Here is a 115,343-nt window from a genome sequence, read left to right on the forward strand (position 1 = left end):
AGGTGGATGTGATCATTGATTTGCACGAACTGGTATCTGCTGCCACGGCAGTGCACTATATCAATGATTCCATGGGGTACTTGTCATCCGGAGATCAGGGTAACCTTTTGCATGCCATGTCTGAGGCCTATACCTTCGTGAGTGCCCTCCAATATAGCCCCCGCAAAAAGATCAATCAAAGCGATATTAATGAAATCCTGAATAGTGACCTGGGCACGGATGGTAATTTCTGGCTCGTAAGTATTGAAAGCCTGCTAGATGCCAGGGATAAATTAACCACAGCTTATCCCGAATTAAAAGATCATGAAGATGTATTGTAAGCACCTGTTCGTTTCAGTATTGGTGGTAACGGGCCTAATGGGTCTGTTACTTTCCTGTGTGGAAGATTCGGGGGAGGAAAATCAGCAGGAGACCTTCAGAAAACCTGTTTTGGAAAATCTGGCAAGCAATGTCATCATACCCGGGTATGAAAACCTCCATGCCCAAATGACGCTTCTGGACCAATCGGTTAAAAATTTCACCTCCGATCCGAATCAAGCCAATCTGACGGCACTTCGAACGGATTTCATAAGCACCTATTCACAATGGGAAAAAGTCTCCTTTTTGGAATTTGGTCCTGCATTTTCCCAGACGTTAAGAGCGGAGTTCAATACGTTTCCCACTGACAATTTTTCCATTGACAATGCGATTGAATCCGGCGATTTTTCCTTAACAGGTTTCAGCACTGCAAATCGCCGGGGTTTGCCAGCCATGGATTATCTGATTTATGGCCTGGCGGATACCGATGAGGAAATCATTGCAAAATACAGCATTGATGAAAATGCCGGGAACCGCAAAGAATACCTGTTGGCCGTCAGCCAACTTATTTTGAATAAGATCGATTTGGTCTATAACCAATGGCTTCCTTCTGGCGGGAATTTTCAGGAGGAGTTTATCCAAAAAGACGGTACCGATGTAGGCTCTTCTTTTGGCGAAATGGTCAATGCGCTTTCGCAGTACCTGGAACGGTTCAGTAGAGATGCGCGGATGGGTATTCCGCTGGGCAAAAGATCCCAGGGGGTTATCATCCCGAGAAATGTGGAGGCCTATTACAGCCAGCAATCAATTCCTCTTTTACAAGCGCATATTTCAGGAATGAAGGATTTTTATCTTGGAAAGCAGGGAGATACTGATGGCAAAGGCTTTTATGAATTACTTCAGGAAATCAGAGCTGGAGAAGACGAGGGCTTGGCCAATCGGATTCTGGCTCAATTTGACCTGATTCTGAGCAGACTTGATCAGGTACCTTCTCCGCTTTCAACTATCATTCAGACCAACCCTGCCCCTGCGGAGGCAGCACATCAGGAATTGCAAAAGCAGGTCATTCTCATCAAAACAGAATTTTCCTCAGCACTGGGCGTGCTGATTACCTATCAGGACAATGATGGAGACTAAATGAAGAAAGTGAAAACACGGATAATCAATGGTATCAACAAACCAATTTCAATAGCACCCCTGGTTCACTTTAGGGTGCTTTTTGGTTTGATCATGTTTATCAGTGTTGCCAGGTTTGTATTCAATGGGTGGATAGCAACCCAATACATAGAGCCCGAATTTCATTTCAGCTATTATGGCTTTTCATGGGTAAGCAATCCGGGTGAAGCAGGCATGTACCTCCTTTTTTTCACCATGGCATTGTCGGCATTAGGCATTGCGCTGGGCTATTACTACAAGGTGTCGGCAGTGCTTTTTTTCCTTTCTTTTACCTATGTGGAATTGATCGATGTCACCAATTACCTCAATCATTATTATTTCGTAAGTCTGGTTGCCTTTTTGATGCTCTGGATGCCCGCTCATTTAGCTTTTTCAGTTGATTCAAAAAGGAAAGGTTTCACGATTTCCCAGATTCCCTATGGGTATGTGCTCATTATTCAATTGTTGCTGAGCATGGTCTATTTTTATGCGGGACTGGCAAAGCTGAATCCGGCATGGATGATGGAAGCGTTACCACTGAAAATTTGGCTTCCCATGTTTAGCCATTTGCCACTGGTAGGAACCTGGATGAGTGAACTTTGGGTGGCTTATGCCTTCAGTTGGTTTGGGGCCCTCTACGATCTCAGTATTCCATTTTTTCTTTTTTACAGCAGAACCAGGCCTTATGCCTACCTGGCAGTACTGGTTTTTCACTTATCCACCTGGCTGCTATTTCCCATAGGGATGTTTCCCTTTATCATGATTCTGGCCACCACCATTTTCTTTTCTCCAGAAAGCCATTTAAAAGTAGCTACCTTTATCAGGAATATTTTCCGAAAGAAAAGCAACACCACCTACAGTTCTTCAAATGAAGTATATAAAGCACCCTATCAAAAACTGATCTGGAGCCTATTCGCTGCGTTTTTGGTGCTTCAGCTCCTTTTGCCCCTGCGGGCGTATGCTTATCCGGGTAATCTTTTCTGGACGGAGCAGGGTTACCGCTTTTCCTGGAGGGTTATGTTGATGGAAAAAGCAGGATATGCCATTTTTCATATCAGGGACAACGTTACAGGGAGAGAATGGGAAAATTATGCCAGCGATTACCTCAGTCCCATGCAGGAAAAACAAATGGCAACCCAACCGGATTTGATTCTTCAGTTTGCCCATTTTCTAAAGCAAAAACTGGCCGATCGGGGATATGAGGAAGTGGAAATCCGGGCAGAAGTGTATGCCAGTTTAAATGGTGGGAAGAACCAGTTATTGATAGATTCCAACGTTGACCTGACCCAAATAGAAGATGGTTTTGCTCCTAAAACCTGGATTTTACCTTATAAGAAACCTTTATGAAATGCTTGCTGACCCTATTGCTTTTACCCCTATTTTATCTTCCGTTGCAGGCGCAGGTTAGGGTGGAAGGAACCGTTGAAAGCGTAGGTGAATCCCTTCCCGGAGCCAATGTATTTCTAAGGGGAACCCAATTTCAAACAGTAACTGACCAGAATGGAGCGTTTACGCTTGCTGCTATTCCTCAGGGAGAATACTTACTGCAAGTGTTTTTTTCCGGGAAAAAAATGTTCACTACAGACCTGTCTATCAGAGCGGATGAGCCGCTTATTCAGCTAAGGATAGAATTGGAGGAGATCAGCGGTGAACTGAGTCAGGTAATCGTCAATGGTGACCATTTCGATGCTTATGGCATCCGCAGGTTAGGCGCAGTGGAAGGAACGGCCATTTATGAAGCCAAAAAAAATGAAGTCATTCAGCTTAATAATATTACCGCCAACCTGGCTACCAATAATACCAGGCAGATATACGCCAAGGTTCCGGGATTGAATATTTACGAAAGTGACGGTGCAGGTTTGCAGTTGGGCATAGGTGCCAGGGGGTTGGACCCAAACCGGACCTCCCATTTCAATGTTCGTCAAAACGGATATGACATCAGTGCCGATGCGTTGGGATATCCTGAGAGTTACTATACCCCTGCTGTAGAAGGAGTGGACCGCATTGAGGTGGTCCGTGGTGCCGCTTCCTTGCAATATGGGACCCAGTTTGGAGGCTTGCTTAATTTTGTCATGAAGGAAGGCCCGGAGGATAGAAATCTCAGCCTGGTGCTGAGAAATACCGTGGGTTCCTATGGCTTTTTGAACACCTTCAGCAGTGTAGGCGGGCAGACAGGCAAATGGAACTACTATGGATTTTTCCAATATAAAAGAGGAGATGGCTGGCGGGAGAACAGTGAATTTGATTCCAAAATGGCCTATACGGCTCTTTCCTACAAGCCAAATGACAGGTTCCGGTTAAAACTGGAATACACCCTGATGGATTACCTGGCCAGGCAGGCAGGTGGGCTTACCGACGCATTATTTGAGCAGAATCCCAGACAATCGATCCGGTCCAGAAATTGGTTTAAGGTCAACTGGAATCTTCTGGCTTCCCAATTGGATTATAAAATCAACCAACAGCTCAAACTAAACCTCAGGACTTTTGGCCTGATCGGGGGGCGGGATGCGCTCGGCAATTTGGGTAGGATTGACAGGGTGGATGATGGCATGGAGCGAAACCTTTTTGTGGATGATTTCAGCAATATTGGCTCCGAGCTCCGATTAATATATAATTATCGGCTGGGAAAGCAGGAAAATGCATTTTTAGTCGGAGGCCGCTATTACAAAGGCTTTACGGACAGGAAACAGGGCCTGGGCCCGGTAGGGGATCAGGCGGATTTTCATTTTCTCAATCCGGATAACCTGGAGGATGCAGATTATGACTTCCCTGGTAGAAACATCTCCTTTTTTGCTGAAAACGTCTTTAATCTGACGGAAAAAATCAGCCTTACGCCAGGTATCCGGTTTGAATCTATTCATACGGCTGCAGCAGGCTATTATACTGGCAATACGCTGGTTCCTGATCCGGTTACAGGGTTTGCCAGAGATTCTACCTTTAAAGTATTCGAAGCGCTGGATAGGCGAAGGAGTTTTGTGTTTGGAGGTTTGGGGCTAAGCTACAAGCCCAGGGAAAACCACGAGTTGTACGCCAATTTTTCACAGAATTACCGATCGATCAATTTCAATGACATCCGGGTCAATAACCCGAATTTGGTGGTGGACGAAAACATTCAGGACGAAAGAGGCTATAATTTTGACGTGGGTATCCGTGGTAGTCAAAACAGGAAATTCAATTATGACATCAGTTTATTTTATTTGAAATATAAGGACAGGATAGGAGCGATCCTGCGAACCGACCCCGAGAGTTTTCGGATATACCGCTACCGAACCAATGTGGCTGATGCCTACAGTATGGGTTTGGAGGCTTTCGGAGAAGTGGATCTTTTTCGGGTGCTGGAGCGGAATGAAAAATACAGATTGAATTTATTTACCAACCTTTCGGTGATCGATGCCCGCTATCAAAGTTCCGAGGAAAAAGTGCTGGAGGGAAATAGGGTAGAGTTGGTGCCGCCTTTTAGCATTCGTTCCGGACTTACCTTTGGCCTGGGGGATTTCAATATGACCTATCAATATTCCCATGTAGCGGAGCATTTCACAGATGCCTCCAATGCGGTCAGGACACCCTCTGCGGTGGAAGGCATCATCCCGGCGTACCAGGTGATGGACCTTTCGATGAGTTATTTGTACAAATTCGTCAAACTGGAGGCCAGTGTCAATAACCTGGCAGATCACCTTTATTTTACCAGGAGGGCCGCTGGCTATCCTGGCCCGGGAATTATCCCTTCGGATGGCAGGACCTTTTTCCTGACAGTGGAATTGAATTTTTAAAAGGCTTTCGAAAATTTCATACATTTAAGAATATAATTCTTGCTGTTAATTACGTCAATTGGTTACCCGTTGCTGTTCCTCCTGCGAGCCTACTTTTCTGGATCGTGTTCCTTTGATTTTGCTGTTACCGAATTTGTAGGTATAACTGGCCATAAACACCCGATTGTCAAACCTAACCCTGCCGGAAAAATCAATCACAGCATCTTCGAATGAGCGTAATCGGAGTTGGTTGGTTTCGAGTAGGTCGTTGCAGGCGATCCGCAGGACTCCGGCTTTTTCAAAGTCCTTTTGAATACCGAGGTTGATAAAGCCTCTCGATAGCCAATTTAAATAGCCGTTTATGGTCGGAGAGCGGTAATTCCCCAATAGCTCCACCGTGTAGTTATTGGGTAGGGTAAAGGTGTTGGTCAGCACCAGCTGAATCCCTCGTTGGTCCACCTCATATACCTCTCCATTCAGCACAGAATTGATTTTCTGGTAATTCGCGGTAAGATTACTTTGGGTCTCCCACCAGGAAGTAAACTCCATTGGGAAGGCGAGCGTCAGGGCAACCGTCTGCGCTCGGTCAACATTTTCCGACTTCAGGAATAGGATATTGGTCTCCGCATCCAGGGTGGGTTGAAAACGTGCGATGACGTCTCTGTCCAGACTGTGTTGCACCGATAGAAGTAGGCTCTTGAAGGAATAGTCAGTCTTAAACATAGTGGTATAGGTAGGCAGTATGGTTTCATTTCCTGCTAAAAAGGTATAGGGGTCGAAAAGTAGCGCAAAAGGTGCCATCTCGTTAAAGGTAGGACGGGTAATCCGGCGCCCATAGGAGGCGTGAACCCGGTGATTGGAATTAATTTTTCGGGAAAAAAACAGGGTAGGAAAGAAATTTCCATAGTCTCTTTTAACGAGTTCTTCTCCCGAGGCGGTAGTCAGGTCGGTGGACGTATGCTCGTAGCGTAATCCAGCATCCATCGTCGTGTTTTCACCCAATACGATGTTGGCCGAGGAAAAAGCGGCCAGGATATCTTCCTGCAGGACGCCATCGCTGCTAAACGTAGGATTGAACACCCATTCCGTTCCCACTTTTTTATTGAATACGACGGTATTTTCCAGCTGTGAAAAGGTACCTCGAATACCGGATTCAAGCGCAACCGACTCCCCTAATTTGATGGAATGGGTTGCATCTCCCACCCAAAGCGCTATGGGCGTATCTTTGGCTATTCTGACTTCCTCCGATTCGATGAAATTACTTGACTCGTCGTAAAAGTCAATTAGATTTCTGGTAGGAAAGGAATTTGTATACCACAGGTAATCCAAATTAAAACCAAAGACCTGATCCCTGCTTAATGTATGCGCTAGGTGGATATTGCCCATGACATGGCTCCAGTTGTCAACTTCATCCAGGGACATAACAGCCAGCGAATCCGGTGAGATGGAATAGGTGGATGCGGTACGTGTGGATGCGGTATTATGTCTACGGTTCTCGTAGCCACTAAAAAGTCCGCTAAGGATGGTTTTGCTTCCCAACGTATAGTCAAATCCTGCCTGATAGTTGAATGTTTTCTTGTTGTGGAGATTATCGCTGTCTATTTGGATTCCTATGTCCTCAAAACCGTTGTTGTTTCCTCTGTACCGGGTTGCGAAGGGGACCTGATCGACATGGGAAGCAGACAATAGCCCAAACCAGCTGAATTTTGGCCCTTGGTGGTTGAGGTTGAAACTGATACTTCCATTGTAGCCGGAGCCAAAGCCCTGACCCGTGGTCAGGGAACCGTTGGTGCCAATCGTACCATTGTTCGTTTTCATGACGATGTTGATAAACCCGGCATCACCATCCGCATCGTACCTGGCAGGAGGCACGGTGATGATCTCGATTTTTTCGACGTCGCTTGCGTTGAGACCTGCCAGCATCTGGTAGGCGGCCTCTACGGGCATTCGGAATCGTTGTCCATTCATCAGGATAACGACGCCGTTTTTGCCCAAGACGGAAAGCGAATTGTTTTGCCGGTCCACGGATACGCCGGGAGACCTATCCAGCATCTCCAGAATGGATAACCCGGCGGCGGTAATGCTATTGGCCACATTGACGATCATTTTTCCCTGTTCCAGCTCAAAAAGCGGGCGGGCGGCCGTCACAGTCACTTCATCCAGCTGCTGTTGTTCTTCAGTTACCCGGATAGCGGGCAGCTCATTTTTGCCGGTGCCCGGGAAATGGAATCGGGTTGAATGACTTTTTTCGAAGCCAAGCAGGGAAACTTCCACGAAGTAATCCCCTTTAGGTATGTCCGAAAAAACAAAGTGTCCCGATTCATCGGAAATAGCTCCCTTAATCAGGGCGGAATCCGTTTCATTCCGGAGCAATACACTTGCAAATGCGAGCGCTTTGTCGCTGGAATCCCGCACGTCTCCCTGAATGACTCCCTGCGAAAATCCCGAGTTAAGCAACAACGATGAAAGCAACGAGCATAATAGCGTCTTCATAATGAAGAAATTTATCGCAAGCATCAACTAAGGGGATTACCTCCATGCCAGTGGATGCACGCGTGGTTGGTTTGTGTCCGGATGAGTTGTGGCTATGCTTGGTTAGCGTATTTCTTGAGCCATCCAGATCTATCTACGACTAAGTTTCGTTTTGTCTGTTTTCCACATGGTGTTCTGCTTCGTTTTACTTATTCGCTCAAGGAAGGATGATATCCCTGCTTTTTCGTCTCCACCAAAAAACACCGCCCTTACCCGGGCATTCGGATCAATGATGTCGGTGGCGGATAGGTTGTCTTGAGCGTTGGATACCGAGGTCAGCGCACTACTTGCGCCCAATAGCAGACTACAGATCGTACCTATTGCTCCTGCTAGCGACGGCATCCTTTTCTTCCTGTTTTTTGCTTGGACAGAGTCCGTTGCGTTAAATCTAACCGTTCGCATTGGGCAGAATATTATTGTTTAGGTGAAAGAAATTGTCAGGGTCGTACCGGTGCTTTAGTTTGGCCAATCGGGAATAATTCGGCCCGTACGCCACCTTGACCCGGTCCAGGCCATCGTCTGGCGAGAGCCAGTTTACCGCGGTGCCCCGGGTATGGGGCTCCACTTCGGCCCAGAAAGCCTTTGCCCAGGCAATCAGCGAATCGGCCTCTTGCGGATCCGCCCACTGTGGGGTAATGTCGAAATACCATTGCTGGTCTCGGTAGGGGAAGGGCGTTTCTTCCGGATCCACCCGGGTCACTGCTCCTTTCATCGCGTTGAATAAGACCATGGAATAGGGACTGATGCCTTCGGTGTTTTTCACGACGATGTCGATCAACTCGTCTCTTATTACCGGGAGATAACCCATTTTGTTGTACCGTTGCAAGCCATGGGGAACGGCTGCATCCAAACTTTTTTGAAGCTGTACGTAAGGACCTGGAGCGATCAGGTCGAGCATGGGTGGCGTAAAGGCCCTGAGCGGTTCCAATTGCCGATTCCCTTCGTCGATATCTCCCGTCCAGCAAACCACGAATCCAAAAACCTTCGTCCCATCGGGTAGTGTAAAGATCCCGGCGATAACGCTCATGTCGTCGGGCGTATTCATGGAGTACTCCCGGTAAAATTGCAGCAGCTCGCTCGCCTGAGTCAGGGGATAGAGGATCATGCCAGCCAGTACCTCCGGCCCCACCTTGTGTAGCTTGTATTCAAAGGAGGTAACCACACCGAAATTTCCCCCTCCTCCGCGAATGGCCCAAAACAGGTCCTTGTTTTCCGTCTCCGAGGCTTTGACAAAGCTCCCGTCTGCCAGGACCATGTCTACCGAAAGCAGGTTGTCAATGGTGAGCCCGAATTTATTCATCAGGTATCCTTGTCCACCGCCCAGGGTCAATCCCGCGATGCCGGTGTGGGATACCACCCCCGCTGTGACCGCAAGACCGAATGCCTGTGTTTCGTGATCGAGGTCCGCCAATAACGCACCGGCTTCCACCCTTGCGGTCTGCTTGACCGGATCTACACGCACCCCTTTCATGGCGGACAGGTCGATCAAAAGTCCGCCATCACAGGTCGATCTTCCGGCAAAACTGTGTCCGCCTGCTTTTATCGCCAGCACCAATTGGTTTTCCCGGGCAAAATTCACCGCAGCGATCACATCCGAGACCCCGGCACACTTGACCACCATGGCCGGATACTTGTCGATCATTGCGTTCCAGATAGTCCGGGACTGGTTGTAGCCTTCCTGATCGGGAAGTAGTAGCGCTCCCCGTAACGAGGATTGGAAGGCTGCCGTATCTATTTCCGGAGCCTTTTTGTCGGTTGAGATCAGATCGTTGGTTTTCATAAAAATGGGGTTTTGGTGTGGTAGGTATGATAAACTCCTTGATGATTTGGTAGATATAAGGCATCTATCCTCCTCCTTGGAGCTAAACAAACCTAGGGAATAAAGAGAAAAAAGATTTAGTCAAATGTTCCAAAAACAGGTGCAGATGTTCCATCGGTTAAAAAATTCCTTTAAATTCCTATCATAAATAATTACTTGAAGAACGATTGTAATTTTTTGAGAAACCTTTAATAAGGTATGTTTTGTACAAAAAGAAAGGCTGTTGTCCTCTCAAAAACTTCGTAACCTGTTTGAATCTTTAGGAAATAATCCCGGATGGCGTTTTTCCAAACTGTTTCTTGAAACATTTATCGAAATAGGAAACACTATTGAATCCGACGGCATAAGCCACTTCGGTGACATTTCCAGATTTTTGTTCCAGTAGGTACATGGCCCGTTTCAGCCGAACTGCCCGGATAAATTCGGTAGCCGAACAGTCGGTCAATGCCTTGAGCTTTCGGTGCAGGTTGGTCCGGCTCATCCCGATTTCCCGACTGAAAAATACTACATCAAAATCCGTATTCGCTAGATTCTCCTCCAGGATCGCCATGGCTTTTTTCAGGAATTTCTCATCGGTGGAAGTTACTGCGATCTCGGAGGTTTTCAGATCAAGCGAACGGCTGAATCGTTCCCGGAGTTTTTTCCGACCTTCAATAAGGTGGTGTATACGTACCCGAAGCTCTTTCATATCGAAGGGTTTGGTCAGGTAGGCATCCGCACCCGTATCCAGACCGCCGATTTTGCTATCCGAATCGGCGCGAGCGGTAAGTAGGACAAAGGGGATATGGCTGGTCCGCTCGTCGTTTTTCACTTTTTCACTAAGGCTTATGCCATCCATTACCGGCATCATCACATCGGAGATGATCAGGTCGGGTACGGTTGTAGCAGCTATGTTAAACCCCATTAGTCCATTTTCGGCTTCTAGGATCCGATACTGGTTTTGCAAGCTTTGCGCAAGAAAATGCCGGAGTTCCGGATTGTCTTCGACGATCAGCACGGTAGTCCTAATCGCCAGTTGGTCGAGGGAGCGCTTCCCGGCTGGATTGGTTTCCTGAGGTATCCAGGCAGTATCCAGTGCGGATTCCGATTGCTTCAGCCCGGGAATCGCCCCGGGTTCCACCCGTTCCAGGGTCAGCTCAACGGTGAAGCAGGTTCCCGAATCGGGGCTGCTTTCCACGCGGATGGTTCCACCCTGCAGTTCGGTGAGTTCCCGGACCAGTGCCAGCCCGATTCCGGTACCTTCGTAGCTGCGGGTGGCAGAGGCCTCTCCCTGGTAAAAGCGGTCAAAAATAAAGGGCAACCTTTCGGGCGGGATTCCGATGCCGCTGTCGGTGACTTCGAATTGCAGCCGGGGGCCTGCATCGGTTTCGGCCAGGCAGGAAACGTCAAAGCGGACGTTTCCGGAGGTTGGGGTGAATTTGTAGGCATTGATCAGGAGGTTGGAGAGCACCTTCTCCAATTTGTCGGGATCAAATTGAAGGTAAATGGGGCCTTCGGGATAGCTGCTGGAAAAAGCGATTTGCTTGCTTTCAAACTGTGAGGAAAAGGTGCCAGCCAGTCTTTTGGCAAAACCAACAATTTCTCCGGGTTCCTTTTCCAGGGTCAATTTCCCCGCTTCCAGTTTGGAAAGGTCTAGCAACTGGCTGACCAGCTGGAGGAGTCTTGCTGCATTCCTTTTAATCAGACTATGGCCGTCCTGAAGCAGGGGATGACCATTTCGTACTCCTTCCAACTGATCAACGGTGCCGGTGATCAGGGTAAGCGGGGTTCGGAATTCATGAGAAATATTGGTAAAAAATTCCGATTTGGTCTTGTCCAGTTCTCTCATTTTTTGGGTTTCAAGCCGCTTGACTTCCATATCTAACAGGCTGGTCTGAAGGGTTCTTTTGGTTTGAGCGTACTCTATGGCCAACAATACAGAAAAGGAAATGGCTGCACAAAATACGGCCAAATCCAGGGTGACGGCTATGTCATAGGGAACGCGCGGGAGTATGTTGAAAAAAAACAGGCAAAATAATGACCAAAAAAGAAAATTTCCTGACCAACCTAAAAAGACAATCCATGCACCCTTGATTTCTTTTCGGACAGCTCTCCGGCTAACCAAAACCGCAACCATTGGCCCCGACAACAGGAAGTAGGGCCAATAATAGTTGGCTGCTTCATAGGGCCATTTCCAGGAGGGAATAAATAGCAACGCTGAAACCGTGGCGAACCAAAACAAGCCATCCAATTTTTCCCTGGCAAAGGAATATACCGCTAATATTCCCCATATGATGTACGTGCTGAAAAACAGGCAACTGATCAATCCAATCACAAAATAGGAATCTCCTTCCCTGGGCATAAAACGGAACACATGTTCCAGGAAGTAGCCTAATGCCAAACTACTGGTGAACAGGCTGTAATAAAGATTGGTTTTATTGGATGGATAAGTGACAAAAAAGAAAAGGTGCAGCAATCCCAAAAACAATAAAAAAGTAGCCTTTCCCACCAATCTGGAAGTAGATACAGCCCGTGTCTGCACCATGCCTTGTATAGCCTTATCCATTTGATTCAATTGAATGATCAATGCCGGATTGCCCCCCCAAAGCCCGAGGAAATTCATGTAGGGATTTCTTTTTGTAAATGAAAAACGCACCGCTAAAACCTGATGGGGCTTGTCTTCAAATTGAAAGCTGTAAGGAGTTAGATTTGGATTGAAGATTACTTCTTTATTGGGATCCTGACTAACCACACCCAGTTTATGAATCAACTTGCCATTTAGGTAGATCTCAGAAGCTCCCCGCTGGAAAATGGTCATTGCCAAAGGAGTGTTTAGTAATGAAGTATCGACACCTAAACGCAAGCGAAACCATCCAATTTCCGCCGCTCTCAAATCAGTCAAATAATGGATATCAGTGGTAGGATCTATGGCAGACCAATCGCTGTCGTCAAAATCAGGGGCTGCCCAGGAGGGATCGTCTCCGGGATGAAATTTCCAATGCTGATCCAGGATAATCGGATTGAGACCAACTTGAGAACGTTTTAAAATGGTTGAATCCGTTACTGCCGCTTCACTTTTATGGCAATAAAGAAAAAACCACAGCAGGCAGATGAGCGGCAGCCGATGGACAGCTACGCCCGTCAGAAAAAGGATAGGAACGAAACCAGTGGCCCCGAAGAAGGTTTTTTTACTTCTAACTCTACAGTATTTAAAAATTAAACATATCAAAATTAAGGAATTAAAGATGTATTAATTACTGAATAATTTAATAAATAATTTATTATAATACTATACTGCCATATTTAATATGGTATTAATTTTTTTCTACCTTTTCCCCAGGCACTTGAATGGCACCTGCACACTACTAAGGTCGGAAATCAACGGCACGGGTAGGTAGCACAGATGTTCCAGGAAGTTGTCGGTATGTTCCATTTTGATGATTGCTGGTATCGATCACCCAGAAGCGGTATTCTTTTCGTGTAGGTTTCTATCGTAACTACCAGAAGGAAAAGCGAGCGGAATCGAGCGGAATAGAAAGGTAGCTTTTTCAGTATCAACCGGGCTTTGTTTTAATTTTACCGATTTCCTCCTATATTTAAGTCAATGCTTCACCCGTATTTCCAGATTAAACATCTTATCCAATGACCAAAAACTACGCTTGTATCTTTTACTGCCTGTTTTTTTCCATTTTATTTTCCTGTTCCAAACCGGCAGCCGAAGAAAAGCCCTACAATGTTTTGTTTATCGCCATAGACGACTTACGGCCCGAGCTGGGGGTATATGGCAATGACCTCATCCAGACCCCAAACCTGGATGCCATTGGCCTGCAAGGCACCCTATTTGAAAACCATTATGTACAGGTGCCTACCTGTGGGGCCTCACGTTGCAGCATTTTGACTGGCTTGTTGCCGCAATCCAGGCAACACCTGCAGAATTCCGCTGTTGAGCAGTTTATGTCCAATGAACCAGAAAGAGAGACACCGGAAAGTTTTGTGCATCACTTCAAAAGGAATGGCTATTATACGGTAGGCATAGGAAAAATAAGCCATTCGGTGGATGGCCTCTGGTATGGCTACGAAGAAAGCCCCGAAGGAGCCAAAATGGAAATGCCCCATAGCTGGGACGAGATGCTTTTTGATCCCGGCAAGTGGGAAACCGGATGGAATGCCTTCTTTGGCTACGCGGATGGGTCTAACCGGCAGGAAAAAAACAAGCAAGTCAAACCCTATGAAGCAGGAGAGGTGGATGACCTGGGCTATCCGGACGGCCTTTCTACCCAACTGGCCGTAAAAAAGCTGAAGGAACTTTCCGATAAGGACCAGCCCTTTTTTATGGGATTGGGTTTGTTCAAGCCCCATCTGCCCTTTACAGCACCTAAAAAATACTGGGACTTGTATGATAGAGAGGATATCCCACTTTCACCTTTTCCCGAATTGCCTGAAAACGTACACCCCAACAGCCTTCAGGAGAGCGGGGAATTCAATTCCTACCAATTGGGAGAAGAGAAGGCAGGCCTGGACCAAAAACTTTCGGATGATTATGCCAGAAAACTCCGGCATGCCTACTATGCCGCTGTCAGCTACAGCGATGCACTGGTGGGGAAAGTGCTGGAAACCCTGGAAGAAGAAGGCCTGGCAGACAATACCATCATCGTGGTTTGGGGTGACCATGGCTGGCATTTGGGAGATCACAGGGTCTGGGGCAAGCATACCAACTTTGAAATGGCACTGCGCAGTCCGCTTATGATTAAAGTTCCCGGGATGACCCCCAGAAGAATCGGAACCAACATGCCAGTCAGTAGCATTGATCTGTATCCCACTCTGATGGAACTTACCGGTATTTCGGTTGATTTCCCGCTGGACGGCCAAAGTTTGGTTCCCCTGATAACGGCAGGGGAGGACGGTGCCAGAGCCGCCCAGGCTTTCAGCTACTTTCGAAACGGTATCTCCATGCGTACCGAGCGGTACCGGCTCGTTAAGTATTTCAGGGAAGCCGAACCTACCATAGAATTGTATGACCACCAAAACGATCCCATGGAGACAGTAAATGTGGCGGATGACCATCCGGATATTATTGCCGAATTGATGCCGCTCATGGAAAAGGGAAATACCGGCTTGTATGCCCATTCCTCCAACTAAATTAATAACCCAAAATGAAAAACCAATACCAACACATCACCACCAAAGCGTTGGTGTTTGCCATGCTATCAATAGTGGTTGCCGCTTGCAGTAGCGCTCCGGACGAAGGGGAGGACCAAATAAAGAAACCCAATATCATCTATATCCTGGCAGATGACCTGGGCTATGGAGACCTGAGTTTTTTGGGACAGCAAAAATTCCAGACCCCACACATTGACGCGCTTGCCGCCAGGGGAATGGTCTTCACCCAGCATTATGCCGGCAGTACGGTTTGTGCCCCCTCACGCTCCGCCTTAATGACCGGTTTTCATACGGGGCATACCCAGGTCAGGGGCAATCGTGGCCTGAACGGCGGACAGTTTCCCCTGGCTACCGATACCCAAACCATACCTAAGGTCCTGAAAAAGGCTGGCTATGTCACCGGTGCTTTTGGCAAATGGGGATTGGGGTATCCTGGTTCTACCGGGGCTCCGCTGCAGCAGGGTTTTGATGTGTTTTTTGGTTACAATAGCCAAACCATTGCCCATAACTATTACCCGAGAGAGTTGAAAGACAATGATGACGTCCTTACGTTAGAAGGCAATCAGGGGACCGGAGAGGAACAGTATGCGCCGGAATTGATTCAGCAGAGAAGACTGGAATTTATAGAAAACAACCGCGACACCACTTTTTTTCTGTACATGCCCTCCATTATACCTCATGCGGAGCTGGCGGCTCCTCGCGAGTATATGGAGCAGTTTCTGGAGAGGAAAACTCCTGAGCCGCCCTATGACTATGAAAGTTTACTGGAACCTGAAACGCCCTACCAGGGCGTAGACGATCCGGAGCATCCCCGGTACAAGGTGGGCGGATATGGCTCGCAAGCCTATCCCCATGCAGCTTTCGCGGCCATGGTCACTTTATTGGACGATCAGGTAGGGGAGTTGGTAGAAAAACTGGAAAGCCTGGGTTTGTTGGACAATACGCTGATTATCTTCACATCCGATAACGGCCCCCACCTGGAAGGCGGGGCGGATCCTGATTTTTTCGATAGCAATGGTCCCTTTCAGGGATACAAGCGGGATTTACACGAAGGAGGCATTCATGTTCCCATGATTGCCAGCTGGCCGGCAAAAGTGGAAGCAGGGAGCCAAACGGATCACATCAGTGCTTTTTGGGATATATTGCCGACTTTTGCAGCATTGGCTGAGGTGAAGTTGGAGCAAAATGTGGATGGCATTTCGTTTTTGCCCACGCTTTTAGGTGAAGAAGAGCAGCAGCAGCCCCATGACCACTTGTATTGGGAATTTCACGAGCAGGGTGGCAAGCAGGCCATTCGAAAAGGCAAATGGAAGGGAATCAAATTGAATGTTTTTGAAGGCAATGAAGACATCCTTTTATTTGACCTGGAAAACGACCCGGGTGAAGAAAATGACCTGAGTGAGGCGCATCCGGAACGGGTAGCCGAAATGAAGACCCTGATGCAGGAGTCAAGGGTAGAGGATCCGGAATGGCCCTTTGAAGAAAAAATTCAAGCTGAAAATCAGCCATGAAGTAAATTAATGCTTTTACCCGGACGCTTTGGCAGGGAAAAGGAGGAAAGCCATCCCAAGCCCAACAATCCGATTTACTACCTGCTCAACTGTATAGACATTTAATGATTTGAATGGGAATAACTGAGAAAAATCTTATGAAAATATGGCCATTAAAGTGTCTCCTGTTTTTGGTTTTGATCACACTGGGATGTTCGGCCGATAAGCAGGAAGATACCTATCAAACCTGGGAACACTACCGGGCTACCAAAACAGCCGCCCAATATTCCGGACTGAAGACCATCAACAAGGAGAATGTACACCAGCTCCAGCCGGCCTGGACCTTCCATACCGGAGATAAAAGGGAACGCACCCCCATGGAATGCAATCCCATTATTCTTGGTAATACCATGTATGTGACTTCTCCTCAATTGGATTTAATCGCCCTGGAAGCGGCCACTGGAAAAGAACTGTGGCGTTTTGATCCGGAAGTTTTTGGGGTTTCGGGAGGAGTGAACCGGGGCGTAACGGCTTTTACCGATGGGGACAAAACCCGGATTTTTATGCCTGTTGGCCATTGGTTGTTTGCCCTGGATGCCAAAACCGGAGAACTGGTGGAGGAATTTGGGGAAGGTGGAAAGCTGGATTTAAGGCAGGATTTTGGCAGAGATCCCGAATCCCTTTCCATTGGGTTAAATACCCCCGGAATCATTTACAAGGATTTATTGATCATCGGATCAGCCACTGGGGAGGGGTATGATGCCTCTCCGGGTCATATCAGGGCCTATTCCGCCAAAACAGGAGCATTCCAATGGATATTCCATACCATACCCCAGGAAGGAGAATATGGCCACGATACCTGGCGATGGGTGGAGGATGAAAACTACGGTGGCACCAATAACTGGGGCGGCATGAGCCTGGATGAGGAAAGGGGATGGGTGTATGTAGCCACCGGATCTCCTACCTACGATTTTTATGGAGGCAACCGACTGGGAGAAAACCTGTTTGCCAATTCCATCCTTGCGCTGGATGCCAGCAGCGGTGAGCGGCAGTGGCACTACCAGGCAGTAACCCATGATGTATGGGACTATGATTTGCCCTGTGCGCCTACCCTTGTAGATTTTCCCCTGAATGGGGAGACGGTTCAGGCCCTGGTACAACCCAGTAAAATGGGTGAGCTGATCTTGCTGGATCGCATTACAGGTGAGCCGCTGATGGAGGTGAAGGAAAAGGCTGTTCCTCCTTCCTACGTTCCTGGCGAAGTAGCTCATCCGACCCAAAAGTTTGATCAGGGCATTACCCTGGTGCCTCAGGGCCTGGACAGCACCTATTTGACCAACATTTCCGAGGCAGCAGCAGCATATGCAAAGGCTGAATTTAAAAAATACCGCAATGAGGGTTTTTATACCCCACCCAGCCTGGAGGGAACCCTGACTTTTCCGGCCACCAGGGGGGGCATGCTATGGGGAGGATTATCCTATGATCCTGTCAATCAGATGATCTATGTCAACGCCAATGAAATTCCCATGATTTTGCAATTGAGGAGCCTGTCAGAGAATCAGGAAGAAGGGGCTTTCAATAGCTTAAGTCCGGGTCAGCGGATCTACCTTTCCAATTGCGCCAATTGCCACGGGGCAGACCGGCAGGGCCTTGGGGAAGCTTACCCGGCACTAACCGGGCTCCCTGACAGACATGACCGGGAATCGGCCAGGACCCTCATCACCGGAGGAAATGGGGTGATGCCGGCCTTTCGGGGATTTGATGCACAGGAGCTGGAAGCATTGCTGGACTATCTGCTGGATCAGGAATCTGTTGGATCCAGTCAGGAAAATCTGGCAGCAGCCCCATTGGATCGTTATGTTTTGCAGGGTTTCCGTATTTTCACAGATGAGGAAGGCTTTCCCGCGAGCAGGCCTCCCTGGGGAACGCTGAATGCCATCGATTTAAAAACCCAATCCATCAAATGGAAAGTGCCACTGGGAGAATATCCCGAGCTGAAGGAAAGGGGAGTAGCCCCTACTGGTACGCAGAATTTTGGCGGTTGTGTGGCTACAGCCGGCGGGATAGTATTCATTGGAGGGTCTGCCGATGAAATGTTCCGTGCCTTTGATGCGGAGACAGGAGAAGTGCTGTGGGAATACCAGCTTCCTGCCGGAGGTTATGCGGTGCCTTCCGTGTATGAAGTGGAAGGCAGGCAATATGTGGTCATCGCCGCCGGAGGGGCCAATCGCCTGGGTACCCCTGCCGGAGATGCTTACGTGGCCTTTGCTTTACCAGAGGAATAAAATTTTAAGCAAATTAAAAAATCTAACATGCCATGATGTATACTATACAAAATGTTTCACCACAGATGGACACAGATTAGTACAGATTTTTTAGTTCCTAATAAAAATCCAGCTTGTAAAAAATTGTTGTTTTCGTCAAAATGCCCCTTTCCCCTTAAACCTTGGATTTGAGATATGAGGAATCTCAAAAAAATCCCCCAGCCCTCCGCCGCGGAGGTATTTAGTTATAAATACCCGAAAGCGCTGGCAATCCACTATTGCATTCAAATCGAATGGACGTTTACCCAATCGAAGCTGAATTGGTGTCATGAAAAGGGTTGAGAAAACTTCTCGTTAATACCGCTACCGGTAAATCCTACGAAACCAACTCCCTCTTTCTCAAAGGAGGCTGTTGGATTTTTACGCAAATGTCAAGTAATTCACCATAACTTACTCACTGATATTACCTTCCTCGTCTATGCTGATTTCTTTCCTTTCCCCGTCTTTTTCCAGGCGAACATTGAAATGCAATATTTCACCTTCTCTTCTGGCAGACACCCGGGTGATTTCGTGTCCGGGATAGTTGGAAAGCAGGATGGTTTTAAGATTTTCCGGGAGGGGATCTTCGTAGGGAATGGTGTTGGAGAATCTTTTTTCCTCTACCGCTTCGGATTTTCTTTCAATAAATTTATTGGTGCCATCTGCTTGTTTTTCCAGGTCAAAGGCATCATAAAGTTCTCCAATGGCGGTATACGATTCAAAGCTCAGTTTATCCCCTTCAATGTTAATGACCTGAAAAAGTTGGGTGTTTTCCGCAGCGCGGTCCCTTTCCGCCTCATAGTCATTCCAGGCATTCTTTTTCAACCCGTACATTTTGCCCCCGCTTACGGAGACCACATAAACGGTTCCGGTTTTATCCCTGGCATTGACCCCATCCAAAACATTGTCTTCAGGAGAAACCCTACCACGGGCATAGCTGTGGTCGTGTCCCTGTAGGGCCAGGTCCACCTGGTATTTGTCGAACAGTGGCTTCCATGCCTCTCTGAGCCGCGTATTTTCCCGGCCCTCAGAAGCTGAAAATAAGGGGTGGTGATAAGTGACTATGGTCCATTTTTGTGGGTTCTCCGACAGGACCTTTTCCAGCCAGGGAATTTGCTCCGCCTGGAGAACATTGCTATTCAATACAATAATTCTGGTGTTTTGGTAATCCATGTAATAGACCGTTTCGTCCAATGCCGTTATATTTTCCGGGCCGTTTTCAGGCAGGGTGAATTGAGGTTTCCACTGTACGGACAAGCGGCGATCTGCACCCTCACCATCCAACTCCGAGATACTGCGGTATTCATGGTTTCCGGGAGTAACTACTGAAGGTACCATGCTGTGGATAAAACCCCCGGCGGTAAACCATTCGTGCCATTCGGTTTCCCGGTGTGCTACATTCACCAGATCCCCTGCATGGATGATAAACTTGGCATCCGGTGCCTTCCGGTAGCCTTCCCGAATCAGCCTGGACCAAAGTTCCAATATATAGTTCTGCGTATCTCCCACATAGAGAAAGGCAAAGGGGCTTTCCTTGTCGTTGGAAGCGGTACTGAATTGTATCCACTCCGTCCAGGATTCTCCATCACCCACGCGATAGGCGTAAATGGTGCCAGGTTTTAAGTCCCTAAAACTGACTGAATGGAAATGCGCCTTTACATTGGCCACTTCTACGGCCGTAGCATCCAGCAATTCGGTTTTTGCTTCCATGGTCTGGGCATTTCTCCAAAATTTCGGCGCCCCGTCGGCAACGGCAATTTCTGCAAAGGCTTTTTCGATACTGGTATCCGTTCTCCAGGTAACATTGGCCTGACTGGAAGGGTCCTCCCCAAAATTGAGGATGACGCGATCAGGGTAATCAGAAGGTTTGCTCCATTCTTCCCGAAAGGTGGGGGCTTTGTATACGCGGTATTCCTGCGCCATGCTCCACTGGCAGGCGGCTATTAGTAAAAGGGTAAAAAGAAGGTTTTTCATTTTTTGGGGTATGCTTTAGACTGATGTTGGACAAGGTACGAAAATCAGATTTGGATATCAACGGATTTAAAATCAAAGCTACGAATCCCAGATTACCCTGATGTTACGAAAAGGGCAAGGGTTGGTGAAAAGGGGCGGATTCAAGGGTGTTTGAAATTGAATTTTGTGGACTAGGAGATGATTTCCCGTTTTCAGGAAAAATGAAGGATGCGTGAATATGTCGTTCATCTTTAGAAAATCTTCATGCCAACCACCTGGGGAAGAAAGTCCGCCCTAATCAAAACACCTGCGAAACGTCCTGGCGGACTCGAGTGAAAACAGCTATTCAGCAGCATTTCATTAGGTTATCTTTTAAAAAATCCCGAAATTCTTTTCTATTTCGTAAGGAAAGCGAGCAGGTTCCAGGAAATTTGTTTTTGTCAGCTGGTTGGGTAATTTCGTCTGTTCGATTAATGGAAACCGTTCCGAATCCGAATCCGAAAACTGATTCGAATTCCGCCGCTACTTCCGCTGTTATTTTCTTAAATAATTTAGACGCACCATGCAAAAGATACTTTCAGGAAATCAGGTAAAATCCCTGGATCAAAAATACATTGAAGGAGAGGTCATTCATTCCTACCAACTGATGGAACGGGCTGCTCAGGCCTTTTGTAACTGGTTTGTGGCTCAGGTACCAAAAGAAAAATCGGTATCGATTTATTGCGGTACCGGAAACAATGGCGGCGATGGACTTGCCATATCCAGGATTCTGAACCAAATGGGCTATTCTGTGGCAGTAGGGTATATAGGCAATCCGGATAAGGGTTCTGCTGACTTTCAGCACAATCTACACTTGTTACCTGAGAAATTACCGGTTAGCAACTGGGAAAAGGTGGCTGAATCAGAGGTGCTCATTGACGCTGTTTTCGGTGTCGGAATCAACCGGCCCCTGGAAGGGGAATACCTGAAATTGATTCGGTACTTAAATGAAAGAACTTCGTTGAAAATAAGTGTGGACACGCCATCTGGCCTGCCTTCCGACGGTCCCCTGGAAGGGGAGGTATTTCGGGCGGATTATACCTTGAGTTTCCAGTTTCCAAAACTTTCCTTGCTCGCTCCGGAACATGCAGCCTGTACAGGAAAACTGACGGTACAAAGCATCGGCATAGAACAACGGTATTTTGATTCCTTTGAATCGAATCGGTTCTTCTTTTCGGGCGAAAATTTAATTAAATACCATAAGAAATTCCTTACATCTAGTCATAAAGGAGATTTTGGAAGAGTTGTTTTGGCAGGAGGGAGTTATGGTAAAATGGGATCCATTGGGTTGAGTACACGAGCCGCATTGCGAACCGGAAGCGGACTGGTTTTTTGCCACATTCCTGCCTGTGGCGTGGAAATTATTCAAGGTAGTATTCCTGAGGCAATGGTCTTGCCGCCCGGAAGTGAAAAGGAAGTGGGAGACAAGTTGCATACGGAAGGAATAGATGCCGTAGGAATCGGTCCTGGATTGGGAAAAGGCAAGAATGCTGCTGAATTGGTATATCAGCTTCTGAGCCACTATTCGGGACCCACAGTATTGGATGCGGATGCTATTAATATATTGGGAGATAACCCTGCCTGGTTGAATTCCTTGCATTCCAATGTGGTACTTACGCCTCATCTGAAAGAATTCGAGCGCCTTACCGGAGTTGCTGCAAAAAACCACTTTCACCGTATGGATCAGGCCAGGGACTTTGCCAGAGAATACAGCTGCACATTGGTATTGAAAGGGGCCTTCACATTGATCAGTTTTCCGGATGGGCAGCAGGTATTTAACAATTCGGGGTCCCTTCACATGGCCACAGGAGGCTCAGGAGACGTGCTCACTGGCATCCTCACCTCCTTCCTTGGGCAAGGCTATACGATGAAAAACGCAGTGCTGTGTGGCGTTTTTCATCATGGACATGCAGGAGAACTGGCTGGTGCTGATCGTGGTAGAGGTACGCTGGCCTCCGATATACTTGAGAGAATCCCGGATAGCCTCCTGCATTACGGGATTGCATGATGATTATTCGAAGGTCAGCTTTAAGATCTTGTCATCGTGTATGCGTAATGCTGCCCTGCCGTCGGTATTGCTGGTGGTGACATACAGGTTTCCATCCGGTCCAACTGTCACGTCGCGCATCCGTCCATAGACACCTTTGGAAGGGGCATATGAAAACCAACGCTCTACTTTCTTGACTTCGTAATCATTTTCTTTATCAAAAACCAGGCGGATTAAGGCTTGTCCCCCAAGAGAGGCGACAAACAGATCACCCCGATAAAAAGTCATGCCCGCAGGAGGTACGGCCGCTTTATTCCAGGAGACTTTTGGGTCCACGTAGGTTGCCATTCCAGGAGCCCCTACGGCGATGGGCCAGCCATGGTTGCCACCTTTTTTGACCATATTTACCTCATCCCGGTAGCGAACGCTCCCTTCCACTTCGGCACCGGAAGGACCGTGTTCGGAATTAAAAAATGCCCCCGTATCGGGGTCCCAGGCAAAGCCCTGCACCACGCGGTGTCCATACGAGTAAACCGGAGATCCGGGAAAGGGATTGTCAGAAGGGATTTCACCTTCTTCCGTTATGCGAAGGATCTTTGATGCCAGGTTGTTTACATCCTGCGCCACAAAGGGCTGAGACATATCGCCCGTGCCAATGTAGAGCATGCCGTCCGGACCAAAAGCAATTCTACCACCCAGGTGAATGGCATAAGCAGGTATATTGTCCAAAATCACTTTGTCCACCACGGCTCTGGATCCAAGATCGTTTAGCCGGACGACCCTGCTGAGAAGCTGATTTTCATCGTTTCGGTAAGCATGCATGATGTAGATCCAATGGTTGGTTTCGAAATTGGGGTGAACAGCTAATCCCATTAAGCCCGCATCCACCTCGTGCACGCTGCCCGGAACCTCGATATAAGGAGTTGGGTTGGTTTCTCCGGAAGGAATTCGGAGGATCGTACCGGGTCTTTGGGCTACCAGAGCATCTCCATTGGGAAGAAAGCGCAAAGACCAGGGAATAGTCAGGCTGTCCACCCACACCTCTACCTTTACTCCCGGCACTTCCGGTAAAAAGACATCTTCGGTTTTTTGGGGTAATTCACCCAAAATGGGTTGGGCTTTTTGAACAGCGTCCTGGGCTTGCAGGGAGAAAGAAAGTCCCAGATAAAGGAGTATCAAAAAAACATGTTTTGGGTTCATAAGCGTTTTGGTTTATTTCAATTACTTAACTGAGCGTACGAATCATTCGTTCCTGATGCGAGGCGTTATGTTTTTATAAATCCATTTTCAATTGTTCCGGTAGCAGGCGGAACGATTTCCGATGTAAGGGGCTTGGACCTAATTTCCGGATTCCTTCACGATGCGCCTTAGTAGGATATCCCACATTTTTTTCCCACCCATACCCCGGGTATTCCCTGGCGAGATGGGCCATCCACTCATCCCTATACGTTTTGGCCAGGATGGAGGCGGCAGCAATACTGGCAAATTTCCCATCCCCCTTGACCACGCAGTCAAAGGGAATGGAACTTGTTGATTTGAACCTGTTGCCATCAATCAGTAAATGATCCGGTTTCATAGTGAGCGCCGCTACAGCCCGATTCATGGCCAGGAAGGAGGCATTTAAGATATTCAGCCGGTCGATTTCTTCCACATCCGCACTGCCAATAGCCCAGCACAACGCCTTGGATTTAATTTCTTCCGTTAACACTTCCCTCCGGGTTTTTGCTAATTTTTTGGAATCGTTGATCCATTCGTTGGCGTAACGATGAGGAAAGATCACGGCTGCGGCTACCACAGGTCCGGAGAGGCAGCCCCGGCCTACTTCATCGCAACCCGCTTCGGTTCTGTCAGCTTTTAAATAGGGTAGCAGCATTGGGGTAAAATTCCTTTTCCTTGTAATATTTATGAATAAGCTCGGCTACCAAACCCGTCCAACCGGTTTGGTGAGAAGCTCCTAAGCCCCTGCCATTTTCACCATGGAAATATTCGTAAAACAAAATGAGGTCCTGAAAATGAGGGTCCTGCTGCATTTTCTCATTGTCGGCATAAATGGGGCGGTTTCCGTTTTCATCCTTTCGAAACAGGTTGATCAGGCGTAAGGATAATTCCTTCGCAATCAAGTCCAGCGTGATAAATTTACCTGATCCCGTCGGATATTCTATGGAGAAAGTGCCCCCATAATAGAAGTCAAATTTTTTAAGGGATTCGATGATCAGGAAGTTTATAGGGAACCAAATGGGACCTCGCCAGTTGCTGTTACCTCCAAACATCGTGGTTTCGGATTCTCCGGGGGCATATTTGACGGAAAATCGATTGCCGTTGATCTGAACGGAATAGGGTTTTTTTAGATGATCCTTGGACAGGGAGCGGATACCATAATCTGATAGGAATTCACTTTCGTCGAGCATTTTATGAAGGATACTTTTCATCCGATGTCCTCTTAGCAAGGAAAAAAGCCTTCTTTTTTCGTGCCCGGGATGTATCCAATTGGAGACCAGGGCAGCTAATTTGGGTTTTTCCTTAAAAAAGAAATCCAGCCGGTTTTTGAATTCCGGAAGGTCGTCAAAGAGCTCCTCCCGGATAGGCTCTACCGCAAATAAGGGGATGATGCCTACAATTGACTTAACTTTCATAAGCCTGGGCTCTTCACCGGAAAGGTGCAGTACGTCGAAGAAAAAATTATCTTCGTCGTCCCATAAGCTGATGTTTTCTTTTGAAATATTGCTCATGGCACCGGCGATATACAGAAAGTGTTCCAGGAACTTGGTAGCCGTATGCTGATAGACCTTATTGAATTCACAAAGGTCCAGGGATATACGCAGCATGTTGAGACAAAACATGGCCATCCAGGATGTGGCATCCGCCTGCTCCAGCTTGCCAAACAATTTGTCTACATGGCTTCGGTCAAAAACACTAATATTGTCAAGTCCCAGGAAGCCACCCTCAAATATGTTTTTCCCTTCTTCGTCTTTCTGATTCACCCACCAGGTAAAATTTAACAGTAGTTTATGAAACGCACGCTCTAGAAATTCCTGATCGCCTTTATTTTTCCCATTGTATTTCTTATCAATTTGGTAAACCCGTTGAACCGCATAGGCATGTACAGGAGGGTTTACGTCGTTGAAATTCCATTCATAGGCTGGCATTTGCCCGTTTGGATGCATGTACCAATCATTCAATAGCAAAAGGAGTTGGTCCTTGGCAAAATCAGGATCTAACCTAGCCAGGGGAATGCAATGAAAGGCCAGGTCCCAGGCTGCGTACCAGGGGTATTCCCATTTATCCGGCATGGAAATGATGTCGTAATTTTGTAAGTGGCGCCAATTGCCGTTTCTACCCGATTTTCTTTCCTGGGGCGGTTGATACCTTCCCGGGTCTCCTTCCAGCCAGCGCTCGACGTTGAAGTAATAAAATTGTTTGCTCCATAACATCCCTGCATATGCCTGCCGTTGGATCAGTTTCATTTCCTTATCCTTAACCCGTTCTTGCAAGCCTTCGTAAAATGACTCCGTATCCTGTATCCGCTCCTGAAAGATGTCATTTGCCACTTCCAGGGGAGCGTCCGTTTCCGCATGCTGCATGCGCAATGTTACTTCCGCTTTCCCCCCGGCCGGGATGGTTAGTTTATAGATGGCAGCCGCTTTAGTACCTACAAATTTTGGGTTGAGGTGCTTATTTTCCCCATGTACGAGGTAGTCATTGATCGCGTCTTTAAGGAACTTTTTCTGATTTCCAATATGATACAGTCGTTCCCGGTTTGTTTCGTTATCGCAAAACTGTAACTCGGGTTCATCTGAAAATGTAAAATGGTAATTCCCTGATTTGGGAGAAAAGGCCTTGATCTTGTTTGGCCCTTCTTTTTTCAACCTGGGCATAAAAGGCTCGTCTCCTGTAAACCAGGTTTTTCTAAACCAGATGGTGGGCATTATCCAAAGTGTGGCTTCTTCTGATCCCCTATTGTAGACCGTCGCTCTGCCCAGGATATCTTCTACATCTGCTTTGGCGTACTCTAAAAAAATATCGAAATAGGCATTCTTATCAAATACACCTGTATCCAACAGTTCAAATTCTCTTTCATTTTTTCCCCGCAACTGGCTTTCTTCCAGTAATTGCTGGTACGGAAATGCTTCTTGTGGGTATTTATAGAGCATTTTCATATAGCTATGGGTAGGGGAAGAGTCCAGGTAATAGTATAGTTCTTTTACATCTTCTCCGTGATTGCCTTCATTTCCGGTAAGTCCGTATAAACGCTCTTTTATCAGGGGATCTTTTCCATTCCAGAAAGCCCAGGCCAGGCAGAGTTTCTGCTTGTGATCGCTGATTCCTCCGATTCCTTCCTCTCCCCATCGGTACGCTTTACTTCTGGCATCGTCATGGGTAACATTTTCCCAGGCAGACCCGTCCGGACTGTAATCCTCCCTCACTGTTCCCCATTGTCTTTCGGTAAGATAGGGTCCCCATTTCTTCCAATGACGGATTTTCTCTCTGTTTTCTTTTAATCGCTCTAACTCTATATTCATGGGTATTTCCGTCCTACGTAAACAAAGAGCGAATTTAAGTCATTTACGGTTCAAATTGCCAAATTTTCCCGGTTCTATTTGGATTTTTTTGCTTCAGGGTTGAATCTCTCACTCCAAACCTTCGTGTTGGCTACCAAACTTATTTTAGCTTGTTTTTTTTAGCCTGGCAAATTGATTTTTGACTACTAAAAACGGATTGTTACCCATAAAAATATGCCGGATACATTAATTTGCTACCGGAATTTTAGATCCTTGCATTTCTTGCATCCATTCGGCAAAGCAGGAATCCAGAGAGTGCTGCCATTCGGCAAATTGCTCGAAGGAATCGGTAGTCGATGAATTGGATGCTGTTAATCGCGCTAGTAATTGCGGATCAAAGTTTTTAGCACCCAGGCCGGCACCCGATTTTTCTGCATCCAACGCATTACACTGTTGCTCATATTGCCCTTCCACCGGCACCATTAAGGTTTTTTTCCCCAGATACATGGCCTCGGCGATCGACTCAAATCCGGCAGTGGATAAGTACGCTTTGCATTGGCTTAACTTTTCTACAAACAAACGGTCGTCAATTTGGTGAAACGTCAGGTTAGCCAATGGCTGGTATCTTCGTGGCATTTCTCCGGCATCCCAGAAGGCCTCAATGGTTATTTCCGGGTATTTTTTTGCCAATTCAAAAATTTCCCGGGCATAGCCCGAATTGACAATGTAAACCAGAAAGAAGTTTCCCGAAAGTGGGAGAGCGGAACGAACCGATTTTTTCACCATGGGAGGCCAAACACTGTAATTCTTTACAGCAGCCTTTCTTACCGGTTTCCATAGGGATAAGGCAATGATTTTGGAGGCATTCCAACAGGTGATTTTGGTATTTAGTTTAAACAATAGTTTTTGAATACCCCCCGGCTGGGCAAACGTGAAATCCGGATGATAAATCAGGTATTGATGTCCTATCACAACAAAGGACGATCTGGAAGGATAGATCATCGCATAAATTCCTCCCAGCATATCGTAAAAATTCAGGATGCAATCCGGCCTCTCAGCGACGACAAGCTGATCTAGTTTTCGGATGCTTTCTGTATAGTAGGGGAGTTTCTTTACGTTGTCCCATAAGGTAGCCCCCATTTTGATGGCTTTATTGGCTTTGTCGGTCACAAAATTGGGACTTTGAATCCGGTGGATGGGACAGGGAAAAGCTTCCAGAAAATAATCCGGTGCTTTTCTTCGGTCGCTGGAGCCCAGTACGACCGACCCGATATCGTGGCCATGTTGCTGTAACAACGCTCCAATCACCATGGCCTGCGTCATATGCCCCCTTCCTTCTCCTTGTACAATAAACAGGAATTTCATTGTTGGCTAGCTAAATTTATCCAGCGGTCTGGCAATAGGCTCCTTTAGGGGAATTACCTTGCTTTCGAATGGTTTGGCTTTCCCGAAATCCAGCTCATTGTAATAAATGAGTTGCCAGTTTCCTTCGTGATCTTCTGCCAGGGCACTTAACGATTCCACCCAGTCACCTGAATTGTAATATTCGATGCCGTCAATGGTCCTGATTTCTGCCTTGTGTATGTGACCACAGATAATGCCATCGCAGCCTTTAGAGCGGGCTATTTTACACAATTCCGTTTCAAATCCGTCGATATAGGTAACGGCCGATTTAACCCTGGATTTCACATACTGGGACAAGGAAAAATAGGGCAATCCTTTTTTCCTACGGTAGTGGTTCACACGGGTGTTGAGCCAAAGTAAAAAAGTATATCCCATATCCCCCAGGTAAGCTATCCAGCGCAGGTTAGTAGTGATATTGTCAAATACATCTCCGTGAGTAATAAAGTATTTCTTTCCGTTGCTTTCGTAAATCAGGTCTTTACGTATGGAAAGGTTGCCGATTTCCAAGGGCAGTACCTGGTCCAGAAAATCATCGTGATTTCCCCGCAGGTAGATCACTTTGGTACGATCGCAGTCGATCATTTTCAGTACCCTTTTGAAAACCCGGGTGTGTTTTCGCTTCCAACTGCCTGATTTTTTAAGCTGCCATCCATCGATAATGTCGCCGTTGAGAATCAGATTTTCGCATTGATATTGTTTGAGAAACCTGACCACTTCTTTGGCCTTGGACCCTTTTGTTCCCAAATGAATGTCGGAAAGAACGATGGTTTTAAAGTTTGTTTCCAAAGTATTCTTGTTTTGGAAGCAATATAGGCCAGCAAGATAAACTGTTGATGAATTGCTGTTTATCAAAATGCTATGAAAGTACTTGAGCGACCGATCGTTGTGAATGAATTGTTACCGGTCCGTTAAGTACGGGAACAGGATATCAGGCATTAAAGATCAATTTAAAGATGGTTCCCTGGCCCAGGGTGGATTTTACCTGAATATTGCCCTTATGCCTGCGCATGATTTGCTTGGAAAGGCTAAGCCCTATCCCAGAGCCTTTCTTTTTGGTCGTGAAAAAGGGGATAAATATCTTGTTAAGCGCTTCCTCTTCGATGCCTTTACCACTGTCTTCTACTTCGATGATGATTTTTCCATTGTCATCGATAAAGGCACGTAGGTAGATTTTCTTATCGGGAAGGTTTTCGACGGCATGAATGGCATTCTGAGTAAGGTTAATCATCACTTGTTCGATTTGCGAACTGTCTGCAAACAAGAGCAGGTCTTCAGGGGTAATTTGTTTTTCAAGTTTCACATCCTGGGACTCCAGCTGGTTTTGAAGTAAAAGATCCATCTGGTCAAACAATTCCCGGATTTTTATCGCAGAAAATTTGGGAAACGGGATATGTGCCAGGCTTCTGAAATCACTTACAAAATTGATCAATCCTTCACTTCGCTTCTCTATCGTAGACAATCCCATTTGATAATCTCTCAGTTCCTCCATTTCTACGGTTTCTTTTTGCCGCATCTTGGACTTTATATCCGAGCTGATGGTCGCCGCCAGAGAGGAAATCGGAGCGATGGAATTCATTATTTCATGCGTCAGTACCCGAATAAGATTTTGCCATGCTTCCATCTCCTTTTCTTCTAACTCACTCTGAATATTTTGCAAGGAGACTAATTTAAATTTTACGTCCCTTAGTACCAATTCAATCGCATAAACAGAAAGCTGCATAATCCCATCCGGATGGGCAATCTTTATCAATTCGCTTCCCCCGGTTCGCAGGTTTTCGATGGCATGATGTAGCTCTTTATTAATGGATGCGATTTCCTGAATATGGGATAGTTTGTCGATGTTGAGCATGCGCTTGGCAGCCGTATTGAGAATCTGCACGCTGCCATCTGACTCAAACGTGATCAATCCGATACTGAGGTGTTGGAATACTGTCCTGAAATAATGGAAGTTGGCCTCTTTTTCTATCTGGTCTTCCTTGAGTTTGGCCAGAATCGCATTGAATTCGATGTGCAAGTCATCGGTTTCTGTACCGTCAAATTTTACCGGATATACCGTTGCGTAGTTGTTTTGTTTTATGTTGTCTAGAAATTGGCGCACTTTTTTAAAGCTACTTTCTGCATAGCGAATCAGCAGGATCAGTTGCACAAATGTCAGGATAATAAATAGCGAAATCGCAAAGACTCCGGAATCATTAACAATGATGTAAGCTAGTAAAAAGAGCGTGAGGGTTAGTACAAAAATTCTTCCCAGTAAGCCGACTTTATAATCCATATTTCTCCAACCTTCTGTACAAAGAGGCTCGTGTCAACCCCAGTGCTTTTGCTGCTTTGGAAATGTTGCCGCCGTTTTTGTCTATGGCTTTCTGAATAAGGTTTTTTTCCACCTCGTCCAGATTGTAAGTGTTGCTGCTTACTTTATCATTGGATGGTTTGGCCGACAGAAAGAAAAAATCCCTGCTATCCAGCTCATCTCCTTCTGCCATGATGATGGCCCTTTCGATGGCATGCTGCAGTTCCCGAATATTTCCCGGCCAACTATACCGTTGCAACAACTGCAGCGCATTTGGCTTTAGTCCTTTAAATTGTTTACGGTATTTTGCGGCGTACACGGTAAGAAAATGTGATGCCAGAATGGGAATGTCATCCTGCCTGTCACGAAGGGGGGGAAGGAAGATTTCTACCGTATTGATCCGATATAGCAGGTCTTGCCGAAAGGAATTTTCAAGGATCATGTCGTGCACCGGCATGTTGGTGGCGCAGATGAGTCGAATGTCTACCGGAATGGATTTATTGGTTCCGATACGGGTAACTTCTCTTTTTTGCAATACGGTCAGCAGTTTGGATTGTAGGGGCATGCTGAGGTTTCCGATTTCATCCAGAAATAAGGTCCCCTTATCCGCTATCTCGAACCTGCCGGCACGGTCTTCCTTTGCATCTGTATACGCTCCTCGTTTGTGACCAAAAAGCTCACTTTCGAATAAACTTTCCGTAATAGCACCCATATCCACCCCAACGAAAATTTCATCTTTTCTTTCGGATCGATCATGGATGGCACGGGCGATCAACTCTTTTCCGGTCCCGTTTTCGCCAAGAATAAGAATATTGGCATCGGTTCCAGCCACCTTTTCGATGATGGAAAACACATTCTTCATCGAGGCACTTTGGCCGATGATCTCTGAAAAAGGTTTTTTTAAATCGGCCTGCAATTGTTTTTGCCGATTGGATAGCTTATCTACCTGATTGTAGCTTTCTTTAAGTTTGACTGCCGCCGAAAGCGTGGCCAGTAATTTCTCATTTTGCCAGGGCTTCAAGATAAAATCCGTCGCCCCCTCTTTTAATGCCTGTACCGCCATCTCCACGTCTCCAAAAGCAGTGATCAGGATGACGACTGCCTTGGGATCTATTTCTTTGATCTGTCGCAGCCAATGAAACCCTTCTTTACCGGAAGTGGTGTCTTCCGTAAAATTCATATCCAGAAGAATGACATCAAAACTCGTATTATTGACTAAAAACGGAATTCTTCTGGGATCCTTTTCAATAAACACTTCTTTCGCATGCTTCTTTAGCAACATTTTAGCCGCGAATAACAAGTCCTCATTGTCATCCACTATCAAAATCTTACCCAAATTCGTCTCTTCCATTTTTTTTATTTAATCAATGCTGAAATAATGCCAGGTTTTCATCGGCTAATTTAGCCATAAAAAGCCAATTCTTGAATTTATTTGTTCGTAAATGGACATTTTAAGTACGCAATTGGACAAGTGGGGATTCCTTGCCTAATGACTTTTAATAGCCTAATAAAAATGTTACCTTTGTTGTTTAAACAAACTAATACAAACTTATGTCTGTAGCAACTAAAGGAAATACCGTTAAGGTACACTACACAGGAAAACTAAAAGACGGAACTATATTTGACTCTTCTCAAGATCGTGACCCGTTGGAATTCATCTTGGGAGATGGGAAAATGATCAAGGGATTTGACGTTGCCGTTGAGGGCATGCAAGTTGGAGATGATAAAAGTGTGACCATTCCTTCTGAGGAAGCTTACGGTCAGAAAAGAGAAGATATGATGCTGGATGTTCCTTTGGAGCAGGTTCCTGCCGAAATTAAGCCTGAAGTAGGAATGGATCTTTCCATCCAAAATCAACAAGGACAACCAACTCCGGTAAAGGTAGTCCATGTCGATGAAGCTAAAATCACGCTTGATGCCAATCACCCGCTTGCTGGAGAAGATCTGGTTTTCGATATCAAATTGGTAGAAGTAAAGTAATCGTTATTTAAAGCCGGTTAAGAAAAAAGGGAGCGTTTGGCTCCCTTTTTTTATTCGTCAAGATTCACGTTTCTTTCCATGCTTCCGGGTGGGTTGGCATACACACTTTTGGTCTTATTATACTTTGCATTGCCCACTTCTACCACAAACAGTTTGCTGTTTAAATGGGTAAAATCATAGTTTTTTTGCATACCGTCTGTAGGATTTAGTTGGTCGTGCAAAATCAAATTCCCTAAAATATCGTATATTTTTACATCCGTCAGTTGTTTTCTCGGCTTTTCCAAAACCAACTTGAATCGCTTATTCCCCAGGGATTGAAGGTTAAAGTTTACCGGAGCAGAACCCAAGTCTGAGGGAAATGATATTTCAGTTTCAATCAGTTGCCTGACATTCTGTGCACCTACAAAGAATGTACTTGCACCATAAAAAGCTAACAAAAGGAATACTAAGGGTATGTATTTTTTCGTAATTTTATCTCCATCCATTAACGCACAAATTGCAAAAATTGAACCGAAAAATTTTAATTTTTCACCTATAATTAATATTAATTAACAAATTTATAATTTATTAATTAATTTTTTGTCCCGATAGATATACAATATGAGCGGTTTTATGTAAGTGGTGCTGCCCGGTTAAGTATGGATTCAAAAAGCCTCCGGGCGGTTGAATGCCCGTAAGATATGAGTATCCAATAAAATCACTTTATTAGTTGTTAATGCCAACGCCTTAATTTCCGGTAAATCGGGCAAACGAAGTTGGGTACTCACATCCGATAGAAAGTTGGTTTTAAGCAAGTAATCACCCTCCAGGTAGTAGATAAACTCCTGATCAATAAAGGCCGGAACCTCTCCGGGAATGGGTATTTTTTTAATAAAATTTGCCTGATTATCAAAAAGATATATCCCCTCCGTCGCTATTTGTAGAAACAATAAATTTTTTCTTTCCTGTATCTGCAGGATTTCCAAACTACTATGAGGAAGTAATGCCATTAGGGGTTGTTGCTGTACCAGGTTACCGGAAGACAGGTCGATTTTTTTAAGCCTCAAGTCGGTCTCGTCGTACAGCCAAAGCCCATGATTATTTCCCTGGCTAGCATGACTGATATAACCCGTAATACCCAGGTCGGCCATTGTACTCCTATTGATTGGGTTTAGAAAACGATCGAGGATTTCAATTTGCTGCTGGCTTGCCGAAAACAAGAAAATGGATACCGTCCAAAACGCATCCAATTGGCTCAATGGCGCGCTGAACGCGGGAGCATAAATATTCAGCGAATCACCCTGTTCGCTAAATTGTCTTAAGTAGCCGTTTTGGTCACTTACGAAAATATTTCCTCTCCGGTCAACGGATAACTTGTCTGCTTGCTCCAACTCCAGCGTCCAGGCCGTTTCGGATAGTTGCTGCATGTGGCCGGGGAAGCTTATGCCCAAGCTGAAAGCCTGAATCAAGAGGATAGTTTTAATCAGATTTAATCGCATATCCATTGTACGATTTGAGTTGAAAAAACCATCCGTCAAATTCGCCATAGTGGGATTGATTGACCCATTCCCCTAAATTGAAATAGGTGGAATTTCCATGAAGGGGCAGGTTTAACGGTAAGTGCCGGTGGCCGAAAACATAGTAATCAAAATGCATCTTTTTTTCAATTTCCAGGCAATATTGGTAAAGCCACTCGTTGTCTTTTCCCTTAAATTCCCCCTCTTGTTTCTGATCATTGGTTAGCCGGCTGTTTTTTGACCAGGAATGAGCGATAGCCATGCCAATGTCCGGATGAATCCACTTGAATAGCCATTGGCAGTATTTGCTTGTAAAAATCCGTTTTAAGATCTTGTATTTTCTGTCTCCCGGACCCAGCCCGTCTCCATGGCCTACCAAAAACTTTTTCTGGTTAATTTCCATTTCCAGGGGATGGTGAAATACCGGGATTTCGAGTTCCTCTGTAAAATAATCCCGCATCCACAGGTCATGATTGCCAGTAAAGAAAAAAAGCGGAATGCCATCGGCCCGCATGGAAGTTATTTTAGAAATAAAACGGACAAACCCTTTCGGAATAACTTTTTCATATTCAAACCAAAAATCAAAAATATCTCCTAAAAAGAATACCGCGGCGGCATCTTTTTCAATTTCTCCCAGCCACTTGATGATTTTTTGTTCCCGCTCCCTGCTCGATTTCAAGTCCGGAGTTCCCAGATGAAAGTCAGAAACAAAATATACTTTTTGCTGATCTTTTAACCGGATCTTCATTTTGCCAGGGGGAGAGGTATTGGTTCCGGACACGGACATAATTGTTCTCAATTTTCTAAAAAGAGTCATACCGGGAAAATCATACCGACCGGCATTGACCTATCAATGACTTTAACACTATAAATATAGCGGAATAAAAACGAATCACTAAAGCAAAGCCTTGCCCATCGGCTTGATTTTTTATCTCCTGTTCCTGAGAGCTATTAAAATAATGAATTCCGGTAAAAAAGTGGCTTAGCCTCTCCTTTTTACCGGAATCATCAATTAGAATAACAAGGAAATCAATCCCTATTTTCGATTACGTCTTCCTTCGTCTCTTCCTGCTCTCCAGAGGCATCTTCCTTTTTGGGTTCGATTGTTTCTATTTTCTTACCATCTACCACCTTTGTAAATTTTTCATATGTGGTTTCCTTATCAAAAGGCCTCTTTCCGATGAGGTTCTCCAGGTCTGACTGAAACAATATTTCCTTTTCAAGCAACTTCTGGGCAATTATCTCAAGTTCCTTTTTTCGCTCCTTAAGTAAGGTGATTGTTTTTACGTAAGAAAACTCAATTAACTTCCGGACCTCTTCATCGATGGTTTGAGCAGTATTTTCAGAATAGGGCTTATCTAATTTGTACTCGCTTCCCTTGCTGTCATAAAAGGAAACATTTCCTATTTTTTCATTCATCCCGTAGATGGACACGATGGAATATGCCATTTTGGTTATCCTTTCCAAATCGCTCAATGCTCCGGTGGATATTTTTCCGAATATGATTTCCTCGGCAGCACGGCCGCCGAGTGCCATGCACATCTCGTCGATCAATTGCTCGGTTTGGTAAAGGAATTGTTCTTTGGGCAGGTATTGGGCGTATCCCAACGCAGCAATTCCTCTTGGGACAATACTGACTTTTACCAAAGGATCTGCATGCTCTAAAAACCAGCCAGCCACTGCATGGCCCGCCTCATGGTAGGCAACAATTTTCTTTTCCTCTGGAGAAATGATTTTGTTTTTCTTCTCAAGACCTCCTATGACCCGATCCACGGCATCCTGAAAATCCTGCATATCGACCGCCTCTTTATTTCTTCTGGCAGCAATCAACGCCGCTTCATTACAAACGTTGGCTATTTCAGCACCTGCGAATCCCGGGGTTTGAGCAGCCAGTTTTTTTGGTTCCACATCATCAGCTGTCTTAATAGGCTCCAGATGGACTTTGAAAATGGCTTCTCTACCGACCATATCCGGCTTGTCTATACTAATTTGACGATCAAAACGACCCGCTCTAAGAAGTGCACTGTCCAATACATCCGGCCGGTTAGTCGCTGCTAAAACGATCACTCCTGAGTCCGTTCCGAAGCCATCCATTTCCACCAATAAGGAGTTCAGGGTATTCTCCCTTTCATCATTGGATCCTGGCATCTGTCCTTTGCCTCTTGAACGACCGATTGCATCTATTTCATCTATAAATATAATACAAGGAGCTTTTTCTTTTGCCTGCTTAAAAAGGTCACGGACTCTAGCCGCTCCTACTCCCACAAACATTTCTACAAAATCAGAACCTGACAAAGTAAAGAATGGGACCCCTGCTTCACCGGCAACGGCTTTGGCCAATAACGTTTTACCGGTACCGGGAGGGCCAATTAATAAGGCTCCTTTGGGAATTTTGCCTCCCAACTTGGTGAATTTACCCGGCGTTTTAAGAAATTCTACAATTTCTTCTACTTCTTCTTTGGCCTCGTCCAAGCCTGCCACGTTGTCAAAAGTGATCTTGACCTTATTTTCAGCGTCAAATAACTGGGCCTTGGATTTCCCCACATTGAAGATCTGACCTCCGGGCCCACTCGGTCCCGACATCCGGCGCATCATCATCCAAAAAAGGAAAAAGATTAATATCAAAAAGCCGAAGCTGGAAATCCAATTACCCCAACTCTCCTCTTCTTTGGCAGAATAACCTATGCGTTCTTCCTCAGGCAACTGTTCTTCCAAACGGGTATAGCTTTCAATAAAATTGTCTACAGAAGCAATGTTGATCCGATAGTGAGGTCCGGTAGGATTATAGAATCTGTTCTGGGCCTCCAATTCATCTTTATAACGTTGATTTTCCAATGCGGCCTCCCGTAGCGAAACTTCTACGTAGTTCTGGTTGTAGATCACGGTTACTTTCTGAACATCGTTACTTAGCACCATGTCTTCAAAACGCTTCATCGTGATTTCCAGGGTGGCCGAATTCTGATTGAACCAAGTCACGCCTATCAAAACAATTACCGCGGTAATTATCAACCAGAGTTGAAAATTGGGCTTTTGAGGTGGCTTTGGAACAAACTTTTTAGATTTATTTTTATCACTCATGTTGATTTTTTTATTACTATAAACTTTTTGTACAACGAAATAAAAAAATGAAAGTTTAAATCCATCGGATTTAGTGACTGTTTATTTTGGTCACCTTGGCATCTCCCCAAAGCTCTTCCAACTGATAAAATTCTCTTTTCTCTTTCAGGAATATGTGCACGACCACATTAACATAGTCCATTAAGACCCATTGCCGGTTATTTTTACCCTCACTTTTCCAGGGTTTTTCACGGTTGGTTTTGTAAACTTCTTCTTCCACGGAATTGGAAATACCTTCAATCTGAGTGTCAGAGGTACCCGAACAAATCACAAAAAAGTCAGTTATCGTGCTGTTGATGTCTCGTAAATCCATTACCACTATCTCGGAAGCTTTTTTATCTTCCATTCCTTTCACTATCACTTTGCTCAACTCCTCTGCCGTCATATATTTTTTCTGGTATTTTTTTTAGTAATCTCCATTTTTTGGCTAATTTCAATGCAATTTTAAATATCCTGATTATGCAATAAAATAACTAATTATAAATGCATAAAATCCTTGCCAATACGGTATTTTTGGGAAAAGATTTGCAAATACTGACAGACTGTCACTCTACGAATGATTTAGCCGTCTCCCGGCTCCGGTCTGGAATGGCAGCAGAAGGTACCGTCATCCTCACCCATCATCAAACGCAGGGGAGAGGACAAAGAACGAATACCTGGCATGCCAAACCCGGGTTGAACCTCACGTTTTCCATGATTTTCAAACCGGATTTTCTCAAGGTAGATCAGCAATTTGTTCTCAATATGGCCATTGCCCTTGGAGTGCAAAAGGAACTCTGCCGTTTGGTTTCCGGAATTACCATCAAATGGCCCAATGATTTTCTCTCCCCGGAAGGAAAGAAAATTGGCGGAATGCTGATCGAAAACACCCTGTCTGCCAACCGGATAGCTGCTTCGGTGGCTGGGATAGGAATTAATGTAAATCAACATGAGTTTCCGGTTCCGATGGCGACATCCCTTGCCAACCTCACCAACAAATCCTATTCATTGGAACAGTTGCTCGAATGTTTGCTGATTTCGGTGGAACGCTATTACCTGCGGTTAAAAGCCGGTGATCAGGAAGCGATCCACAAAGAATACCTTAGTCAGTTACACCGCTTTGGAACCTGGGCGAGTTATGAAGATGAGCAGGTATTTACTGGTAAAATAGTTGGGGTCGGTAAGCACGGACACCTAAAAATCAAGAAACAAAATGGAACGACATCCAGTTATGATTTAAAACAAATCCGATTCATTTAATTACCCTATTTTCTTTTGTGTCCTCGAATACTTAAATTTGCTAAAATTTAATTTAAACCATAGTAAAATAAACATGTCTACAACCAAATTTCAAAAATATACCCAATACAAAGTCAAGGATATCTCGCTTGCTGCATATGGAAGAAAGGAAATCAGGCTGGCGGAAAGTGAAATGCCCGGACTGATGGCATTGAGAGAAGAGTATGGTGCTTCTCAGCCCCTTAAAGGGGCACGGATTGCCGGATGCCTTCACATGACCATACAGACAGCGGTACTGATAGAGACCTTGGTTGCACTTGGGGCGGAGGTAACCTGGTCCTCCTGTAACATATTTTCCACACAGGATCACGCAGCCGCTGCCATAGCAGAAGCGGGAATAAGTGTTTATGCCTGGAAAGGCCTTTCTGCCGAGGATTTTGATTGGTGTATCGAACAAACCTTATTTTTTGGAGAAGATCGCAAACCCTTAAACATGATTTTGGATGATGGGGGAGATCTGACGAATATGGTTTTGGATAATTACCCTGAGTTAGTTTCCGGAATCAAAGGGCTGTCAGAAGAAACAACTACTGGCGTTCACCGACTCTACGAACGAATGAAAAATGGAACGCTAACCATTCCAGCGATTAATGTAAACGATTCGGTTACCAAATCGAAATTTGATAACAAATACGGCTGTAAGGAATCGCTGGTAGATGCCATCCGAAGAGCTACTGATATCATGATGGCGGGAAAAGTAGCGGCAGTAGCCGGTTATGGTGATGTTGGAAAAGGTTCGGCTGCCTCATTGAGAGGTGCTGGCGCACGGGTGATCGTATCGGAAATTGATCCGATTTGTGCCCTGCAAGCAGCCATGGATGGGTTTGAAGTTAAAAAAATGATGGATGCGGTAAAAGAGGCCGATATCGTCGTAACCGCGACTGGTAATAAAGACATCATTGGCGAGGCACATTTCAAAGCATTGAAGGATAAAGCGATTGTTTGCAATATCGGCCATTTCGACAATGAAATAGACATGGCCTGGTTGAATGGGAATTATGGGCATACCAAGGACGAAATCAAACCTCAGGTAGATCTTTACCACTTGGATGGCAAGGATATCATCCTATTGGCGGAAGGCAGGTTGGTGAATTTGGGCTGTGCCACGGGACATCCTTCATTTGTTATGTCTAATTCCTTCACCAACCAAACGCTGGCGCAAATGGAACTTTGGAACAATACGGATCAATACGAAGCGGGTGTGTACATGCTACCCAAACATCTGGACGAAAAAGTAGCTGCCTTGCATTTGAAAAAGTTGGGTGTCGAGCTAGACGAGTTGACGGGTGACCAAGCATCATATATAGGTGTAAATCAAAAAGGACCCTTCAAACCCGACTATTACCGGTATTAATCAGTCCTTTAGAATAACAAAAGGTAAAGCCCGGACGTTGTGTCCGGGCTTTTTTATTGCGTTGGAATGCATTGAATACCCCGATCTGAAAGATCCAAAAGGTTAAAATTTTTGTTAAGTGAGCGCATATAGGCAGGTAAAGACTTGGTGCGAAAGCTTGTAACGATTAATTTTAGAGTATAATCCAATTTGATGAAGACACTTTCTTTTGTATTTATACGGTTAGGTATTGGAATTAGCATGTTTGGTCATGGCCTGGTAAGGATTCCCAAACTCAACGAATTTAGTAGCGGGATGGTAAGCCGTTTTAGCGAATCTTTCTTACCCGGCCAAGTGGTACTACCATTTAGTCTGATTTTACCGTTTCTGGAGTTGTTAATAGGACTCTTGCTAATCCTTGGGTGGAAAACCCGACTTACGGGAATTTCCGGAGCCATTTTGATGCTCTTCCTGATGTTCGGAACTTCCATGATAGAAAACTGGGGGGCGCTGCCCTCGCAGATGATTCATTTATTATTTTTCGTTTTGGTATACGAGTTTCATCAGGTAAATACGTTGGCTCTAGACCGAATTAATGCTCCATCTAATTAAATGTATATGATCGAAAAAGAAGATCTTAAATCTCATTTACCTTTTATCACCGATTCCAGACTGAGAGATGCCCTGGTGAAAGAGGGTAGGCTCATGGAAATTGAAAAGGGGAAGGCCATTATGGAACCGGGTCAGTTCATAAAGATGGTGCCCATCATTTTAGAGGGTAGCATCAAGGTCTTACGAATGGACGAGGAAGGTAGGGAGTTATTTTTATATTACCTGGAACCGGGGCAGACCTGCGCCCTTTCCCTAACCTGTTGCTCTGCTTCCAAACCCAGCGAGATAAAGGCCGTTGCCGAAGAGCGTTCGGTTATATTGGCCATACCTGTTCAGGTACACGAGCAATGGTCCGATGAATTTAAACAATGGAAGGACTATGTGTCCAGTACCTACCAATTCCGGTTTCAGGAAATGCTGGAGACACTGGATGCGGTAGCCTTTAAGCGCATGGATGAGCGACTGATGCGCTACATTGTAACCAAAATGAAACAGGCCAAAGCCAACGAACTGCACACCACTCATCAGGAAATTGCCTCCGAATTGGGAACATCGCGTGAAGTAATTTCCCGCTTGCTAAAGCAGTTGGAAAAGAAGAAGTGGATAGAACTGGGTAGGAATGTGATTTATATCAGAGATGATTTTGAAGAGTTGATTAGCAAATAAAATCCCTCTAAACCAGCGCATTGATGGCAACCTCTATATCTGCTAAACAGAGCTACCGGGTGGTTCACTGGCAGGCATTTTTCTGCTACCAATAGGTTTTCACGACATGAATAGGTAATGAATAAGTGGTTCCTTTTTCTGAGTACTTGCTTTGGGTTTTTGTGGCTACCTATACTCAACGCGCAGGACACGAATTCCCTTAAGTTCAAAAAACTGGAAATGGATAAAAACCTTTCCAGTGGAAATGTGCAGGCCATTTTTCAGGATGAAGATGGCTACATGTGGTTGGGGACAAATAATGGACTGAATCGATATGACGGATTCAGGCTTAAGAATTTTTTTGCAGATCAGCGAGATTCCAGTACCATTAGCAGCAATTCGATATATAAGATTTTCCAAGGTCCCGAAGGAAATGTATGGTTTAAAGATTTCGATAAAATTGTTGATGTCTACCTGAAAGATAAAGGCATTTTTGAACGGGACATGGACGAGATTTCCAGGCAGTATAAGTTGCGGAGTTCCGACATCACACGGGTTTTTGAAGATTCAGAAAAAAGATACTGGTTTTTACATCCCTACGAAGGTATTAGTCTATTAGGTAGCGGGCTACAAGAGACCCGGTATTTTTTCTCCAAAAATTCAGCGGAAGGTACCATCAGTAGTAACCTGGTGACAGATATACAGGAAGATCCCCATGGTGATTTTTGGCTGGTTCATGCCAATGGATGGATTGACATCGTTTCTGGAAAGACGTTAACGGTTATTAAGCGTATTCCATTATCGGATGCTAAGAAAGACCTACCCGAATGCTCCTATGAGATGGTTATAGACCATGCTGGAGATGCCTGGGTCTTTTGTCCGGATTACGCATTCGGTGTGTTTTGGGTTTCGGGGAGTACCTACACGGTTCAATCTATTGATGATACCTCCGAGGAGATTCGACTAAATAATTCGCTGGTTAAATCAGTGCTGGAATATGCTCCCGGTCAAATTTGGGTAGCGACGGATCATGGAGGAATCAACATAATCGATACTCAAAAAGGAGAGGTACAGTACGTGCTTAACCAACCAGAAAATCCCCAGTCGCTGTCACATAATGCTGTTTATGACTTGTTTCTGGATACCGAAGGGATTGTATGGGTTGGAACGTTTAAAAGAGGAATCGATCTGTATCATCCGAGATTGAACCGCTTTGGTCTGGTGAAAAGGGAAATAGAGGCGGAAAACCCCATTCCAAGAAATGATGTGAATGCCATAGAAGAAGATTCTGAGGGCAATCTCATCGTTGGCTCAAATGGTGGCGGCTTGTGGCGTTATGATCCTAAATCGAACGATTATTTGGATGGGGTCCAATGGGCAAACCGGGGAAGTAAATCACCCGGATCGGATGCAGTGATAGTAGACCTGCTAACAGACCAATCGGGCACCCTTTGGATTGGTACCTACCAACGTGGTCTTTACAAATACGATGGGAAAAAGTTTACACATTTTGAGGCGGAGCCGGGGAAATCAGGTGCCTTACAGGACAACAATGTATGGAAAATATTTGAAGATAGTGCTGGAAGGTTGTGGGTAGGAACCCTGCGGGAAGGACTTTTCCTGATGGACAGGGAAAATGGCACCTTTACCCAATACAGGGCGGAGGGGCAAGGTATCCCATTGAATAACCAATATATTACTGGAATTACCGAAGACAAGGAAGGAAATATATGGGTAGGAGGGGGGCGTGGTATCGATGTCTTTCACCCCGAAAATGGCTATCAGCGGTATTTTTCAGGGGACGGAACAGACGGTTCCGGACTTAGTAATGCGAATGTTTCGGAAATGATCCGGGATTCATTCGGAAATATATGGGTAAGTACCGGAAAAGGCTTGTTTTATTACAATGAATCCACCGAATCATTTAAGGTTTTTGACCAATCCAGCGGTTTGAAAAATGATTTTCTGGTTAGCTTGGTGCCGGATCAGAATGGAGATTTGTGGCTAAGTTCCCAGAACGGACTGATTCACGCCGCTGTCAATCGTCACTCACGGGAATTGTCTCTAGGATTTAGGTATTTTGCTACCGGAGATGGCTTACAGGGGGATTATTTTAATAAAAATGCTGCCTATTTGTCGGCAGAAGGCAGGGTGTATTTTGGAGGAGCGGATGGTATCAGCTACCTGGATCCGGAGACCTTTCCTTTCGTTGAGAAGGAATCTCAGGTGAAATTCACCGGTTTTCAGCTGTTTAACCAGCCGATTGGCATCAATGAGCCAATTAATGGAAGGATATTGCTTGAAAAGCCCCTGGATAAAACCCGATCCATACAATTGAAGCACCATGAGAATGTTTTTACCGTTTCCTTTTCGTCTCTGAATTACCTCAACCCTGAAAAAAGCAGCTTTCTTTATCGACTGGATGGATTTAGTAAGGATTGGGCGAGTAAGGAAGCCGGTCCTTTTGAAGTTACGTTTACTAATCTTGATCCGGGCACCTACACCTTGCAGGTTAGAGCTGCTTCGAGTGATGGGGTATGGGGGGATGAAGTGGCATCCCTTAGCATAGAAATATTAACTCCTTTCTGGTTAACGCCCCTGGCCTACGGGATGTACGGGCTGTCGTTTTTCCTGGCTTTCCTGTTTTTCTGGAAGTGGTTGGTGTCCCGGGAACGACAAAGGCTCCGGCGTGCGGAGGAAATCAAGGAAAATAAACGGCTAGCCGAATTGGATCAAATGAAGAACCGGTTTTTCACCAACATCAGTCATGAATTCCGGACACCCCTGACGCTTATACTGGCCCCCATAGAAAAATTACTTAAAGACAAAAAAGAATCGGCTCCAGAGGCTTTTCAACTCCAAACCATTCAAAAAAATGCTCAAAAGCTATTGCAGATGGTTAATCAGTTGCTAGAGGTACGTAAATTGGAAAATGACAGCCTGAAATTGGTATTGACCCAAGGAGACATGGTGACATTCATGGAGGAGCAAGTCCGTTCTTTTCAAAGTCTGGCCATACAGAAGCATATCGGCCTGACCTTTAGCTCCAATGTCCGGAACATCCCCGCCTCCTTTGATACCGATATGATGGGTAAAATGATTACCAACCTGCTATCCAATGCCTTTAAGTTTACCCCAGCTAATGGGGAAATAAATGTTAGTCTGGACTTTCAACAACACAGCCTTGAAAAAGGCTTCCTTCAAATCAAGGTGAAAGATTCAGGAGTAGGAATAGGAAAAGAGCAATTAGATCGAATCTTTGAACGCTATGTTACCCTGGGTTCCCACGAAAACCAGGGTACAGGCATCGGGCTTGCTTTGGTCAGGGAGTATGCGAAAGTGCATGGCGGTACTGCCCGTGTTTCCAGCCTTCCGGGTCAGGGGGCTACGTTTACCGTCTCTCTCCCCTTGGATTTGAGTGAAGGCTACCTGATTTGGGAAGAATTTTTCATGGATGCCGGAAAAGAAGAGTTGATCGCATCCGGTACCGGATCGGGAGTTCCCAGGGAGGAGCTTCCCACGATGTTGTTGGTGGAAGATAATCCGGACCTCAGGCAGTACCTGGTGGAAGTACTGAAGGATGCTTATTTTATTTATCAGGCCTCGAACGGAAAAGAAGCCCTTGAATTAGCTTTCCGGCACCTTCCGGACATCATTCTTTCGGATGTGCTAATGCCGGAAATGGATGGGGTAGCTTTTTGCCGGGCGGTAAAGAATGATATTAAGACTTCGCATGTGCCGGTAGTCTTACTTACCGCCAGGACGGCCGATGAGGATCGGTTGCTTGGATTGGATTCCGGTTGCAACCTTTATTTAAATAAACCTTTCAATCTGGAAATTTTACGTTCATCCCTGAGTAATCTGTTGAAGGAAAAAGAAAGGCTCCAGAGACGGTATCGAAAGTTGATAACCGTGGAAACGAGTGAAGCCGAATTGGAATCACTCGATGATAAATTAATGCAAAAAGCCGTAGCTTTGGTGGAAAAGCAAATCGACAATCCTGATTTTTCCGTGGAAATTTTAAGTAAATCCATGGGAATGAGCAGGGTACACTTGTACAAAAAAATAATCGCCCTTACCGGTCAAAGCCCGCTGGAATTTATCAGGACCATTCGCTTGCAGCGGGCAGCTCAATTACTGGGAATGAATCAGTATACGGTAGCCGAGGTTGCATACAAAGTAGGATACAACAATGCCAAATATTTCTCCAAACATTTTAAAGCCAACTATGGAAAAATTCCATCCCAATACCAAAAAGAAATTGAGAATGATTAATCGTAACTTGCTGATAGTCCTGTTTTGTTTTATAGCTGCCTGTTCTGCTCCGAAAGCCGATTCTCCCGAACCCGTCTTGCCGGTGCCTCACGAGCGGCAACTTGTTTGGCAGGACATGGAATTCTATGCCTTTGCCCATTTTAATATGAACACCTTTACCAATATGGAATGGGGCCTGGGAGATGAAGATCCTGCCTTGTTTAACCCCACTGAATTCGACCCGGCGCAATGGGCCAGGATCTGTAAAGCTGCCGGAATGAAAGGGATCATTCTTACCGCCAAACACCACGATGGATTTTGCCTCTGGCCCACAGCTACTACTGATCATTCGGTTAAAAATGCTGCCTGGAAAGAGGGTAAGGGGGATATCATTCGGGAGGTGTCGGATGCTTTCCGTGCGGAAGGACTTAAATTTGGGGTTTACCTATCTCCCTGGGACAGAAATCATCCGGATTATGGTAAACCGGAATACATAGCGGTCTTTCGGGAACAACTTCGGGAATTATTGACCAATTACGGGGATATCTTTGAAGTGTGGTTTGACGGGGCTAATGGAGGCACCGGTTATTACGGAGGTGCCAACGAAGAAAGGCGAGTGGATAAGCGAAACTATTACGATTGGAAAACTACCTACGAATTAATCCGTGAACTGCAGCCCAATGCCGTTATATTTGGAGATGCAGGACCGGATGTACGGTGGGTAGGCAATGAGCACGGATATGCCTATGAAACCACCTGGTCAAACCTGATGCGGGACTCCATTTATGGAGGCATGCCTGAATATGCGGAAAAGTATTCCGCCGGTCAGGAAAATGGAACCCATTGGGTTCCGGCAGAGGCAGACGTTTCCATCCGGCCGGGTTGGTATTATCATCCCTATGAAGATCACAAAGTAAAGTCCCTGCCTCAACTGTTGGATATCTATTACCGAAGTATAGGCAGAAACAGTTCCTTACTATTGAACTTTCCCATTGACAAGCGTGGTAAAATTCACGAGAATGACGAGGCCCAGCTTATGAAATTGGTTGATAAAATCCACGAGGATTTTTCTTCGCCCCTGCCTTTAGAGAACGCAAGGCTTTCGGCAAGCTCCACGCATGGTCAGGGGTTTGAAGTAGAAAATACAATTAGCGGGGATGATGACCTGTATTGGGCGGCTGAAGATGGAACAACCAATGCCACTATTCAAATTGAATTTGATGAACCAGTTCGGTTTAACCGATTTTTGGCTCAAGAAAATATAGCCCTGGGACAACGGATTAAGTCCTTTGACCTGGAAATAAAAACGACGAATGGGGGCTGGCAAAAGCTGTCCTCCGGAACGACGGTCGGTTATAAAAGGATACTTCGGTTGCCGGATACAGAAACCACAGCTGTTCGGTTGGTGATAACAGATGCGAAAGCCAGTCCTACCCTTCAGCACCTGGGTTTTTTCCTGGCACCGAAGGTGTTGCTTCCCCCCAGCATTACCAGAGAAAAATCCGGTTTGCTGAGGCTGAAAGCACCGGAGGAAGGCCTGGAACTGCTGTACACCCTGGACGGGACCGACCCGAAAGAGAATGGACAAGTATATACCGATGCCTTCACCGTATTGCAGCCAACCGAAATCCAGGTACTTTCCAGGGATAAAGGTACGGGCGAGACGAGTGAAGTGGCTAAAAAGGAACTTCAAATAGCTCGAAAAAACTGGAAAGTATTGGGTGATGGGGAGAATACCGACCATTTAATTGATGAGAATCCGGAAACAAATTACTTTACAGAAACCAATGCGGTATCCATAGATTTGGGGGAATCCTATTTACTTAAAGGATTTACCTATTACCCCATGCAAAACAGGTATTTATCTGGCTTGATCACCAATTATGCATTTTATGTTAGCAATAATGGGTCACAATGGAAGAAAGTCAGCGAGGGCGAATTCGGCAATATTGTAAACAGTCCCATCGAACAACGGGTAAATTTTGCCCCAGTAGAGGCCAGGTATATCCAGTTGAGGGCGCTGGATAAAATGGATGAAAATCCGGCAAGCTTTGCGGAGATTGGTGTCCTGGTTGATAACCAATAAATAAGCTGGTTTAAAGGCCGGTTATTGCTGTTTTATAATTTAAAACTTTAAGAGTTTGGAAGTTTGGTTTAGTTTTTGTGTTTTTTGAATAAATTGTTTTATTAATCAACCAAACCAATAAACTATGTTAACTTGGGTAATTGTATTTCTGGTAGTAGCCTTGATTGCTGCAATATTAGGTTTCTCCGGACTCGCTTCCGGACTCGCATCCATCGCTAAAATTATTTTTTACATATTTGTAATTCTGTTGGTGATCAGTCTTATAGCAGGGGGATTAAACGGATTTTAATGATAAAACGCGGCCAACCCTTAATTACGATTGGCCGCGTTTCCTAATCCGGAAGGTAAACTTCTCTCTTAGTAAGTCACTATTTCTTCCTTGGCCGAAACATGAACTACTTCTTCCAAAAAATCAATGGAAGCATCCAGTACTTCGTCCCAATGATCGGTTTTGATGCGAGAAGCAATCACATGATCGCCCGCATCGGGAAATGCCACTTTTCTTTTGAGCGATTCCGGTGTATCGATTTGCGCGTACATGTCTAGCATGGCGGGCACCGATACCACTTTGTCCTGGATTTCCTCATTTTTGTAAAAATAGCCCATAAACAGCGGCTGCTCCACCTCTTTAAACGTTTCGGCATTCATCTCACTTTTTACCAGAATAGCCAGGCTGCTGTATGCATTGATATGCAGGCGATCGGACCAGTACTTTCCTTCTTCGGTTTCCCGGGGTACTTCCATAATACCATCTTCCGTCATGGTCAACTTCATCAATGTTTTCATCCAGGGTTGGAAAAGGGGATCCAACCGGTCACCATAAATGCCTATACAGGGAGAATATAAAAGAACCGCATGGATTTCCGGTCGTTCTTCAGCCAAAACCAATGACAAAGCCCCGCCCATAGAGGTGCCAATTACAATCACTTTCTCTCCTAATTGCTTGCTGATCATATAGGCCTCCCGGGCTCCCTGAACCAAATCGGGGGCATTGAGATATTCAAATGCATTCGGCCGGCTAATCCCATGCTCCGGAAGCCGGCTTAAATAGAGATTAGCACCAAAATGTTCGGCAATTTTGCGATGTACCGGATCACCTTCCATGTGGCTGGCACCAAATCCATGCACGTACAAAATGCTATAGGGCGTTTTCGCTTTTCTAAGACTATCAGCCCAAATGATTTGTGCCCGATTGTGGGGTTTCAATCCGGCTACCGTATCTTCTTTCTGCTGGATATAGGTTTCGAGGCTTGCCAAATCTGCCGGGACTTCCGGATAAGTACCACTGAGGTCCTGGATGCTTTCTTTGGGACCCAACATGTATAGGAAAACCAGCAAAATGGCAGATCCCATCAGCCAGGGAATGATTCGTTTCATCTGTTTATTTCTTAATGTCTTCATAAGAGGCGACTACGCCCCTAACCATGGCAGAGCTAAACCCGTGGTGCTCCATTTCATTCAGCCCCTTGATCGTGCTACCCTTTGGAGTAGTCACCTTGTCAATGGCAGCTTCCGGATGAATTCCCTTTTGAATGATCAATTCCGCGGCCCCTTTTACCGTTTGATTTACGATTTTATTAGCCGTTTTGGCATCAAACCCGATCTGAATCCCTCCCTGGGTCATGGCCCGCATAAAGCGCAACACAAATGCCGTTCCACAGGCACCCAATACAGTGGCAGCCTCCATCAAATGTTCCTCTATGGTGATGGAGATACCCACACTATTGAAAATGGATTTTACCATGTCCTCGGATTCGCTCGTAAAATCCTCCCCGCAAATGCAAGTGATGGATTCTTTAATATCGGCCGCGATGTTTGGCATCACCCGGAACACGGTAGTACCGGGTTCTAATTCCTTTTTAATGGCAGCCAATGAGATTCCTGATGCTAACGAGGCAATCACCTGCTTTTCCTTAGACAGGAATGGCTGAATCTCCTGAAGGACAGGAACGATATTGTAGGGTTTAACCCCCAGAATGACAAAGTCGGCCTCCCGGACAGCTTCTTTGTTGTCTGCCAGTACGCGTACGCCCTGAGATTGCAGGTAAAAAAGGCTTTCCGGATGCCTTTTGGTAACGGTTAGGTTTTTACCATCGAAACCCTTACTTCCCAATAATCCATTGACGATGGAAAGTCCCAGGTTTCCACAACCTATGATGGCGATTTTTTTGTTGGTTTCCATTGCTGGTTTTTTTTATAACGTGAGGGGGTAAAATTAATCAATTATTCACGGAAAGGTAATTTAATTACTTATTCAGACGGGGGCTGAATTTGTTGGGTGTAGCTATAAAAGTTTGGATCTGTTTCGAACATTATTCCTGCCTGCAAGCGATCGGTCGATTGCCAGGTGCCTGTCGGTGAAAGCCAATAGGTTTGCTCCCCTTGGTGGACCTTGATGGGCATGGAAAAGTCTTTTACCACCTCCTGCCAACGGTAATGGAGCCGTTCGCCTTTCCAGTAATACTGAAAAAGGGGAACCTTGGCAGTGCGAAGATACTGGTCAAAGAACGGTCTTAAGGAGAGGCCTGTCTCCTGAGCCAGAAAACCTTCAATATCCTCTGTGGATACCGTTTGGTGGTAAAACTGATGGTTCATTTTACGTAAAATTGCCCGCCATTTTTCGTCCTGGTCTATCCACTGCCTTAGGGTATGGAGTATATTGGCCCCTTTAAAATACATGTCTCCCGACCCTCTCTGATTAACCTCGTAATCACCAATGATGGGTATATCGTTTCTTATTACCTGACGGGCTCCCTGAAGGTAGGCATTCCCTGCCAACACGCCATAGTGATAATCCAGAAAGAGGCTCTCCGAGTAGGTGGTAAAGCTCTCGTGAATCCACATATCGGCGATGTCGCGATAGGTAATGTTATTGGCAAACCATTCGTGACCGGCTTCATGTATGATGATGTAATCAAACGTAAGACCCCAGCCGGTTTCACTAAAATCCTTTCCCTTGTAACCCTGCTGGTACCCATTTCCGTAGGTCACCGCAGATTGGTGCTCCATGCCCAAATACGGCACTTCGATCAGTTTGAAACCATCTTCATAAAAGGGGTAAGGACCAAACCAGTGTTCGAAAGCCCGCATGAGGCGGGGGGCATCTTTAAATTGAACCCTGGCTTTTTCCAGGTTTTCCTTTAAGACATAATAGTCCATGGACAGGGGCCCTTTTTCACCCAGGTATTCCTCTGAAAAATGGGCATAATCCGCTATGCTGATGTTTACACCGTAATTGCTTATGGGATTACTTACAAACCAATGAAAGGTGGTTTTATCATTAGCTTGTTTTTCTCTTGAGCGCAACCTTCCGTTAGAGACGTTCATTAGCGGGTCGGGAACCGTAACGCTGATCAGCATGCTATCCGGCTCGTCGTACATATGGTCCTTGCAGGGCCACCAGAGGCTTGCCCCGTCTCCCTGATTGGAATTGGCAATAAAGGGCTTTCCTTTCTGGTCTTTCTCCCAGGTTAGCCCGCCACTCCAGGGCGGATTGGGACTGATTCTGGGCTTGCCTCCATAGCGAACCTCTAGCTTTCTGACCGTACCCACTTCCTGTGGCGATGCTAGTTGCACAAAATAAGCATTTCCTTCCTGCCGGTATCGCAGTTCCGTTCCTTCCTGATAAAATCCGTGGATTTCCATCGGTTCCTGCAAGTCGATCTGCAGGGTTTCTTCCTGCTTAAGGACCTTATAATGGACGGTGTTTTTTCCATGGATGGATTTTTTATTGGGATCCACCTCTATGTCCAGGTGATAATAAACCAGATCCCACCATGCCCGCTCCGGGGTGATGCTTCCCCGTAAACTATCCTGCCGGCTATAGGGGATGGTCGATTGCTGCGCTTGTAATCCGTAGGAGAAAAAAATCGAAAATCCCAGGCTAAAAATCACAATGAACCGGGGGTTGAGAAGGAAAAGCTTTTCCATAATTTGAATCGTCATTTATTCGTAGCGGTTTGCCAGGTCCAGCTTTTCAAGGTCAATCATCAATTGGGCCACTTTCTGGGATACATCTTTAAAAAACCGCTCCCCTTTTTCAGGACTGGAAGCTTTGGGATTTCCGATTCCCGTATCTTCGGTGACCATGGACCACTTTCGTTCTGCCCAGGCCCAGCCTTCTCTCAATGCCTTTACGGTTGATTTTTTTTCGGCACCATCGCCTGCTTCTGCCAGCGGGCCGACCAGATGGGGATGCAGGTGCATGATCAGACTGGTTTCCATTTCGTCCGCATGATCACCCATGTGTTCAAAGTAGATGGTCTTATCCATGGATTGAAACCAATTGCAAGTGCTGAAAAACATGTCGGGAAATTCCAGTCCGATTTCGCGCAAAATGGTTTTGAAGTCATTTCCTCCATGACTGTTTAAGATCAATAGCTTGGAAATGCCCTGCCGATGCAAGACATTGGTCAGGTCCCTGATAATGGCCAACTGGGTGCTGGGATTGAGATTCATGTCCAGGTAAATGTCCGACTGCCCGGTATTGACTCCAAAAGGAATGGTGGGTAGTATGGTGATTTTGGCTCCTGATTTCCAGGCTATTTCTCCGGCTGCAGCAGCGATGGCATCCGCCTCGTAAATATCGGTTCCATAGGGAAGGTGATAATTATGGGCTTCAGTGGCTGCCCAAGGCAATACGGCCAACTCTATTTTCTCATCTTTTAAGGCTTTCCAGTTGGTCTCTGCCAATATATAGGGTCTCATTGTAAATTTTTTAATGATTTAAACCGGTACTCCAAAACGTAAATAAACCATATTTTTTTAGAAATTCCATCTCTCCACTGAGAAGACTTTCCTTTATCCCTTTGGCAAAAAACCAATTTGTCTACAACGACTGTCACTTAAAATGAATGTTAGTTTCAGAGATTCTTTCGCAATAAAGGAGATAAGCTCCGGGATCATTCCTGTCCCGGGTTAGTGTATTTTTCGGCAATGGAGTTCAGTTTTTCTTCAATGAACTCGTTGTCCAGCCAGCGTCCCCGGACCATGACTCCGGCTGGATTCCGAAGATGGCTCAGATCCTCCAGCGGGTTATTTTCTACCAGTATCAGGTCTGCTTCCATTCCTTCCTTTAGTTGGCCAAAATTCCCTTCGAAAAAGGTAGCCGGATTAACGGTGCCAATCTGCAATGCCTCCAATGGGCTCAGTCCCGCATCGAGCATGCCCTGCAATTCGTGGTGGATGGAAAATCCAGGTACATTGAATACCTGAGGGGCATCGGATCCCAATAGTAACCCTTGCCCTTCCATGTGGAGTGCTTTGATAAGCGTGTGTCTGATTTCATTGAATCGTCGCCATTGATCCGGATCATAGTTATCTCCCGTGGTCTGGTTATTTTTACTAGCGATCCAGTTTTTTATGGTTTCAGGATTCATGTACTTCATTTCTGGCTGCCTGGCCAGCTCCTCTGCGGGAGTGGGCGAAAACCAGCGGTCAAAAAGTGCCTGCGTGGGCACCACCCAAACCCCATTATCCTTGCTAAGTGCCACCAATTCCGGAATAAGTTCTTTATCAGCCAGATCTGTAAAATTATAGCCAAAAAAACCATTTTCTATAGGGTTTACTCCTGCTTCCTCCGGAACCAACCCTTCCAGAAAACCATCTACATGATCCACCGTCTGGTATCCACTCGAAAGGGCATGGCGAATACGCACCAGATTCGAAACGTGGCCTGCATAGGGAATTCCGACTTCTTTGGCGGTCTTTACCAGAGTGTCAAATACATGTAACCGAATACCGGGATGTAGCTTCAGAAAATCGTACCCCTCTTCGGCATAGGCGGTCACCTTCTCCCGGGCCTCTTCCGGGTTGCGCACCGTGTTGCCGTTCAGTGAGGGACTAGAAGTGAAAATTCTAGGAGAGAGGATTTCTCCCTTTTCCGCTTTCTCGCGCAAGGGCAGGTGTACCGGATTGCCCAGCATTCCCCGGATGGTGGTGATGCCATTGGAAAGGTAGAGGAACAGGGTTTCTTCCACCAAAGGGTCATTCCACTCCAGGGCAGGAATATGCGCATGCATTTCCGCCAGGCCCGGCAGGAGGTAGTTACCTTCCCCTGCCAGGACCTTACCTTCGCCCCAATCAACAGGAGCGCCAGCTGGAACGATCCGATCGATTAACCGGCCTTTAATGATGACATGGCTGCTGTCTATTTTTCCGGATATGATATCAATGACCAGCACATTTTCAAATACAGTATCTTCGGAAGTTAAGGAATAATTTTCAGTCTGCTGTCCACAGGAGTTGAAAACGAGACACAGAATTAGGGAGATTGAGAGGTATTTCATTGGTAGGTTGTTAGGTCGGGGTACGCCCGGTATTGGATGGATATTGGTTTATGCCAATAATAAGATTTTGCCTATATGTTTTGAACTTTCCATCAGTTGATGGGCTTTGAAAGCATCTTTCAAGGGGAATGCGGTATGAACTACCGGTCGAATCATATCCGGGAATAAGGGCCAGACCTGAGCCATTAATTCGGTTGCAAGGATTCCTTTGTATTCCACGGACTGAGGACGCAGGGTAGAACCGGTAAGTACCAGTTCTTTTTTCATTATCCGGATCAAATCAACTTCTCCAATATTCCCGTTCATGGCATTGATCATAATCAGCCGCCCCTTCTGAGCAAGCAGTCGGATGTTTTTTAAGGAATAGGAGCCGCCGACCATATCCAGTATCAGGTTTATTTTTGCTCCTTGCAACCTGGTTTTCAGCTTTTCTTCGAAGTCCTCGCGGCGATAATTGACAGCGAGGCTGGCCCCTAATTCCAAGCAGGTTTCGCATTTTTCATCCGTTCCAGCCGTCGTAAACACTTCTCCGCCGAGTGCCCTGATCATCTGAATGGCCGCTACGCCAATGCCGCTACTGCCTCCGTGTACCAGTACTTTTTCGCCCGATTGAAACTTGCCGATCTTGAAAACATTATTCCAAACGGTAAAATAAGTTTCCGGCAGGGAAGCCGCTTCTTCCAAGCCAACGCCTTCCGGTATCGTAAGGCACTGGTCTGCTGGGGCAACCACGTACTCCGCGTAGCCGCCACCGGCAATAAGGGCGCAAACCTCGTCCCCGATTTCCCAGGTTTTTACCGTTTTGCCCAATTTCTCTACCCAGCCGGAAACCTCCAATCCCGGAATATCCTCCGGCACACCTTCCGGTGCAGGGTATTTTCCCAGGCGTTGGGCAAGATCGGGTCGGTTCACTCCTGCTGCCCGAACGCGGATAAGCACTTCGTTTTCCTTGGGCTCCGGCACTGGTCTTTCTTCCAATTGCAAAACTTCAGGGGGACCGGCCTTGGTGATTACGATTGCGTTCATGTGTTTATTTTATAACCAACAGTGGAATGTGGGTGTGATAGGCCATCTCTACGCTATGACTTGTGGAAAACAGGGAATTGAAAAAACTTTTTTCCTTCGAAAACATCACCAGCAAACTTTCTGTTTTGCCCTGCAGGTAATCGTTTAGTCCCTGATCGCTGTCCTTTCCCATCAGTTTTTCAAAGGTAAAGTCACAGTCAGGAAACGTCTCCGTCAGGTGCGCAGCAATGCCTTTAAAGCTGATGTCTTTGTCAAAATCAGCACCGGTTTCCACATGCACTACCTCGTAGGGTAGGTTCCAGGTTTCTGTCAGTTCGATTAGTTTTCGGAACATGGCCTCGTTTTCGTTTTCCAATTCCAGGGCCACTCTTATTTTTTTGACCGATTCGAAATTGGCATTAAAGGGCACGGCGATGACGGGTACCTCGCTTTCTTTGACCACAGTAGCGGTGTTGGATCCTATCAGGCTTTTTTTGATCCCGCTTGCTCCCTGGGTTCCCATGATGATCAGGTCATAATCTCCATTCGCAACGGTGGCAAATATGGCCGTCGAAACCGTGCCCTGGATGATTTTATAATCCACCTCTACCGAACCATCGGTCTCGCTGATCACTTTTTTTAATGCTGCCTTGGCATCGGATTCAATGGCCTGAATGATCTCTGCTGCCTGTGCGGCAAAATCATACACGGCATAGTACGAATACATTAAGGTAATGCTGGCATCTTGCTGTTGCGCATAAGACCTGGCAAAGGAAAAGGCGTTGGCCGCATTTTCGGACAAATCGGTAGGAACAAGGATCTTCATAGTGGGTTTTTTTACGATCCTTAAGATAATGAAATTTAATCTATTCGGCACAATGATTTAAATCATATATCTTTGTTATTCATTCCTAATCAAGCGATGTTTGAATTTGATAAAGAAAAACATTATCCAAAAGAAACGGAGAGCCGGGTGGTCGTTCGCTTTCAGGATTGTGACCCGTTGCAGCACTTGAACAATGCCAAGTATTTCGATTATTTCTTCAATGCACGAGAGGATCAGGTGCCCAAATTGTACGGCGTGGAAATGATTGATTTTATCCGCAAATACAAGGCTGCCTGGGTGGTGTACAATCATAACATTTCCTATGTCCGACCGGCCAGGGTAGGCGAATGGGTACGGATCATGAGCCGCGTCATCTGGCATGACCACCAAACCGTGCTCATTGAATATTACATGACCGATGACAACAAGGAGGAATTGAAAACCTTACTTTGGACAACGATGCGCTACGTCGATATGAAAGAAGGAAAGTCCACGGAACACACCGGAGCCGTTAAGGAATTTCTTATGGCCGTTTCTGAATCCATCGACGTTCAGAAAATGACCGTCAAAGACAGAATCAAAGAAATAAAATCCAAATTGTAAACACACCACAAACCAAAATACTAGCTAAATAAACTATAGGTAAGTAACAGCTGGTTTTCTTTTTCCCAGCGAATCCACCCAGTTCCCAACGGTTTGAAATCCTTATCTAAAAGCGTAACGTTCAACCATTGCCCTTTTACCGCTGCTGCTTGAAGGAAAACGTACTCGGTGCGAACCTCGTCCGCATTTTCCTGAGGCTTGATTCTGACAGCTACCTGCTGACCGGGCAAGGCTTCTACCGAAAAAACCTGCAATAGGAATTCCGGCCAGTAGATCAGGTTGCCATTGGCTCGTTCCATGAGTGCTGTTTGGCCTGTTTGCTGATTGACTTCTACTTCCACCATAGTTCTTCCCAGGCTGATCACTTTTAATAAAAGCCGGTCGTAATCCAATTTGAGGTGTTGCGGAAAAAAATAGGGTGGGGCATAAGCAATATCGTACATTCCTTGTTCATTTTTAAAGAAAACCAGGCTGTCCTGTACCATACCAGATCCATCCCAGGCACCAGGAGAAAAAGCTCCATAGAGGTAATGCGTGGAATGCTGCAGGTAATCCGGGCTGAAAAAACCCAGCCCTTTGGGCGGTGTCTTTTGGTAAGAAAAGGTGACCGGTTGGGTGGGGGTCACAGGTTCGGCGGGGGTCACAGGTTCGGCGGATGGCTCGTTTGTGGGTTTTTGGCGGTGATTCCAGCGCAGGGTGAACAGCAGAACTACCACCAACAGTATCCCTGTCAATGCATAATTGGTTTTTACAATGTACTTTTTTTCTACGTATAGGGTCAGCATAATACCAACTATCAGGCAGCATATAGCTCCCATCATAGCATATCCAACGACGATACCAGCGCTTGCAAGGCCCTGGCCCTTGCCGACACCCATTCCCGCTACCAACGCTCCTGTTCCAATAAAGCTAAGGGGAACCAATAGCAGGTAAAATAATAGGCTGTAACCTTTAACCGTATTTTTCATAGCCTTAATTTGATTGGGATCGGTCTAGCATTCGATCTGTAAGAAGGGTCAATGGAGTGCTGTCTATTGGGTTTCGTATTATTATTTTCAGGGCCGGTAGGTCACTTTGCTGATAATCAAATAGAAATGACATCAACACAGTATTTCCCTTGTCCCGCCACACGCCTACCATCCATTTTAACGATTGCGCGTATCCGGAAGGAAATTTACCTACTAGCTATTGACAAAAGCCCATAAAAATAATAATTTATTCTTTAAATAAAAAGAATTTCTTTTAGGTAACCATTTGATATTGATAAACTTACTGTCGTATAAAACCGTTTTTGCCAGCCCTTTTCAGACTACGTTCAGACCAAAGGTATGCCTCGGGTACCGCTCCCAAAAAGCTGGTTTGGGTAGGGGCGATAAGAGCGGGAATTTGGTACAAGTCCGTTACTTTTAATACGTTCAATAATTCCAGTGCTGTGTCCCTTCCATTGACAGGGCTGGGTAGGTCATGCGTCTCCGGTGGATGGGACAGGATCAGGTTTTCGCATTCCTCGTCCAAAAAAGCCGCATACATGGCAACAAGCCCCATGCCGTCTCTGGCAGCGATGCTGATTTTTTCCGGGTCTACACCGGGCAAGGTTCGGGCATATTTCAGGGCCCGCAAGGCATCGTATACCTGCATGGAAGGCAAGGTTCTACCCGTCCAGGCCGCTGCCCTCCGCACGTGCCAATTCAATTCCGGTGCCCAGCCAACCTCTCCGGTTCCCCGTACTTCCAGGTACGCAACGTTTTTACCGCGGGCGATTTTTTGGGCAAAGCTTTCCGAATCCCACCGTTGTTCCCCGGGGCTTCTTAAGATGATTACCAGGGGATGGTTTTCGTCCGGATTCTGCCGGTAAAATACATTCAGCTTTAAGCGCCAGCCCTTCTCGCTGGTAAATGCAAACGTCTTGTTTCCAAAAGGAGCCAAATCAGCCGTTCGGTATATTTCTTTGCCTTCAAAAGCCGCCGCCGCGTTCGGAAATGCACCAAAGGTACGCGTGGATAAGTATTCTTTAACCTTTTTGCGGTGCTCTTCTAACTCTTTTTCACTGTTTATTTCCGGGGGGGAAGGAATCTCTATGAAGTGCTCCTGAATGACAGGGGTAAGATCTCCCTCAGGTGCGGAATCACCATACACCGACAGGCTATCGGCGGGAAGCAAGGCAGCGGGACCCGTTTCGATGTCTTCGATTTGCCCGGGAGGGACGGTTTTTCCCATCAGGTGCTTGAGGAAGAATGAAAAAATGGCTTTACGCGATTGTTCGTGATAGGAATGCCCTCCGGGTGTTATCACCAGAGATACCTGGTCTTCCGCTCCCATATTTTTGTAAAAAGAGGTTAGCATTTGATGGAATTTTCGGGTGGATTCGACGCCATAAAGTTCGTCTCGGTCCGACTGGGCAATTAATAGCGGTCTGGGGGCGATCAAGGAACCAATGTCGGTGAAGTCCATTTGAAACGTGTTGTTCGGCATCATGCAATCGCAGTGTCCGTCAATCCTTCGATCGCCTATCTGGGAATCCATGGTGCCAGCCCCACATACAGGGGCGGCTGCTTTGATCCGGGGATCTGCTGCGGCCAGGTACCAGCTTTGGGAGCCGCCGCCGGAAATACCGGTGACCCCTACATTATTCATATCCACTTCCTTTCGTTCGGCCAGGTAGTCCAGGGCCCGGATGGCATTCCATAGCTCCACAGCGGCGGGATTGTATCCGCGGGAATACCAGTGAAACCAGCCTTTGTTATAGGGCCCCCAATGATGGCCATCCACCTCGCCGAATTGCAAGGTGTCGAAAATCAAAGAGGCAAAGCCCAGTTGGGCAAGTCTACGTGGGTGGGCCTGGTAGTGTGCTTTTTGCCCCGGGGCATGGCCGCAAAGGTACAAGACCAGCGGCCGTGGGGAGCTGGTATCGTCTGGTAAATACAAATTGGCCGGTACAAACAATCCCGGCAAGGACTCAAAATAGAATTTTTCGATCGTAAATCCATCTTCCTGAATGGTCCCCGTATGGCGGACGGCGGGAGCGGTACGCGGCCCCTCCATGGAAAAGCCCATCATTTCGATAAACTGCTGGTACAGCTCCGGCCTGCGGTTTTCCCAGTCGGAAGGGGAGAGGGTTGGAGGAGGAAAATTAGCACTCAGAGCAGCGGCTTCCTGTTGCAAATAGGACAGGATGGGATTGTTCGTAGGTTCGTTTTGCGCCAAAGAAATAAATGGCATACAAACAAAATGCAATAAAAACGGCAAATACAAGGAAAGTAATTTTGGACCCTGTTTCATAGAAAAAAGAATTTATGTGATTTCGGAAAGTAGTAACCAATTTGTCCGGCACTTAAATTACCTTCTAAGCTAATCAAAAATTTGGAAAATTGCAGTACGCAGGAATTCCTCTTCTTGAAGAAATTTCAGATGGGATAGTAGTTTGTTTTGAGCGTTCACTTTCCCATGTACGAGGGGGCGTTGATTTACTTTTCAGCCGTTTTGCTCGCGTCTTCAGGCTGTTCCAGTGGGATCAAGGTGGAGGAGAGTCCCGCCCTTGTCATGCTCGAATATATTTTAGAGCGCAGGTCTTTGAAAAACCGGATTCGTTCTTTTTCCCCTACAGTGCTAATCATGCTGGATTTTTTTATCAGGTTTTCCAGGTTACCAAACATGGCATCATTTAGCCTGGGATCCATGGAACCGATGAAATACAAAACACTATGGTTTAGGTAGGTGATTTTTTTGTCATCCATCTCTGCCATAAATGTATTATCTCCCAAAATAAACTCGTTCACAAGTAGCCGATAGGGAGCATTATCCGGCTCCGGGCCACAATTTGGGTTGAATTTTTTGCCCAACTCGGCCTGTTTTTCAATATGATCTACCAGGTTTAGCAATTGTTGGTATATTAACTGGCTATCTGCAATATTTGAGATAATACCCATTTCGTGATAGCTATCAATCTGTCTAACGGTGGTGTTGATACTCTCCACATTCCAGATTTCGGTTGTGGGGGTTTTGTTGTAAAATTTCAAAATTTTTTGAATAAGGCCATCATACTGCTCAAAATGATTGATTTTAGAATCAAAGGATTCGTTTTTGAACCGCTCGTAATATAAGATGGATCTCATCCAGAAAAAGAACTTGAAGTATGTCAGTTCTTTAAAGTAGAAATGATAAAAAGGAGGAATATCCTTGAGCAAAAAATAGATATGTTTATGCTGGTGTTTATTTACCATCTCAAGTTGTTTTAGTATATCTTCAAGCCAGGATGTGAACCTGTTTTCGGATTGGTCGTTTAATTTTCCATGAAAGAGGATAGCATCGCTGTTCAGATTCATTAACTGATCTAGGGAGATTTTGAAGTGTTGGCTGATTTTTTTGATTTCCTCTAGGTTGATCATTTTCTCTCCTCGAATCCTCCGGTAAGCACTATCTGTACTTATTTCCAGTATATCCGAAACCTCATCCACCAGCGATTTATAAGCAGGAAGTAAAGTTTTGAGATGCTGAAAAAACCGATGCTGTAAAGGGTTGTTATCCATGGGACAAGATGTGGTTTTAAAATTTATAATCCTTAAAACTATTTTAATAAAAATTATAATTTGTTAAAATTGTATTTACCTAATCATATTAGATTTTTTTGGTAAAAAAAGCAATCATTTTTCTAAGAAAATTTCAACTTGGTTCTTTCCCAGATTTGTTGACCTTTCCCGGATATGTTTTTTTGAAATAGAATTCCCGAAATTTTGGTGATATGCTGGTAGGTTTTGGTGCTAAGGTTCCAAATAAATGATCCCATAAGATCAGACTGAAACCAAAGCAATTGTCAGGATACCTGCCATGGTGATGTAAATGGGATTCCTGAAGTCTGGGAAATAAGCGACTAGCCCAAGACTGATGAAGCATCCAATGCATAAGGGTATAGCCTATAAAGCCAATAAAAAATCCCGTGAAAATGACAATAATGGGAGGGAGGAAAAATGAAAAGTAGAGCAAAATCAAACCGCTAATTAACATCCCTAATCGGTGCCATAATGTAATCTTTATATGTGAAGGATTTCGGTGATGGTTCATATGAGATTGGTACAACTTTTTTTCAGTGTTAGGCTGAGGATGATGCATGTAAAATCGATGTACAGAATATTCTGTGAATGTCCAGCTGAGCCAGCCTGAAATGATCCATATTAGCCAACTTGCAAAGGTATCGGATAGCAAGCTTCCAGCAATCCATAAAGGAAGCGTGAGTGTCATAAATACCAACAAACAAGGTAGTAGTCCTAATGGTTGGTGTTTTTTTTCGGAAAGAAGAGATGTGTTTTTCATGGTTATTTTGATTGTGAGATTGTCCGAAATTAGATGCAAGACCAGGTTTTTACCAATTGAAAAATTTAACGCATCCAGATCCATTTGCTGTAAGCCCGAAAAAGCTGTAATTCAGGGGGCCGAAGTTTTGGTTTGTACTATTCTTGGGATATTTATATTGCCTAATTGGGGGATTTTACCAAAAATACTTTCACAATTGAGATAGATTATTTAAAAAATTTTGGTGTTTTAATATTTCGCTTTATGCAGATACCGGATCAGAACCGAGATAGCTTTCTTAATTCGTATTTTATGGTTAATTTTCCTTCATGAAGCCATTTACCAAGCAACAAACCGAAGATTATGCCCGCGATGGATACCTGGTGGTACCTGGATTTTGCTCCCGGGAAGAGACGGATAGATTATACCGGGTAGCCCTGGACGATGAGGCCATGCGGAAAAATGCCATGGACCTCAACGATCAATCGGGAAAAAAGACCCGCTTATCTCTCTGGTTTAAGCCAGGAAATGACGTTTTTGGCTACCTGACCCGCAGCCGGAAAATGGTTCAGTCTGTGTCGGAATTGTTGGAAGGAGATGCCCCAGTTTGCCATTTTCATTCGAAATTAATGCAAAAAGAACCCAAGGTGGGTGGGGCCTGGGAATGGCACCAGGACTACGGGTACTGGTACAAAAATCAGTTTATGTTTCCGGATCAGTTGCTAAGTGTAATGGTTGCGCTTACCCCAGCCTCTAAGGCAAACGGATGTTTGCAGGTAATCAAAGGCTCCCACAAGTTAGGGAGGGTTAATCATGGCTTTGCCGGTGAGCAAGTGGGTGCGGATAAGGTAATGGTCGACAATGCATTGAAAACCATGGAATTGGTATATTGTGAATTGCAGCCCGGTGATGCCTTGTTTTTTCATAGTAACCTGCTTCACCGTTCGGCAGCCAACCTGTCGGATGAACCCAGGTGGAGCATTATCTCTTGTTTTAATTCCCTGTCAAATATCGCTTACAATGAACCTTCCACTGCTTGGAAGGAACCCATTGAACAGGTACCGGACGAGGCCATTTTGGAATGGGAGGCAGCTTCCCTTTCGGAGGCGGATTTTCTAAAAAAAGAAAACGATCCGGCCCTTAAAAATACAGGATGGGAATCGGATGTGGAGGTTCAGAAAGATAGCTGAACTTGTTTTGTCTACAATGGCAGAACCAGCGCGTTTCCAGCTCGGATATCTCCTTTAATTTTTCAAGTTTGAAGGTAAATTCGCTGGGATTTGGATCAGCTGATTGGGTTTGCCCTCGTTGGGATTACTATCCATTCCCTAGCTCCGACTGGGTGTAGAATCCTCTACACCCTATTATTCCTGGATTCCTTTAAAATTGTCATCCATTATAAGCCATTTGCAATGGCTCATTAAAGAATCTCTTGGTAAATAAACACCCAAAATGTTGAACAGTTTCTAACCGAAATTTGAAAAAGTACACATGAAAACCATGCCATTAAACTTTATCGAACTGAAATGATCGAAAGTAACATGCTTTACAATCATGAAGATCCGGTAAGGGCAGGAATTGTGGAAAAACCGGAAGACTATATGTGTTCAAGCGCAAGGAATGATGCTGAATGGGTAGGTTTGATAGCCGTGGATTATTGGTAATGACGTCTATTTCCAATTGCAAATTGAAAATAATAGAAGGGTGTAGTTGCAAACTCCCAGATGAGGTAACTTCAGCGAAATTACCATATTAGCTGAGAGTGTAATTTCAACTAACACTCCCTATTTGCTTTTCGATAAAATTCACCCTTAATCTTTCATATTTTTTGCGATACTTTCCTCATAGATTTTTACAACATCCAAGACCCTTGATCTGCTGCTATAATATACACCTGATTGGTTATTACTGTTATCTATTTTTATTATGCTCAGCTTGCCGTTTTCAATGATGCCATATTTCGGCAAACTGTTAATTCCTACCCCATCTATCAATTCTTCCTGTAGTATTTTATTAGCTAAAAGATGTACACCGGATAAGTTTTTTTTATAAATGTAGGATTGCCATACCTCTTTTTTCTCAGGCTTGTCGAAAGAAACATACAAAATGCTCATATCCTTTTTGGAGTCTTTTAATAAGGATTTCATGATTTTATGATCGATCAAACACGGACCACACCATGTAGCCCAGAAATCAACAAATATTACCCGCTCCTTTATTGATTTTACCATGCTTTCAAAGGAACCGTAGGCGGCATTGTTCATGATGCTTATTGATGTGCTATCAATTTCATTAAGCCGTTGCCCGTTTATGGAGACTGTATTATCAAAATCTTCCACATCAGCCTGTATATTTACCGTATCCATGGGAAACATTAAAGTTTCTACTTGGTGGGTGCCAATGTTCATCCTAACATAAGAAGGAGCCATAAAACCGATGTTAATGAGAAAATCTCCCGAGGAATTTGTTCTCAAAATTATATTGCTTATATCCCCGAAGCTGTTGTCTAAGGCGGTTAAACTTATTTCCCCTGAATTGTAATTCCGGAAGTTTCCCATAATCAGTGTCTGCGAATGATTCTCCAAGGAAAAACCAAATAATAAAATTGTTATAAAAATTCTCATTGCGTAATTATTTATACCGTTATTGGCTTTCATCCATATTAGCCAAAAGTAGAGAGTTCATTCCTATTTGTAATAAATCTTTTGCCCAGACTCTTCCGATGGCAATTACATTTGGGGCTGATATTATTCCGATCAGCTCTCAGTCCACTATAAACCGGTAGTTAAAAGACAATTACCTCGGTCGGTTTTTTATAAGAAACCGTATCAATGATTACGTCCTCGATCCCATGATTGTTGAAAATTTCTTTAACATCTAGGATTTGCTTTAAAGGGATTTCAGTGTAGGTTTTTATCAATCCAGTCAGGGAGTATTTGTCCGGATCCAGTTTTTCTACCTCCAAAACTATTTTGCCGGAAATGTCTTCCAAAGGCACTTCTTTCCCTCTCAGAAGGACCCGGCCGTGTTTTTTAAAGAAAATATCAATATAGTTACTATTCACAGGATCCGGTGATAGAGTGGCGACAGTAACAGATTTATCTTTTTTCAAATTCGGCGTCTGATGGACTTTATCATTTTTATTGGGATCATCAACAACAGCAACTGTTTCTTTTTCCGAAAGGGATACCAAAAGAACTGCAAACACCGGTACCAGTAGCAATCTTGCCAAACCGGCAAATCTGTTTTGATTTTTTGATTTCATCATAATTATTCGTTTTTTAAGGTTACTTGAATTAAATTCTGTAAATAATGGGAGCTTAACCCTATTCTGCACCATTGACAGCATGGTTGACAGGTATATTTGGATATCAGATTCCCTGATAACCATATCATCAGCCCGGAATTCGAGGTTATTTCTAATAGCCTGACTATGAAGCCATCCAAAGAGGTTAAACCATTGGAGAATTAAAAGCAGTTCAGCAATTATAATATCATAAAAATGTTTTTCTCTTGAGTGGACTGATTCATGGTTTAAAACCACCGCTATGGAAGGATTGTTAAGAATGTTTTTCCCTATAATAATCTTGTTAAGAAAAGTGAAAGCCCGGACATTATCTTCGGAAACATAAACATTTATTCCATTAACAACTTTCTCCCTGCATCTTTTTTGGATTCGGGCAGCTACTCTATACCCATAGACTAGCTTTATAAAAAAATATATTACTCCTACCAGGTAAATAGTCAGCAAAAATTCCTGAAAGCCTATAGATTTTCCTGCTTCTGTTGCATAGGTTACAGGTTCTAAAACATCGGCACCATTGACGCCATAGGAAAAATAATTGCTTGTCGGCCTGAGGTAGGAGCTTGCTTTAAAAGTTATAAGGGGTATAATAAAAGAGGCAATAAAAGATCCTACAAGATAAAAGCGGTTAAATACGAAATGCTTGCTTTTCTGGAACAGAAAATGATAAGCAATATAGAAAACAGCAGTTCCAATAGCAACCTTCAATAGATAATAAAGAACATCTTCCATGGTTTATTTGGATTTTATAAGTTTCATTATTTCTTCAATTTCTTCCCGATCAAGTTCTTCATCATCTATAAAAGATGCTACCGCATTGGAAAATGAGTTGTCGAAGTAATCGCTAATTATCTTTTTCATAAAACCTTTACGGTATTCCTCCCTTCTGAGCAGTGGAAAATATTCATAGGTGTTTCCATATTGTTTAAATCCCACGATTCCTTTATCCTGTAATATCCTCACCAGTGATGAAATGGTATTGTTGTGTGGTTTAGGATCTGGGTATTTTGCCACAATATCTTTAACGAAAGCTTTTCTGAGTTTCCAGAGGATTTTCATTACCTCCTCTTCCTTTTTTGTAAGTTGGACCATACTGTATTAATTAATTATTTAAATATACAACGGATAAATCAGGTAAACAACTGATTTATCATTTATTTTAATTTTTTAATTAATTAGCTTCTTGTTTAGCTAAAATTTAGCCTCGATGATGTTTACGGAAAATCCGGAAAAATACTTTCCCTATTCCAGGGTAGAGATCGTGCATTTTCCAAAGGGAGAATCCGAACCAGAGTTTTTTGAGGCGCCGCACATTACGGGTCCGGTAGATTATATGATTAATCGTACCATGGAATACCTTAGGATAAATGTGTTGAAACAAATGACTCGAAAAATACAGGGGCAGTCAGCATCCGTACGTGTTTGGAACTACCCTTTCGAGGCTTTTGAGGAAATAATTGCCAATGCACTTTACCATCGGGATTATCAAACCAGAGAACCAGTAGAAATACGGATTTATCCCGACAAGGTGATGGTGATCAACTGTGGAGGACCGGATCGTAGTATAAAGATAACCGAATTTCGAAAGGGTACCGTTTTTCCTCGCAGGTATCGGAATCGGCGCTTGGGAGATTTTCTCAAAGAATTGGATTTAACGGAAGGCAAGGCAACGGGTATCCCTACCATTCGAAAAGCGATGAAAGCCAATGGTTCTCCCCTGCCCGATTTTATTACAGATGAGGAGAGGAGTTTCTTTCAGGTAAATGTTCTTGTTCACCCTTGGTTCCTTGAAGAAGTTGAAAAGGATGAAATACCCCCCCCCAATCCGAGGATGAACCCGTCACAATCGGTTTGCCGGAGAAGCAAAAAGAGATCGTTCAATTGATAGTAAAAGATCCAACGGTCTCAGTAAAGACAATTTCTGAAAAGTTGGAGATAAACTACTACACAGCCAAAGAGCAGGTAAATACCCTTAAAGAAAAACGGGTGTTGGAGAGAATAGGAGGGACCAGGGGATATTGGAAGGTTTTACCCAAGACTTATTGATTACCGAAGATCTTCGGAGAGCTAGTTGAAAGACCTCGAATCCCTCAACTGGGTGTAGAATCCTCTACACCCTATTATTCCTATCTTCCTTTAAAATCGTCATTCATTATAAGCCATTTGCAATGGCTCATTAAAGAACCTCTTGGTAAACAAATGCCCAAAATGTTGAACAGTGTCTGGCCGAGATTTGAAAAAGTACAAATGAAAACCATGCCATTGAACTTTATCGAACTTAATTAGCGATTTCCAGTTTTACCTTCACTTTTTTTAATTTCTGGCCAGATGTATTTTTAAGCAGGTCCGAAACCTTTTGACGGGGAATCGCGACATAAGTTGCCGTTTCCAGAATACTGATCAAGCCAATTTCATTGCCCTTCAGTCCACCTGTTTTGGTTAAAAAGCCCAGCACATCCCCACCTAGGTGTAGTTTGTAACTACACCTTTTTATCCTTGGAATTTGTAATTCCAGTTTACAACAATTATTTTCAATTATGGGCGAAGCTTACCGGATAAGAGATCAGGAAATGCCCTATTTCTTCACCTTCCAAGTGGTTGGATGGGCAGATGTGTTTTCAAGAAAAATGTATAGGGATTTTATCTTGGAAAATCTGACTTATTGTAGAAATGAGAAGGGGCTTTTTTTGTTTGGTTATGTCATCATGACCAATCACCTTCACTTGATTGCTCAACAAAAGGATGGAAAATTATCAGACTGGGTTCGGGATTTCAAAAAGTTTACAAGCAAAAAATTGCTCAAAATGATATTGGAAAATCCTCAGGAAAGCAGAAAGGAATGGTTGAAGATGATTTTTGCTTATCATGCTAAGTTTAATAACAGATCTGGAGAAATGCAATTTTGGACACATGAAAACCATGCCATTGAACTTTATCGAACCGAGATGATCGAAAGTAGAATGAATTATATTCATGAGAATCCGGTAAGGTCGGGAATCGTGGAAAAACCTGAAGACTACATGTGTTCAAGCGCGAGAAATTATGCGGGATTAGACGGTTTGATAGCCGTGGATTATTGGTAATGATGTCCATTTCCAATTGCAAACTGAAAAGGATAGAAGGGTGTAGTTGCAAACTACACCCAGATGGGGTTTTTGGCAAGCTCATTGCCCAGGGCTTTCAGTTCAGTTTTTAGGGACCGGTATTTTTTGGTGAGCTTCTTAGCCTCTTTTTTGAAATGATCAGTAAGTTCAATCTCAAAGTTCATCGAGGAACTCTTGAAGCGGTGTACCCTTCATTTTGCCTTCCTGGATCAACTTCACCTCCCTAAAACCCTGCTCAAGCCCGTCTAAAGCTTCCTGGCGTGCTTCTATTGGTTCTTCCTTTATCTTTTCCAGTCCCAGGTTTTTCACCAGTTCCAGAAAGAAGGAATACTTGTGCTCGGGTATCATAATCGTTATCTTTTTCATAATCAGAAAGGATTATTTTGATTTTATTTTTTGGTAAAAGCGGTTCGTAAAGGCCACCGTGTTTACATGACATTTTTTTATGGATTAGGTCATTTTTGTAATACCCTTCCTATTTAATTTATTTCCATTTGCATTCATTAAAGCGTTTAATACGCCAATATAGGAACCTTTGGCCAGTTAAAAAAGTTGCAATGGCTCACTAAACAATCTCTTGGTAAACAAATACTCAATATGCTGAACAGTGTCTGGCCGAGATTTGAAAAAGTACACATGAAAACCATGCCATTGAACTATATCGAACTTAATTAGCGATTTCCAGTTTTACCTTCACTTTTTTTAATTTCTGGCCAGATGTATTTTTAAGCAGGTCCGAAACCTTTTGACGGGGAATCGCGACATAAGTTGCCGTTTCCAGAATACTGATCAAGCCAATTTCATTGCCCTTCAGTCCACCTGTTTTGGTCAAGAAGCCCAGCACATCCCCTTTACTGATTTTGTCTTTTTTCCCCCCGCTGATATACAGACATTCCATGGGAGACGGCTGGGGAGTGGTGAAGTCCGCGGGGACCTGGTATTCCGGCAACTCCTTCGTCAAGTATTCCGGAAGCTGTTCGTCATGAGCCAATACCAGATAGCCGGTTCCTGAAGCGTGCATACGGGCGGTTCGGCCATTGCGGTGAATATAAGCCTGCTCCGAGGTAGGAAGTTGGTAGTGCACCACCTGCCTTATTTCAGGAATATCCAGGCCCCTGGAAGCCAAATCGGTTGCAATTAGTAGGTTCTGGCTGCCATTCCGAAAACGTATCAGGTTTTTCTCCCGATCTATCTGTTCCATGCCACCGTGCAGCAGGGCATGAGCGAAGTTGTTTTCGGTAAGCATCTGGCTGATCCGGTTCACGGCCTCCCGGTGATTGCAGAAAACCAACGTGCTTTCCCCGGCCAGGTCCGCTAGCAACCGGAGCAGTGTATCCGCTTTTTCTACGCTGGAGGTTCTCACTAGTTTTAGCTCCAGACTATTGGAGGAAGCGCCTTTCAGGAAATCCAATGTCTCCCATTCTCTGGCTGGAAGCATATCGGGCAAGGGATGCAGCAGCGTGGCGGAGGTTAAATAAAACCGAGGTTCCCCTTTTATTTTTTCGAACAGCATGTTCAATTGTTCGTGGAAGCCCAGTTGAAGGGACTTGTCAAATTCGTCCAGGACAATAAGGGAAAAATCATCGGGCTCGATGTTTCCGCTGAGGACATGGTCGGAGAGTCTTCCGGGTGTTCCCAGCACCAAACCGGGATTGTCATTTAGCCGATTGGTCTCCACCTTCATCTCGTGACCACCGTAACAGGTACAGGAGGAAATACCTGTTTTTAGTGATTTGAATACTTGTTCGATCTGCACGGCAAGTTCCCGTGAGGGAACTACGATCAATGCCCTTTTGGAGGAGCCTTCTTCTTGTAGTTGTTGAACAAGGGGAATGAGGTACGCCGGCGTTTTGCCGGAGCCCGTTGGGGCCAGTAGAATCACTTCTTTGCATGATGCTGCCTTTTGGAAAAATGCCAGTTGCATTTCGTTAAATGCGTCGAATGGTAGATTTTCAAGAAGGGGCTGAAAGTCGGAATGGTTTGCTGCTGTCATTTGGCAAAGGTACGGATTGCGTTTTCGGAAACCGCATCCAGAGCAAGATTCAATAAGTAACCAATATTAATGAACCTGCGCCCGGTTGACGCTTTACATATTGAAAAACAAAAAAGCATCCCATCAGTGATGAAGGGATGCCTGATATCGGCGTTTCGATAATTTTATTAATTTCTAGTAAGAATCTTGAATTGGTCCATCACTTTATAGGTAGCCCGGGTAAGGTCAATGTGGATGTTTGGGGAGGCATAATCAAAATACGCCGAAGTGTATCCCTGCCAGATCGTATTGCCTTTTTTGTGATCGATGACCAAAACTACCAACATGCCGTCATTCTGGGTGTATTTTACGGCATTGTAATTTTCTCCTCGTTTTTGGCGCTCAAGACTGTCCAGGACGGATTCTTCTACCAATTCGATGCCTTGTTTCTTTAACCAGTAATCAAAGTTGGGCTGATTGTAACCCCTGTATCGGACTTCACTCATATAAAGCTTGTGAATGATCAGCAAATCAGGGTTATTCTCTTTTTGTCGGAATCCCTGTGAACCCAAACGGGAACTAATGGATTTTTCAATAATGCCGGTAAAATCGGCTTCGTTTTTTCCTTCCTCTTCCACAAAGCCAAAGGTCTTGTATTTTTTAAAAGCTCCTTTGTAGTTATAATCGTATTCGGCAATAAAATCTTTTTGAGACAAGCAAGCTGAATTAAGGATCAGCAAAACAAAGATGAAGTAGTTAAAATTTTTCATACAATTTTGTTTTGAACGTGTTGGTGATATGGCTTGAAGTAAAAACAGTGAGAACAAAAACGTCATTCATTTCAGAATACAATTTTGTCAATACTGATTAAACCTCATAATAGAAATTTTGTTTGCCGGGCCAAGGGTAAAATTCATTTTAATGTTAGCGATTTTCAAAAGGAATTCCAAAAATTTCCTATGGAAATGAAAAAACTTATCTTACTGAGGCTAAGAGAGATAGCTTTAGTTAAGAAATGTAGGGGGCAATTGCGTTTCAACGTATAAAAAAAGGCAATCAAAAATGATTGCCTGTGGAATAATTCCGTAAACCAATGGAAGATGGAGTACCTACTGCTTTTGGCCGTTTTCGATATAATTCCCCAATTCCAGGTATCGTTGATATTTTTTTTGATAGACGTCACGATATTCCGCCCTGGGTTGATATACCTTATCGAAACCATTACCCATTTTGGACACTGCATCCGGAACATTATCATACAATCCTGCTGCCGTGGCGGCATAGATGGCTGCGCCAAGCGCAGGGGCCTGTTCGGATTTGGCTACCTTAATGGGCATATCCAATACATCTGCCATGGTTTGCATGACTAGAGTCGATTTTTTGGCAACGCCTCCCAATCCGATCACCTGCTGTATGGGAACGCCCTCCTCTCTGAATCGCTCAATGATCCGTTTGGAGCCAAAACAAATGGATTCAACCAGGGCCAAAAAGATACTGCCGGCATGGGTGCCCATATCCAATTCAGAAAGCGCTCCCTTTAGGTTTTGGTTGGCATCGGGTGTCCGGCGCCCATTGATCCAGTCCAGCGCCATTACCTGACTGGTGTCCGGAGAAAGTAAGGCTGCCTGGTTGGATAGGGTTTGTATTAAATTGGTTTCCAACGTTCGGCTTATCTCGGCATAAGTGGCTTCATCCAGGCCGGATTCAGAAAGGGTAGCCAGGACTGGTTTTTGAATCAATTGAACAAACCATGCCAATACATCTCCAAATCCTGACTGACCTGCTTCCAGCCCAATTTTACCGGGAATGACCGATCCATCTACTTGACCACAGATGCCTTTTACGGTTTTGTTTTCTAAAGAGGCAGGAGAGGTGACCATGATGTCGCAGGTGGATGTACCCATCACTTTTACCAGAGTTCCCTCCGCTACTTCTCCGCCCACGGCCCCGGCATGGGCATCAAAGGTGCCTACTGCCACGGTGATTCCGGGTTCCAGCCCCAATCTGTCCGCCCATGATTCCGAAAGGTACCCTGCTATGGTATCGGATGTGTAAGTGTCTTTGTAAAGGTTATTTTTCAAGGCTGCCAATCGAGGGTCTAACTGTTCTAAAAATTGAGAATCCGGAAGCCCACCCCAGCTTTCATGCCATAGGGCTTTGTGACCTGCAGCACAGCGGCTTCTTTTAAAGCCAGGAAGGTCTTGTCCCCCAATGAGTTCGTAGGTAAGGTAGTCGCAATGCTCCATCCACGAATGAGCGGCCTCGGCCACTTCCCGGTCCTCGCGGATAATGTGAAGAATCTTTGCCCAAAACCATTCCGATGAATAAATCCCTCCTTCGTACTTGGTGAAATCTTCCCCTCCCCAGGATCTGGCCAGCTCATTGATTTCGTCCGCCTCTGCCACCGCCGTGTGGTCCTTCCATAAAACCATCTGGGCATTGGGGTTTTCCTTGAACTTTTGCGACAAGGCTAGTGCTTTTCCCTGCTCATCTACCGGAAGTGGGGAAGAACCGGTGGTATCTACACAGATCCCCTTGACCGCTGTCTTGGGGACGCCGCTGTTTCCCATAATGGCTCGAATGGTATGCTCCAAGCCCTCCAAATGATCTAAAGGATGCTGTCGGAATTGATTTTTGCCAGGGTTGCAATACCTTCCTTCCTTCCACCTGGGATAGGCAAAAACTTCGCTGGCCACCGTTTTCCCGTCTGCTGCATTCACCAAGACGGACCTGACGGAGTCGGTTCCAAAATCAACTCCCAATACGTATTTGTCCATGTGTTCTTTATTTTGGGTTGATAAAAAATCCACCTTTCAAGATGGCTTTCTATTGGTAAAAATATACCCAAATATTGAAAAATGACCCATTCCTGACTTAAAAATAGCAGAATGACTTAGTAAAGATCCGATTCGGAAGGGTCTTCCTGATGCCAGGTCTGTACTTCCAATATGGAATCGTTTTCGGTTTTTATTGCCATGTGGTATTCGTATTTGATTGATTTTAAGGTCTCTCCATCCAATGCGGAGAAAGTAGTCCAAACCAGCGTCCAGTCCCCTTTCAAAATTCCCCGGTTTACCCGAATGCTTTTAAGAATCGGGTCACTAAAGGACAGGTGGCTCATTTTTTTATGTTGGGACTTCCAATGGGCTAGTTCCTGCATGCTGTCCCGAATGGAATCCGTATTGGTATTGATACATTTAAAGTCCTCGTGAATCAGTTCTTTGATGTAATCGTAACTTTCCAGTTGCAAACCCTCCAGGTAGCGTCGAATTAACTTTTGATCCGATTTTTCCTGAGGGTTGGCGGTGACAGGAGGGGGGGAATCCCCTTTAACATGGATCGGCTGCTTTTCGTATTGACTGGAAAACAAGTATCCAGGCAAAAAAGCCAGCGCTAGTGAATTTTGGATGTTGGTCATGTCTATAAATTATTTCCTAAAAATAGTTTCTTTGCTCGAACACGGGTTAGAGATTCGAAGCACGGTGATATCATCTACAAAATACAAAAAAAAGTATTAAAAATTCAAATTTCAGTGTTTTTTATTTTCTTTTCTGTGTAAATACCTTACAATCGGGATTTTTAAAACCAATTCCCGACCCAATTGGGCTGGAATTTACCATACTTCCGGCTACGCACTCCCTCCCGAAACGGCAAAAAAAAGCCGGGGAATAATTCGATTTCCCCGGTTTTAAGCAACTAATTAATCTTTAATCGGATGGACAAGTTGCGCATTGATAATTTGAACCCACTTTTTAGCCAGCGGCCCCTCACCGAATAAGTCTGAGTGTCTTTCTCCATCGAAAAAGAGCAATCGAGCACTGCCTGTTTCCGGATTCCAAAACGTTATCTGAATCTCTAAACGGTCAATTATCTCCTCTCTTTCCCTTCACCTTCCTTTAAACCGGCTGGATTTTAGCAGGTATGCGTCTTTTATTTCGTCGATCTGAAGTTGAATCAATTCCTGAGGTGAAGAGGTGTTTGTATAGTGTATTATTCGGTTGGTTTCGTCCAAACCGATCGCGTATTGACCCCGCCAAAAATCGAATTGGTGGAGCTGAACTCCCTGATCCAGGGCTGCCTGGAAAAACCTCTGGCGATGCCCTGTCTCCAGGCGCTTTCGTTTGTTGGAATGATAAATCAATGGCGTAATAAATGCCACAATAGCCAGCAAGGACATGCCCAGGCTGACGGGTTCTATTGGTATCATTTGAAAATATCAGAATTAAGTAAAGAAATGAGTTCTGTGCACGGATACGGGAAATCATACTTCTACCATTTGAAGTACGTTTCCCTTCTATGCTACACCAGGTAAGCTCATGCGTTAATCATAAAAATGGAAGGGGAATAGGATCAACCGTAGCCGGAAAATGGCAAATCCTCCTGAAATCCAGCCGGCAAGGCCAGGTAATTCGGAGGGCACGTCCACCCACTCGTACCGATTTTTACCTAATCCCGATAATAGATGGTAGGTAGGTTCAGTATTCCTGCTCGAATCCTGCTCGATACTTTTGTAGAATACTGGTGAATCCTCCTGGAAATCAGTGCTACTAACGGACTGAAAGGTACGAGTAGTTGAGGTTATTTCTTTGCCAGGATCGGCGCATGAGGAGAGAACCGGAATTACTAGTCCGGATAGAACTAGCAACAAAAAAGTCTTTAATCCGGAATAAGCTCTCATGTTCTATTGAAGTTATCCGGTTTAACGAAAAATTAAAAAGAGAGGATTAGTTTAAAAAAAAAAATATTTTTGTTTATCTTGTTTTATGGCATAAAATAAGCCTATATATTCGGAGTTTAAATCTTAGCCTCTGAATGATACTTTCACTCGTATTGCTTGTAATTGGATTTGTTCTGTTGGTATACGGAGCAGATAAATTGGTGGAATCAGCCTCCAGTATCGCTTCCCGGCTGTCCATTCCCAATATGGTGATCGGGCTAACGGTGGTGGCCTTTGGTACCTCCGCACCCGAATTGTCAGTAAATGTGATGGCGGCGATGGAGGGATCCGGAGAAATGGTCATGGCCAATGTACTTGGCAGCAACATATTCAACGGACTGGTGATTTTGGGAGTTTGCTCGCTTGTTTTTCCACTCACCGTAAAGTCAAATACTACCTGGATAGAGATACCGTTGAGTTTTCTGGCAGCCCTGTTGGTCTGGATCCTGGCCAGTGATCGCTGGTTGGATGGGGGAGAAGTTAATTTGGTAAGCAGAAGCGAAGGGCTGGTGCTGATATCGTTTTTCGTCATTTTCTTAGTTTATAACGTGATGGTTTCAAAAAACCCCGAAACCCAATCGGAAGAAGTGCCTGTAACTGAAATGAAAGTGAGCAGTGCTATTTTCTGGTTTGTGCTGGGATTAGCTGGTTTGGTATTCGGAGGACACTTAATCGTGAGCAATGCCATTTTTATTGCCCAGACCTTCGGATTATCCGAACGGGTTATCGGATTAACCATCGTCTCTATAGGAACTTCCCTGCCGGAACTCGCCACTTCCCTGGCAGCAGTAAGAAAGAAAAAAGTGGATATTGCGATTGGCAATGTGGTGGGTTCAAATATCTTCAATGTCTTTCTGATACTAGGGCTGTCCTCGACTATTTTCCCGGTAGTGATTCACGATGCGACATTTTTAGACATTGTGATGAATTGTGTGGCGGGATTGCTACTATTTTTATTTGTTTTCTCAGGAAAAGGTAGAATGCTCGAAAGGTGGGAAGGAATCACTTTCCTATTAATCTATGCCGGGTATTTGTATTATTTACTCTTTTTGTAACGGTTTATCTTATAAATCAAGGGTCAAAAAAAAGCTGCCATTTGAGGTGGCAGCTTAGGTTAGTGGGTAGCTTATTGAACTACAGCCGGTGAAAGATTCTCCGAATGGGTAGAATCCGCCTGCAGAGGCATTTCCTCCTTGATTTCAGCCTCGGAGACTTCCTCGATCTGTTCAGTAGGTACAACTAAGGTTTCCTCTGTGGCTTTTTTTCCGCAGGAAAGCAGAAGGCCTGCTGAGCAGACCATCAAGGCTAAGATGATTGTTTTCATTTGTTTTGTTTTTTTAGCGTCGCTTGGACAAAACAAACGATCTAATTTGCGTGCCAGTTTGTGCATTTTTTATTCTTTGGCAGAAAATTATTTTTGAAAGAAATTATTCTCATTTATTGTGGTTTGAATTTGTCGGGTAATGAGAAAAAAAATGGGACTTATCGCTAAGTCCCACCTGTTCGATTTACAATAAGTAATTATCAATTATCAAATCGGATGTACTTTTCCCTTCCATTGGCATCCGTTACCATTAAGGTCAACCCATTAACGGGAATGTGTTCAAATACATAATCTTTTCGAAAGCCCCTGGGTTCGTTAATGGTTTCATTCAGCAGGAGCCGGTTGGCATGGTCAAAAAATTTAACAATTGTCCCTGGCTTTTCGAGGCCTACTACGAGTAGAGATACTTTATGAGGTCCCGCCTGTTTCCCGTAGGCCATCAAGGGAAGAAGTACTTTTTTTCGGTTTTCTATTTCATACGAGTTGCTTCCCTCATCTCCGATAACGTGCAATACGTAATGGCCTTCATCAAGCCGCGATAAATTAAGCGGGATGATAATCGGTTCTTTTGTCTGGTATTTTTCATTATATAACGTTTTTCCACTTTTGTCTGTAAGCCGTAACGTTACCTTTTCCATCGCTGATTTAAAATGGACGCGGACCAACTGGTCTTTTGCTTCAATTCGGGTGTTTTCTTTCAATTCTTTGAGACCAGGATTTGCCATGGAACCAAAAGATAAAACAAGAAATAAGAATAAGGAAAATGAGGTTTTCATGATTTTGACGGTTAATTGTTTTGGAATATTTACTATCATTTTTGTTGCCTATTTACATGACTAATGGCCAATTACAAGCCAAAAAATCGAAGTACTGAGTATAGGATACCCACAGCACCGCATTTAAAAATGGTAGTAGGGGCTTTTGGACCAAAATGATGTCCGCTTATGAAACATATCCCTTGCAGGATGTACGAATAAGAACAAAAACGTCCCTTTAGACTACTAAACTGGGAAAAATTCAATTCACAATATTTTTTATAATTATTTGTGATGGTTTCATTTTTGCTAAAAACGATAGGATTGATTGTTCGATATTGAACAACTCGGTGCACGGATTTGCATCACTAATTTGTCCAAAAAAGGAGAGAATAAGATATCCCTTTCCACAAAAAGAAAAAAATACCAGAAGCCATATGTTTGACTCCATTTTTGTAATTTACGGGTATTTGGCTAATTTAAGAACATGATTGGAGTACTAGTACGAATGAAGGTATTGTTAGGGTTATTACCGGGTATTTGTTTGCTGTTATGGGCTTGTGATGGTGAGAGCAACCGGGAACATTCTATTCCGGAAACGATCAGCTATAATTTGCATATCAGACCTATTTTGTCCGAAAACTGCTTTGCCTGCCACGGCCCGGATGCCAATAAACGGGAAGCTGGGTTACGGCTGGATCGGGAAGAGGATGCGCTTTCTGCTTTGAAAGAACAACCCGATCGGCATGCCCTGGTACCGGGAAATCCGGATGCCTCGGAAGCCTATCAGCGAATACTTAGTACCGACAAGAATGAACGCATGCCCCCGCCGCCTTCGAACCTGAGCCTAACGGATAATCAAATCCAGTTGATAAAGAAATGGATTCGCCAGGGTGCGGAATACGAACCTCATTGGGCATTTGTCCCTCCCAGAAAGGCCGTGTTGCCGGACATAGAATCCAAAGATTGGGTACAAAACGAAGTGGATTATTTTGTTTTGGCAGCCATGGAGGAAGCTGGATTAAATCTCAATGAACCTGCGGATAAGTCAAGTTTGATCCGAAGGGTCTACTTTGACGTACTTGGCTTGCCCCCGAATGCGGAGGATTTGGATCGATTGGCAGGTAAGGATCTGAACCTGGATGCCCTGCTGGATACCTTGTTTGCCAATCCTGCCTATGGGGAAAAAATGGCTGTTCACTGGATGGATTTGTCCCGGTACGCTGACTCTCATGGGTATCAGGATGATTACTACCGTACCCAATGGCCCTGGAGGGATTGGGTCATTCATGCCTTTAATCAGAATTTGCCCTATGACCGCTTTATTACCTGGCAATTGGCGGGTGACCTGTTGCCAGAAGCCGGAAAAGAGCAGTTGCTGGCCACCGCCTTTAACCGAAACCACAAGATAACGGAAGAATCCGGTGCGATAGATGAAGAATATCGGGTGATGTATGCGGTGGACCGCACCAATACCCTGGGGAAAGCCCTCTTAGGAATGACCCTGGAATGTGCCCAATGCCACGATCATAAATACGACCCCATCTCTCAGAAAGAATATTACCAGACCTTTGCGTTTTTTAACACAGTGGCCGAGTGGGGCATTGAGGAAGCAAGTCCGGGGTTTTCTAAAAAAAGCCCTGCAAAAGTACCGTTAATGGAAATCGGAGAGGAGGATGTAAAAGACATCCTTCATTTTGTTAACCTGCCGGACAGTGCCAGGAGGGTACAGGCCTTGCTGGCAAATATGGGGAAAGGGACTAATTATAATTCTCTGCTGGCCGAGGCAGATGTGCTAAAGGTTTCCGTTATGGGCGAGCCCGACAGTGCCCGACGCACCTTCTTGTTGGATCGGGGAATGTACGATGCACCAAAGGAAGCGGTCGAACCCGGAATTCCGAAGGCGATCCTCCCTTTTCCGGATCATTTGCCGAAAAATCGACTGGGTTTATCAAAATGGCTTTTTGATTCGGAAAATCCCCTGACTGCCAGGGTATTTGTAAATCGCATTTGGCAGGAACTATTCGGAAAGGGCCTGGTAGCGACTCCCGGTGATTTTGGTATGCAGGGCAATTTACCTGTAAACCAGCCCTTGCTGGACTGGCTGGCGGTGGATTTTATCGAAAGTGGTTGGGATGTTCAGGGGCTAATCCGGAAAATAATGCAGTCTGCGACCTACCAGCAGTCTTCGGTGGTTCCTCCTGAAAAATTCGAAAAAGACCCTGGAAACCGCCTATTGTCCCGTTTTCCGCGACAGCGGCTCCCTGCGGAAGCAATACGAGATCTGGTCCTGGCCAGCAGCGGGCTCTTACACCGTGAAATTGGCGGGCCTAGTGTGAAGCCTTACCAACCGGAGGGTTTATGGGAAGCGGCTACCTCGGGTAGGGGCAATCTCTCCAGGTACCTGCAGGATAGTGGAAAATATTTGTATCGTAGGGGATTGTATACTTTTATCAAACGAACCGTCCCCCCTCCATCCATGATGATTTTTGATGCCAGCAACCGGGATGCCTGTGAAGTGGAGCGGCTGCAGACCAATACGCCCTTGCAGGCTCTGGTAATGATGAATGACCCTGTCGTGTTGGAAGCTTCCAGGGTGCTGGCCGAAAAACTGCTGGAAACCGGAAGCCCCACCCCGAACCTTATCCGGGCTGCCTTTTATCGAATACTAGGCAGAAAGGCCGAAAAAGAAGAGTTCCAAATTCTTCTGGCTAATTACGATTCCTTTTATTCAGGATATAGCGAGGAACCGGAGCGAGCTGATACCATGCTTTCGGTAGGGGAGTATCCACGAAAAGACTCCTTGCCGGTAGTGGAAAGGGCTGCCTTGATGCAGGTAATTTCATTGATGTATAATTTGGAAGAAACCATTACAAAATCCTGAGGTATGGAAAAGGAAATTTTAGATCATCGTCTACACATCAATCGCAGGCATTTTCTGTCGAAGTTGAGCCTGGGCCTGGGAAGCGCCGCCCTGGGGTCCTTGATGATTCCGGATCTATTTCGTGGCAATGAGCTTTCAGGAGATGGTGGCGGGCAACTGGGGATTCCGCATTTTGCTCCCAAGGCGAAGCGCGTCATCTACCTTTTTCAGAACGGTGCACCTTCTCAGTTGGAATCCTTTGATTACAAACCTAAACTCCGGGAAATGTGGGGAGAGGAGTTACCGGAATCCATTCGTATGGGGCAGCGTTTGACGGGCATGACTTCTAGCCAGAACTCCTTCCCGCTGGTGGGTTCCTTCAGTGATTTTCAGCAATATGGAGAGGCCAGGGCCTGGATAAGTGATCTCTTTCCCCACACGGCTGGTATCGTTGATGACATCTGTATCATCAAATCCATGCATACTGAAGCCATCAATCACGACCCGGCACTCACCTTCTTTCAGACCGGAGCACAACAGGGCAATCGACCCAGTATGGGTTCCTGGCTGAGTTACGGACTGGGCAGCGAAAATAGCAACTTACCAGCGTTTACGGTATTGTTATCCAAAGGAAAAGGCAATGGTCAGGGGGTATACTCGAAATTATGGAACAATGGGTTTTTGCCGGCTACCCATCAAGGCGTACAATTCAGCAATGGGGAGGATCCGGTACTCTATCTCAACGATCCAAATGGAATGCGCGCTGCTGAGAGAAGAAAGATGTTAGACCATTTGGCGGCCTTGAATCAAATATCCTTTGAAAAATCGGGGGATCCCGAGATACAGGCCAAAATAGCTCAGTACGAGATGGCTTATCGCATGCAGACGGCAGTGCCAGAGGCCACTGACCTCTCCAGGGAGCCGGAGCATGTTTTTGAAATGTACGGAGAGGATAGCCGTAAACCGGGAACCTTTGCTGCCAATTGCCTTTTGGCAAGAAAATTATCTGAAAGTGGCGTGCGGTTTGTGCAACTTTATCATCAGGGCTGGGACCAGCATGGAAACTTGCCTTCCGAAATGGCCTTGCAGGCCAAAGATGTGGATCAGCCGTCCGCTGCGCTGGTGAAAGACTTGAAGCAGCGGGGCCTGTTGGACGAGACCCTGGTCATCTGGGGGGGAGAATTTGGAAGAACCAATTATTCTCAGGGAAAGTTAACCAAAGAAAATTACGGGCGCGATCATCACCCCAGGTGTTTCAGTATCTGGATGGCAGGTGGAGGCGTTAAGCCGGGTATGGTGTACGGAGCCACCGACGAATTTGGATACAACATTACTGAAAACCCCGTACATGTACATGATTTTCAGGCTACCGTTTTACACCTACTGGGACTCGACCATGAGCGGCTGATTTACAGGCATCTTGGCAGAAAGTTCCGGCTGACCGATGTTTCCGGATCAGTGGTTCCTGCCCTTTTAACCTGATAGGGATCGGGGTGTTGAACTGGGTACGACGCGAAAAGGGAGATTGAAAATTTGGGATTGAAATCAAAAAGGTGCATTTTTATACGCTATGACCATTTTTAATTTTTAGATAACCAAACCAATATATGAAAGAATTACAGTTCGCTAATGGTGATACCATGCCTGCTTTGGGTTTGGGTACCTGGAAATCCAAACCAAATGAAGTTTATGAAGCTGTCCTGCATGCATTAAAAGTTGGATACCGGCATATTGACTGTGCCCCCATCTATAAAAATGAGCAAGAAATCGGTAATGCCCTTTCCAGGGCTTTTGCAGCGGGCTGGGTTAGCAGAGAGGAGGTCTGGATCACTTCCAAACTGTGGAACGACAGTCACCTTCCGGAAGATGTGCTTCCTGCCATGAAGGCCACATTGGCCGACTTGCAACTAGAATACCTGGATTTATACCTGGTGCATTGGCCGGTAGCGATCAAAAAAGGCGTGGATTTTCCATCTGCCAAGGAAGATTTTCTGAGTTACGAGGAAGCTCCCCTTTCCAATACCTGGAAGGAAATGGAAACATTGCACCAAAAGGGGCTAACCAGGCATATTGGGGTCTCCAATTTCAATACCAGCAAACTGGAAGAAATCAGAGAAGCGGCGAGCAAACAGCCGGAACTAAATCAAGTGGAATTGCACCCCTACCTTCCCCAAAATGAGTTGAAAGGCTATTGCGAAGAACATTCCATCCTGATGACCGGGTACGGTCCCTTGGGTGCTGCATACCGGGTAGCAAATAACGAAGTGGATTTCCCCCTTTTGTTGGAGGATAAAACTTTAAACCGAATTGGCAGCAAGCACGGAACCTCCGCCGCACAGGTGGCGTTAGCCTGGGCGATGGAGCGAAATACCTCAGTAGTACCAAAATCGGTCAATCCGCAACGAATTGAGGAAAATATTAATGCTGCCAAATTGCATTTGGATGCGGAGGACATGTCCCTTTTAAATAAGTTGGAGGGACCCTACCGCTATACACCCGGGCCTGCCTGGGTGGGAAATGGTAGTCCGTATACCTATGCCGACCTCTGGCAAGAATTTATTAATTGATTTACAACTACTTTAATACTACAGAAAATGAAGTTCATTACATTTGAAAATAATGATAAGCTGCCCATGTTGGGTCTGGGGACCTGGAAGTCCGCTCCCGGTGAAGTATATCAAGCCGTATTATGGGCTTTGGAAGCTGGCTACAGGCACATTGACTGTGCAGCCATCTATCAAAATGAAAAAGAAGTAGGGGATGCATTGAAGAAAGCTTTTGATGATGGATTGGTCAAAAGAGAGGAGGTCTTTGTGACCTCTAAATTATGGAACAATGCCCACGAGAAAGACCAGGTAAAAGTTGGATTGAATAAAACCCTACAAGACCTGCAGTTGGATTACCTGGACCTTTACCTCATCCATTGGCCGGTATCCCTTAAGTCTCATGTTATGTTTCCTGAAAAAGGCGAGGATTTTCTAGACTATTCACAGGTTCCATTATCAGAAACATGGTCAGGAATGGAAGCACTAAAGGCAGAGGGAAAATTAAAGCACATTGGCGTATCAAATTTTAATCAGGGAAAAATTAAGGAGCTGCTGGATTCTTGTCAGGTAAAACCCGAGATGAATCAGATTGAACTGCATCCCTACCTTCCTCAGAACGATTTGGTCAATTATTGCAAAAAAAATGGAATCCATGTGACTGCTTATTCCCCACTGGGATCTGCTGACCGGCCCAAGGCAAGAAAAAAAGAGGACGATCCCATCTTGCTGGAGCATCCCTTGTTTAAAGAAATAGCGGATAAGCATGGCGTATCAACTGCGCAGGTGCTGATAGCCTGGTCTCTGCATCGGGATATTGCCGTGATTCCAAAATCGGCAAATAAAGAAAGAATCAAACAAAATCTGGAAGCGGCGGATATTCGCCTGGATGCGGCGGATATGAAGGCAATTGAAGGGATTTCCGTTCACCATCGATACATTGATGGTACCTTCTTTACCGAGGTGCCCGGTAGCCCATTTAGCCAATCTGACCTTTGGGATTCTCTCTGAGCTTAGTAAACCAGCCCTGTTTTTAATGCAGGGCCGGTTTATTTTACTACCGGATTGTTTTTTTAGTTTATCAAGTGAGTTTATTTTTTTATTGTAGTACATTTGTAATGGAAATATGTAAAAAATTCTTTTTTCGATGTAACTTGAGGAAGTTTTGGTTGTAAAAATAATTCATTGCAGTAGGATTCGATTATGAAGTCAGTACACGTTTTATTGGTAGAAGATAACGAAGGTGATGTTTTTCTAACGACAGAGGCATTGGAGGATAGTAAATTCGTGGGGGAGATCAGTATTGCCCGGGATGGACAGGAAGCTTTGGATTATGTCTTTAAAACCAATGGCTTTGAGGACAGAAATACGCCGGACATAATCCTTTTAGATGTTAACCTTCCGAAAAAAAGCGGTCATGAGGTTCTTGAGGAGCTTAAAGTTCACCCGATCCATAAGCGAATACCGGTAATTATGTTGACCACCTCCTCTTCCAGACGGGATATTGATAGGTGTTATGAAAATCATGCCAACTGTTATATAACCAAACCGGTCGAAGTAAACGATTTTTTGGAAGCCATGGCTACGATTGAGCAATTTTGGATGAATATTGCCAGTTTGCCTTGCGGATAATTTTATTGTGGTGCCGAAAGGGGAAATTTGGTTTTGTTAATTCAGCGGAGATTGCTAAATTTTGAGATCAAATTTTTCTCAACAAATCATGACCCATTTCCTAACCAAAAACGTAATTTCTTCATTTCTGCTAGCATTAGCCGGATTATCCATTGCATGTTCCGGTAATTCCCTAAAAGAAGGTAGTAATTCTAATGATGAGTTACCCAACATCGTCCTGATTTTTACGGATGACCAGGGTTACGGAGACTTGGGGGTTTTCGGTGCTCAGGGGTATCAAACTCCCCATTTAGATCAAATGGCCCGGGAGGGAACCCAGTTCACTAATTTTCATGTAGCAAATGCCGTTTGCTCGGCTTCCAGGGCTTCTATCCTGACCGGTTGTTATTCCAATCGATTGGGGATTTTCGGAGCGCTTTCCCACCAGAGCGAGCACGGCCTAAACCCGAACGAAGAAACGATAGCCGAAATAGTAAAACCGCTGGGATATGCCACCGCCCTTTTCGGAAAGTGGCATCTTGGGCATAAGGATCCTTTTTTACCCACCCGGCAAGGTTTTGATGAATTTTTCGGCCTGCCCTACTCGAATGATATGTGGCCGTACCACCCGGAAAGACCTGATTTCTATCCCCCCCTTCCCTTGTACGAAAACGAAACGGTCATCGATACCCTTGAAGATCAAAGCCTGTTGACCACCTGGTATACAGAAAAGGCGGTAGATTTTATCGAGCGAAAAAAGGAGCAGCCCTTTTTTCTTTACCTGGCTCACAGCATGCCCCATGTTCCCTTATTTGTATCCGGTAAATTCAAAGGTAAATCGGAGAATGGATTGTATGGAGATGTTATCATGGAAATAGACTGGTCAGTAGGGGAGGTAATAAAGGCCCTTAGGCAAAACGGATTGGAGGAAAACACCCTGGTTATTTTCACTTCGGATAATGGTCCCTGGCTTTCCTACGGCACCCACGCTGGCAGCACGGGAGGCTTGAAGGAAGGAAAGGGGACTTCCTGGGAAGGAGGGATACGGGTACCTACCCTTATGAAATGGCCCGGAAAAATACCTGCTGCCAAGGTGCAGGATCAGGCAGCCATGAGCATCGATTTATTGCCAAGCATTGCCCATATTACCGGAGCGACCCTTCCCGAAAAACCCATTGACGGCAAAAATATTTGGCCCCTTATCACTCAGGAAGAAGGAGCAGTATCGCCTCAGAAAGCTTATTATATCTATTACAACCGAAACGAGCTGCAGGCAATGATCATGGGTAAATGGAAGCTCGTTTTTCCGCACCGTTACCGATCCCTCCCCGAAGGAAGTACGCTTCCTTCCGATGGGAGCCCCATAGCTTATGAGATGCTATCGTTGGAGGAAATGGCACTATATGATCTGTCTGAGGACAGGGAAGAACGAAACAATGTTCGGGAGCAATATCCTAATGTGGTGAAGGAAATGATGGCGTTGGGGGATCTTGCCCGGGAGGACATGGGAGATGCCCTACAGGATATGCCCGGGAAAAACCTTCGGCCAGCGGGAGAACTATCCGAAAAAGGTGACTAATCTAATCTGAAAGGTTGGTTTGAGCATTTTAGGCATACCCCTTGCTGCTAGATATATTTTTAAGAACGTAAACTAATAAGATTTATGAAAAATATGGAAGAGTACAGTTTGTTTGATGATGTATCCAAAGTGGTGGATCATGCCGCCAGTCATATGGACATCCATCCCGGACTTTTAGATCAGATCAAGCAGTGTAATAGCGTTTACAAATTTAATTTTCCTCTTAGAAATGGGGACGGTACCTATCAAGTAATTGAAGGTTTCCGGGTACAACATTCCCACCATAAATTACCCGTAAAAGGAGGGATACGTTTTAGTAGTTTTGTGAATGAAGAGGAAGTAAAAGGCCTGGCCGCATTGATGACCTACAAATGCGCCTTGGTAAACATTCCGTACGGCGGAGCAAAGGGCGGTGTTACCATCGATCCTACCAAATACAATACCGACCAGCTGGAAAAGATTACCCGGAGGTATACTTCCGAATTGATCAAAAAGAAATTTATTGGTCCGGCCATCGATGTTCCGGCTCCTGATTATGGAACCGGAAGTAGGGAAATGGCTTGGATAGTGGATACGTTTGAAGCCTTTAATCCGGATGTGATAAACGCAAAAGGCTGTGTCACAGGAAAACCGTTATCTCAACATGGAATTGAAGGTCGAACCGAAGCCACGGGAATGGGGGTTTTCATCGGAATACGTGAGGCCGTAAGTGTTAAAGAGGACATGGATGCCCTGGGCTTGACGGTTGGTTTGGCCGGAAAGAAAATTATTGTTCAGGGCTTGGGGAATGTAGGCTATTATTCGGCAAAATTTTTAGAAGAGGCAGGAGCCAAAATCATAGGAATCGCCGAATACAATGGAGGCATCTGGAATGAAGAGGGAATTGATATTGAAGATATAAAAAGGTATCAGGTTGCCAACAAGGGATTTAAAGGGTACAGTAAAGGTACCTTTATGGAAGATACCATGTCGCTGCTGACTTACCCCTGCGACATCCTGATACCTGCTGCTCTGGAAAACCAGATTACACTAGAAAATGCAAATCAGATACAAGCAAAGATTATTGGCGAAGCAGCCAACGGGCCTGTGACGCAGGATGCTGATGTTATCCTTTTGGAAAAAGGAATCATGATCATTCCGGACATGTATCTGAATGCAGGGGGGGTAACGGTTTCGTATTTTGAATGGCTTAAGAACCTTTCCAGGGTATCTTTCGGAAAACTGGAAAAACGATACGATATGAAAAAGTATGACATGCTGTTGGAAAGTATCGAAAAAGCTACTGGTGATACCTTTAGTGAAGCCCAAAAGGAAATAATTGTCCGGGGAGCGAGTGAGCGAGACCTTGTCAATTCAGGCCTGGAAGAAACAATGGTCACTGCTTACCACCACATGAACGGGGTGCGTAAAGAAAGGCAAATCAAGGATCTGAGAACAGCGGGCTTTATTGTTGCGTTGGAAAGAATCGCCATCTCATATATGGATTTGGGAATATTCCCATAAAGGATGCGCAAAAATGAAGAAAAGGCAGTTTTTAAAAAAGTCCTCAATAATAATCGGAACCAACCTTATGTTACCTATGGTGGGCTGTGAAACAGGAACTCAAGTACAATCGGGACCGGAAAGGGTTAACTGGGCAGGAAATCTTCGTTACAGTACCCGTAACCTGAATACACCTGCTGATAGAAATTCACTCCGGCAAATCATTAAAAAGACAAAGCAGGTGAAGGTTTTAGGAACCACCCATTCCTTTAACAGCATTGCCGATAGTACTCATCATCAGGTTTCTCTAAAAGAGTTGGATCCGGATATCCAGCTGGATACCGCACAGCGAACGGTTACCGTTAGTGGTGGCGTACAATATGGTGTGTTGGCAAGAAAACTCCATGAACAGGGTTTTTCCCTACACAATTTAGCCTCCCTTCCTCATATTTCGGTGGCCGGTGCTTGCGCAACGGCTACTCATGGGTCGGGTGATAGCAATGGAAACCTGGCTACCGCCGTTACTGCTATGGAAATGATGAAGGCAGATGGAGAAATACTTGTCCTCAGCGAAGTCCAAAATCCGGAAGCATTTCAGGCTGCTGTAGTACATTTAGGTGCTTTGGGGATCGTAACAAGGATTACCCTGAGCATACAGCCCACCTTCCAGGTGAGGCAGTATGTGTATGAAAACCTGTCGCTGGAGCAATTGGGTGCAAATTTCGATTCGGTCTTTTCTTCGGGTTATAGTGTGAGCCTGTTTACCGATTGGCAGTCAAAACGGTTTAATCAACTGTGGATTAAACGACGAGATGCAGACGAGATGCCAGCAGAGATTTTTGGAGCAAGTGCTGCGACTACGCATTTGCACCCAATTAAGGAGATTTCAGCAGTGAATTGTACGGAGCAAATGGGCATCCCCGGTCCCTGGCACGAACGTCTTCCCCACTTCAAAATGGACTTTACACCGAGTAGTGGAGAAGAACTTCAATCAGAATACTTCGTTCCAAGGGAACATGCAGTAGAGGCTCTCACCGCCATTTTTTCGTTGGGAGAAGCCATTTTTCCTCATTTGTTGATATCGGAAATCCGCTCCATCCGGAAGGACTCCTTATGGCTAAGTCCTGCTTATGAGCGGGAAAGTATTGCCATCCACTTTACCTGGAAGCGGGATTGGGAAAACGTGCAGAAATTGCTTCCTTCAATTGAAAACAAGTTAAGGCCTTTTGGTGTGAGACCTCACTGGGGAAAACTGTTTACCCTTGAGCCAGCCTACCTTCAGGATCAGTACGAGCGCTTGGAAGATTTTACGGATCTGATGAAAAAATTGGATCCCGAGGAGAAATTTGTCAATGATTTTCTGAAGGAGAATTTACTGGATAAAGGATAAAAAAAGGGCTTTTTGATCATCAAAAAGCCCTTTTTTTGTTATTCCGAAGTCTTAAGAAGTTCCAAGACTTCTTCCAGTTTGGCGGGATCGTCTTTGTAAGGGGATAGATCAAAAATGGCAACCTTTCTAAAGTCAATGGGGTGGCTTTCGCTTTGAAGGGAAATAAAGCCCTCAGAAATCAATTGTCCGTCCTTTTTGATATCGGGGTTGTGGTTACTTACATTTCCTCCACCCATTTGGGGTTGGTGATAACTGAGGACGGTGTCTCCCTCTATAATGTGGTGAATGATCGAGTCACCTAAAACCAGAAAATCTGCCGTAACCCATTGTTCTCCGTGATAGGTCTTGGATGCTGAGTTGATACAGTGGGGAGTAAAGAGTTCGTTATCCATCACTACGTTTGTACCCGGAGTGCAAAGGTTACTGGTAGTTCTTGGATTTTCACCATCTCCTCCGAGCAGTTGTCCCTCAATGGAAATGGGGAAATCCTGGTCTCTGGTCATGGTTTCCGGGTCCTGGCCGTGAAGCATCACCCCTGAATTTCGCAGTGCCCATCCTTCCCCTTCCGGAGCCTGTTCGCCTACAAAACGGTATTCTACCCGATATAGGTAATGTGAAAAGGATTCGTCATAGAAGATGTGCCCATATTGCCGATCAAAAGCTTCGTACCCGTCGTAGCGAACCTTTAGTAAACCGTCCTCTACCCGAAAAGTATTTTCATAGTTTTCGTCCAGTTCGTGCTTGGAGATCTTAATTCGCCAGTTTTCAAGGTCTTCCCCGTTAAAAAGCGAGCGCCATCCGGATTTTACATCTATTGTTTCTGTTTCGGTACCTTTGGAACAAGCTATCAGCGTCAGGCAGGCTAATAGAAATGTAACTACTTGGGTAGGATAGAATTTTTTCATCGTTTTTATCTAAAATAAGGCTTTTTATAAGCTGGGTTTTACCTGCAATTTAAGAATTTTTACTTCATTTGACCCTCCTTTTAGGTACGAAGGGTTAAGAATGGCATAAAAAGGACTTTCAATGCCCTCAAAGTTAAGTAGAAATAGGAGTTCAGCGGGCAGAGATATAGGAGTAGACCACCCTTTATCAGGGATAAACCATTTAAGTTGTTGTCCTGGAAGGGAAGTGGGGGTACGCTTGGGATCTTGAAGCAGGCCTTCCAAATAACTGACGGCAAACCCATTGTCCATAGCGAACAGACCGGTAATCTCTCCTTCAGCGAGCACCGATCCGTCGTTTCCAAGAGGGATGGATTGCCCTTTTATTTGCACGAAATCTGGGGTTTCCAGAGAAATACTCGCTTGCCAGCTTCCTTCATTGGCCAAATCATAGCGGTGTACTAGTGGCTCTTTGTTAAAGGCAAAGTACAACTGATTATCCCTCACGCTTATCAACGGGGTCGGTTGTTCAAAATGAAGGTCCTCCTGGTATTTACTTTCCGGAGAGAGTTGCAAAAAGGGGGCGATTTCACCGGTGTTCATGTTTACTTTTTCCAACAAGTGATTGTCCCGGAAGTAGCCTTTGTCATAGGGGCTTTTGTTATCTCTTCCCGGGTAAAAAAGTAACAGGGCATCCTGCCATTTGGCCATGATCTGTACGTTTCGCTTCAAGTCCATGGCACCATTGGGAAAGGGCATGAACATTTTTTCTTTCAGTTGAAGGTTTTGGTCCAGCAAGCCTATTTCTCCCTTAATGGAATGCGCCAACACCTCGCCGTCAGGCAAGATCTTCAATCCATTGACATAAAATAATCCATTTTTACCCTCAGCCGGAAGGGAATTGCTGACCAAAATGGAGCCGGTACTGTCGAAGGCAAGGTAATTTCCGGACCGGTAATTATAGATGATGCCACGGTTTCCTTCATAATCTGCCGCATGCACTTCCCCCTCAAAAGGAATAGACAAGGTATCCAAAACGATTACTTCGTACCGGTCATGCTGTTGGGGCCCACAAGAACTGATTAAAAGGGCAGCAAACAAGGCTGGAAGGAGCGAATAGGTTGATTTCATGTCGAAAGTTAAGGGCATTTTTTAGCCTTTTCAAACATTTTAAGGAAAGTAATTTTTGGTTTTTTAATGAAATTCTCTGCATTTCGTTTATCTTCAAGGCTGCTTTCCGATACGCTGATGTAGTCGAATCGGTGTCCAATAGAAAATCGCAAACAAAATAACCATTCAATAATATGAACGATAAACGTAGACAATTTATCAAATCCGGACTGGTAGGTGCAGCCGGTATTTCCATTTTGCCCTCTTTTGTATTCGGCAAACCGCTGGGCCATATAGCCCCCAGTGAAAAGGTTAACCTGGCCTGTTGCGGAATCGGCCATCGGGGAGGGAGTATTACCAAATCACTTCACGAGACCGGCCTGGCCAATATTGTGGCGCTTTGCGATGTGGATATGGGAGCACCACATACCGAAGAAGTCATGAAAATGTTTCCCAACGTGCCCCGATTCAAAGATTTCAGGGAAATGTTTGACAAGATGGGGAAGGATATCGAAGCGGTCAGCGTAGGCACGCCGGATTTTTCTCACTTTCCCATTACCATGCTGGCCATGTCGCTCGGCAAGCACGTGTACGTAGAAAAGCCAATGGCCCGAACTTTTCAGGAGGTGCAGTTGATGATGGACGGTGCCAAAAAATACAAGGTGGCTACCCAAATGGGAAATCAGGGGCATTCGGAAGCCAATTATTTCCAATTTAAGGCCTGGAAAGAAGCCGGAATTATCAAAGACGTGACCAACATGACGGCCCATATGAATGGGCGTAGAAGGTGGCATGGATGGGATACCAATATCATCTCCTTCCCGGAAAAGCAACCCATGCCCGACACCCTGGACTGGGATACCTGGCACACCACCGCTCACGAGCATGCCTATAACGAAGACCTGGTAAACGGGCAATGGCGCTGCTGGTACGATTTCGGCATGGGTGCATTGGGTGATTGGGGCGCACACATCATGGATACGGCCCATGAATTCCTGGAGTTAGGGCTTCCGGAAGAAATCATTCCTACCCGATTGGATGGTCACAACACCTTCTTCTTCCCCATGGAAACCACCCTTGAATTTAAATTCCCCAAAAGAGCTGACATGCCGGCCATGACCATTACCTGGTACGATGGACAGAAAAACATTCCACCGGTACCGGAGGGATATGGGGTATCCGAATTGGATCCCAATATTCCACCGCCAAGTGACGGGCAACTGCAGCCAGCGAAGCTCAACCCTGGTAAAATCATTTATGGAAAAGACCTGACCTTTAAAGGAGGTTCGCATGGCAGTACGCTATCCATTATACCGGAAGAAAAGGCCAAAGACATGGCTTCCCAGCTCCCCGAAGTCATGGAAAGCCCTTCCAATCACTTTGCCAATTTCCTCAAAGCCTGCAAAGGGGAGGAAAAATGCCGTTCTTCCTTTGATATCGCCGGACCGTTGAGCCAGGTATTTACCCTGGGAGTTCTTTCCCAACGACTCAAGGCCCATTTGAAATTTGACCGGGAGTCCAAACAAATTACCAACCACGCACTGGCCAATCAATTGCTGGCAGGCGTTCCGCCAAGAAAAGGCTGGGAGGAATATTACAAGCTTTAAAAGGCTTGTACATGAATCGTTTTCAGCAATTTCTGCTGGTCACGCTATGCTGCTGGGGAGGGTTTTGCTGCAAGCCTTCCCCCCAGCTACCCGTGGAGGTTGCTGTCGAACGCATGCAGGAAGTTTACGAGCGGATTAAAACTCCCTATAAGTACGGTGTGGTGTTTCAGCACAGCGATACTTCCAAACTAGTGGACAGCCCTACGATCTTCCGGCACGAAGGCCATTGGTACATGACTTACATCGTCTTTGATGGAAAGGGGTATGAAACCTGGTTGGCCAAAAGCAGCAATCTATTGGATTGGCAAGAGTTGGGCAGGCTGCTCTCGTTTACGCAGGACTCCTGGGATGCCAATCAAAAGGCTGGCTACCTGGCGCTCGTCGATACCGATTGGGGTGCCGGAAACGAGGTAGGGACGCATGCAGGCAAGTACTGGATGTCTTACCTGGGAGGAGCCACGGAAGGGTATGAAGCAGGTACCCTTGGGGTTGGAATGGCGAATTCGGAACACCTGAATATGGCCGAAGAATGGGAGCGGATCGCTGCCCCGGTTTTGCTGCCTGGGGATTCCTCCGCGCGCTGGTTTGAAACGGATAAAATTTACAAGTCCCACATAATCCGCGATGAAGATCTACTTACTGGTTACCCTTTTGTCATGTATTACAATGCCAAAGGGGATACCGCTACCTACGAAAGTATCGGTATGGCGGGTTCGGAAGACATGGTAAACTGGACCCGGATAGGCGAAGAGCCCGTCATCACCCGAGGAGAGGGTATTTGCGGAGATGCACAGGTAGTTAAGATAGACGACGTGTATGTGATGTTTTACTTTGGTGCTTTCTGGAAACCCGGGGCTTTTGAGCGCTTTGCCTGCTCCTACGATCTGGTCCACTGGACGGATTGGGAAGGGGAGGACCTGGTGGCGCCCTCAGAGCCTTACGACTCCCAGTATGCCCATAAGCCCTGGGTCATTCGTTGGGAGGGAGTTACCTATCATTTTTACAATGCAGTCGGAGACCAGGGCCGGGTGATTGCACTCGCCACCTCCGTTCCTTTAAATTGAAAAAGCATGAAAAATTGGTTGAATTATATCCTTTTCCTGTACCTGATCCTTTTCCAGGGAACAGATGTCCTTGCGCAGGGTCTGGATGGGAAAGCGAATCCCCCCAATATTGTCATCATCTTTGCCGATGATATGGGCTACGGGGACATCAAGGGCCTGAACCCCTTGTCCAAAATTGAAACCCCGGCCCTGGACGAGATGGTTGCGGAAGGCATTACTTTTTCCAATGCCCATGCCAGCGCCTCGGTGTGTACGCCATCCCGTTTCGGATTACTTACTGGAGAATACGCCTTTCGAACGCCCGCAGCGGCTCGGGGAATCGGTGGATTTGCACCGCCGGTGATGGACACAAACCGCATTTCCATGGCTACGCTTCTTAAAAATGCCGGGTACCGCACCGCAATCGTAGGGAAGTGGCACCTGGGTTTGGAATGGGTCACCAAAGACGGCAAACCCGCCGTATTGAATGCTGAGAGTGGCCATTCCAACGTGGATTACAGGCAGCCCATTGGAATAGGACCGAATGATTTTGGTTTTGACTATTCTTTTATCCACCCGGCATCGCTGGATATTCCTCCCTATGTTTTTCTGGAGAACCATCGGGTCTTGGATCCGGGGGTGATCCTGACCACGGAGGTGTATCCTACCCGAAAGGAAAATACGGAATTTTCCTGGGATAAAAAACACAGCAACGATCAGGCCGTGTACTGGGAAAAGGGCGTATGGTGGCGGCAGGGAGAGATGGCCCCTTCTTTTCGGGTGGAGGATTGCCTGGATGAAATCACCGGGCAGGGTCTGGCCTTTATCGAACGCCAATCGGCAGCTACTCCATTTTTCCTATATTTGCCGCTAACCGGCCCCCATACCCCCTGGCTGCCCTCGGAAGCGCATAAAGGTAAATCGGGAGCCGGGCTGTACGGAGATTTTGTCATGGACATCGATCAGGTGGTCGCGCGCATAAAGGAGCAGCTCCAGGCGCAGGGCTTGCTGGAAAATACCCTATTGATTTTTGCCAGCGACAACGGGGCCTACTGGCCGGAAGAAGAAATTTTGCTGTACGGTCACGATTCAAATAGGGGTGTGCGGGGCCAAAAAGGAGATGTTTGGGATGGAGGCCACCGTGTGCCTCTGCTGGTTTCCTGGCCAAAAGGGATACAAGAAAAAGCAACTTACCCGGGGCTGGTCAGTCTGACCGATCTCTTCGGTACGGTTGCCAGCTTGCTGGATCAAAAGATACCCAGAGGAGCGGCCATGGACAGCTACAGTTTTTTACCGGTATTGCAGGGAGATACTGGTTTCGTATCCCGTACGGAGATGGTGCACCATTCCTCTTCCGGCATGTTTGCCATCCGGACGCCGGAGTGGAAATACATCGATGGGCTAGGTTCGGGAGGCTTTAGCGCTCCGAATCGGTTGACGCCCGCGAACGGTGGGCCCAAGGGGCAGTTGTACCGAATTCGGGATGATCCCTATGAAAGAGACAACCGGTATGCCGATTTTCCGCAGGAGGTGGAACAGCTTAAATCGCAACTAGAAGGGATAGTCAATAGGTAAACCGGTTTTTTCAATTTAAATATTGGAATTGCGGCCCCCGGCTGGGTGTTGAATCCGCTACACCCTTTTATACCGAAGCTCCTTTAAAGGTCGAATCCATTGCAAGCCATTTTCAATGGCTCACTAAAGAACGGCTTAGTAAACAAATGTTCAAAATTTTGGGCAGTGTCTGGCTGAGCTTTGAAGAAGGATTCTAACCGATCATTCCCTGGTTTATTAATCAGCCAGTTGTTGTTCGGATAAACTATAGTTAGCTATCCGGCAAGGGCAGGAATCGTCGAAAAACCGGAACACCATAGGTGTTCAAACGCAAGGAATGAGGCTGGATGAGTAGGTTTGATGGCGCTGTTTTTTAGGTGATTAAGTCCAATTTCCCATTACAAATGGGTATTGATAGACGGGTGTAGTTGCAAACTCAGAGTGGGGATTATAGATCATTTCTTTTTTCTGTTGAATGGATTGAAGGGGATCAAAATTGGAATAATGAAAATAAGGTGGACAATTTACTTTTCTAATAATAAACTCGAAGAAATATAGAATCTATTACTGATACCTCACCGGAAGCAGGTTCATTTTTAGTAAAACCAAAAGTAAAATCAACAGAGCTGTTGCCGGTACAGCAAGGAGGTTGATGAACTTTTGTGCCTTAATTCCATTATGGAAAGCCCTTTCCAGGCCAGAAAACAATAGTAGCCCAATGAGTCCGCCTAAGGTATTGGTCATTAGATCGGTTACATCAAACGCCCCAATCCGGAAGAGGTATTGAAGTCCCTCAACCAGCAAACTAAGCAGGAAAAGGAAGAAAAGTTTTTTACCGAAAATCCATCGAGTGAATAAAACACCTACATAGATGCCAAGCGGCACAAAAATCAGTACGTTCAAAATGTTTTCGCTGGTAAAGATTACCGGTTCATTAAAAGGAATTAAGTTGGTGCTTCTGGTTCCCATATATGAAAACTGTACTCCTAGCTTTAAAAGCAGGATCCAGACCAGGGCAACCCCGTAAATAATAAATAATACGGTAGTCAACCTGGTTGCGGGATTATTGTTGCTGGATTCTTCCTTCATCGGGTGTGCAGGTTTGTTCTATTTGCATGGTTTAAAATCACCTGAAAATTACCAATTTTTTTTTGTAGAGGGAAAATTAGTTCAAAGGATGACTGTTTCAATCAGATAAAACTTATGGCTTTTTCGATGTGTTAACATTTGCTAGTTTACATGAAAGTTGCAAATGATGCCGGGAGGGGTTGGATACTGGCGATGCCGTATCGTAGGGTTAATATGAATATTTACCCTCTTTTGGCATGCCAGTTTGCCTCAGGCTGGCTCGATTTCCAAATAATCTTTCTTCTAAGTTATCTTTCCAAATGACAAATCCTTTTCTTTCGTCCGTATAGTCATAGAAGATTCGGCTGAAATTTTCGGGTTGCTTTTCTAGAAACATTTGTCTGCCTTTGTTTCGGATAATATTCAGATCCTTGTCAATGGTTCGTAGCTTTTGTGGGTGCAGTTGCTTGTTTTTCTCAACATGCCAGATGTAAGTAGCTTCTTCGGAGTCCAGTGTTTCTAAAACAACATGATATTGTTCTGTGCCGGAAAGAAGGAACACGAATGAGAATGGATATAAGACAAAAATGCGCAAAAAATTCGTGAATTCTGCTAAATAAATATTAAATACATGAACAATTGAGAGGTTTACAACTTGTCCCGCCAAAACGGCGGTGCACTGAGCCTGTCGAAGCGTTCAGTGGGAGGTTTTGGGGTGGGAATCCCCTTTGCCTGCTCAACTGGGGTATCGTGCTTTTCATCCTTTGTATTTTGTTTCCACATTGCCAATTGGTTAAAAGCTATATATTTATCTATCCGGGTATTTATCTTACACTCCGTGTCTGGCTTTGTTTGCGGTTGACCTTAGACTGAAAGCAATGTGTATGATTTATTAACTCTAAATTACTAATCGGTACTTAAAGAAGCGTAGTCTCTAATTATTAAAATTGCCAATAATTCGTTAACCTTGTAGGTTGATGAAGGTACTTGCTCAAATAAAGGCCTATTTTGTGATTGCCATCATGCTATTTGGTATGATGCACAATGCTTTTCCACATGTTCATCATGCACATGAGCTTGATGGGCATACGGAGCTGATTGGAGAATCGCATCATCACCATCATGATTCAGACCACCATCATCATTCAGATGAAGAGGAAAACGATCACGAGGAAAAGACCTTCTTAGAGTTTCTTTTTAACAATCATTCTCATACCAAACACACGCACCAATATACTCCTGCCCCTGTTGAGCATGTAAAAGCGGCAAAGCAGATTTTAGTTAAGTTTATTGGGGATAATGATTCATGGGGGGGTTCTGCAAAAAAAGCTGATATTGAATTACGCAGATATGTACTTTTCAATGAGGTTGGATTAGAAGATCCCAAACTAAATTCCAACCCACTTCGGGGCCCCCCATATTTAGGATAATCGTTTCTGGCACGTAATGTTGTCACGGACGGAGAGACGTAACTGTGTGCTCCGCATCATTAAGTTAATCCTAAATCAATTTACATGTATAAAACTATTGTGTTCGCTCTATGCGGATGCTTGTTGGCATTTGGGGGCTTTGCTCAATCACCATCCATAGATAGCATTCTAAAACAGGTCGAACAAAACAACCAGGAGTTGAAAGCACTGTCCGAATACGTGGAGGGCAAAAGGCTTGAGTTGAAGTCTGGCAATAATCTACCCGATCCCCAATTAGGAGCTTATTATCTTCCTTTTGGGGAGCATAATACGGGTGATTACACTGAGTTTCAGATTAGTCAATCTTTTGAGTTTCCAACTGTTTACAGTGCCCGTGGCAGCCTTATTGACCAACAATCGGCTCAGTTGGAATTGGACTACCAAGCAAAAAGGCAGGATATACTGGCAGAGGCCAAAAATCACTGTCTGAACCTTATCTACCTGAATAAACGACTGGATACCGAATCGCTTCGGGTGGAGCAAGCAAGGCAGGTTTTTGATCAGGTACAGGAGCTTTATGAAAAGGAACAGGTCGGTATCCTCGAACTGAATAAAGCTAAAGTGGCCTGGATGCAGGAGCAGTTCAGAATTCAACAGATTGACAGTGATGTAAGGAACACGCTTTTGCAGTTGGTCAACCTGAATGGTGGTAATGAACTAAGCTTCACGCAAAGTGAGTATAGTGCATCACTGTTTTTGGCTGCAAAGGATGCAGTATGGCAGGAAAAGCAGGTCCAAGACCCTGTATTGACTCAGTTGAATCAACAAAAGGCGATTGCTCAGCAGTCATTGAATCTGGCTAAAAACAAATCTTTCCCTAATCTGACTGCTGGCTATAATAGTCAGGGTGTCGCTGGTGAGCGGTTTTCCGGTATTTATGCTGGTGTCACCATTCCATTATGGAGTAACCGAAATAAAGTGAAAGCTGCTCAATCACAGTTGGATTTTCAGCAGTCCTTTAATTCATCAGAGAAACTTCAAGCCTATACATCTTTTGAGAAGCAATACAATGATTATGAAATGATGCTTTCCAAATTTAAGGAGTATGAGGCTACTCTTTCCGGCCTGAATAGTGATAAATTGTTGTTGCGAGCCTATCAGTTGGGTGAGCTTTCATTCATTGAATACTATATGGAGCTTCAATTTTACCGACAGGCTTATGATGCCATGCTGGACATGCAATACCAACTTTATATATCGCAAAATCAACTCTTGAAACATCAATTGTAAAACCTTTAAAACGTATCAAAAATGAAAATTTCAAATATTCTTATCGCATTAACTTTTGTATTCGCTGTTGCCTGTAAGGACAAGAAAGCCAATGATGAGCATGGACATTCTCATGACACAGAATCACCTGCACACCCGCATGATGAAGCTAGTGAAGATCACGGACACAGTCATGATGATGGTGAACATGGACATGAACATAATGAGCAAGAAGAGTTTACTGTTGGCAGTGACTCCACTGAAGTTGAGGGAGAAGGTACCCATACGCATGAGGATGGTAGTACTCATCACGATCATTAATCTTTAAAATAGAAGTTGATATGCGATATATAATAGTAACGCTTTCGTTGCTGGTGTTTTCATGCCAATCAACGGAAGATCATGGACATTCACATGACGAGGATGGCGGTCATTCGATTGCGAGTGAAGAAAAACCTGCTGTGGATTATACTGTTTGGACAGACCAAACTGAATTGTTCGTAGAGTTTCCTGCATTGGTAGTGGGTGAAACAAGTCGCTTTGCGGCTCACTTTACGGTGCTAAATGGGCATCAGCCTGTGAGAGAAGGAAGTGTGACTGTAAGTTTAATTAAAGGAGATAAAGGCATTCGCCATTCGGTGGATGCTCCTTCTTCTCCGGGAATTTTCGGACCATCACTGCAGCCCAAAGAAGCAGGGGTTTATCTGTTGGTTTTTGAATTGAAAACTCCTGCCTATTCGGATAGGATTACACTGAAAGACATTACCGTTTTTGCGACTGCAGAGGAAGCTGAGGTGGCTTTGGCTGGAGAGGAAGAAAACGGCAATGCCATTACCTTCCTAAAAGAGCAAGCCTGGAAGATGGAATTTCAAACTGCTCCTGTATTGAAAAAAGAAGTGTTTCAGATGATTCCAACATCGGGTGTTTGGAAAGTTGCTCCTTCCGATTATCAAACTTTAGTTGCTCCTGCAAGTGGGCGTGTGAGCTTTGGTTCAGGTGTATTGACGGAAGGAAGTGCTGTAAAAAAGGATCAGGTATTGATGACTATTAGTAGTGTAGGGCTGACTTCCAACAATCTGAGTTCGGAGATTCAGAAAGCCAATGCAGATTATGAGCAAGCCAAATCTGAATATGAGCGAAAGAAAGAGTTGTACGAATCGAAGATCGTACCCAAATCAGAATTTGAGCAGGTTGAGCAAAAGTATCTGGTAGCTAAAACCAACTACGAAACATTAAGTAGTGGTTACAGTGCAGGCGGCAAACAGATCACCGCACCAATGGATGGTTTCATTAAATCCATTCAGGCGGTGAATGGTGGCTTTGCTAACCAAGGAGATGCTTTGCTGACAGTGACAAGTCATAAGAGTAGCTTGCTGGAAGTACAGGTTAGTCCAAAATACAGTGCCGAGCTTCAAAACATCCAGAACATTTGGTACCAACCCAAGCAAGGAACATGGTCGAGCCTGAATGAAAAAGGAGGTAAAATCTTGTCTGTAGGTAAAGAGGTGGAAGCCAATCAACCGTTGATATCTGTTTATGCCGAAGTAAATGAAGGTGTGGAAATGCCGGAAGGCAGTTACACAGAAGCACAACTGGCTGTAGGTAGTGGTACAGAGCGCCTGGTTGTTCCTACTGCTTGTTTGATGGAGGATTACGGCAACTACTCGGTAATTGTCCAACTGTCCGGTGAAAGCTTTGAACGCCGGAATGTAACACTTGGCAAAAGGAACGGAAGCGAAGTAGAAATAATCAAGGGTTTGTCCATTGGAGAAATGGTTGTCCCCAAAGGGTCTTATCAGGTAAAAATGGCTTCCATGTCTGGTCAGGCACCTGCACATGGGCATGCTCACTGATTTGAATGTTGAATTGTGAATGATGAATGTTGAACTGTGAATTTTTAATGGTTTAGTTATGAAAGAGAATGTGATTTTAAATAAGTCGTTTGATTTCGCTTTGGAGATTATTCGAATTTATAAGGAGATGAAAAATCAAAATGAATTCGTCTTATCAAAACAATTACATAAGGAGCGGTACTAGTATAGGCGCAAATGTGGAAGAAGCTACCGCAGCCTTCAGTAAAAAAGACTTTGCAGCCAAAATGTCGATCTCCTCAAAAGAAGCGAGGGAGACAAAATACTGGTTAAGACTGATTCAGCATAGTCAAATTGTAGATATCGAGGTGTCAGATGTACTTAAAAGAACGGAAAAGCTAATTAGAATTCTTACTGCAATCGTTAAGTCAGCTCAAGGAAAATAAAGGCAGTCATGCATTTGATTCAACATTCAACACTAAACATTCAACATTCAGAAAATGCTTAACAGAATATTACAAATATCACTTCAAAACCGACTTTTCGTTTTATTGGCAGCCGTCTTGCTAACTGCATCTGGCATTTTTGTTTTTCGCAACATGAACGTGGATGTATTTCCTGACCTCACGGCTCCTACGGTGACCATTTTGACGGAAGCTCATGGCATGGAATCCGAGGAGGTAGAAAAGCTGGTGACCTACCAATTGGAGACGGCCATGAACGGTTCGCCCAATGTGCGAAGAATCCGCTCATCATCTGCTGCTGGAATTTCCATTGTTTGGGTAGAATTTGAATGGGGTACGGATATATACAGAGCAAGGCAAATTGTAAGTGAACGCATCCCGATGGTGCGTGAGAATCTGCCTTCTGGAGTAGGCTCGCCTACTATGGCTCCCATTTCTTCCATCATGGGTGAAGTGATGTTGTTGGGTGTTCGGTCGGATAGTTTGTCTCCGATGGAATTGCGAACGTTGGCTGATTGGACGATTCGGCCAAGGATTAAATCCATTGGTGGTATTGCCAATGTGATTGTGATTGGGGGAGATTACAAGCAGTATCAGATCTTAGCTAATCCCGAGAAGCTGAAATATTATGATGTGAGCCTTGGCGAACTACTGGAAATGGTACAGGAAAGCAATGTGAATGCTTCTGGTGGTTTTCTGAATGAATACGGCAATCAATACATCATTAAAGGAAGTGGAAGAGCGTATTCCGTAGCGCATCTGGAAGAAGCGGTGCTGAAGCATGTCAATGGTCAATCCATCAAGATTAAGGACGTTGCAACGGTACAAATTGGTGCTGCCGACAAGATCGGTGATGGGTCGCTAAATGCTGCTCCTGCAGTTATTTTGACGATCTCTAAGCAGCCGGATGTCAATACACTGGAATTGACCGAAAGACTGGATGAAGCGATTGCTGACTTGAATACTACTTTACCCGAAAGTGTGGAAATCAAAAGCCACATTTTCCGTCAGGCAAATTTCATAGAAGCTTCTATTGATAACCTGAATCAAACCCTACTTGAAGGTGCCTTCTTTGTATTGATCGTATTGTTTGTTTTTCTGATGAACTGGCGAACAACTGTCATTTCATTGGTAGCTATTCCGGTTTCGTTGCTGGTTTCTATTATTGTATTAAAGCTCTTGGGATATACCATCAATACCATGAGTTTAGGCGGTATGGCCATTGCCATTGGTGCGTTGGTAGATGATGCCATTATTGATGTGGAGAATGTTTTCAAGCGATTGCGAGAAAACATTCGCAAACCAAAGGCTGAACAATTGCCCGTTCTTACGGTGGTAAAAGATGCTTCGGTGGAAATCCGAAGCTCGATTATCATTGCTACGCTCATCATCATTGTTTCGTTTGTGCCTTTGTTTTTTCTGAGTGGCATGGAAGGTCGATTACTGAAACCGCTTGGAATTGCCTTTATTACTTCGGTTTTGACTTCCCTGATTGTTGCGGTGACAGTGACCCCTGTGCTGTGTTCCTATTTGCTAAAAAGCGAAAAGGTACTTAGCAAGCAAGCTGGAGGAACGAAGGTGGAACGCTGGCTGCAAGTTCGATATGCAGGAACATTGGAAAGGGTGTTGAAATTTCCCAAGACAGTAATTGGCTTGACCGTTGGAGCATTTATTATCAGTTTGATTCTATGGACGCAATTAGGTCGTAGTTTTTTGCCTGAGTTCAATGAAGGTTCATTGGTAATCAGTGCTGTAGGTGTGCCTGGTATGTCCTTGGAAGAGAGCAATAAAAACGGTAAACTGATCGAACAGCTACTTTTAGAAATGCCTGAGGTAGAAGTAGTCACTCGCAGAACCGGACGTGCCGAACTGGATGAACATGCACAGGGCGTGAATGCGGCTGAAATAGATGTACCCTTTTCCCTTGATGGAAAATCCAAAGAGCAATTCTTTGAAGAAGTGAGGACTAAACTCAGTGTGGTTCCTGGTGTGAATATCACTTTGGGTCAACCTATTGCTCACCGTATTGATCACATGCTTTCGGGCACACGTGCCAATATTGCCATTAAAATATTTGGGGACGACCTGCAGCAACTGTTTGAGTTGGGCAAAGGTGTGGAAACCAATATCAAGTCTATTGAAGGGATTGCAGATGTGGCAGTAGATCAACAGGTAGAAGTGCCGCAAATCCGTATCACTCCCAAACGACAGATGTTGGCCGCTTATGGGATTACCGTTGGTGATTTGATGGAGCAGGTGGATGTGGCCTTTTCCGGAGAAAAGGCAGGAGAAATCTACGAAGGGCAACAGTATTTTGACCTGATAGTCCGCTTTCAAAAAGAGTCGAGAAATAGTATGGAAGCCCTACAGTCAGCTCTGATCGCTTTGCCGAATGGAGGTGAAATCACTTTAGATCAATTGGCAGTAGTAAGCTCTGTTAGTTCTCCTAATACCATTTCACGAGAGAATGTAAAGCGAAAGATTGTGGTAGCAGCCAATGTAAAAGGCCGTGATTTGCGTGGGGTAGTCAATGAAATTCAACAAATTATTGGGTCGAATATTGACTTACCCGAGGGCTATCGAGTGGAGTATGGCGGTCAATTTGAAAGTGAAGCGAAAGCTTCTCAATTGCTGCTCATTACTGCGGTTCTGGCTATTCTCATCATTTTCCTTTTGCTCTACTATGAGTTTCAGGATGCCAAGCTTTCTTTCATTGTCTTGATCAACCTGCCATTAGCGCTGATTGGTGGGATTTTGATTGTGTACTTCACTTCCGGTATCATCAGCATCGCGGCTACCATTGGTTTTATCAGTTTGTTTGGTATTGCTACCCGAAATGGTATTCTCTTGGTCTCTCGTTATGAAGATTTGAGGAATGAAGGAATGCAAGGTTTTGAATTGCTTAAAACAGGAGCATTGGACAGGTTAAACCCGATTCTCATGACTGCTTTCACTACTGGGCTTGCCTTGATTCCGCTTGCATTGAAAGGAGGCGAACCGGGCAATGAAATTCAAAGTCCAATGGCGGTTGTGATTTTGGGTGGTTTGCTTTCTGCAACTTTGCTTAATCTGGTGGTGATTCCGTGTGTGTATGAGCTGGTGACGAATCGTAAGTAATTTGAACGTTTAAAAGTCAAGTATTTGTTAGGGAGTTTCGGAAGGTTGCATTTTAGTTAGGAAGCCTAGTGTCCCTAAGCTAGGGGTACACCTAACACATAAACAACTCCTGGCCAGGAGCCGTTGTCTGCTGTTCAAAAACAAGAGCAAATGGACTCCCTCGCAAATCTGGAAAGCCGAGTTGCTTTTCCGTTATTACCCTTCATTAAAGCAGGCTTATGCCCTGGCCCAAGGCCTGGGACATATCTATTCACACTATTAAAGACAAAGGAGTAGCCTATATGAAGCTAGCCAAATGGTATTATAAGATCGAAAAGGCCGGGTTCAAAAGCTTCAACACCGTTTCCAGGTCCGTCCAGCAACACTACCAGACTATTCTCAACTATTTTGAAAAAAGGAGCACCAATGCTTCAGCTGAGTCCTTTAATGCTAAAATCAAAGCTTTTAGAAGTCAATTCAGAGGGGTAAGAAATGTAGCTTTCTTCTTATATCGACTATCTAAAATCTATGCTTGAATTACCAATCTCATGAAATCGAGCATGATGGAGGCGACACACAGAGGGATGATTATAAAGCATGCGAGATTCCATATGGCCGCTTAAAGACAATTATAAACATATGAAATATTGCTTGATCCACAATCTATCCAGCTGAGATTGGTTTAGGAAAGGGTTTAAACCAAAAAAGCCCGGTAAACCCCAGGCTTTTAAGCGGAATGGACAGCCTGTCCCGTATTTACGGGAGGACTCGAACCCGCGACCTTCCCGACGCGTCGGGACAATCTACCCAGCTGAAATTGGTTTAGGAAAGGGTTTAAACCAAAAAAGCCCGGGAAACCCCAGGCTTTTAAGCGGAATGGACAGCCTGTCCCGTATTTACGGGAGGACTCGAACCCGCGACCTTCCCGACGCGTCGGGACAATCTACCCAGCTGAAATTGGTTTAGGAAAGGGTTTAAACCAAAAAAGCCCGGGAAACCCCAGGCTTTTAAGCGGAATGGACGGGACTCGAACCCGCGACCTCCTGCGTGACAGGCAGGCATTCTAACCAGCTGAACTACCACTCCAATATTTTTACTTTATAATTCGAACCAGCGACCTTCCCGACGAGTCGGGACATTCTAACCAGCTGAACTATATCAATCTTTCACGAAATCGTATGAGCAGCCTTTAGTCCCGATGCTAATCGGGATGAACTACCACTCCAATATTTTTACTTTATAATTCGAACCCGCAACCTTCCCGACGAGTCGGGACATTCTAACCAGCTGAACTATATCAATTTTTTACGAAATCACCTGAGCAGCCTCTAGTCCCGATGCTAATTGGGATGAACTACCACTCCAATATTTTTATCTTCTAATCCGAACCCGCGACCTTCCCGACGAGTCGGGACATTCTAACCAGCTGAACTTTACCAATCTTTTACGAACTCGTCTGAGCAGCCTTTAGTCCCGATGCTAATCGGGATGAACTACCACTCCAATATTTTTATCTTCTAATCCGAACCAGCGACCTTCCCGACGAGTCGGGACATGCTAACCAGCTGAATTACATCATTCTATTACGAAATCATTCGAGCAGCCTTTAGTACCTATGTCAATCAGTATGGGCCACCATTTCTATATTATTTCAATGAACAAGTACAATATTTTTTCTTGTTTCAATTTTTCTTCTCTTTTGAAGTGATGCAAAGGTAGGAGAATGTTTTTTTTCACACAAGAGCAGGAAGAAAAAAAAATCCAGGATAGTTTTATTGGTTTCATTCTCAATGAGATTGATTTAAGTAATGGTCTAAAATCTACTCCTTAAATTTTGAATGGATTGAAAAAAAATGCCTATTGAATACCGGTACCAAGCCGTTTGAACTTAATTGTGAACCTTCAATACCCAGTTTTGGGTTTGGAAATCTTCATAAATTAAAGTTTATAGTTACCTTTCTAATTGTTACTTGCTGTTTTGGTAAATCATCCGGATGAAAATGAAAGAATCAGAATTACACCAGGAAATACCTTTTTTTAAGAACCTACAGGAATATTTGCGAGAATTTGTCTACGGCGGAATTGACGGTGCCGTCACTACCTTTGCAGTGGTAGCGGGTGCCGTCGGGGCCAACCTGGACCCCATGGTTATCATTATTCTTGGGTTCGCCAACCTGTTTGCGGATGGACTTTCCATGTCCATTGGAGCCTATCTATCTTCCAAGTCTGAAAAGGAAAACTATGATAAACACAAAAATATAGAATACTGGGAGGTGGATAATTTACCCAAAAAGGAGCGGGAGGAAATCGAAGAAATCTACCAGGAAAAAGGTTTTGAGGGTGAATTGCTTCAGAAGGTGGTGGATGTCATCGTCTCTGATAGGGATCGATGGGTTAATGAAATGATGAAAGACGAACTCAACATGATGGAAGAAACCAAAAGTCCGTTTAAAATTGGCTTGGCTACGTTGATTTCGTTTATTTTGATCGGATTTATTCCCCTAACCGTATACGTGTGGGATTATTTTTTTACCACCGCCTTCAACGTGTTTTTCTGGACTTGCCTACTCACCGGAATGGCCTTTTTATTTGTAGGTGCCCTGAAAAGTTGGGTAAACCAAACGGGACTTTTTAGAAGTGTTATCGAAACACTTGCATTGGGGTTCGTGGCGGCTTTGGTAGCCTATTATGTGGGGGATTTACTGGAAGCATTTCTTCTAAAATAAAAAAAGGAGCCGATGGTTCTCAAAGACTCCTGGTATGGGTTTATAGTAACTGACTACAGCTATATTATCTGGCAAATTGCCCTACTGAGTAAGTATTAAAATACTAATAATTCTTTAAACTTAACAAATTCAAACCGAAGGACAAGGGGTAAGCGTACTTATCTGTAGTAAAAAAGTGAAAAAGATATTTTATTTTGATAATTGACTGATGACAGAATAAAAATTTACTTTTCAGGTGTGCAAAACCTCTTTTTAAGTGTAATTTATACAATTAAAAAGAATCTTTTGGCTTACCATTGATTGCTTATTGATCTCTTTTAGAATAGGTAAATGCCTTATTCGGCTTATGAAATAACGGTTGCTATTATTTCGCTCGTACTATTCCTCAGGAAAATATTGCACGTTTTATAGTTACTATGTGCTAACAACATTTATTCAGCAAATCCTTTGGTATTTCCCTTTAAAATGATTAAAATAAATTTGAAATTTCTCTGAACTGCTGCAAATAGTTGGCTTTGTTTAAGTCATTCTGAAGAAAGCGACCATTGGTGGACCTTTTAGTGAAGTTTATTAACAAATACCATTAAACCTAAAATAGAAACCTATGAAAAACCTAGTCAAATTGGAGTGGAAGAGGATGCCGTTTTGGTCTCTTTCAGCCAAAGTAGGGACGATTGTAATGTTGTGTTTTATCAGCAACACCCTAATTGCCCAGCAACGTACGGTCACTGGGACCGTCACCTCTGCTGATACGGGAGAAACCCTTCCGGGAGTGAACATTCTCGTTAAAGGAAGCTCGGTAGGAACGGCTACCGATATTGACGGAAATTACAGCATTCAGGTGCCCTCGGCCGATGCGGTATTATCGTTTTCTTTTATCGGGTTTGAAGTGAAAGAGGTTCGCGTTGGAAATAATAGCACCATTGATACGGCATTGGAGCCGGAAATGTCTGCGCTCTCTGAAGTCGTGGTGGTGGGTTATGGTACTCAGGAGAGGGCCAAAGTTACCGGTGCGATTTCTTCTGTGAGTAGTGAACAGATTCGTGCGCTTCCGGTTCCTAACCTGGCTTCAGCCATTCAGGGCAGGGCCGCAGGTGTAAGTGTAACGAATGCCGGTGCTCCGGGAACCAGCCCCATCGTTCGAGTAAGAGGAATAGGTACCGTAGGCAACAACGACCCTCTTTATGTCATCGATGGTGTACCGGCAGGAGGTTTGAACCAGATAAATCCCGCCGATATCGAATCGATCGAAGTGCTTAAAGACGCGTCCGCTGCAGCCATTTATGGGTCCAGAGCTGCCAATGGAGTCGTCCTGGTGACGACAAAGAAGGGAGCGCAGGGAGCACCAAAAGTGTCCGTAGATTCCTATTTCGGAACGCAAACTGCCTGGAAGCAACTGGATTTGCTCAACAGAGAGCAGTACCTTGATTTTGGAAGTGATTTGCTGCTCAATGGAGGAGAGCCCATCCCGCAGCGGTTCGGCGATCTTGGAGAATTTGCCAATGTGGACACCGACTGGCAATCCGAAATGTTCCGATCGGCTCCCATTCAGGATCACAACGTGGCCATCAGAGGAGGAACAGAAAGCGTGCTGTACAATGTTTCTGTCGGGTACTTTAAACAAGAAGGAATCATGCGGGGAACGGGCTTTGAAAGGGTGTCTTTCAGAAGCAATACCGACTTTAAAATCAATGACCGGATCAGTATCGGTCAGACGCTTACCCTCGCCTACTCCGATCGGGACAATGAACCCTTTTCAGGAGGGAGGAGTCAAATAGAACATATCGTCAAACAAGTACCGTACATACCGGTTCGTGATGCCAGCCGCTTGGGCGGGTTTCGCTCCCCGGACCGGGTAGATGGATCAGATCCTGAAAATCCCGTTCTAAATGCCGAATTGAGGACCAACAGACAACAGGATTTTAAAATTTTAGGAACGGGATACATCGATGTGGATATTTACGATGGACTATCCTACAAATTTTTGGTGGGGCTGGATATCGGCCTGGGAACCCAGGATCAATATACCCCCAGATTTGATGCAGGGGATTTTAATTTTCAGCCTTTTGCATCCATTCAGCAAAACCGGTCCACTTTCGTTTCGCCGCTGATAAGTAACCAGCTTTCTTACAATAAGACTTTTGGAGATCATACCATAGATGCGCTAGCCGTATTGGAGCAGCAAACCTTTAAGCAGACCGGGCTTCAGGGATTAGGACAAAACGAGTTGACCAATGATGTTCGGGTCTTGCAGGGGGTGCAAAATCAAACCACCAGCAGTAACGAGACGGAATATGCATTGATCAGCTACGTAGGACGGATAAATTATGATTATGCCCAAAAATACCTGATCAGTGCTTCGGTGCGAAGAGATGGTGGATCCAGATTTGGTCCGGCAAATAAATGGGGAACGTTTCCGTCCCTTTCATTGGGCTGGAGAATAAGTGAAGAGACGTTTATGCAGGCCGTTCCAGCGATAAGCGATCTGAAATTGAGAGCGAGTTATGGAGAAACGGGTAATGACCGCATCGGTGATTATGTATATCAGGGAACCATCAATAGTAACTTCTTTTATAATTTTAATGGTGCCCTTCAGGGAGGAAGTGCTATCTCCTCATTGGCCAATGCCGATTTGAGATGGGAGACTACCATTATGCGAAATATTGGTTTGGATCTGGGACTGTTTAATGATCGGTTCAGCCTTTCCGCTGAATGGTTTGACAACACAACAGAAGGAATGATCCTGGGCGTACCCATTCCTCCATCCCTTGGCTACGACGGTGCGCCGGTGGCAAATGTAGGGAATGTATCCAACAAAGGGCTTGAATTTACGGCTGGTTATCGGAAGTATTCCGGAGCATTTCAATTTTCTCTGGATGGGAATATTGGGTTTGTCAATAATGAATTAACCTCTCTGGGAACAGGTAACACTATCTTTGGACCCGGATTTCAGGGAGATCAAATGACGTTCACTGAAGAAGGAGAACCGATTGCCTATTTTTACGGCTGGCAGACGGATGGCATTTTTCAGGAAGGAGACGATACCAGTATGCAGTCCAATGCTTCTCCCGGCGATATCCGATTCGTAGATGTCAATGGAGACGGAACCATTTCCGATGCGGATAGAACCTTTCTGGGCCATTACTTACCTGACTTTACCTATGGACTAAATGCTTCCGCAAACTATAAAAATTTCGATTTGAACATCTTCATGCAGGGAGTTCAGGGAAATGAAATATTCAATCTGCTGCGTTTCCATACGGAAGGAATGACCCGGTTATTTAATGCAGGAACGCAGGTATTGGACCGATGGACTCCGGAAATGCCAAATACCGATATTCCCCGGGCGGTTTCGGGAGATCCCAACCGAAATGCACGTGCCAGCTCCAGATGGATAGAGGATGGATCTTATTTCAGAATCAAAAACCTGTCGCTGGGATACACCATTCCCGCCGGAGCATTGGAGTCCTTTAGCAGAGGCTCGATATCATCCATTAGGGTATACCTATCAAGCCAGAATTTACTTACGCTGACCGATTATTCGGGGTATGACCCCGAAATAGCCGTTCGGACCGGGGTCGATTCCACCTTGGGAACCGGTATTGATTACGGTCAGTTCCCAGCTGCGCGCACCCTTATGGCAGGATTACAACTTACCTTTTAAAAATCCGGAAGAAAAGATACAAACCTATGAAAACGAAATATATAAGTATGATAATGATGCTCTTTGTAGGAATCGTTTCCTGCGATGAGGATAAATTGGATCCGGTAAATCCCAATCAATTGGGTATCGAAACCTTTTACCGAACAGGTCCTCAGTTAGAGGCTGCGGTTAATTCAGTATACGCTGGTCTTCAGGCTAATAATTTATACAATCGGGAATATTTTTTCCTTCAGGACCTGCTGTCTGATGATTGCGATACGGGCGGTCCCCAACTGGAAGCACCCCGGGCACAGGTACTTAACCACGTTTTTGATGCATCTAACCCGGTAATTACGGCTAACTGGAGGGGATGGTTTCGAGTGGTACACCGGGCCAATCTAGTGTTGGAAAATGCCGAGAATACGGTTGAAGAAATAACGGAGGACCTGAGGAGCAGAATCCTCGGAGAAGCGTATTTTCTCCGTGCCTTGGCTAATTTTGAACTGGTCAGTTTATGGGGCCCTGTCCCCTTGATGACTTCTTCAGCTTCTTCACCAGATGGACTGTCAAGGGCTTCTGAAGAAGAAATATATCAGGTTATCTTTGCGGATCTGCAGGAGGCAGTTAATCGACTTCCGCTGAAAAGCCAGTATTCAGGAGAGAATTTGGGGAGAGCTACCAAAGGTGCCGCCCAAGCATTGGCTGCCAAGGCCCATCTTTTTCGTGGTGATTTCCCAGCGGCGAGGCCATTTCTGGAAGCGGTCATTAACTCAGGAGAATATGAATTGGTTGATCGCTATTTAGATAATTTCGAAGCGGAGACTGAAAATAATTCCGAATCTGTTTGGGAAGTGCAATTTTCCGAAGAATTCGGAAATGCCGGTGGTTGGAATGCCGACGGAAGTGATATTGCCGAAGTGACGTTCCGTGGGCAGGAGTACGGTCCCACCGCCTGGAGAAACGTTATCCCTTCTATCAGCCTGGTAGAAGCTTATGAAACGGTAGAAAACGGGGCAGAGAAAGACGATCCCAGAGGGGAATATACCTTTTATAGAATTGGAGATACCTACAATAATGGTCAGAGCGTATTGACGGAAGACAAAGTTCAGGGTTCCACAGACCGACCCAGCTGGAAGAAATACCAGGCCATCTACAAAAGGGAAAATGAAGATACCAACTCGGGGATTAACTTTCGGGTAATCCGCTATGCAGATGTGCTTTTGATGATGGCAGAGGTGGAAAACGAAACCTCCGGACCTGCGGCAGCCTTGCCCTACATCAATCAGGTGAGAGCCAGAGCAGACGTGGACATGCCTCCTTATCCCACCGCTCAGTTTCCAACTGGATCCCAGGAAGAAATGCGGTTGGCCATCATGCATGAAAGAAGGGTAGAGCTAGCAGGTGAGCAGGTTAGAAATCGGGATATCCGAAGATGGAGAAGGCAAGGCGTGTTGCCCTATGAACCAATCCCTGATTTTCAATCCAGAAATGACGTTCTGCCGATTCCATTGGTAGAAATTGATAACAACTCTGCCCTGTCTAACTCTGATCAGAACTCCGGTTATTGATTGGGCTTTATGCCAACTAAATGGTAAAGCCGCTGCAGATTTGTAGCGGCTTTTTTATGGGGTATTTTTTCCCTTTAGTTTAATCACATTATAGTAAGGTCACCTATCACTTCCCAAGAAACAAGCTCTTATTCGAATCCGAAGCCTTTAGGTCTTCAATAATAATAACCCCCGGGTTTCGCCGGGGGTTATTTGGAAACTTCATCACAAATTTGATATCTGGCTTGATTGCCTGTCCATTTTTTCCGAAAAAGCCCGGAATCAGGTACAAAGCCGTTCAAACGAACCAAATTGTCCTAAATTAAAACCGAACTCAGTTAACGGAGTTATCCGTTTTCAGAAATACGAATAGCATTAGTTTGCCATAGGCATAAGACCTGTTTTTTGTAGAAATGCCTCGGTCTCTTCAAGGGTTTGAAGGTAGATTTCTTTGTTGCGCACATTAAAAAACCCATGCCCTTCACCCTCATAAAGGATCAATTCGCAATAGCTCCCCACTTTTTTCATGACCATGGTATAATATTGAGCGGTGACTACAGGGATCAAATGATCGTTGGTTCCGAGAAAAAAGAGGGTGGGCGGGGCTCCTTCAGACAGGTTATGAAGGGGGGAAAAATCTTGGTATTGCGCGCCAATTCTTTCGTACCCGTATCCACCAGGTCCGTTATCAATAACCGGGTTGAAAAGCACCAGTGCTGCCGGTTGGGTACTGATTTCGGAATGTTCTTTTCCGTTAAATCCGGAAATCAGCGCCGTGGCTGCCGCCAAATGACCTCCCGCAGATCCTCCGGATGCAATTATTTTACTGCTGTCGATAGCCAGTCGTTCCGCATGTAGTTTGAGGTACCGGATCGCTGATTTGGCATCTTCCAGGGCATCAAAGGGGCTGGTTTGTTGCCTGCCGCGAACCCGGTAGTCCACCAGCACGGTGATCAGCCCTTTCTGAACGAAATGTTCGGCATGGGGCCGGAATTGTTCGATGCTACCCTGATTCCAACCTCCTCCGAAAAAGAAAACCATGGCTGGTTTGGGCGAATCGTTGCCGTCCGGAGAATAGATTTCGAGGGCTAAACTATCCTTGCCAGCGACCTTATACACTTCCCGTAGGGAAGTTTGGGCAGGCGCAAAATACACCATTGCCGGACCGATCAACAAGGGGAATAAAAGGAAGAAGGTTTTTCTGTTCATGTGAGGATGGTGTTATATGATGTTCCCTGGGCTTTTATTATAGAAATTGGGGAATTATTGGTTAAAATCCAACTTTGTATTTCAGAATTATTGGATCTTCTTTGTCTGTTAACGTTTCAATACTTTTGAGGAGTTTTTCTTCGTATTTCCCAAAATAGCTGATGTTCAACGCTCTTTGCCAATCTTCCTGCTGCATTACCTGGTAAAAATAGCCATCTTTGGAATAACTTTTATTGCGGATTCCCGATAGTGCTTTTGTGATTTTTTTCTTACGAGTATCCCTTTGGATGAATACATCATAGAAAGGAAATGTGGAAAGGTCCTCGAGATTGAAATGGGGACTTTTTTCAATCCCGTAAGCCAATAATTTTAGTACCCCCTGGCTGATGTCAATGTGACCAGTATTGAAAGCGTAGTTTTGAGAAAGCAGTATTTTTTCCATAAATGCCTCTCCATTCAGTTCAAAATCATCTGGAATAATGGGGGCCTGCTTTCAAAATTTCCGGACTTACCTGTGATTCGAATTGTTTGAAATTTTCCACAAATAGGTTTACCAACTTGGATTTCGTCTTATCAAATTTACTTTTATCCTCCCAGGTGTTTTCAGGTACCAGTATTTCAGCAGGGACTCCAGGGCAGGACAGGGGTATGTTCAGTCCAAACTCTTTTTCTTTGTGTATGGCTACGTCATTAAAATCACCATGGTGAATGGCATCCAGGATGGCGCGGGTGTATTTGAGTTTGATTCGGGCACCCAGGCCGTAATCGCCCCCACTCCAGCCTGTATTTACCAACCAGGCATTCACCTTTTGCGTTTTCATTTTCTGGGCCAGGAGTTCGGCGTAGGTATTGGGATGCCACATCATAAAAGCGGCACCAAAGCAGGCACTAAAGGTGGCTTGTGGCTCTTTGACTCCCATCTCTGTACCCGCCACCTTTGCCGTATAACCGGAGATAAAGTGGTAACTGGCCTGTTCGGGGCTGAGTTTGCTCACTGGCGGCAGCACCCCAAAGGCATCGCAGGTAAGGAATATAATGTTTTTAGGATGCCCGGCCATGCATGGAATCTGGGTATTGGCAATAAAATCAATGGGATAGGATGCCCGGGTATTTTGGGTAATAGAGGTGTCGCTGTAATCTACTTCGCGGGTGAGTGGATCGAAAACCACGTTTTCCAAAACAGTACCGTAACGAATGGCAGCGAAAATATCCGGTTCGTTTTCAGCACTCAGATCAATTGCCTTCGCATAGCAGCCACCTTCGATGTTAAAAACCCCTTCCTGATGCCAGCAGTGTTCATCATCCCCGATAAGTTTTCTTTTGGGGTCTGCACTCAGGGTGGTTTTGCCGGTACCGGATAATCCAAACAGCAGGGACACATCGTCTTGTTCTCCCACATTAGCTGAGCAGTGCATGGGTAAAACCTCCTGCATGGGCATGAGGTAGTTCATAATGGAGAAAATTCCTTTTTTCATTTCCCCGGCATACTCTGTTCCCAGAATGACGACTTCCTTTCTTTCCAGACTAATTCCGATGCTGGTTTTGGAGGTCATATTGGTAGTAAAGTGGTTGGCAGGGAAACTACCAGCATTAAAGATGGTATAATCCGGTTCTCCGAAGGTTTTTAATTCCGCTTCGGTAGGCATGATGAGCATGTTTTGCATAAACAAGGCATGGTAAGCCCTGGTGCAGATGATTCGGATTTTTAACCGGTATTTCGGATCCCAGCCGGCAAAGGCATCGACTACATAAAGATGATCCCGGGTATTGAAGTAATCAATGGCCCTTTCTCTATTTACCAGAAAAGTATGCTCGTCCATTTCAAAATTCACAGGACCCCAATCAATGTTTTTTTCGGAGGCAGGCTGCCGTACAATGCGTTTATCTTTTGGACTTCGGCCTGTTTTCTTGCCTGAGTAAACCATCAAAGCACCCTTATTAGAAATGGCGGACCCTTTTTCCAGACGCAATGCCGATTCGTATAGAATCGCACGTTCGCTATTTCTAAAAGTCTCGGTTAATTCTATACCGTAGGTCCTTAAATCAAAATCCATAAATTGTTTTGGTTTCTTTTTATTTAAAGTCGAAAATACAAATTGATCCATGAATTTTCAAAATTTGCTTCAAATAAAAAACCTGATGAGCATCAGGTTTTTTTAAAAACGTGACCGTTTTTGTTACATTTTTCCTCGGAGCATCTGATTCCAATAGAGGTAGGGCAGCCCGTATTTTTTGAGCAGCCACATCGGATAGAGCTCTTTGCTAGTATCAAATATCTTGCTTAATAGCGGGTCGCTGTCACGGACATTGTCGTATTTAAATTCGGCCAACACCATTTTTCCATAGCCCGTAACCAGCGGACAACTGGAATAACCCTCGTAGAGCTGCTCACCGATCTTATTGTGTTTGATCAATTGAATCAGGTTATTGGCTACGACTGGAGCTTGTTTTCGGATGGCCGCTCCGGTTTTGGCCGTAGGTAATGCAGCCACATCTCCCAGAGCAAAAATTTCCGGGTAGTCCAGGTGTTGCAAGGTATTAATATCTACTTTTACCCAACCCTTGGAGGGGCCTTCCTGGTGGGCTATTCGGGATTCCTGGATAAATTTGGGTGCTTCTTGTGGAGGAGCCAGGTGCAACATGTCGTAGGGCATGACGATTTCTGTTTCGCCCACAATTTCCTCATTGATGCTGCTATCTTCGGTGCCGACACAACTATTAATACCGGACTGTGAATACTTGAAATGGACTTTTTTATTTTTGGAATCGATTTTTACAGGCGTATAAAACGGTTT

The 115,343-nt window shown here is 44.9% G+C and carries 94 protein-coding genes, 1 tRNA gene and 1 pseudogene (2 of these 96 only partly in view); 45 read left to right on the forward strand and 51 right to left on the reverse strand.

Going from position 1 to position 115,343, the window contains the following annotated elements; translation table 11 throughout:
• The 4 genes in view from GJS45_RS04775 to GJS45_RS04790 are tightly spaced (at most 9 nt apart) and all read left to right on the forward strand, a layout consistent with a single transcriptional unit that may run on beyond the window.
• Positions 1-320 carry the final stretch of a DUF4856 domain-containing protein gene (locus tag GJS45_RS04775; RefSeq protein WP_235954598.1) on the forward strand. The gene continues 832 nt to the left of window position 1, outside the view, so 320 of the gene's 1,152 nt are visible here — the last part of the coding sequence; its start codon lies beyond the left edge, outside the window; the stop codon is at positions 318-320.
• Entirely contained in the window at positions 304-1,434 is a 1,131-nt protein-coding gene (locus GJS45_RS04780; protein WP_162340311.1) for an imelysin family protein, read from the forward strand. Before GJS45_RS04775 ends, GJS45_RS04780 begins: the two co-directional genes overlap by 17 nt.
• A 9-nt stretch (positions 1,435-1,443) precedes the next feature.
• Positions 1,444-2,799, forward strand: coding sequence for an HTTM domain-containing protein (locus GJS45_RS04785; protein ID WP_235954600.1), 1,356 nt, complete (start codon positions 1,444-1,446; stop codon positions 2,797-2,799).
• The gene (locus GJS45_RS04790; protein WP_162340313.1) at positions 2,796-5,222 is read left to right on the forward strand and encodes a TonB-dependent receptor; all 2,427 of its coding nucleotides are present in this window, start codon (positions 2,796-2,798) and stop codon (positions 5,220-5,222) included. The genes GJS45_RS04785 and GJS45_RS04790 overlap by 4 nt, the downstream gene beginning before the upstream one ends.
• A gap of 54 nt (positions 5,223-5,276) precedes the next feature.
• Here the strand turns inward: GJS45_RS04790 and GJS45_RS04795 are convergent, their stop codons facing one another.
• From GJS45_RS04795 to GJS45_RS04810, 4 genes are all read right to left on the reverse strand, one after another.
• Positions 5,277-7,694, reverse strand: a complete 2,418-nt coding sequence (locus tag GJS45_RS04795) for a TonB-dependent receptor domain-containing protein (RefSeq protein ID WP_162340314.1) — start codon at positions 7,692-7,694, stop codon at positions 5,277-5,279.
• A 129-nt stretch (positions 7,695-7,823) separates the two neighbouring features.
• Positions 7,824-8,075 (reverse strand): hypothetical protein, encoded by a 252-nt coding sequence (locus tag GJS45_RS04800; RefSeq protein ID WP_162340315.1) that lies wholly within the window; start codon positions 8,073-8,075, stop codon positions 7,824-7,826.
• Positions 8,076-8,121: 46 nt separating this feature from the next.
• Positions 8,122-9,513 (reverse strand): FAD-binding oxidoreductase, encoded by a 1,392-nt coding sequence (locus GJS45_RS04805; protein ID WP_162340316.1) that lies wholly within the window; start codon positions 9,511-9,513, stop codon positions 8,122-8,124.
• A gap of 298 nt (positions 9,514-9,811) precedes the next feature.
• A complete protein-coding gene (locus GJS45_RS04810) occupies positions 9,812-12,760 on the reverse strand; it encodes a hybrid sensor histidine kinase/response regulator transcription factor (RefSeq protein ID WP_162340317.1) in 2,949 nt (982 codons plus the stop codon).
• 413 nt (positions 12,761-13,173) lie between these two features.
• On the opposite strand from GJS45_RS04810, the gene GJS45_RS04815 reads away from it, so the two are divergent.
• From GJS45_RS04815 to GJS45_RS04825, 3 genes are all read left to right on the forward strand, one after another.
• Positions 13,174-14,670, forward strand: coding sequence for a sulfatase (locus tag GJS45_RS04815; RefSeq protein ID WP_162340318.1), 1,497 nt, complete (start codon positions 13,174-13,176; stop codon positions 14,668-14,670).
• A gap of 14 nt (positions 14,671-14,684) precedes the next feature.
• Positions 14,685-16,202, forward strand: coding sequence for an arylsulfatase (locus GJS45_RS04820; protein WP_162340319.1), 1,518 nt, complete (start codon positions 14,685-14,687; stop codon positions 16,200-16,202).
• A gap of 137 nt (positions 16,203-16,339) precedes the next feature.
• Positions 16,340-18,466: a pyrroloquinoline quinone-dependent dehydrogenase gene (locus GJS45_RS04825; protein ID WP_162340320.1), complete on the forward strand. Its 2,127-nt coding sequence runs from the start codon at positions 16,340-16,342 to the stop codon at positions 18,464-18,466.
• Between the two features lie 429 nt (positions 18,467-18,895).
• On the opposite strand, the gene GJS45_RS04830 is transcribed toward GJS45_RS04825, so the two are convergent.
• A complete protein-coding gene (locus tag GJS45_RS04830; protein ID WP_162340321.1) occupies positions 18,896-20,458 on the reverse strand; it encodes a purple acid phosphatase family protein in 1,563 nt (520 codons plus the stop codon).
• Between the two features lie 541 nt (positions 20,459-20,999).
• Between GJS45_RS04830 and GJS45_RS04835 the strand changes: the two genes are divergently transcribed.
• Complete coding sequence (locus GJS45_RS04835) at positions 21,000-22,484, forward strand: NAD(P)H-hydrate dehydratase (RefSeq protein WP_162340322.1); 1,485 nt, start codon at positions 21,000-21,002, stop codon at positions 22,482-22,484.
• A 3-nt stretch (positions 22,485-22,487) separates the two neighbouring features.
• Here the strand turns inward: GJS45_RS04835 and GJS45_RS04840 are convergent, their stop codons facing one another.
• The 7 genes from GJS45_RS04840 to GJS45_RS04870 form a co-directional block, all read right to left on the reverse strand.
• Positions 22,488-23,663 carry a PQQ-dependent sugar dehydrogenase gene (locus GJS45_RS04840; protein WP_162340323.1) on the reverse strand — a complete coding sequence of 392 codons (1,176 nt, stop codon included), beginning with the start codon at positions 23,661-23,663 and terminating at the stop codon, positions 22,488-22,490.
• A gap of 73 nt (positions 23,664-23,736) precedes the next feature.
• Complete coding sequence (locus GJS45_RS04845) at positions 23,737-24,336, reverse strand: ribonuclease HII (RefSeq protein ID WP_162340324.1); 600 nt, start codon at positions 24,334-24,336, stop codon at positions 23,737-23,739.
• Positions 24,311-26,983, reverse strand: a complete 2,673-nt coding sequence (locus GJS45_RS04850) for an MGH1-like glycoside hydrolase domain-containing protein (protein ID WP_162340325.1) — start codon at positions 26,981-26,983, stop codon at positions 24,311-24,313. Before GJS45_RS04850 ends, GJS45_RS04845 begins: the two co-directional genes overlap by 26 nt.
• A gap of 225 nt (positions 26,984-27,208) precedes the next feature.
• The gene (locus GJS45_RS04855; protein WP_162340326.1) at positions 27,209-28,327 is read right to left on the reverse strand and encodes a glycosyltransferase family protein; all 1,119 of its coding nucleotides are present in this window, start codon (positions 28,325-28,327) and stop codon (positions 27,209-27,211) included.
• A gap of 6 nt (positions 28,328-28,333) precedes the next feature.
• Complete coding sequence (locus GJS45_RS04860) at positions 28,334-29,152, reverse strand: UDP-2,3-diacylglucosamine diphosphatase (protein ID WP_162340327.1); 819 nt, start codon at positions 29,150-29,152, stop codon at positions 28,334-28,336.
• 142 nt (positions 29,153-29,294) lie between these two features.
• Entirely contained in the window at positions 29,295-30,638 is a 1,344-nt protein-coding gene (locus tag GJS45_RS04865) for a sensor histidine kinase (RefSeq protein WP_162340328.1), read from the reverse strand.
• A complete protein-coding gene (locus GJS45_RS04870) occupies positions 30,628-32,007 on the reverse strand; it encodes a sigma-54-dependent transcriptional regulator (protein WP_162340329.1) in 1,380 nt (459 codons plus the stop codon). The genes GJS45_RS04865 and GJS45_RS04870 overlap by 11 nt, the downstream gene beginning before the upstream one ends.
• A gap of 200 nt (positions 32,008-32,207) precedes the next feature.
• On the opposite strand from GJS45_RS04870, the gene GJS45_RS04875 reads away from it, so the two are divergent.
• On the forward strand, positions 32,208-32,636 hold the full coding sequence (locus tag GJS45_RS04875) for an FKBP-type peptidyl-prolyl cis-trans isomerase (protein WP_162340330.1): 429 nt from the start codon (positions 32,208-32,210) through the stop codon (positions 32,634-32,636).
• Between the two features lie 50 nt (positions 32,637-32,686).
• On the opposite strand, the gene GJS45_RS04880 is transcribed toward GJS45_RS04875, so the two are convergent.
• From GJS45_RS04880 to rsfS, 5 genes are all read right to left on the reverse strand, one after another.
• Positions 32,687-33,121 carry a hypothetical protein gene (locus GJS45_RS04880; protein ID WP_235941728.1) on the reverse strand — a complete coding sequence of 145 codons (435 nt, stop codon included), beginning with the start codon at positions 33,119-33,121 and terminating at the stop codon, positions 32,687-32,689.
• Positions 33,122-33,280: 159 nt separating this feature from the next.
• Positions 33,281-34,042 carry a hypothetical protein gene (locus GJS45_RS04885; RefSeq protein ID WP_235954601.1) on the reverse strand — a complete coding sequence of 254 codons (762 nt, stop codon included), beginning with the start codon at positions 34,040-34,042 and terminating at the stop codon, positions 33,281-33,283.
• A 52-nt stretch (positions 34,043-34,094) separates the two neighbouring features.
• Positions 34,095-34,880: a UDP-2,3-diacylglucosamine diphosphatase gene (locus GJS45_RS04890; protein ID WP_162340489.1), complete on the reverse strand. Its 786-nt coding sequence runs from the start codon at positions 34,878-34,880 to the stop codon at positions 34,095-34,097.
• 281 nt (positions 34,881-35,161) lie between these two features.
• The gene (ftsH, locus tag GJS45_RS04895) at positions 35,162-37,210 is read right to left on the reverse strand and encodes an ATP-dependent zinc metalloprotease FtsH (protein ID WP_162340332.1); all 2,049 of its coding nucleotides are present in this window, start codon (positions 37,208-37,210) and stop codon (positions 35,162-35,164) included.
• Positions 37,211-37,280: 70 nt separating this feature from the next.
• Positions 37,281-37,634 (reverse strand): ribosome silencing factor, encoded by a 354-nt coding sequence (gene rsfS / locus GJS45_RS04900; protein WP_162340333.1) that lies wholly within the window; start codon positions 37,632-37,634, stop codon positions 37,281-37,283.
• Between the two features lie 98 nt (positions 37,635-37,732).
• Here rsfS and GJS45_RS04905 point away from each other — a divergent pair, with 98 nt between their 5' ends.
• The 7 genes from GJS45_RS04905 to GJS45_RS04935 all read left to right on the forward strand — a co-directional run bounded on the left by GJS45_RS04905 (position 37,733) and on the right by GJS45_RS04935 (position 47,746).
• Positions 37,733-38,488 carry a biotin--[acetyl-CoA-carboxylase] ligase gene (locus GJS45_RS04905; protein WP_162340334.1) on the forward strand — a complete coding sequence of 252 codons (756 nt, stop codon included), beginning with the start codon at positions 37,733-37,735 and terminating at the stop codon, positions 38,486-38,488.
• Between the two features lie 73 nt (positions 38,489-38,561).
• On the forward strand, positions 38,562-39,881 hold the full coding sequence (gene ahcY, locus GJS45_RS04910; RefSeq protein WP_162340335.1) for an adenosylhomocysteinase: 1,320 nt from the start codon (positions 38,562-38,564) through the stop codon (positions 39,879-39,881).
• Between the two features lie 192 nt (positions 39,882-40,073).
• Entirely contained in the window at positions 40,074-40,472 is a 399-nt protein-coding gene (locus tag GJS45_RS04915; RefSeq protein ID WP_162340336.1) for a DoxX family membrane protein, read from the forward strand.
• A 9-nt stretch (positions 40,473-40,481) separates the two neighbouring features.
• A complete protein-coding gene (locus tag GJS45_RS04920; RefSeq protein WP_162340490.1) occupies positions 40,482-41,138 on the forward strand; it encodes a Crp/Fnr family transcriptional regulator in 657 nt (218 codons plus the stop codon).
• A 219-nt stretch (positions 41,139-41,357) separates the two neighbouring features.
• Entirely contained in the window at positions 41,358-45,392 is a 4,035-nt protein-coding gene (locus GJS45_RS04925; protein ID WP_162340337.1) for a two-component regulator propeller domain-containing protein, read from the forward strand.
• Positions 45,385-47,457, forward strand: a complete 2,073-nt coding sequence (locus tag GJS45_RS04930; RefSeq protein ID WP_162340338.1) for an alpha-L-fucosidase — start codon at positions 45,385-45,387, stop codon at positions 47,455-47,457. Before GJS45_RS04925 ends, GJS45_RS04930 begins: the two co-directional genes overlap by 8 nt.
• Before the next feature lie 124 nt (positions 47,458-47,581).
• Positions 47,582-47,746 (forward strand): DUF1328 domain-containing protein, encoded by a 165-nt coding sequence (locus tag GJS45_RS04935; RefSeq protein ID WP_162340339.1) that lies wholly within the window; start codon positions 47,582-47,584, stop codon positions 47,744-47,746.
• A gap of 68 nt (positions 47,747-47,814) precedes the next feature.
• On the opposite strand, the gene GJS45_RS04940 is transcribed toward GJS45_RS04935, so the two are convergent.
• The 7 genes from GJS45_RS04940 to GJS45_RS04970 form a co-directional block, all read right to left on the reverse strand.
• Positions 47,815-48,834 (reverse strand): alpha/beta hydrolase, encoded by a 1,020-nt coding sequence (locus GJS45_RS04940; protein WP_162340340.1) that lies wholly within the window; start codon positions 48,832-48,834, stop codon positions 47,815-47,817.
• Positions 48,835-48,838: 4 nt separating this feature from the next.
• Complete coding sequence (gene proC / locus GJS45_RS04945) at positions 48,839-49,639, reverse strand: pyrroline-5-carboxylate reductase (RefSeq protein ID WP_162340341.1); 801 nt, start codon at positions 49,637-49,639, stop codon at positions 48,839-48,841.
• A 68-nt stretch (positions 49,640-49,707) separates the two neighbouring features.
• Positions 49,708-51,402, reverse strand: coding sequence for a M1 family metallopeptidase (locus GJS45_RS04950; protein WP_235954602.1), 1,695 nt, complete (start codon positions 51,400-51,402; stop codon positions 49,708-49,710).
• Positions 51,403-52,164 (reverse strand): creatininase family protein, encoded by a 762-nt coding sequence (locus tag GJS45_RS04955; RefSeq protein WP_162340342.1) that lies wholly within the window; start codon positions 52,162-52,164, stop codon positions 51,403-51,405.
• A 194-nt stretch (positions 52,165-52,358) separates the two neighbouring features.
• A complete protein-coding gene (locus tag GJS45_RS04960; protein WP_162340343.1) occupies positions 52,359-53,744 on the reverse strand; it encodes an amidohydrolase family protein in 1,386 nt (461 codons plus the stop codon).
• A 48-nt stretch (positions 53,745-53,792) separates the two neighbouring features.
• Positions 53,793-54,770: an NAD(P)H-quinone oxidoreductase gene (locus GJS45_RS04965; protein WP_162340344.1), complete on the reverse strand. Its 978-nt coding sequence runs from the start codon at positions 54,768-54,770 to the stop codon at positions 53,793-53,795.
• 4 nt (positions 54,771-54,774) lie between these two features.
• On the reverse strand, positions 54,775-55,575 hold the full coding sequence (locus tag GJS45_RS04970) for a universal stress protein (RefSeq protein ID WP_162340345.1): 801 nt from the start codon (positions 55,573-55,575) through the stop codon (positions 54,775-54,777).
• 96 nt (positions 55,576-55,671) lie between these two features.
• Between GJS45_RS04970 and GJS45_RS04975 the strand changes: the two genes are divergently transcribed.
• The gene (locus GJS45_RS04975; protein WP_162340492.1) at positions 55,672-56,178 is read left to right on the forward strand and encodes an acyl-CoA thioesterase; all 507 of its coding nucleotides are present in this window, start codon (positions 55,672-55,674) and stop codon (positions 56,176-56,178) included.
• Positions 56,179-56,198: 20 nt separating this feature from the next.
• Here the strand turns inward: GJS45_RS04975 and GJS45_RS04980 are convergent, their stop codons facing one another.
• The 4 genes from GJS45_RS04980 to GJS45_RS24060 all read right to left on the reverse strand — a co-directional run bounded on the left by GJS45_RS04980 (position 56,199) and on the right by GJS45_RS24060 (position 61,569).
• The gene (locus GJS45_RS04980) at positions 56,199-57,146 is read right to left on the reverse strand and encodes a hypothetical protein (protein ID WP_162340346.1); all 948 of its coding nucleotides are present in this window, start codon (positions 57,144-57,146) and stop codon (positions 56,199-56,201) included.
• Positions 57,147-57,447: 301 nt separating this feature from the next.
• Positions 57,448-59,457 (reverse strand): alpha/beta hydrolase, encoded by a 2,010-nt coding sequence (locus GJS45_RS04985; protein WP_162340347.1) that lies wholly within the window; start codon positions 59,455-59,457, stop codon positions 57,448-57,450.
• A gap of 185 nt (positions 59,458-59,642) precedes the next feature.
• Positions 59,643-60,704 carry a helix-turn-helix domain-containing protein gene (locus GJS45_RS04990; RefSeq protein ID WP_162340348.1) on the reverse strand — a complete coding sequence of 354 codons (1,062 nt, stop codon included), beginning with the start codon at positions 60,702-60,704 and terminating at the stop codon, positions 59,643-59,645.
• 133 nt (positions 60,705-60,837) lie between these two features.
• On the reverse strand, positions 60,838-61,569 hold the full coding sequence (locus tag GJS45_RS24060) for a sterol desaturase family protein (RefSeq protein ID WP_394366566.1): 732 nt from the start codon (positions 61,567-61,569) through the stop codon (positions 60,838-60,840).
• Positions 61,570-61,793: 224 nt separating this feature from the next.
• On the opposite strand from GJS45_RS24060, the gene GJS45_RS05000 reads away from it, so the two are divergent.
• Both GJS45_RS05000 and GJS45_RS05005 read left to right on the forward strand, forming a co-directional pair.
• A complete protein-coding gene (locus GJS45_RS05000) occupies positions 61,794-62,654 on the forward strand; it encodes a phytanoyl-CoA dioxygenase family protein (RefSeq protein WP_162340350.1) in 861 nt (286 codons plus the stop codon).
• A 336-nt stretch (positions 62,655-62,990) separates the two neighbouring features.
• Entirely contained in the window at positions 62,991-63,128 is a 138-nt protein-coding gene (locus tag GJS45_RS05005) for a hypothetical protein (protein WP_162339962.1), read from the forward strand.
• 147 nt (positions 63,129-63,275) lie between these two features.
• Here the strand turns inward: GJS45_RS05005 and GJS45_RS05010 are convergent, their stop codons facing one another.
• The 3 genes from GJS45_RS05010 to GJS45_RS05020 form a co-directional block, all read right to left on the reverse strand.
• The gene (locus tag GJS45_RS05010) at positions 63,276-64,121 is read right to left on the reverse strand and encodes a TlpA family protein disulfide reductase (RefSeq protein WP_162340351.1); all 846 of its coding nucleotides are present in this window, start codon (positions 64,119-64,121) and stop codon (positions 63,276-63,278) included.
• A gap of 128 nt (positions 64,122-64,249) precedes the next feature.
• On the reverse strand, positions 64,250-65,500 hold the full coding sequence (locus GJS45_RS05015) for a M56 family metallopeptidase (protein WP_162340352.1): 1,251 nt from the start codon (positions 65,498-65,500) through the stop codon (positions 64,250-64,252).
• Positions 65,501-65,503: 3 nt separating this feature from the next.
• The gene (locus GJS45_RS05020) at positions 65,504-65,860 is read right to left on the reverse strand and encodes a BlaI/MecI/CopY family transcriptional regulator (RefSeq protein WP_162340353.1); all 357 of its coding nucleotides are present in this window, start codon (positions 65,858-65,860) and stop codon (positions 65,504-65,506) included.
• Positions 65,861-65,975: 115 nt separating this feature from the next.
• Between GJS45_RS05020 and GJS45_RS05025 the strand changes: the two genes are divergently transcribed.
• Positions 65,976-66,653 carry an ATP-binding protein gene (locus tag GJS45_RS05025; RefSeq protein ID WP_162340354.1) on the forward strand — a complete coding sequence of 226 codons (678 nt, stop codon included), beginning with the start codon at positions 65,976-65,978 and terminating at the stop codon, positions 66,651-66,653.
• A gap of 393 nt (positions 66,654-67,046) precedes the next feature.
• Here the strand turns inward: GJS45_RS05025 and GJS45_RS05035 are convergent, their stop codons facing one another.
• Entirely contained in the window at positions 67,047-67,223 is a 177-nt protein-coding gene (locus tag GJS45_RS05035) for a DbpA RNA binding domain-containing protein (RefSeq protein ID WP_235954603.1), read from the reverse strand.
• Between the two features lie 82 nt (positions 67,224-67,305).
• Here GJS45_RS05035 and GJS45_RS05040 point away from each other — a divergent pair, with 82 nt between their 5' ends.
• The gene (locus GJS45_RS05040) at positions 67,306-67,851 is read left to right on the forward strand and encodes an REP-associated tyrosine transposase (protein ID WP_162340356.1); all 546 of its coding nucleotides are present in this window, start codon (positions 67,306-67,308) and stop codon (positions 67,849-67,851) included.
• Between the two features lie 53 nt (positions 67,852-67,904).
• Here GJS45_RS05040 and GJS45_RS23915 read toward each other — a convergent pair whose 3' ends face one another.
• From GJS45_RS23915 to GJS45_RS05075, 8 genes are all read right to left on the reverse strand, one after another.
• Positions 67,905-68,036, reverse strand: coding sequence for a hypothetical protein (locus GJS45_RS23915; protein WP_262887922.1), 132 nt, complete (start codon positions 68,034-68,036; stop codon positions 67,905-67,907).
• Entirely contained in the window at positions 68,026-68,238 is a 213-nt protein-coding gene (locus GJS45_RS05045) for a hypothetical protein (protein ID WP_162340357.1), read from the reverse strand. The genes GJS45_RS23915 and GJS45_RS05045 overlap by 11 nt, the downstream gene beginning before the upstream one ends.
• A 301-nt stretch (positions 68,239-68,539) precedes the next feature.
• A complete protein-coding gene (locus GJS45_RS05050) occupies positions 68,540-69,865 on the reverse strand; it encodes a DEAD/DEAH box helicase (RefSeq protein ID WP_162340358.1) in 1,326 nt (441 codons plus the stop codon).
• A gap of 167 nt (positions 69,866-70,032) precedes the next feature.
• Entirely contained in the window at positions 70,033-70,614 is a 582-nt protein-coding gene (locus GJS45_RS05055; protein ID WP_162340359.1) for a DUF4136 domain-containing protein, read from the reverse strand.
• A gap of 339 nt (positions 70,615-70,953) precedes the next feature.
• On the reverse strand, positions 70,954-72,621 hold the full coding sequence (locus GJS45_RS05060; RefSeq protein WP_162340360.1) for a ribulokinase: 1,668 nt from the start codon (positions 72,619-72,621) through the stop codon (positions 70,954-70,956).
• Positions 72,622-72,737: 116 nt separating this feature from the next.
• Entirely contained in the window at positions 72,738-73,262 is a 525-nt protein-coding gene (locus tag GJS45_RS05065) for a hypothetical protein (protein WP_162340361.1), read from the reverse strand.
• 468 nt (positions 73,263-73,730) lie between these two features.
• Positions 73,731-74,051, reverse strand: coding sequence for a hypothetical protein (locus GJS45_RS05070; protein WP_162340362.1), 321 nt, complete (start codon positions 74,049-74,051; stop codon positions 73,731-73,733).
• 114 nt (positions 74,052-74,165) lie between these two features.
• Entirely contained in the window at positions 74,166-74,522 is a 357-nt protein-coding gene (locus GJS45_RS05075) for a hypothetical protein (protein WP_162340363.1), read from the reverse strand.
• A 134-nt stretch (positions 74,523-74,656) separates the two neighbouring features.
• Between GJS45_RS05075 and GJS45_RS05080 the strand changes: the two genes are divergently transcribed.
• On the forward strand, positions 74,657-75,616 hold the full coding sequence (locus tag GJS45_RS05080) for a calcium/sodium antiporter (RefSeq protein ID WP_162340364.1): 960 nt from the start codon (positions 74,657-74,659) through the stop codon (positions 75,614-75,616).
• Between the two features lie 71 nt (positions 75,617-75,687).
• Here GJS45_RS05080 and GJS45_RS05085 read toward each other — a convergent pair whose 3' ends face one another.
• Together GJS45_RS05085 and GJS45_RS05090 are read right to left on the reverse strand one after the other, a co-directional pair.
• Positions 75,688-75,951 carry a hypothetical protein gene (locus tag GJS45_RS05085; RefSeq protein WP_162340365.1) on the reverse strand — a complete coding sequence of 88 codons (264 nt, stop codon included), beginning with the start codon at positions 75,949-75,951 and terminating at the stop codon, positions 75,688-75,690.
• A 134-nt stretch (positions 75,952-76,085) separates the two neighbouring features.
• A complete protein-coding gene (locus tag GJS45_RS05090; RefSeq protein ID WP_162340366.1) occupies positions 76,086-76,661 on the reverse strand; it encodes a DUF3244 domain-containing protein in 576 nt (191 codons plus the stop codon).
• 466 nt (positions 76,662-77,127) lie between these two features.
• On the opposite strand from GJS45_RS05090, the gene GJS45_RS05095 reads away from it, so the two are divergent.
• The 8 genes from GJS45_RS05095 (at position 77,128) to GJS45_RS05130 (ending at position 88,108) form a co-directional block, all read left to right on the forward strand.
• Positions 77,128-79,524, forward strand: a complete 2,397-nt coding sequence (locus tag GJS45_RS05095) for a PSD1 and planctomycete cytochrome C domain-containing protein (RefSeq protein WP_235954604.1) — start codon at positions 77,128-77,130, stop codon at positions 79,522-79,524.
• 3 nt (positions 79,525-79,527) lie between these two features.
• On the forward strand, positions 79,528-80,985 hold the full coding sequence (locus GJS45_RS05100; RefSeq protein WP_162340367.1) for a DUF1501 domain-containing protein: 1,458 nt from the start codon (positions 79,528-79,530) through the stop codon (positions 80,983-80,985).
• Between the two features lie 125 nt (positions 80,986-81,110).
• Positions 81,111-82,070, forward strand: coding sequence for an aldo/keto reductase (locus GJS45_RS05105; RefSeq protein WP_162340368.1), 960 nt, complete (start codon positions 81,111-81,113; stop codon positions 82,068-82,070).
• A 27-nt stretch (positions 82,071-82,097) separates the two neighbouring features.
• Entirely contained in the window at positions 82,098-83,057 is a 960-nt protein-coding gene (locus GJS45_RS05110) for an aldo/keto reductase (RefSeq protein WP_162340369.1), read from the forward strand.
• A gap of 192 nt (positions 83,058-83,249) precedes the next feature.
• Complete coding sequence (locus GJS45_RS05115) at positions 83,250-83,678, forward strand: response regulator (RefSeq protein ID WP_162340370.1); 429 nt, start codon at positions 83,250-83,252, stop codon at positions 83,676-83,678.
• A gap of 88 nt (positions 83,679-83,766) precedes the next feature.
• Positions 83,767-85,236, forward strand: a complete 1,470-nt coding sequence (locus tag GJS45_RS05120; RefSeq protein WP_162340371.1) for a sulfatase family protein — start codon at positions 83,767-83,769, stop codon at positions 85,234-85,236.
• Between the two features lie 84 nt (positions 85,237-85,320).
• On the forward strand, positions 85,321-86,739 hold the full coding sequence (locus GJS45_RS05125) for a Glu/Leu/Phe/Val family dehydrogenase (RefSeq protein WP_162340372.1): 1,419 nt from the start codon (positions 85,321-85,323) through the stop codon (positions 86,737-86,739).
• Positions 86,740-86,752: 13 nt separating this feature from the next.
• Positions 86,753-88,108: a D-arabinono-1,4-lactone oxidase gene (locus tag GJS45_RS05130; RefSeq protein WP_162340373.1), complete on the forward strand. Its 1,356-nt coding sequence runs from the start codon at positions 86,753-86,755 to the stop codon at positions 88,106-88,108.
• 38 nt (positions 88,109-88,146) lie between these two features.
• On the opposite strand, the gene GJS45_RS05135 is transcribed toward GJS45_RS05130, so the two are convergent.
• Together GJS45_RS05135 and GJS45_RS05140 are read right to left on the reverse strand one after the other, a co-directional pair.
• Entirely contained in the window at positions 88,147-89,013 is an 867-nt protein-coding gene (locus tag GJS45_RS05135; protein ID WP_162340374.1) for a 3-keto-disaccharide hydrolase, read from the reverse strand.
• Positions 89,014-89,037: 24 nt separating this feature from the next.
• Positions 89,038-90,123 (reverse strand): hypothetical protein, encoded by a 1,086-nt coding sequence (locus GJS45_RS05140; RefSeq protein ID WP_162340375.1) that lies wholly within the window; start codon positions 90,121-90,123, stop codon positions 89,038-89,040.
• Positions 90,124-90,296: 173 nt separating this feature from the next.
• On the opposite strand from GJS45_RS05140, the gene GJS45_RS05145 reads away from it, so the two are divergent.
• The 3 genes from GJS45_RS05145 to GJS45_RS05155 are packed head-to-tail and all read left to right on the forward strand — an operon-like array spanning position 90,297 to position 94,327.
• Entirely contained in the window at positions 90,297-91,709 is a 1,413-nt protein-coding gene (locus GJS45_RS05145) for a Gfo/Idh/MocA family protein (RefSeq protein WP_162340376.1), read from the forward strand.
• An 11-nt stretch (positions 91,710-91,720) separates the two neighbouring features.
• A complete protein-coding gene (locus GJS45_RS05150; RefSeq protein WP_235954607.1) occupies positions 91,721-92,773 on the forward strand; it encodes a glycoside hydrolase family protein in 1,053 nt (350 codons plus the stop codon).
• A 6-nt stretch (positions 92,774-92,779) separates the two neighbouring features.
• On the forward strand, positions 92,780-94,327 hold the full coding sequence (locus GJS45_RS05155) for a sulfatase family protein (protein ID WP_162340377.1): 1,548 nt from the start codon (positions 92,780-92,782) through the stop codon (positions 94,325-94,327).
• A 543-nt stretch (positions 94,328-94,870) separates the two neighbouring features.
• On the opposite strand, the gene GJS45_RS05160 is transcribed toward GJS45_RS05155, so the two are convergent.
• Both GJS45_RS05160 and GJS45_RS05165 read right to left on the reverse strand, forming a co-directional pair.
• Positions 94,871-95,395 carry a VanZ family protein gene (locus GJS45_RS05160; protein WP_162340378.1) on the reverse strand — a complete coding sequence of 175 codons (525 nt, stop codon included), beginning with the start codon at positions 95,393-95,395 and terminating at the stop codon, positions 94,871-94,873.
• A 208-nt stretch (positions 95,396-95,603) separates the two neighbouring features.
• Complete coding sequence (locus GJS45_RS05165) at positions 95,604-95,936, reverse strand: hypothetical protein (protein WP_235954608.1); 333 nt, start codon at positions 95,934-95,936, stop codon at positions 95,604-95,606.
• A gap of 415 nt (positions 95,937-96,351) precedes the next feature.
• Between GJS45_RS05165 and GJS45_RS05170 the strand changes: the two genes are divergently transcribed.
• From GJS45_RS05170 to GJS45_RS05200, 8 genes are all read left to right on the forward strand, one after another.
• On the forward strand, positions 96,352-96,804 hold the full coding sequence (locus GJS45_RS05170; protein ID WP_162340379.1) for a hypothetical protein: 453 nt from the start codon (positions 96,352-96,354) through the stop codon (positions 96,802-96,804).
• A gap of 84 nt (positions 96,805-96,888) precedes the next feature.
• Positions 96,889-98,073, forward strand: a complete 1,185-nt coding sequence (locus GJS45_RS05175; RefSeq protein ID WP_162340380.1) for a TolC family protein — start codon at positions 96,889-96,891, stop codon at positions 98,071-98,073.
• Between the two features lie 21 nt (positions 98,074-98,094).
• Positions 98,095-98,373, forward strand: coding sequence for a hypothetical protein (locus GJS45_RS05180; protein ID WP_162340381.1), 279 nt, complete (start codon positions 98,095-98,097; stop codon positions 98,371-98,373).
• Between the two features lie 20 nt (positions 98,374-98,393).
• Positions 98,394-99,905 (forward strand): efflux RND transporter periplasmic adaptor subunit, encoded by a 1,512-nt coding sequence (locus GJS45_RS05185; RefSeq protein ID WP_162340382.1) that lies wholly within the window; start codon positions 98,394-98,396, stop codon positions 99,903-99,905.
• 140 nt (positions 99,906-100,045) lie between these two features.
• The gene (locus tag GJS45_RS05190; protein WP_262887924.1) at positions 100,046-100,309 is read left to right on the forward strand and encodes a four helix bundle protein; all 264 of its coding nucleotides are present in this window, start codon (positions 100,046-100,048) and stop codon (positions 100,307-100,309) included.
• A 54-nt stretch (positions 100,310-100,363) separates the two neighbouring features.
• Positions 100,364-103,444, forward strand: a complete 3,081-nt coding sequence (locus GJS45_RS05195) for an efflux RND transporter permease subunit (RefSeq protein ID WP_162340383.1) — start codon at positions 100,364-100,366, stop codon at positions 103,442-103,444.
• Positions 103,445-103,574: 130 nt separating this feature from the next.
• Positions 103,575-103,706, forward strand: coding sequence for a transposase (locus GJS45_RS23925; protein WP_262887929.1), 132 nt, complete (start codon positions 103,575-103,577; stop codon positions 103,704-103,706).
• Positions 103,663-103,959: a transposase gene (locus tag GJS45_RS05200; RefSeq protein WP_262887925.1), complete on the forward strand. Its 297-nt coding sequence runs from the start codon at positions 103,663-103,665 to the stop codon at positions 103,957-103,959. Before GJS45_RS23925 ends, GJS45_RS05200 begins: the two co-directional genes overlap by 44 nt.
• Before the next feature lie 476 nt (positions 103,960-104,435).
• Here GJS45_RS05200 and GJS45_RS05205 read toward each other — a convergent pair.
• Positions 104,436-104,509 (reverse strand) — tRNA-Asp (locus GJS45_RS05205).
• Between the two features lie 914 nt (positions 104,510-105,423).
• On the opposite strand from GJS45_RS05205, the gene GJS45_RS05210 reads away from it, so the two are divergent.
• The 4 genes and pseudogenes from GJS45_RS05210 to GJS45_RS24170 all read left to right on the forward strand — a co-directional run.
• Complete coding sequence (locus GJS45_RS05210; protein ID WP_202928032.1) at positions 105,424-106,149, forward strand: VIT1/CCC1 transporter family protein; 726 nt, start codon at positions 105,424-105,426, stop codon at positions 106,147-106,149.
• Positions 106,150-106,753: 604 nt separating this feature from the next.
• The gene (locus GJS45_RS05215; protein WP_235954609.1) at positions 106,754-109,813 is read left to right on the forward strand and encodes a SusC/RagA family TonB-linked outer membrane protein; all 3,060 of its coding nucleotides are present in this window, start codon (positions 106,754-106,756) and stop codon (positions 109,811-109,813) included.
• Between the two features lie 26 nt (positions 109,814-109,839).
• Positions 109,840-111,360: a RagB/SusD family nutrient uptake outer membrane protein gene (locus GJS45_RS05220; protein WP_162340385.1), complete on the forward strand. Its 1,521-nt coding sequence runs from the start codon at positions 109,840-109,842 to the stop codon at positions 111,358-111,360.
• 179 nt (positions 111,361-111,539) lie between these two features.
• Positions 111,540-111,665: pseudogene (locus GJS45_RS24170) on the forward strand (IS982 family transposase); the annotation flags it as partial.
• A 49-nt stretch (positions 111,666-111,714) separates the two neighbouring features.
• Here the strand turns inward: GJS45_RS24170 and GJS45_RS05225 are convergent.
• The 4 genes from GJS45_RS05225 to GJS45_RS05240 form a co-directional block, all read right to left on the reverse strand.
• On the reverse strand, positions 111,715-112,548 hold the full coding sequence (locus tag GJS45_RS05225) for an alpha/beta hydrolase (protein WP_162340386.1): 834 nt from the start codon (positions 112,546-112,548) through the stop codon (positions 111,715-111,717).
• Positions 112,549-112,609: 61 nt separating this feature from the next.
• The gene (locus GJS45_RS05230; protein ID WP_162340387.1) at positions 112,610-112,990 is read right to left on the reverse strand and encodes a hypothetical protein; all 381 of its coding nucleotides are present in this window, start codon (positions 112,988-112,990) and stop codon (positions 112,610-112,612) included.
• Positions 112,991-113,015: 25 nt separating this feature from the next.
• Entirely contained in the window at positions 113,016-114,602 is a 1,587-nt protein-coding gene (gene pckA / locus GJS45_RS05235) for a phosphoenolpyruvate carboxykinase (ATP) (RefSeq protein WP_162340388.1), read from the reverse strand.
• Between the two features lie 123 nt (positions 114,603-114,725).
• A protein-coding gene (locus GJS45_RS05240) for an NAD(P)/FAD-dependent oxidoreductase (protein ID WP_162340389.1) crosses the window boundary here: on the reverse strand, positions 114,726-115,343 show its 3' portion. The gene runs 645 nt beyond the window's last position; the window shows 618 of its 1,263 coding nt (coding positions 646-1,263); its start codon lies off the right edge, out of view — the gene reads right to left on this strand; it ends in the stop codon at positions 114,726-114,728.

Origin of the sequence: Cyclobacterium salsum, from assembly GCF_010119245.1 — a bacterium.
GTDB classification, from domain to species: Bacteria; Bacteroidota; Bacteroidia; order Cytophagales; family Cyclobacteriaceae; genus Cyclobacterium; species Cyclobacterium salsum.

Bases quoted from the DNA above. Each gene is read 5' to 3' on its own strand.
- GJS45_RS04780 (WP_162340311.1), top strand. From the start codon at position 304: ATGAAGATGTATTGTAAGCACCTGTTCGTTTCAGTATTGGTGGTAACG.
- GJS45_RS04790 (WP_162340313.1), top strand. From the start codon at position 2,796: ATGAAATGCTTGCTGACCCTATTGCTTTTACCCCTATTTTATCTTCCG.
- GJS45_RS04795 (WP_162340314.1), bottom strand. From the start codon at position 7,694: ATGAAGACGCTATTATGCTCGTTGCTTTCATCGTTGTTGCTTAACTCG.
- GJS45_RS04800 (WP_162340315.1), bottom strand. From the start codon at position 8,075: ATGCCGTCGCTAGCAGGAGCAATAGGTACGATCTGTAGTCTGCTATTG.
- GJS45_RS04805 (WP_162340316.1), bottom strand. From the start codon at position 9,513: ATGAAAACCAACGATCTGATCTCAACCGACAAAAAGGCTCCGGAAATA.
- GJS45_RS04815 (WP_162340318.1), top strand. From the start codon at position 13,174: ATGACCAAAAACTACGCTTGTATCTTTTACTGCCTGTTTTTTTCCATT.
- GJS45_RS04820 (WP_162340319.1), top strand. From the start codon at position 14,685: ATGAAAAACCAATACCAACACATCACCACCAAAGCGTTGGTGTTTGCC.
- GJS45_RS04825 (WP_162340320.1), top strand. From the start codon at position 16,340: ATGAAAATATGGCCATTAAAGTGTCTCCTGTTTTTGGTTTTGATCACA.
- GJS45_RS04830 (WP_162340321.1), bottom strand. From the start codon at position 20,458: ATGAAAAACCTTCTTTTTACCCTTTTACTAATAGCCGCCTGCCAGTGG.
- GJS45_RS04835 (WP_162340322.1), top strand. From the start codon at position 21,000: ATGCAAAAGATACTTTCAGGAAATCAGGTAAAATCCCTGGATCAAAAA.
- GJS45_RS04840 (WP_162340323.1), bottom strand. From the start codon at position 23,663: ATGAACCCAAAACATGTTTTTTTGATACTCCTTTATCTGGGACTTTCT.
- GJS45_RS04845 (WP_162340324.1), bottom strand. From the start codon at position 24,336: ATGCTGCTACCCTATTTAAAAGCTGACAGAACCGAAGCGGGTTGCGAT.
- GJS45_RS04850 (WP_162340325.1), bottom strand. From the start codon at position 26,983: ATGAATATAGAGTTAGAGCGATTAAAAGAAAACAGAGAGAAAATCCGT.
- GJS45_RS04855 (WP_162340326.1), bottom strand. From the start codon at position 28,327: ATGAAATTCCTGTTTATTGTACAAGGAGAAGGAAGGGGGCATATGACG.
- GJS45_RS04865 (WP_162340328.1), bottom strand. From the start codon at position 30,638: ATGGATTATAAAGTCGGCTTACTGGGAAGAATTTTTGTACTAACCCTC.
- GJS45_RS04870 (WP_162340329.1), bottom strand. From the start codon at position 32,007: ATGGAAGAGACGAATTTGGGTAAGATTTTGATAGTGGATGACAATGAG.
- GJS45_RS04875 (WP_162340330.1), top strand. From the start codon at position 32,208: ATGTCTGTAGCAACTAAAGGAAATACCGTTAAGGTACACTACACAGGA.
- GJS45_RS04880 (WP_235941728.1), bottom strand. From the start codon at position 33,121: ATGGATGGAGATAAAATTACGAAAAAATACATACCCTTAGTATTCCTT.
- GJS45_RS04885 (WP_235954601.1), bottom strand. From the start codon at position 34,042: ATGCAGCAACTATCCGAAACGGCCTGGACGCTGGAGTTGGAGCAAGCA.
- GJS45_RS04890 (WP_162340489.1), bottom strand. From the start codon at position 34,880: ATGAAGATCCGGTTAAAAGATCAGCAAAAAGTATATTTTGTTTCTGAC.
- ftsH (WP_162340332.1), bottom strand. From the start codon at position 37,210: ATGAGTGATAAAAATAAATCTAAAAAGTTTGTTCCAAAGCCACCTCAA.
- rsfS (WP_162340333.1), bottom strand. From the start codon at position 37,634: ATGACGGCAGAGGAGTTGAGCAAAGTGATAGTGAAAGGAATGGAAGAT.
- GJS45_RS04905 (WP_162340334.1), top strand. From the start codon at position 37,733: ATGCATAAAATCCTTGCCAATACGGTATTTTTGGGAAAAGATTTGCAA.
- ahcY (WP_162340335.1), top strand. From the start codon at position 38,562: ATGTCTACAACCAAATTTCAAAAATATACCCAATACAAAGTCAAGGAT.
- GJS45_RS04915 (WP_162340336.1), top strand. From the start codon at position 40,074: ATGAAGACACTTTCTTTTGTATTTATACGGTTAGGTATTGGAATTAGC.
- GJS45_RS04925 (WP_162340337.1), top strand. From the start codon at position 41,358: ATGGATAAAAACCTTTCCAGTGGAAATGTGCAGGCCATTTTTCAGGAT.
- GJS45_RS04930 (WP_162340338.1), top strand. From the start codon at position 45,385: ATGATTAATCGTAACTTGCTGATAGTCCTGTTTTGTTTTATAGCTGCC.
- GJS45_RS04935 (WP_162340339.1), top strand. From the start codon at position 47,582: ATGTTAACTTGGGTAATTGTATTTCTGGTAGTAGCCTTGATTGCTGCA.
- GJS45_RS04940 (WP_162340340.1), bottom strand. From the start codon at position 48,834: ATGAAACGAATCATTCCCTGGCTGATGGGATCTGCCATTTTGCTGGTT.
- proC (WP_162340341.1), bottom strand. From the start codon at position 49,639: ATGGAAACCAACAAAAAAATCGCCATCATAGGTTGTGGAAACCTGGGA.
- GJS45_RS04950 (WP_235954602.1), bottom strand. From the start codon at position 51,402: ATGACGATTCAAATTATGGAAAAGCTTTTCCTTCTCAACCCCCGGTTC.
- GJS45_RS04955 (WP_162340342.1), bottom strand. From the start codon at position 52,164: ATGAGACCCTATATATTGGCAGAGACCAACTGGAAAGCCTTAAAAGAT.
- GJS45_RS04960 (WP_162340343.1), bottom strand. From the start codon at position 53,744: ATGAAATACCTCTCAATCTCCCTAATTCTGTGTCTCGTTTTCAACTCC.
- GJS45_RS04965 (WP_162340344.1), bottom strand. From the start codon at position 54,770: ATGAACGCAATCGTAATCACCAAGGCCGGTCCCCCTGAAGTTTTGCAA.
- GJS45_RS04970 (WP_162340345.1), bottom strand. From the start codon at position 55,575: ATGAAGATCCTTGTTCCTACCGATTTGTCCGAAAATGCGGCCAACGCC.
- GJS45_RS04975 (WP_162340492.1), top strand. From the start codon at position 55,672: ATGTTTGAATTTGATAAAGAAAAACATTATCCAAAAGAAACGGAGAGC.
- GJS45_RS04980 (WP_162340346.1), bottom strand. From the start codon at position 57,146: ATGAAAAATACGGTTAAAGGTTACAGCCTATTATTTTACCTGCTATTG.
- GJS45_RS04985 (WP_162340347.1), bottom strand. From the start codon at position 59,457: ATGAAACAGGGTCCAAAATTACTTTCCTTGTATTTGCCGTTTTTATTG.
- GJS45_RS04990 (WP_162340348.1), bottom strand. From the start codon at position 60,704: ATGGATAACAACCCTTTACAGCATCGGTTTTTTCAGCATCTCAAAACT.
- GJS45_RS24060 (WP_394366566.1), bottom strand. From the start codon at position 61,569: ATGGATCTGGATGCGTTAAATTTTTCAATTGGTAAAAACCTGGTCTTG.
- GJS45_RS05000 (WP_162340350.1), top strand. From the start codon at position 61,794: ATGAAGCCATTTACCAAGCAACAAACCGAAGATTATGCCCGCGATGGA.
- GJS45_RS05005 (WP_162339962.1), top strand. From the start codon at position 62,991: ATGATCGAAAGTAACATGCTTTACAATCATGAAGATCCGGTAAGGGCA.
- GJS45_RS05010 (WP_162340351.1), bottom strand. From the start codon at position 64,121: ATGAAAGCCAATAACGGTATAAATAATTACGCAATGAGAATTTTTATA.
- GJS45_RS05015 (WP_162340352.1), bottom strand. From the start codon at position 65,500: ATGGAAGATGTTCTTTATTATCTATTGAAGGTTGCTATTGGAACTGCT.
- GJS45_RS05020 (WP_162340353.1), bottom strand. From the start codon at position 65,860: ATGGTCCAACTTACAAAAAAGGAAGAGGAGGTAATGAAAATCCTCTGG.
- GJS45_RS05025 (WP_162340354.1), top strand. From the start codon at position 65,976: ATGATGTTTACGGAAAATCCGGAAAAATACTTTCCCTATTCCAGGGTA.
- GJS45_RS05040 (WP_162340356.1), top strand. From the start codon at position 67,306: ATGGGCGAAGCTTACCGGATAAGAGATCAGGAAATGCCCTATTTCTTC.
- GJS45_RS23915 (WP_262887922.1), bottom strand. From the start codon at position 68,036: ATGAACTTTGAGATTGAACTTACTGATCATTTCAAAAAAGAGGCTAAG.
- GJS45_RS05045 (WP_162340357.1), bottom strand. From the start codon at position 68,238: ATGAAAAAGATAACGATTATGATACCCGAGCACAAGTATTCCTTCTTT.
- GJS45_RS05050 (WP_162340358.1), bottom strand. From the start codon at position 69,865: ATGACAGCAGCAAACCATTCCGACTTTCAGCCCCTTCTTGAAAATCTA.
- GJS45_RS05055 (WP_162340359.1), bottom strand. From the start codon at position 70,614: ATGAAAAATTTTAACTACTTCATCTTTGTTTTGCTGATCCTTAATTCA.
- GJS45_RS05060 (WP_162340360.1), bottom strand. From the start codon at position 72,621: ATGGACAAATACGTATTGGGAGTTGATTTTGGAACCGACTCCGTCAGG.
- GJS45_RS05065 (WP_162340361.1), bottom strand. From the start codon at position 73,262: ATGACCAACATCCAAAATTCACTAGCGCTGGCTTTTTTGCCTGGATAC.
- GJS45_RS05070 (WP_162340362.1), bottom strand. From the start codon at position 74,051: ATGATACCAATAGAACCCGTCAGCCTGGGCATGTCCTTGCTGGCTATT.
- GJS45_RS05075 (WP_162340363.1), bottom strand. From the start codon at position 74,522: ATGAGAGCTTATTCCGGATTAAAGACTTTTTTGTTGCTAGTTCTATCC.
- GJS45_RS05080 (WP_162340364.1), top strand. From the start codon at position 74,657: ATGATACTTTCACTCGTATTGCTTGTAATTGGATTTGTTCTGTTGGTA.
- GJS45_RS05085 (WP_162340365.1), bottom strand. From the start codon at position 75,951: ATGCACAAACTGGCACGCAAATTAGATCGTTTGTTTTGTCCAAGCGAC.
- GJS45_RS05090 (WP_162340366.1), bottom strand. From the start codon at position 76,661: ATGAAAACCTCATTTTCCTTATTCTTATTTCTTGTTTTATCTTTTGGT.
- GJS45_RS05095 (WP_235954604.1), top strand. From the start codon at position 77,128: ATGATTGGAGTACTAGTACGAATGAAGGTATTGTTAGGGTTATTACCG.
- GJS45_RS05100 (WP_162340367.1), top strand. From the start codon at position 79,528: ATGGAAAAGGAAATTTTAGATCATCGTCTACACATCAATCGCAGGCAT.
- GJS45_RS05105 (WP_162340368.1), top strand. From the start codon at position 81,111: ATGAAAGAATTACAGTTCGCTAATGGTGATACCATGCCTGCTTTGGGT.
- GJS45_RS05110 (WP_162340369.1), top strand. From the start codon at position 82,098: ATGAAGTTCATTACATTTGAAAATAATGATAAGCTGCCCATGTTGGGT.
- GJS45_RS05115 (WP_162340370.1), top strand. From the start codon at position 83,250: ATGAAGTCAGTACACGTTTTATTGGTAGAAGATAACGAAGGTGATGTT.
- GJS45_RS05120 (WP_162340371.1), top strand. From the start codon at position 83,767: ATGACCCATTTCCTAACCAAAAACGTAATTTCTTCATTTCTGCTAGCA.
- GJS45_RS05125 (WP_162340372.1), top strand. From the start codon at position 85,321: ATGAAAAATATGGAAGAGTACAGTTTGTTTGATGATGTATCCAAAGTG.
- GJS45_RS05130 (WP_162340373.1), top strand. From the start codon at position 86,753: ATGAAGAAAAGGCAGTTTTTAAAAAAGTCCTCAATAATAATCGGAACC.
- GJS45_RS05135 (WP_162340374.1), bottom strand. From the start codon at position 89,013: ATGAAAAAATTCTATCCTACCCAAGTAGTTACATTTCTATTAGCCTGC.
- GJS45_RS05140 (WP_162340375.1), bottom strand. From the start codon at position 90,123: ATGAAATCAACCTATTCGCTCCTTCCAGCCTTGTTTGCTGCCCTTTTA.
- GJS45_RS05145 (WP_162340376.1), top strand. From the start codon at position 90,297: ATGAACGATAAACGTAGACAATTTATCAAATCCGGACTGGTAGGTGCA.
- GJS45_RS05150 (WP_235954607.1), top strand. From the start codon at position 91,721: ATGAATCGTTTTCAGCAATTTCTGCTGGTCACGCTATGCTGCTGGGGA.
- GJS45_RS05155 (WP_162340377.1), top strand. From the start codon at position 92,780: ATGAAAAATTGGTTGAATTATATCCTTTTCCTGTACCTGATCCTTTTC.
- GJS45_RS05160 (WP_162340378.1), bottom strand. From the start codon at position 95,395: ATGAAGGAAGAATCCAGCAACAATAATCCCGCAACCAGGTTGACTACC.
- GJS45_RS05170 (WP_162340379.1), top strand. From the start codon at position 96,352: ATGAAGGTACTTGCTCAAATAAAGGCCTATTTTGTGATTGCCATCATG.
- GJS45_RS05175 (WP_162340380.1), top strand. From the start codon at position 96,889: ATGTATAAAACTATTGTGTTCGCTCTATGCGGATGCTTGTTGGCATTT.
- GJS45_RS05180 (WP_162340381.1), top strand. From the start codon at position 98,095: ATGAAAATTTCAAATATTCTTATCGCATTAACTTTTGTATTCGCTGTT.
- GJS45_RS05185 (WP_162340382.1), top strand. From the start codon at position 98,394: ATGCGATATATAATAGTAACGCTTTCGTTGCTGGTGTTTTCATGCCAA.
- GJS45_RS05190 (WP_262887924.1), top strand. From the start codon at position 100,046: ATGAATTCGTCTTATCAAAACAATTACATAAGGAGCGGTACTAGTATA.
- GJS45_RS05195 (WP_162340383.1), top strand. From the start codon at position 100,364: ATGCTTAACAGAATATTACAAATATCACTTCAAAACCGACTTTTCGTT.
- GJS45_RS05200 (WP_262887925.1), top strand. From the start codon at position 103,663: ATGCCCTGGCCCAAGGCCTGGGACATATCTATTCACACTATTAAAGAC.
- GJS45_RS05210 (WP_202928032.1), top strand. From the start codon at position 105,424: ATGAAAGAATCAGAATTACACCAGGAAATACCTTTTTTTAAGAACCTA.
- GJS45_RS05215 (WP_235954609.1), top strand. From the start codon at position 106,754: ATGAAAAACCTAGTCAAATTGGAGTGGAAGAGGATGCCGTTTTGGTCT.
- GJS45_RS05220 (WP_162340385.1), top strand. From the start codon at position 109,840: ATGAAAACGAAATATATAAGTATGATAATGATGCTCTTTGTAGGAATC.
- GJS45_RS05225 (WP_162340386.1), bottom strand. From the start codon at position 112,548: ATGAACAGAAAAACCTTCTTCCTTTTATTCCCCTTGTTGATCGGTCCG.
- GJS45_RS05230 (WP_162340387.1), bottom strand. From the start codon at position 112,990: ATGGAAAAAATACTGCTTTCTCAAAACTACGCTTTCAATACTGGTCAC.
- pckA (WP_162340388.1), bottom strand. From the start codon at position 114,602: ATGGATTTTGATTTAAGGACCTACGGTATAGAATTAACCGAGACTTTT.